The organism is Streptomyces umbrinus, from assembly GCF_030817415.1.
Taxonomy (GTDB): domain Bacteria; phylum Actinomycetota; class Actinomycetes; order Streptomycetales; family Streptomycetaceae; genus Streptomyces; species Streptomyces umbrinus_A.
This window is the reverse complement of sequence record NZ_JAUSZI010000002.1, coordinates 11,139,822-11,255,164: the sequence shown is the minus strand read 5'-3', so window position 1 is coordinate 11,255,164 and position 115,343 is coordinate 11,139,822. Positions and strand designations below refer to the sequence as shown.

The following is a 115,343-nucleotide window of genomic DNA, read 5'->3' as shown; positions in this document are numbered from 1 at the left end:
GCCGAGCATCCGGGCGTGGTGGTGCGGCTGCGGCAGGCGGCCGTCGTCGACATCCGCCAGGCGCTGCGCGAGGGCACGGTGGATCTGGCCGTGGTCGCCCTCGACCGCCAGCAGCAGCGGGGGCTCGTCACGCGGCTGCTGTCCCGCGAGGAGATGGTGCTGGTGAGCGCTCCGGGGCGGGCGTTCCCCGTGACGGACGGGAAGGTCGCGCTCGCCGACGCCGCCCGGCTGCCGCTCGTGGACTTCACGCCCGGCTGGGCGATCCGGCTCGCCGTGGACAAGGCGTTCCGGGCGGCCTCCGTCGACCGCGAGCCGACCTTCGAGGTCAACGACATCGTCGCGGCGTCCGAACTCGTCCGCAACGACCTGGGTGTGTGCGTCATGCCCGTCTCCATCGCCGACCGGTTCCCCGACCTGACGACCCACCGTTTCGACCGTCACGCGCCGAACTGGAAGGTCATGGTCGTCCGGCCCCGCGGCGAGGCACCCCCGGCGGTCGCCGCGCTGCTGCGGCACATGACCTGACGGGACCCGGGCCGCTCATCGCTGCTCGGGCCCATCTCGTTCAGAGATGACTGACATCTCGAACCATCGCCACGGTGAGGGAAGCACAGAGGCGCCCCCGAACGCTGACGCAACCATGAACGTCCTCCAGAGTTCGCGCGACGACCACACCTCGGGCCGGTCCACCGGCACGGCCGCACTCGGTGTGCCGGGATGGCTGGTCGTGCTCCTGGCCGCCGCCTCCGGCATGACGGTCGCCAACCTGTACTACGCCCAGCCCCTGTTGTCCTCACTGCGCGACGTCTTCCATGTCGGCGAGACAGCCGCCGGCGGGCTGATCACCCTCACCCAGGTCGGCTACGTCCTGGGCATGCTCCTGCTCGTCCCGCTCGGCGACCGGCTGGAGAAGCGCCGCCTGATCACCGTGCTGCTGGCGGTCACCACGCTCGCCCTCCTCGCCGCCGGTCTCGCGACGAGCTTCCCCATGCTGCTGATCGCCTCCCTGATCAGCGGCGGCACGTCGGTCGTCGCCCAGATCCTGGTGCCCTTCGCCGCGAGTCTGGCCCCGGACCACACCCGCGGCCGGATCGTGGGCCGGGTGATGAGCGGTCTGCTCACCGGCATCCTGCTGTCCCGCACCCTCAGCAGCCTGGTCTCCGACGTGACGGGCTGGCGCGTCGTCTATCTGGGCTCCGCCGTCCTGATGGCACTGCTCGCACTGGCCCTGCACGCCGCCCTGCCCAGGCAGGCCGCCACGACGGCGATCCCGTACACCCAGGTGCTGCGTTCCACGGTCCGACTGGTGCGCGTCCACCCGGCGTTGCTCCGCCGCGGGCTCTACCAGGCGGCGATGTTCGGTGCGTTCAGCGCGTTCTGGACCACCGTCTCGTACGTCCTCACGGGCCCGCGTTTCCACTACTCCCCCGTCGGGGTCGGTGTCTTCGCCCTGGTCGGCGCTGCCGGGGCGGCCGTGGCTCCCTTCGCGGGCCGTTGGGCCGATCGCAAGCTGGTGCGCCCGATGACCGGAGCCGGGCTGATCGCCGCGGCCGTCGCCTTCGCGGTCGCCGGGCTCGGCCAGCGGCACATCCTCCTGCTGGCGCTGGCCGCCGTGCTGCTCGACATGGCCGTACAGACCACGCTGATCCTCGGTCAGCACACCGTCTACCAGCTCGACGCGAACGCGCGGGCGCGGCTGAACAGCGCCTTCATCGCCCTCTTCTTCGTCGGCGGTGCCCTCGGTTCGCAGTTCGGCTCGCTCGCCTTCCACGCCGGCGGCTGGACGGCGGTGTCTCTCCTCGGCACGGCGCTCCCCGTCCTGGCCCTCCTCTACTGGGCCACGGAGTTCCGCGACCGGACAAGGGTGGCCGAAAACGCATGAGCTGAACATCCGTTCCCTACGATGACCCGGTGACCAGTGACATCGCGGCGCAGGTGGGCGCCGATACCGACGCCCACCCGAAGACGGATTCCCCTCCCTGGGCGAGGCGGCTGCGCCGGTTCGGCTACACGGGACGCCCACGGACCGACACCCGCGACCTTCTGGTCCCGCCCTTCCCGGAGCCCGGCACACGCGTCGGCGAGGCCCTGGGCCTCAGCCCGGCACTGACCTACCGCGTCATGAAGGCGATGGGCTGGGTCGGGCCGGTCCTCGTCGCCGTCCTCGCCGGAGCGATCCGCTTCTGGAACCTGGGCCGGCCGCGGTCCGTCGCCTTCGACGAGACGTACTACGCCAAGGACGCCTGGGCGTTGCTGAAGCTCGGCTACGAGGGGACATGGCCGGACCGCAAGATCGCCGACCCGCAGATCCTGGCGGACCCTCAGGTGATCCCGCTGTCCGACACCGGGACCTTCGTGGCGCACCCGCCGATGGGCAAGTGGGTGATCGCCCTCGGCGAGTGGATGTTCGGCCTGAACCCCTTCGGCTGGCGTTTCATGACGGCGGTGCTCGGCACGCTGTCGGTGCTGATGCTGTGCCGAATAGGCCGTCGGCTGTTCCGTTCGACGGCGCTGGGCTGTCTGGCCGGGCTGCTGCTGGCGGTGGACGGCCTGCACTTCGTGATGAGCCGTATCGCTCTGCTCGACCTCGTGGTCATGTTCTTCGTGCTGGCCGCGTTCGGGTGTCTGCTGGTCGACCGGGACCGGGCGCGGGCCCGTCTCGCGGAAGCCCTGCCGGTGGACGCGGACGGCTTCGCGGGTCCGCATCAACACACCGGCGAGCACGCGGGGATGGGCGTACGGCCCTGGCGGATCGCGGCCGGCGCACTGCTGGGACTGGCGGCCGCGAGCAAGTGGAACGGCCTCTACGTCCTGGCGTTCTTCATGGTCATGACCGTGCTGTGGGACGTCGCCTCCCGCCGCGTCTCAGGCGCGCGCCGCCCGTACTTGTCGGTGCTGCGCAAGGACCTCGGCTGGTCCGTGCTGTCCCTCGCGCCGGTCGCCCTGGTCACGTATCTGATGACCTGGACCGGCTGGTTCCTGTCCGACAAGGGCTACGGACGGCACTGGGCGGACGGCCGGGGCGGCCCGTGGTCGTGGATCCCCGCCTCGCTGCGCAGCCTGTGGCACTACGAGCACGGGGTCTACGAGTTCAACGTGGGGCTGGACTCCTGGCACCGCTACGAGTCCAACCCGTGGAGCTGGCTGGTCCTCGGACGGCCGGTGGCGTACTCGTACGAGACGGACTTCGCACAGGACGGCTGCCGTACCGCGTCCGGCTGCTCCCAGGCGGTCCTCGCGCTGGGCACACCAGTGCTGTGGTGGTCGGCGTGCTTCGCGCTCCTCTATCTGCTCTACCGGTGGGCGCTGCGCCGCGACTGGCGTGCGGGCGCCGTCCTGTGTGCCGTGGGTGCCGGCTATCTGCCCTGGTTCCTGTACCAGGACCGTACGATCTTCTCCTTCTACGCGGTCGCCTTCGTGCCGTATCTGTGCCTGGCCGTCGCGATGTTGGTGGGCGCGATGCTGGGGCCGCCGGGTTCGAGTGAGAGACGCCGGGCCGTGGGGGCGATGAGCGCGGGTGTCCTCGTACTGCTCATCGTCTGGAACTTCATCTACTTCTTCCCGATCTACACGGGTGCGACGATCCCGTATTCCGACTGGCATTCGAGGATGTGGCTCGACACCTGGATCTGAGGGATACGGGACCGTGCTCCGTATGTCACCTTCGGCGGCCCCTGGTCGCCAGGCCACTGCCGACCCCGGCGAGGTGCAGGGCCAGCACGATCAGCCCTATCAGCATCACGTTGGTCGAGGTGAAGACGTCGTTGGTCGAGATCTCCGCGGCGTTGATCAGGAACGCGACGAGGAACAGGACGGCCGCTGCCATGCCGAGCATGGATTCCCCTCTCTGCGGTTTACGGAGTGGGGTCAGATCCCACTCCCACTCGACGAGTGCCCCGGCCCGGCCGGATCAGACACCCATGACCCGGGCCGATCGTGGTACTCGCCGACCACGGCGGAATCCCCGCAGACCACCGCATTCCGGAGTCCCTGCCATCGTCACCGGAACCGGACGACTAAGCGCTTTGCCGTCGGGAAGCAGCAACGGTGGAAGCAAAGCAAGCGCCACAGCCCCACAGGGAATGGGCTGAGGGAAGTCGTGATGGCGACCGAGCCGCGTTGGGACGACAAACTGCCTTCTGAGGAGACTTACACCCAGACCACCGAATTCGCCGGCGAACCGTCCGATGTGACGGGCTCACGACTCGCCGCGGAGGGGTTCCTCCTTGCGCTCACGCGTGCCTCGCCACCGGCGGAGCCCGAACACTGGGACGACATCCTGCTGATCGTCACGGAGCTGGCCGCCAACGCGGTGCAGTACGCGCCGGGCCCGTTCACGCTGCACCTGCGGCGCACGTTCGACGGTGTGCATGTGACGATGCACGACACCAGCACCACACCACCGGCGCCTCGTCCCTTCCGCCCCGGCCGGAACGACGGAGGCGTGGGATGGCATCTGATCCATACGCTGTGCGACCAGGTGAGTGTGGTGCCGACCGAGAAGGGCAAGGACATCCACGTGTTCATGCCGTGGTGAGGTTCCCCGGCGGCCCCCTGGGCTGCCCTACGGCTCCTGCGGCCCCTACGGCACGGTCTGGAGCGGCACCAGGACGCGGATCGTCTTGCCGCCTCCGGGACGCCTTTCGATGGCGATGTCGCGCGCCAGCCGGATGATCAGCGGCCAGCCGTAGCCGTTGCCGTGATGCACCGCGGGAAGGTCACCCGAGCCGAAGGCAGCGGCGGGGACGACGTCACTGTTGTCGTGCACGGCCAGCCGCACGCCCTCACGCGTGGATGTCACCTCGACCCCGACCAGCCCGCCCCCGTGCCGGACGGCGTTCGCGGCCAGCTCCGAGACGACCAGCAGGAGATCGATGACAGCGGTCTCCGTCGCCCTGCGGGGCGGGGAACTCCACTGTTCCAGCACCACGGCGCGGACGTGGGCACGGGCCATCGCCGCGGTCGTGATCGGAACCGCCGTCATCGACGTCCCACCGGACGTGCGGTGGGACGACGCGAGGGCAGTCGTGTCGATTCGGTCCATATCCGTCGTGCCCCTGAGATCTGCTGGCTCGATGCCGGGTCCCGGAACGAGTCCGTCGACATCCGTCTTCCCACTGAGCGCACGACCATGGGTACGAATCCCTCGACCGTCGTGCCGGGTCAGGGCGCGGTCGCCTGTCGTGGAGGCAGACTCCGGTAGTAGTCGCCGACACCGGCGAGGTACTCGGGGTCCAGCGTCTCGCGATCGGTCTTGAACCGCGGCGCGGCCTTTATCTCCTCCTCCGTGCACGCGACCCTGACCTCCTGGGTCTCGGTGTCGACGGCGGTGACGACGCCCACGGGTATCAGCACGCTGCTACCGAACAGCCAGACTCCGGTGTCGACGATCAGATGGCGCAGACCCGAGTCGTCGGCCTGCCGGTCCACATGCCCGACCGTGCCGTCGGACGCCACCACCGTGAACCCCGTGAGCCGCTGCCCCTGGGTGTGCCCGCTGTCCCCTGCGTACGACCAGATTCTGTCGGTGACCACGCCGCTCCTTCCGTCCCGTGTGCATTCCGTCTCGTGTGAGCCCGGGTGGAGCGCCGCGGCCGGACATCCGCCGCCCGTGATGCTCCACGGGCAGCAAATACCCTGCCGACGGACTGGCATTCGCAACGATTTCGCCGAAAGGGCCTTCCCGCGTGCTTCATGCGCGCGCCACGTAGCTGCGGATCGTCGTGCCGTGCTCATCGGCGTGCACGCGCACCAGATCCGACAGATGGTTGACGAGGAGAAGGCCTCGGCCACCGAGTTGGTCGGGGGGTGCCGGGCGGCGGCCCGCGAGGGGGTCGGTCAGCCGGCCGGTGTCCTGGACCTCGCAGACGATCTGCTCGCTCTCCGCCCACAGACGCAGCGTTCCCCTGCCGCCGGCGTGCACCACGCTGTTCGTGGTCAACTCCGCCACGATCAGCGCCAGATCCTGCAGGCGGACGGCTCCCATCCCCCGCTCCCGTGCCTCCTGGAGCGCGAAGTCCCGGGTGACGGGCAGGGCTTCGGCGTCGAACCGGACGGTCGCCGCCCCGGGCGGACACATCAGCGGTTCGTTGTAGCGGTCGAGGACCTTCACCGGGTCGTAGGCACCGCTGACCGACTGCCGGCTCGCCGTGATGAGCACAGGGTGCGTGGCGTGGGCATCGGCGAGTACGTCGTCGGGGAGCGACCGGGCGTCGTACGGACAGAGGATGGTCACGTCCCGCCCGCGGAACGCCGCGTTGATCAGGGCCTCGTGCTGGACGCAGGCCGGATACTCCGTGGCGGTGCGGCCGGACCAGATCGGTTCCCCGATGATGCGCACATGGCCGCCGCGCCGGGCGTCGGCGAAGGCCCGCAGGACGGACGGGATGATGCGGCCCGGGTTCCGGCCGGCCCTGGTCATGTCGACGAAGTGCACGGCCTCGGCCGCTGTTCCGAGCGCCGCCGCGATCAGTTCCAGCCGCGGGACGGGGGCGGCCACCGCGACGGGCTCCGACGCCGCCAGTCCGTCCAGGAGGAAGGGCACCGTCCCGGCCACGTACTCCTGGTCACCGCGGTAGAAGAGCGCAGGATGGACGAAGGGGGCGTCCTCGGTCGCCGTCGTCGTCATGCCGCCCCACCAGTCTTCGGGGGTAGAGGCCGGGGGGTCCGGGCAATCCGCCACCGCCCGGCCCGGGTCTCGTGGGCTCCGGGCACGAAGCCGACCGTCGGCCGACTCGGCCGGGGCGGCCCACCGCTGCAGGACCTCGACACGGACAACGATCTGTCCGTGCTGCCCATCAGGTCCACCGGTGCCACCCCGGGGGCCACAATACGCCGTCGCACTGACGTTCCATAAACGCGTCCGGGTCGTCGCCGCGCACCCGCGGGCCGGTCACACGTCTGCGCGACCGGCCCGCGGGGTTCACCTGGTGACTGCCTCTCCGCCGTCACGTACCTGCGTACCGCCCGTACCGGGAGGCCGCGGAGCCATCGGCACCACGGGCTGCCGGGCGGCCGCGAGATGGCGGCGCGCCCTCTCCAGAGCACGTCTCACATCGCGCGTGCCGGTCGACACGCAGAGCGTGTAGGCCAGGTCCTGCTCCCGCTGGTCCTGTCTCGCCACGGCGCCGCCCTCGGCCTCGGGGGCGATCAGCGCCTCGTACTCGTCCACGAGCCTGCGCAGGGTCGCGGGATGGGGCATCAGCATCGGGCTCACTCCTCCGACCTCCTCGGCCTCCTCGGCCTTCCGCGTCACGCGGCCCTGGTGCGTCCGTCGGTGCCGGTCCGCCCGTCGGCATCGTGGCCACCGGCTCGCGGCTGCTGCCCACCCATCGCCTCGTCCCTGACACGCGCGCAACTGCGGCTGATGAGACGTGAGACGTGCATCTGGGAGATGCCGAGCACGTCGGCGATGCGGGTCTGCGTCATGTCCTCGAAGAAGCGCATGTACAGAATGGCCCGCTCACGCTCGGGCAGCCGGCGCAGTGCTTCCCTGGCCGCTTCCCGGTCGACGACCAGCTCGTACGAGGAATCGACGTCGCCCAGGGTGTCCGCGAGGCTGTAGTTGTCGTCCGCGGAGGCGAGTTCGGCGTCCAGGGACAGCGTGCTGAAGCTCTCCATCGCCTCCATCCCCGCACCGACCTCGTCCTCCGTCAGCCCGGTGTGCGCCGCGATCTCGGCCACCGTCGGCTCCGGGGCCCCGGGATTCAACGTGAGATCCCGACGGGCCAGCCGCACCTTGTTGCGCAGTTCCTGGACGCGGCGGGGCACTCTCAGCGCCCACATCCGGTCCCGGAAGTGCCGCTTCACCTCACCGGTGATGGTGGGCACGGCGTAACTCTCGAACGCCCCGCGGGAGGGGTCGTACCGGTCGACCGCCTTCACCAGCCCCATGGCCGCGACCTGGCGCAGGTCCTCGACCGACTCGCCCCGGTCGCGGAAACGACCGGCGATCCGGTGCGCCATGGGCAGCCACACCGTCACCAGTTCGTCGCGCACGGCGTCCCGCTCGGGCCCGTCCTCCAGTTCGGCGAGCCGGGCGAACGCGGCCGCGGCGTCAGGGGCGTCGTCGTGCGAGTGCTTCGCATGGGCGGACGGCCGGGTGGTCGAGTCCGGCCGGACGGCCGTCACCGTGCTCACGGGCTTGTCAGGTCGATTTGTAGACAAATCGCTAGGCATACGGATTCGCTCCTGAACATTGGCTTGCGGGGGAATGCCGCAGGAGGAGTGCCGCCCGAGCCGCCCGGAGACCCCCGGAGCTCACACCTACTCGCTCCTACGGACGTGCCTCCGGTCCGAAGCACGAAATTCCGCTTGCCCGGGCATCCCGAGGAAAAACACCGCTGCTCGAAATCGACTGCACGGCGTGGCGGCGAGTTTCTCGCCCCGCCACGGCTCCGGCCAGGCCTCGCCCATGGTCGGCACCCGCCCGAAACCCCCTCAAGAGAGGGAACAAAGGGGCGACTTCCGGCCAGATCCTCCCGGCGTCTGCTTTCTAGTACCTCGCGAAGGGAGTGGGCGGCCCGAAGCAGGGCATGCGGGCTTTGACACATCAGCGCCGACGAGTGGGGTGGACGGCATGACAGCCGTGACGGCAGGCGAAGCAACGGCCACGGCACAGCGAACGCAGACGGTCGACGAGACGGCACTCCCTCTCATCGACGAACCGTCGCTGATCAAGCCGAAGGACGCTCGCGATCTGTCCCGACAGTTCTTCGACCGCCTGGCCGTGCTGGAGGAAGGCACGCGCGAGTACCAGTACGCGCGCAACACCCTGATCGAGATGAACCTGTCCCTCGTCCGGTACGCGGCCTCCCGGTTCCGCGGCCGGGGCGACTCGATGGAGGACATCGTCCAGGTCGGCACCATCGGGCTCATCAAGGCCATCGACCGGTTCGAGCTGACCCGCGAGGTGGAGTTCACCTCCTTCGCCGTCCCCTACATCGTCGGCGAGATCAAGCGGTTCTTCCGCGACACGAGCTGGGCCGTCCATGTGCCGCGCCGTCTGCAGGAGGCCCGGGTCGAGCTGGCGAAGGCCACGGAGGAACTCCGGACGCGTCTGGGGCGTACGCCCACGACCGCCGAACTGTCGCAGCTCATGTCGCTGCCCGAGGAAGAGGTCATCGAGGCCCGCAAGGCGGCGAACTGCTACAACTCCTCATCGCTCGACGCGGCCCTCACCTCCGACGGCGACTCGCAGGGCGAGACCGTCCTGGCCGACTTCATCGGCGAGGACGACCATGCGCTGGAGCTCGTGGACGACCTCCACTCCCTGACCCCCCTCATCGCCGAACTCGACGAGCGGGAGCGTCTCATCATCCATCTGCGGTTCGTCGAGGAGCGGACCCAGGCGGAGATCGGTGAGGTCATCGGCATCTCGCAGATGCACGTGTCGCGACTGATCAGCCGCATCATCAAGCGGCTGCGCGCTGGTCTGCTCGATCCCTCGGTGGCCTGAAGCACCGTCTCGTCGGCCGCCTGATCCCGCACCGGATCGTCGAGCCCGCCGTCCCGCTGTCGCGAGCGTTCTCACCTCGCGACAGCAGGGCGGCGGGCTCCGTCGTGCGCGGCCCCCGGTCACGCTTTCCAGGGAAGATCACCCTCCCCGGCACCAATCTGGCTCGACCTTTGTTCACGGCATGACCTTCGGGTTAGCCTGCGGCGTACTTCCTCGACCGGCGGCCTCGAATTCATGGGTCCGCGCCGACGAGGAGGGGTCCGGCAGTGGGCCTGAAGTTCCGAGTCCCCCCTTTCACGGGACTCTTGTCTTGAACGGAACGAGGGTGCGCATGACCAGCCAGACGACCGACCCTGTCGGCCGCACACCGGGCGAACCGGAGCTGCGCCGGCTGCTGGCCGGACTGACCGCGGTACGGGACGGAGACTTCGGCACACGTCTGCCGGACGACGGCGGGGGCCTCCTGGGCGACATCGCCACCGTCTTCAACGGCATGGTCGACCAGTTGTCCGTGTTCACCTCTGAAGTGACCCGTGTCGCGCGCGAGGTGGGCACCGAGGGGACGCTCGGCGGACAGGCGGAAGTACCGGGCGTCTCCGGCACCTGGGCCGATCTCACCGACTCGGTCAACGCGATGGCGGGCAACCTCACCACCCAGGTCCGCGACATCGCGCAGGTGGCGACGGCGGTCGCCAAGGGTGACCTCTCCCAGAAGATCGACGTGCCGGCCCGCGGCGAGATCCTGGAGCTCAAGAACACCATCAACACGATGGTCGACCAGCTCTCCGCGTTCGCCGACGAAGTGACCCGGGTGGCCCGCGAGGTCGGCACCGAGGGGCGGCTCGGCGGTCAGGCTGACGTCAAGGGCGTCAAGGGCACCTGGCGCGACCTGACCGACTCCGTGAACTTCATGGCGAGCAACCTGACCGCCCAGGTCCGCAACGTGGCCCAGGTGGCGACCGCGGTGGCCAGGGGCGATCTCTCGCAGAAAATCACCGTCGACGCCCGGGGCGAGATCCTCGCGCTCAAGGAGACCATCAACACGATGGTCGACCAGTTGTCCGCGTTCGCCGACGAGGTGACGCGCGTGGCCCGCGAGGTCGGCACGGCCGGCAATCTCGGCGGACAGGCCACCGTCCGCGGGGTCTCGGGCACCTGGAAGGACCTCACCGACAACGTCAACGTGATGGCGTCCAACCTGACGGGCCAGGTCCGCTCGATCGCCCAGGTCGCCACCGCCGTGGCCCGCGGCGACCTGTCACAGAAGATCACGGTCGAGGCCAAGGGCGAGGTCGCGGCCCTGGCGGACGTCATCAACACGATGGTCGACACACTGTCCGCGTTCGCGGACGAGGTCACCCGGGTGGCCCGCGAGGTCGGCACCGAGGGCCGTCTGGGCGGCCAGGCCCAGGTGCCGAACGTGGCGGGCACGTGGAAGGACCTCACCGAGAACGTCAACTCGATGGCGAACAACCTCACCGGCCAGGTGCGCAACATCGCGCTGGTGACGACGGCGGTGGCAAAGGGCGATCTGTCCAAGAAGATCGACGTGGACGCCCGGGGCGAGATCCTGGAACTCAAGACGACGATCAACACGATGGTCGACCAGCTCTCCGCGTTCGCCGCCGAAGTGACCCGCGTGGCCCGCGAGGTCGGCAGCGAGGGACGGCTCGGCGGACAGGCCGAGGTCGAGGGTGTCTCCGGCACCTGGAAGCGGCTGACGGAGAACGTCAACGAGCTCGCGGGCAACCTGACCCGGCAGGTACGCGCGATCGCCGAGGTCACCAGCGCCGTCGCCGAGGGCGACCTGACCCGCTCGATCACCGTCGAGGCCTCCGGCGAGGTCGCCGAGCTCAAGGACAACATCAACTCCATGGTCGAGTCCCTGCGCGAGACCACCCGGGCCAACCAGGAGCAGGACTGGCTCAAGACCAACCTCGCGCGGATCTCCGGCCTGATGCAGGGCCACCGGGACCTGTCCGTGGTCGCCGAGCTGATCATGGACGAGCTCGCGCCCCTGGCGTCGGCCCAGTACGGCGCGTTCTACCTCGCGGAGGAGGCCGGGCGCGGCCACGAGCTGCGGCTCGTCGGCTCCTACGGCTGGCCCGACGACGACGGGCGTCCCGTCCGGATCCCCTTCGGCCGCTCGCTGGTCGGTCAGGTCGCGCGCAGCCGCCGCACCATCTCCGTGGACGAGTTGCCGCCGGGTTACGTGACCATCTCCTCGGGGCTCGGCCGTACGGTGCCGACCGCCCTGGTGGTGCTGCCCATCACGGTCGAGGACCAGGTGCTCGGAGTCATCGAGCTGGCCTCGGTCACCCGCTTCACGCAGATCCACCAGGACTTCCTGGGCCAGCTGATGGAGACCATCGGCGTCAACGTCAACACCATCGTGGCCAACGCGCGCACCGACGAGCTGCTGGACGAGTCCCAGCGACTGACCACCGAACTGCAGGCCCGCTCGGAGGAGTTGCAGGTCCAGCAGGACGAACTGCAGCGCTCCAACGAGGAACTGGAGGAGAAGGCCTCACTGCTGGTCGCGCAGAACCGTGACATCGAGGCGAAGAACCTGCAGATCGAACAGGCCCGACAGGAACTGGAGACCCGCGCCCAGCAGTTGTCGCTGGCCTCCAAGTACAAGTCGGAGTTCCTGGCGAACATGAGCCACGAGCTGCGCACCCCGCTGAACAGCCTGCTCATCCTCGCCCAGCTGCTGGCGCAGAACCCCTCACGCAACCTCACCCCGAAGCAGGTCGAGTACGCGGGCATCATCCACTCCGCGGGATCGGACCTTCTGCAGTTGATCAACGACATCCTCGACCTGTCGAAGGTCGAGGCCGGGAAGATGGAACTCGCTCCCGAGCGCGTCCCGTTGCGGCAGCTTCTCGCGTACGTCGAAGCGACGTTCCGGCCGATGACGACACAGAAGAGCCTGAACTTCACCGTGCGCACCGCGCCCGGGGCACCCGGCGACCTCCTCACCGACGACTCCCGGCTGCGTCAGGTGCTGCGCAACCTGCTGTCGAACGCGGTCAAGTTCACCGAGCAGGGCGGCGTGGAGCTGCGTATCGAACCGGCGGCCGACAATGAAGTGCCCGACGGCGTGCTCCGGGGCGGCACGATCGTGGCGTTCCGCGTGCGGGACACGGGGGTCGGGATCCCGGAACAGCATCTGGAGACGATCTTCGGAGCCTTCCAGCAGGCGGACGGGACGACGAGCCGCAAGTACGGCGGCACCGGCCTCGGTCTGTCCATCACACGGGAGATCGCGCACCTGCTCGGCGGTGCCGTCACCGTCGCCAGCACGCTCGGACAGGGCAGTACGTTCACGCTGTTCCTTCCCGTGGCGCGCGCCGACTTCGAGGAATTCCTGAGCGGCGACCGGTCGACCGAGAAAGCCCTCACCGCGGCTCCGTCCGAGGAGTCGGCGGCGCACACGCCGCCCTCGGGCCCGGCCGCCCCGCCCCGGAGCCGCAGGCGTCGTCTACTGGTCGTCGAGGAACGGCAGCGCGGCCTGTTGACCCTGGTCGCCGAGAGCACGGTCGCGGACGTCGCCCATGGCCCGGACACCGGTGATCCGCGCGGCACGGTCGACGTCATCACCGCCGTCGGGGCACAGGAGGCGGCGAGTGCGCTGGCCGCGGGACCGTGCCACTGTGTCGTTCTGGAACTCGGCATGCCGGACGGCGAGGCGACCCGGTTCCTGGAAGCGATGCACGGCGACTCCGCGCTCGCGAACGTTCCGGTCCTCGTCCACAGCGGTCACCGCGCCGATCTGGCGCAGGAACAGGCGCTGCAGGCCCGTTCGGGCACGCGTGCCCTGGAGTTCCTGTCGAGCCTCGACGAACTGCGCGAGCGCATCGCCCTGCACCTCTCGGCGGAGGAGCTGGGGGATGTTCCCTCCCTGGCCCGTGCCGAGGAACCGCAGCCCGAGACACCGCATCCCGTCGAGGACGCCTTCCTCGGCCGCACGGTCCTGGTGGTCGACGACGACGCCCGCAACCTCTTCGCGCTCAGCGGGATCCTGGAGCTCCAGGGATTCCACGTCCTGCACGCGGACAACGGCCGCAAGGGCATCGAGACGCTGCTCCACCATCCGGACATCTCGCTCGTCCTGATGGACGTGATGATGCCGGAGATGGACGGCTACACGGCCACGGCGGAGATCCGGAAGATGCCTCAGTACGCGGGTCTTCCCATCATCGCCGTCACCGCGAAGGCGATGCCCGGCGACCGGGAGAAGAGTCTCGCCTCCGGGGCGAGCGACTACGTCACCAAGCCGGTCGACACCAACGACCTCATCGCCTGCGTCCGCCAGTGGCTGCCGGCGTGACCCGCACCGAGCAGTGTCCTGATCCGGCCGAGGAGCAGTCGCCGGACAAGTCCGCGGAGGAGCCGGCCGACGAGACGGCGGACGAGTCGGAGGGCGGGTCGGGGGACGAGTCGCCCGAGGATTCGGCCGCTCTTCTCGCGACCTACCCGGTGGGCAGGCTCGCCGCAACGGTGGAACGTCTGCGCCGCGAGGTGCGTGCGGCCCAGGTCGAGGCCGACGGACGTGCCCTGATCGAACTCGCCAAGGGCATCCTGGTGGAGCGACTGGGGTGCGGGCCCGCGCAGGCCGCCCGCCAGCTCGCCGAACTCACCGAGCAGGCCGGGGTGAGCACACTCGAACTCGCCGTCGAGGTCATCAACCAGGCTGCCCGCGACCGGCTTTCGGAGGTGGCCGACGCCTTCCTGACCGCGGCGAAGTCCACCGACGCTCCCACGGGCGACACGTCGTCGAGGGGCCACTCCCCCGCCGTACGCATGCGGGAGGCCGAGAGCGGTGCGCTGGCCGCGCCCGACACCCAGGCCGTCGCCGACTCCCTGCTGCAGCACGCGCTGACCCCGCTCGGCGCGGTGGCCGTGGCCATCTGGACCGTGCGCTCCGACGGTTCCCTGACGCTGGCCGGCAGTGCCGGGTTCTCCCCGGCGGAGGCCGGGCGCTGGCACCATGTGCCCCCGGGCGTGGTGACGGTGGCGCGCACCAGCCTCTCCGAGCGCGCCGGGCAATGGATCGGATCACTGGCCGAGACCGGGCTTCCCTCCATCGGCCAGCACCAGTACCCCGACGGTGGAAGAGCCGCCGTTCCCGCCGGCACCGGAGGCCGCATCCACGGCGCCCTGGAGATCGTCTGGCCCTCCCGCCTGGAACCGCAACCGCCCCAAGTGGTCCGGCAGGTCGAGGCCCTGGCGGAACTGTGCGCCCGCACGCTGGAGACATACGTCTTCGTACACGGTGACGAAGCCCTGCGCGAGCCGCGTGTCGTCCCGGACGCCACCGAACTGGTGGACCTGGCCGACGGGTTGCACGACCCCGCCCTTGTCCTCGTCCCCTATCTCGACGGCGGGCAGCTCGTCGACTTCCACATCCATCACGTCAACAGCCGTTTCCTCGATCCCGCCGGCCGTCCGCGCGGCCTCGTCAACGGCGCGATGCTGCTGGAGGCGTACCCGATGGCCGCCGGGGAGAGCGACCTCTTCCAGCGGATCGAGCGTGTCTACGCCACGGGCGAGCCGTTCCGCGCGCAGCGCATGAACCTCACGGCTCTCGTCGACCAGGTGCCGCTGTCGGCCGTGGCGGAGATCAGCATCAGCCGGCACGCCAACAGCGTGCTGCTCATCTGGCGCATCGAGGACGAGACGGCACGGCTCGCGGGCATCCTGCAGCACGCACTGCGCCTGGGCCGCATCGGCGGCTTCGAGGAGAATCTGCTCACGGGCGAGATCACCTGGAACACCCAACTCTTCACCCTTTACGGCAGGTCTCCGTCGAGCGCGCCTGTGCCGTTGGAGGAGCTGCCCGTCCACGCGCATCCGGACGACGCCGTCACCATCGGCCGTTTCCTGCGCACCGTGCTCCATCACCGGCGGCCCGCGTCCGCGTCGTTCCGGCTCCGGCGTCCCGACGAGGTGACGCGCCACATCCGGGTGGTGGCCGAGCCGGTGCTCGACGCCGACGGCCGGCTGTTCGTCGTACGCGGGGCCTACCAGGACATCTCGGCCCAGCACTGGACGGAGGTCGCGCTCGCCGCCACCCGTGTCCAGCTCGCCCACACCGAGCAGCAGGCGACCGAGCGCAGCCGCCTCACGCTGCAGCTCCAGCACGCCATCATGCCCCCGACCCAGGACCCGTTGCGGGCCCCCGGAATCGACGTGGCGGTCCGCTACCGGCCGGCCGAGACGGAGCATCTGGTGGGCGGCGACTGGTACGACGCGGTCGTCCTGCCGTCCGGTCTCGTGCTCCTGTGCGTGGGTGACGTGGCCGGTCACGGCATGGAGGCGGCGACCAGCATGGTCGTCCTGCGGAACGCGCTGCGGGGGCTGGCCGTGACGGGCGCGGGCCCGGGCCAGCTGCTGACGTGGCTCAACAGCGTGGCGCACCATCTGACGGGCACCGTCACCGCCACCGCGGTCTGCGGCCTCTACGACCCGCAGAACCGGACGTTGCGGTGGGCCAGGGCCGGTCATCTGCCGCCCGTGCTGGTACGCGACACGGGGGCGGTGTCCCTGCCCCTGGTCAAGGGGTTGCTGCTGGGCGCGGCGCCCCAGGTGACGTACGAGGAGGACGAGATCCAACTGGCGGTCGACGACACGCTGTTGATGTACACGGACGGCCTGATCGAGCGCCGGGACCGCTCGATGGCGGAGTCCATGACCCAGTTGCTGACGATGGTCCGTACGGCCCCGTCCACGCTCGACCAGCAGCTGGACCGGCTGCTCACGTACAGCAGGTCGGACACCGACGACGACACCTGCATCATCGGCATCCGCGTGTCGTAGCCGCGGCGCCGACGAGAGTCTGATCACGTCGCGCGGGCCACCACCGGGGGCATCGAATCCGCAGAGGGGGGTAACCGGCCCAAGCCGTCAATTCTTCGGGAGGTACTTGTGTCCATTGCCCAGAACCCGCTGTCCGTCGAGGTCGCACTGCCTCGCGAGGGCATCGCCCTGCTCACGGTCGAGGGCCATCTGGACATCGACACCGCGACAGGGCTGCAGCATCATCTGGCGAACCAGTTCCAGCACGGCCGTCGGCACTTCCTGCTCGATCTCTCGGCCGTGCCCTTCATGGACTCGTCCGGGATGAACATCATCATCAGGGCGTACCAGCAGACCCGGGAGTCCTCGGGGAGCGTGCACATCATCGGGCCGCCACCTGCCGTGCGGCGGATCCTGGACCTCACCGGGGTCAGCATCACCGTGCCGGTGTCGGACACCGTCGACGAAGCACTCGCCCTCGTGGACAAGCCGCGGGACGAGCCCGAGCTCTGAACGGGAGCGCGAGCAGTACGGCGGTGTGGGAGGGGGTCCGGGATGGGACGGTGGATGACAACGAACAATCGCGCGGAGCGAGTTCCGTGTACGGGCGCACGGGTCCCGGTGTCGCCGGACGGTCAGCCCGCTTGGCGGTCAGGCCGTCCTGGCATCCGCGATGTCGTCCTCGTGGATCTCCTGCGCCGCGGCGGCACAGAACGCGGCCAAACCCTCCAGCAGCGCGGTCCGTTGCGCGGCCGGCATGTGCTCCAGTACGGACTGCAGAGCCCGCTCGCGACGGGAGCGCAGATCGACCAGGAAGGCACGTCCGCGGCGGCTGAGGTACAGCCGCAGTTCGCGTCGGCTCGTGGCACCGGGTCTGCGTTCGACGAACCCCACGGCCTGGAGGCGGTCGCAGAGCCGGCTGGTCGAGGGTGGCGTGGAACCCAGGGCGTCGGCGAGCGTGCGCAGGTTGATGCCCTCGTGGTGTTCCAGGATGAACAGCACACGCAGCTGGGACGCCGAGACCGGAGCCGTCGAGGCACGCCCCCACAGGACTTCCAGCAGTTCCGCCGCCTCTGAGGTCACACGCGCCACTTCCTGGGGCCGCGGGCGCGCGTAGGAGGAAGTCACGGTGACACTCTCCCAGGCTTCCCGAACGCTGTCAGCCCGCCGCCTCGGGCGGCCGGCCCCCGATGACCGACTCACACAACAGACCGTCGGCGTCGTGCATCCGCCGAAACGGACCCGACGCCGACGCGGAGAGAATGGCATATCCACCATCGTGAACAGATTCGTGGCAGCCGAGCGCGCACTGCGCTCCGCGGCACCGCACCAGTTGCTGGACGCGGTCCGCGAGGTGCTGTGCAACCAGTACGCGGCGCAGGATGCCGAACTATTCCTCGCCGACTACGGACTGACCCTGCTGCAGCCCGTGTCCGCGGCACAGCACGCCCTGGACCCGCTGCCGGTGCACGACAGCCCGGCAGGCAGGGCCTTCGGGGCGCAGGAGCCGTACACGGAGGACCACGGCGGCGGGAGCGTGCGTCTTCATCTGCCGGTCACCGTACGCGGCGACCGGCTCGGAGTACTGACCGTCACCCTGCCCTCGGCCGAGGCGGCCGGGGAGTGCCGGACCGAACTGGCCGAGGTGGCCGAAGTGCTGGGCCACGAGGTGGTCGTCGCCGACCGCGACACCGACCTGTATCTGCTGGCGCGGCGCAGGGACCGGCTCACCCTGGCGGCGGAGATGCAGTGGCAGTTGCTGCCCGCACGCTCCTGCGCCCGGCCCGAGTTCACACTCGGCGCCCAACTGGAGCCCGCCTACGCGGTGTTCGGCGACAACTTCGACTGGTGCGTCACCGCCGACCGGCTGACCCTGTACGTCACCAACGGCATGGGCGAGGGCATCGACGCCTCGCTGCTGACCAGCCTCGGCATCAACGCGCTGCGCAACGCCCGGCGGGCGGGCATCCCCATCGCGGACCAGGCGGCTCTCGCCGACCAGGCGGTGTACGCCCACTACCGCGGGGCCGCGCATCTGTCCGTGCTGCTGATGGACCTCGAACTGTCCACCGGACGCCTGCGGGTCGTCGACGCCGGCTCGCCCCGGATGCTGCGGCTGCGCGACCGGTCCGTCACGACCGTGGGCATGGAGGCACAGCTCCCGCTGGGCATGTTCGAGGAAACCGACTATGTGGCACAGGAGTTCACCGTCGAGCCCGGCGACCGGCTCGTCCTCGTCAGCGACGGGGTCCACGCGGTCGTGGCCCCGGGCGGCGAGCGGTACGGCGACCGGGCGCTGGCCCGGGCCGTCACCTCCACGAGCCTGGTGCCGGCCCCCGAGGTACCCGGGGCTGTCCTGCGGGAGCTGACGGGGCATCGCGGCGGACCCGAGCCGGACGACGACGCGCTGGTGGTCTGTCTCGACTGGCACGGAAAGCAGTCGGCGCCCTAGGCGGGCACCCGCACCGTAGGTGTCCCGCCGGACGGCGCCACGGCTACAGTTGTCATCCGGCAAGATTTACATCGCTTTCTCGTTGCCTTCGGCAAGTTCGGAGCGACACGACGCACATGAGGAGTGGAACAGGTGCCGGAGCACGAAACGGCAGGACAGCACGGATCGCCCGCGCGGGAGGTCGGGGACTTCCTGCGCCGCCGCCGCGAGCAGATTGCCCAGCGGTGGGCCGACACCCCCTTGTTCCGTACGGTCTTCACCGTGTCCAGGGACGAAGCGGTGGAGGCGGGCAAGGCGGTGGTCGAGTCACTGGCCGCGGTGGCCGCGGCCGGACGCGTCGAGGACGCCGAGGCGGACGGATTCACCGTGGTGCGCGAGCAGTTGACGCGCACGGCGGCGGCGCGGTCACGCGCGGGCGCGGGCTCGGCACAGGTGTCGAACGAGGTGGACGCCCTGCGACCGCCCGTCGTGGACCTCCTGGTGGCCGAGCTGTCCCAGGCGTCCGCCGAGCACGTACGGGAGTGCGCCACCGCGGTGACCGTACTGATGGGCACGCTGCGGCTGGTCGTCATGGAGTCGGCGCTGAACGAGGGCCGAGCCCTCATCGACCGGCAGCGGATGGAACTGCTGGAGACGGCCACGCCCGTCATCAAGCTCTGGGACGGCATCGTCGCCGTACCGCTGATCGGCACCCTCGACAGCGCCCGCAGCCAGGTGGTGATGGAGACGCTCCTGGAGTCCGTCGTCGACCAGCACGCGCGCTTCGCGATCCTGGACATCACCGGTGTGCAGACCGTCGACTCCCTCGTGGCGCAGCACCTGATGAAGACGGTCGCGGCGGCGCGGCTGATGGGAGCGGAGTGCATCGTCTCCGGCATCCGGCCGGCCATCGCGCAGACCATCGTCCATCTCGGCCTGGACCTGGGCACGGTGCTCACCCGCGCCAGCCTCGCCGACGCCCTGGCGTACGCGCTCGACCAGCAGGGTTCCGGCATCGTGAACGCGGCGCCCCTTGGGGCGGTCACGCGGTGACCCACGCGCACGCCGGACCTCCGTGGGGATCCGTCCCGGTGCTCAGGCTCGGCGACGTCCTCCTCGTGACCCTCCAGGGCGATCTGCACGACAGTACGGCGGAGCAGCTCCAGCAGGACATCAGCGAGACCATCGCGAGCAGTTCGACCACCGGTGTGGTCATCGACCTCTCGGGGGTCGAGATGGTCGACTCCTTCCTGGGGCGGGTGCTGGCCGAGATCGCGGCCAAAGCGGGGCTGCTCGCCGCGCAGACCGTGGTGGCCGGCATGCGGCCCGCGGTCGCGATCACGCTGGTGGAACTGGGTCTGACGCTGCCGGGCCTGCGCACCGCGCTCAGCACGGAGGACGCCCTGGGCCTCCTGGCCGGGGAGGCCTCGCCGTACCGTTCCCGCGGCACACGGCGGGAGAGTCCGTGATGCAGACAGCCGGCTGTGTCGACGCCCGCCTGCCGATCCACTCGGACATGGATCTGGTGTGGGTACGGCAGCATGTGCGGCAGACGGCCGCTCAGTTGGGCTTCGGCCTGGTGGAGCAGACCAAACTGGTCACCGCGGCGAGCGAGCTGGCCCGCAACACGCTGGTGCACGGCGGGGGCGGCGAGGTGGAGGCCACGGTCCTGAAGAACGGTCACGCACCGGGGCTGCGGCTGGCGTTCATCGACGAGGGCCCGGGCATCGCGGACCTGGAGCGGGCTCTGAGCGACGGCTACACCTCGGGTGACGGCCTCGGGATGGGTCTGGGCGGCGCCCGGCGGCTGGTCCACGAGTTCGCGGTCGACAGCAGCCCCGGAAACGGCACCACGGTCACGGTGACCTCGTGGACCGTCCGTCCGCCGCGGTACCGGGAGGAGACCTGATGCCCCGCGTCTGGGACGTCCCGGTCCACGACTCGACACGCGTACGCGACGCCAGGGTCGCGGCGGAGGGCGCGGCCACCCTGGCCGGGCTCGACAGGAACCGCACCGCCGCGGCCGCGCTGGTGGCCACCGAACTCGCCACCAACCTGCTCAAGCACGCCAAGGGAGGCCAGTTGCTCATAGAGACCGTGCCCCCTCCCGTGCTGCCGGCCGGGCAGGAAGCGGCCTCCGTGGTGCAGATCGCCGCGATCGACCACGGCCCCGGCATGGCCGACGTCCCGGCCGCCCTGCGTGACGGCTTCTCCACGGCGTCCACCCTCGGCGCGGGCCTCGGCGCCTGCCGACGCATCGCCGACGACCTCGACCTGCACAGCGTGCCGGGGCGGGGCACGGTCGCGCTGGCACGGATCGGTACCACCCGCGGCCGCAATCACGCGGCCCCTCCCGCACCGGTTGCCGCCGAGGCTCGGGCCGGAGGGGTCAACATCCCCTTCGCCGGGGCGGAGTTCTCCGGTGACGCCTGGGCGTGGGTCCGGGCGGGCCACCGTACGACCCTGATGCTGGCCGACGGGCTGGGCCACGGCCCCGACGCCGCCCGGGCCTCGTCGGCGGCGGTGGAGGCGCTGCGCCGCTCGGGCCATCTGCCGCCGGCCGAAGTGCTCCGGTACCTGGACGCGGAGCTCCGCCCCACCCGGGGCGCCGCGGTCGCCGTCGCCCAGCTCGACGCCGAGACCGGGCGGCTGAGCTTCTCCGGCATCGGGAACATCGGTGCCCGACTGCGCACGGGCGAGGGCTGGCGGCCCCTGCTGTCACGTCCCGGCATAGTCGGCGCCCAACGGCCCACGACCATCCCCGAACACCATGCGACGTGGGGAGCGGACTGTCTGCTCGTCCTGCACAGCGACGGGCTGCCCAGCCGCTGGACCCCACCCGCGGACGCCTGCCTCGCGTCCTTCGACCCGGCTGTGATCGCCGCCGTGACGGTGCGCGACGCGAGCAGCTCCGCCCGGCCGGTACGGGACGACACCGCCGTCGCCGTACTGAGCCCCGTTCCGCCGGACGGCACACCATGATGCGTACCTGGCACATCACCACGGTCACCGACGCCGCACGGGCCCGTATCGACACGGCACGCCTGACGGCCGCGTACGGGGTGCCCGGTCTGGAGCGGACCCGGCTGACCACCGCGCTCAGCGCGCATCTGCGGCAGTGCCTCACGAAGGGCGGCACGTGGCGGCTCCGTCTGGAAGCGACGCCCTCGGTGCCGTCCGGGGACGGTCACCTGCGGGCTGTCGTGACCTCGTTCGACGACACCGGCACCGACGGGCAGCCGCCGTGGCACATGACGGTCACCTGCCCGGAGGACGCGGACCTGTCGGACGTCGGCCCCGTGGCGGACGATCCCGCGATCCTGGCCGAGGCGCTGCTGGGAGCCGACGAGGACACGGTCCTGGTCCTGGAAAAACTCGGCGAGCAGGAAGGGCTGGTGGACTTCCACCGGGAGGAGCTCCACCAGACCAATCAGGGTGTGCTGGCACTGCACGCGGAACTCGACGCGGCGGGACGGGCCCAGCGCGAACTCTTCGCCGCCGAGCGGAAGGCGCGTACGGAGGCGGAGAGCGCACGCCGCAGGCTGACGTTCCTGGCCGACGCCAGCGCCGTACTCACCGCTTCGCTCAACCATGACGAGATCGTGCGGCGGCTGCCCAGCCTCCTGGTGCCGGAGTACGCCCGCAGTGTCGATGTGTGGCTGTTCGACGGCGAGGACGACGAGCTGCGGCAGAGTCCGCGTCCGGCCGCCGCCGTGGTCGCGGCCCGCAGGGGGCGCCCTCAGTACGCCGCCGACCATCCGGGCGGCCTGCCCGGCGTCGACGACCAGCCCCCCTCGGCGCTGCATCCCGCGCAGCCCCTGCTGTGCGTTCCGCTGCCGACGCGGCGGGCACCGCTGGGGGTGCTGATCCTCACGCCGCCCGGCGAACGCTGGGACGCCGACGACGCGGTCATGCTGATCGAACTCACCCGCCGCGCCAGTATCGCCATCGACAACGCCAGACGCTTCGAGCACAACCGCGACATCGCCGAGACACTGCAGCGGGCCCTGCTCACGGACCTGCCCACCACTCCGGAACTGAGCCTGGCGGCCCGCTATCTGCCGGCCACCCACGGTCTGAACGTCGGCGGGGACTGGTACGACGCGTTCCGTCAGCCCGACGGCAGCCTGATCACCGTCATCGGCGATGTGACGGGGCACGGGCTGCACGCCGCCGTCATGATGAGCCAGTTGCGCACGGCGCTGCGCGCGTACGCCGTCGACGGAGGCACCCCCGGCCAGCTCCTCACCCGGCTGCACATCCTCCTGCACCACCTGCAGCCCGATCTGTACGCGACGGCCGTCATCGCGCGCTTCCACCCCGACGATCCGACGCTCACCTGGGCCGCCGCGGGCCACCCGCCGCCGGTGCTGCGTACCCCCGACGGACAGGTGCACACACTCGACGCCAAACCCGGTGCCATGCTCGGCATCCCGCTGCGGCAGGAGATCGGCGACCACACCGTGCGCCTCGCCCCCGGTTCGACGCTGGCCCTCTACACGGACGGCCTGGTCGAGCGCCGCGCCCATGGCATAGACCCCGGTATCGAGCGTCTGGCCGCGTCGCTCGGGGCCTTCCGTTCCGAGGACCTCGACGCGGACCTGGACGGCTCGGCCGACCGTCTCCTGCATCCGTTGCTGAGCGACTCCGAGCGGGACGACGACGTGTGTCTGCTCCTCTGCCACATCCCGAGCCAGGCGTCGGAGACGGTACGGCCCTCCCGCACCGGACTGCCCGTCTGACGGGCTTCAGCCGCCGGTCGCCGCTCCTCCCCCGTCCTGCGTGTCGCCCCGCGGTCGCGGACGTGTGCGGGCATGGGCCTGCTCGAAGGCGCCCAGTCCCCGCTGCAGAGAAGCACGTTCGCCGGGCGTCATCGCCCCGAACACGGTCGCGAGACACAGGGATCGCCGCTCGGTGACGTCCGCCAGGAACCGCCGTCCGTCGGCGGTGACCATCAGCCGCACCTCACGGCGGTTGTGGGGCTGGACGGTCCGCTGGAGCAGCCCGGCCGACACGAGCCGGCCGCACAGCCGGCTGGCGGTGGGCAGCCCTATCTCCAAGTGCTCGGCCAGAGCGGTGAGATTGAGCTCGGGCCGGCGGCGGACCGTCTGCAGGGCGAACAGCTGACGCGCGGACAGTTGCGGGACGACGTCCTCGGCCGCCGCGAACCAGAGCGTCACCAGACTCTCCACCGTGTCGACGACATGGCGGGCAAGCGTCTCCGGCTCGTGTACGGGGTTCTGGTCACGGCCCGTGGGCCGGTCGGTCTCCACAAGCGCTCTCTCAGTGAACTCCGGACAGGGCAGCTGTCATGTAGGTCGGCCCTACCCGAAGAACCGGGCGGTACACGGCCCGGCTCCCGCTCGTTGTTCGCGTGTCCGTGCCGTTCGGGGGCCGATCGCCGTCCGGCCTCCCGACCCTCCGCACGGTGCGCGGGGTCAGGAGGCCGGGTCGGTGGCGGGACGGCCGGTCAGCCGGTGGCGAGGGCGCCCTTCAGCACGGCCACTGCCTGGCTGATGGCGGCGCGGGCCGCGTGGGTGTCGGCGAGGGCGTTGAGCATCACGAAGTCGTGGATGATGCCCTGGTAGCGGACCGCCGTGACTGGTACGCCCGCCTCGCGCAGCTTGTTGGCGTAGGCCTCGCCCTCGTCGCGCAGGACGTCGGCCTCGCCCGTGATGACGAGGGCCGGCGGCAGGCCGGTGAGCTGCTCGGTGGTGGCGCGCAGCGGCGACGCGGTGATCTCGGCGCGCTGCTTCTCGTCGGTCGTGTACTGGTCCCAGAACCACTGCATGGCGTCGCGGCGCAGGAAGTAGCCCTCGGCGAACTGGTGGTAGGAGCCGGTGTCGAAGGCGGCGTCGGTGACCGGGTAGAAGAGGATCTGCTGGACCAGAGGCACGTCACCACGCTCCTTGGCCATCAGGGTCAGGGCCGCGCTCATGTTGCCGCCGACGGAGTCGCCCGCCACCGCGATACGGGAGGCGTCCAGGTCGTGGCCGGCGCCGTCGGTGACGACCCAACGCGCGACGGTGTAGTTCTGCTCGATGGCGACCGGGTAGCGGGCTTCGGGCGAGAGGTCGTACTCGGGGAAGACCACGGCCGCGTTCGCGCCGACGGCGAGTTCGCGGACCAGGCGGTCGTGGGTGTGGGCGTTGCCGAAGACCCAGCCGGCGCCGTGGATGTAGACGATCACCGGGAGAACGCCGGAGGCACCGGCCGGGCGGACGATGCGTGCCCGGACCTGTCCGGTGGGGCCGACGGGGACGGTGACCCACTCCTCGTCGACGTCGGGCTTGGTGATGTCGCCCGACTGCACCTCGTCGACGGTCTTGCGGCCCTCCGCCGGGCCGAGGTCGAACAGGTAGGGCGGGTTCGCGGTCGCCTCGGCGAAGGCCGCGGCGGCGGGCTCCAGGACCGGGCGGGGGCCGGTGGTGTCGGTCATGGCGATCTCCTCGGATCAGGTGCCGTGGGCAGGCTCCGTCGGCTGTCTTCGCCGGAGCGGCGGCACACGACGAAAGTAACGCGCCATTTAGTCGTGCGCAACTTATTAGGGTCCGATAGAGTCGAGGAGACTCGAACGGTAGAGTGGAGATCGCCGTGCAACACACCGGAGCAGGCACAGGAACAGGGAGCGACACCGTGAGCACACCAGGAGCCGAACCGACCCAGGAGGGTTCCCTGCTCCTGGACGACCAGCTCTGCTTCGCCCTCTATGCGGCCTCACGCGCGGTCACCGCCCGCTACCGGCCCCTGCTGGACGAACTCGGACTGACCTATCCGCAGTACCTGGTCATGCTCGTGCTGTGGGAACAGGACCAGATCTCCGTACGGGACCTGGGCAACGCTCTCCAGTTGGAGTCCAGCACCCTCTCCCCGCTCCTCAAGCGCCTGGAGGCGAACGGCCTGCTGCGGCGCGAGCGCCGGGCGGAGGACGAGCGCTCCGTCGCCCTGCACCTCACCGACCCGGGAGCCCGGCTCCGGGAACGGGCGGGCACCGTCCCCCTGGCCATAGGCGACGCCATGGGCCTGACCCCCGAACAGGACGCCACGGCAAAGCAGTTGCTCCGCCTGCTCACAACAAACGTCACCCGCTGAGGACACCCCGCGCCCCATAAGGGGCGCGGGGAACTGCGCGCCCAGCCCCCACCAGGCCGCGGACGAACAACCGCCCTGCCAGCGAAGCGCTACCGCACTACTGGCGCGCCCACTTCTGATTCGCGCCCCCACCACACGCCCAGAGAACGACCTTCGTACCGTTGGCGGTAGCCGCGTCGTAGGCATCGAGGCACAGCCCGGCATTCACATTGGTCACCGTCCCGTCGGCGTTCACGTTCCACTTCTGGTTGTTGCCGCCGTTGCAGTCCCAGATGACGACCTTCGTGCCGTTGGTCGTCCCCGCCTGGTAGGCGTCGAGGCACTTGTTGCCGTAGACCACGAGTTCCTTGCGCGCGGTGTACGTCCAGGACTGGTTGACGCCACCCGCGCAGTCCCACAGCTGGGCCTGGGTGCCGTTGGTGATGGTGTTGTTGTCGACGTCGAGGCAGCGGCTGGACTGCTGTCCCGTGAACTGGGTGCCGTTGGTGCCGGGCAGCGGCCGTACCTCGATCGCGTCCAGATCGGGCGTCCAGGCGGAGGCGTTGGAGAACGTCAGGGTGTTGGCCGAGCCCTTGGTCAGGGACACCTCGACCGAGACGGTGCCGGGCGTGGTCCAGGAGCCGGTCGGCGGGAAGGAGACCTTGGTGGCCGTCTGCCCGTTGACCTGGAGGACCGCCGTGCGGGCCGCGCTGTCGCCGTTGGTGTAGGCGATGTCGACGGCCTTGGTGCCCGTGTCGGCCGCCGATACGCCGTTGAACCGCAGGGTGTTGGCCGCGCCGTTGCCGACACCGCCCACCTTGGTGCCACCGGAGCAGTTGGCACACGTGGCGTCGGCCGCCGAGCCGCCCTTGGTGTTGCCGGAGGCCTCGGCCTCGTACGTGGCGCTCGCCGCCTCGCCGGCGCCGGTGACCGTGAGCATCACCGAGTCCTTGGCGGGGACGTTGACCGTGTAGCTCGTACCGAAACTGCCCACGTTGGCCCGCGTCCAGAGGTTGCGGACCGTCGCGGACGCGTTGGTCAGGCCCAGGTCGGACCAGCGAACGGTCATGCTCTGCGCGCTGGAGGTGCGGTTGAGCAGGACGACGGCACGCTTGCCGGTGCCGGACAGGACCTTGCCGTACGTCTGCAGGCCCGAAGCGTCCTCGGCGACCTTGACGCCCTGGAGGCCGCGCGGGTCCTGGTCGACCGCGATGACCTCGGGGTTCTTCAGGATGTTCGCCGACTCGGTGCTCATGGTCGCGAGGTTGTTGCCGGCGAGGAGCGGTGCCCCGGAGACGGCCCAGAGGTTCATGTGGCTGCGGTTCTGGGCGGCGGTGAAGCCGTCCATGCCGACCATCAGCATGTCCGGGTCGTTGTAGTAGCCCGTGTGCTGGGCGGTGGGGTGCACGTTGGTGTCGAAGTTGGTCAGCATGCTGTCCCACGACGGCGAGTTGCCGTGGAAGATGATGTCGGTGTTGGTCCGCCACAGGGCGGCCATGCCCGCGCCCCAGTTCCAGGGGTTCTGCTTGCCCCAGTTGCAGATCGACAGGGTCAGTGGCCGTCCGGTGGTGGCCGTCGCCTTCGCGGCCGCGTCACTGATGGCCTGGTACGTGGTCCTGGCGTCGAGGCCTTCGACGTCGCCGCCGCACCAGTCGACCTTGACGTAGTCGAAGCCCCACTTCGAGAACTGGAGCATGTCCTGCTCGTAGTGGCCCTCGCTGCCGCTGCCCGGGGCGGCGGGACGGCCGGTCGGGAAGTAGTAGCCGCAGCCGTCCCTGCCCGCGTCGGTGTAGATGCCGGCCTTGAGGCCCTTGCTGTGGATGTAGTCGGCGATGGCGGTCATGCCGCCGGGCCACTCGGACTCGTCGATCGTGATGTTGCCCGCGCTGTCGCGGGTGCCCTGCCACCAGCCCTCGTCGAGGTTGATGTACTTGTAGCCGGCCGCCGGCAGGCCTGCCGCGACGAACGCGTCGACCTGCGTCTTGATGACGTTGTAGTCGATCTTCGCGGCGAAGGTGTTCCAGGAGGCCCAGCCCATCGGCGCCGACGGCACCGGAATCTGATTCGACGTCACCGCGACCGGCTGCACCCGGTCGAGATCGGCGGACCCCTGCCCCTGGAGACCGGCCAGGGCGCCGGCGGCCAGGGCGAGAACGGCGGCGCGGACAACGACGGCTCGGCACAGGCGTCTTGCGCGGGGGGCGAACTGCTGAAAAGGCATGGGGGTTCCTTCCGGGGGCGCGGCAACCCAGCACACACGAGTGGTCGACATATCGAACGCTGCACGAGTTGTCGAACCGATGGGACGCCGAAGCTAGGCCCGCACCACACGGAAGTCAACGGATCGTCACCACTGGATTTCCATCAGTCGCACCCGCCCCGGGGGACGACACCCGCGACAGGCACCCGCCGCGCCAAATTAACCGGAGGCGAACGCGCCGGAAGCGTTGACGTGCCCCCACCCCAAACCTATGTTTTGGTCGAACTTCCGCACACCGTACGGTATTTCGAACTTCTCCGACGTCCGTACACCCGTCGCACGGTCCCGACCCCCGCGCAGAGACGAGGAACGCATGGCCCCCGCCCTCCCCAGACGGAGACTCCTCCAGGCCGCACTGTTCGCCACGGCGACCCCGGCGTTCTCGTATGCCGCAGGAGGCGGTTCGGCCGCGGCCGCCACGCTGCCCGCGCCCTCCGCCTGGACGCTCCGGCCGTTCGAGCTCAAGGACGTGAAGGTCGGTCAGGGCGTCTTCGCCGCCAAGCGTCAGCTGATGCTCGACCACGGCCGCGGCTACAACGTGAACCGGCTGCTCCAGGTGTTCCGCGCCAACGCCGGGCTCTCCACCGGCGGCGCGGTCGCCCCCGGCGGCTGGGAGGGCCTGGACGGTGAGGCCAACGGCAATCTCCGCGGCCACTACACCGGCCACTTCCTGACCATGCTGTCCCAGGCGTACGCGAGCACCGGCGACCAGGTCTACGCCGACAGGATCCGCACCATGATCGGCGCTCTGACCGACGTGCGCGCGGCCCTGCGCAAGGATCCGGCGGTGCTCAGCGCCACCGGGAAGTTCGGCACCGCCGCGGAGAACGTGCGGGGCTCCTACCAGTACGTCAGCCTGCCGGCCTCCGTGCTGAACGGCTCCGCGACGATCACCCTGTCTGCCTGGGTGAAGCCCACCCACGGCGCCAACTGGACCCGGGTCTTCGACTTCGGCAACAACAACACCCGGTACATGTACCTGGCCGCCCGCAACGCGAGCGGCGTACCGCGCTTCGCCATCTCGGCCAACGGGCCCGGCGGGGAGCAGGGACTCAACGGCACCGCCGCGCTGCCGCTGAACCAGTGGAGCCACCTGGCGGTCACCATCTCGGGCAGCACCGGCACCCTCTACGTCAACGGCACCTCCGTCGCCCAGAACACGTCGATGACGCTCAACCCGTCGTCGCTGGGCGCCCTGACGAACAACTGGCTCGGCCGCTCGAACTTCGACGACCCGGTGTTCGCGGGCGTCTACGACGAGTTCAACGTCTGGTCGCGGGCGCTGACGGCGGCTGAGATCACGTCCTTGCAGAGCAACCGCGCCGCCGCCTCCTCGGCGGGCCGCGGCACCCTGGCCTCGTACACCTTCGACGAGACCACGGGGGGCACCTTCGCCGACGCCTCGGGCCGTGGGCTGACCGCGACGCTGCGCCGTACTTGGGGCGGGCCGAGCCACGTGGGCTTCCTCGCCGCCTATCCGGAGACGCAGTTCATCGACCTGGAGTCGCGGACCAGCCCGGACTACACCAAGGTGTGGGCCCCCTACTACACCGCGCACAAGATCCTCAAGGGCCTGCTGGACGCCTACCTCGCCACGGACGACGCGCGGGCGCTCGACCTCGCGTCCGGCATGTGCGACTGGATGTACTCCCGGCTGTCCAAACTGCCCGAGGCCACATTGCAGCGCATGTGGGGCATCTTCTCCAGCGGGGAGTTCGGCGGCATCGTCGAGACGATCGTCGACCTGTACACGATCACCGGCAAGGCCGACCATCTCGCGCTGGCCAGGCTGTTCGACCTCGACAAGCTCATCGACGCCTGCGCCGCGAACACCGACACGCTCGACGGGCTGCACGCCAACCAGCACATCCCCATCTTCACCGGCCTGATCCGGCTGTACGACGCGACGGGCGAGGCCCGCTACCTCACCGCCGCGAAGAACTTCTGGGGCATGGTCGTGCCCCACCGCATGTACGGCATCGGCGGGACCAGCACGGCCGAGTTCTGGAAGGCGCGCGGGGTCGTCGCGGGCACGATCAGCGACACCACCGCCGAGTCGTGCTGCGCGTACAACCTGCTCAAGCTCAGCCGGATGCTGTTCTTCCACGAGCAGGACCCGAAGTACATGGACTACTACGAGCGGGCCCTCTACAACCAGGTCCTCGGCTCCAAGCAGGACAAGGCCGACGCGGAGAAGCCGCTCGTCACCTATTTCATAGGCCTGACGCCCGGTCATGTCCGGGACTACACCCCCAAGCAGGGCACCACGTGCTGCGAGGGCACGGGCATGGAGAGCGCCACCAAGTACCAGGACTCGGTGTACTTCAAGAAGGCCGACGGGAGCGCGCTGTACGTCAACCTCTACAGCCCGACCACCCTGACCTGGTCCGAGAAGGGCGTCACGGTCACGCAGACCACCGACTACCCGAGGGAGCAGGGCTCCACCCTCACCTTCGGCGGCGGCAGCGCGGCCTTCGAGCTGCGGCTGCGCGTGCCGTCCTGGGCGACGAGCGGCTTCCGGGTGACGGTCAACGGCAGCGCGGTGAGCGGGACTCCGGTCGCCGGGAGCTACTTCGCCGTCTCACGGACCTGGCGAAGCGGTGACGTCGTGAAGGTCGCCATCCCCTTCCGGGCCCGGGTCGAGAAGGCCCTCGACGACTCGGGACTGCAGACGCTGTTCTACGGTCCGGTCAACCTGGTCGCCCGCAACTCCGGTACGGGCTACCTGCAGTTCGGCCTCTTCCGCAACGCCGCGCTCTCCGGCGATCTGCTGCCGAGCCTCTCCCCCGTGTCGGGCAAGCCGCTCCACTACACGCTGAACGGCACGGAGTTCGCCCCGTTCTTCGAGGGCACCGAGGACCCCACCCACGCCTACTTCCGACGCTCCGAGCCCAAGGTGGTCTTCGGCACCACCGACTCCGGCGTCACCAACCCGGCCAAGTCCGATGGCACGACACTCCTGGACGAGATCTGGGCAGGAGCTCCCTTCAGCACCAAGGCCGCCCTGGTCTCGCGCGTGCAGAGCACGGTGAACTCCTGGGTGTCGGCGGGCCTTCTCGGTCAGGCCGACGGCCAGAAGGTGGTGTCCACGGCGCAGAACGCCTCGTACGTGTCCTGATGCCCTGGCCGTTCGTGGCCCGACGTCCCGGGCTCCGCGGAACCGGGCGCGTATCGCGGTCGTGGGACGATCGGGCCATGCTGCTGGAGACCCCCAGGCTCGTACTGCGCCGATTCCGTGCCGAGGACGCGGCGCCGCTGGCCGCGTACCGGTCGGATCCGCTGGTGGCCCGCTACCAGAGCTGGACCGCACCGGTGCCGCTCGACTCGGCGGCGCGGATGGTGCGGGGCATGGCCGCGGGGTCGCCCGAGGAACCGGGATGGTTCCAGTACGCGATCGAGCTCAAGGCCGACCGCTGTCTGGTGGGGGACGTCGGGGTCTGCCTGCACGAGAACCGCATGCAGGCAGAGCTCGGCTTCACCCTGGCGGGCGACCGGCAGGGGCACGGCTACGCCACGGAGGCCGTACGAGCTGTCCTCGGCGATCTCTTCGAGCGCCGAGGACTGCACCGCGTCTCCGCCGAGTGCGACGCGCGCAACGACCGATCGGCCCGGCTGCTGCGACGGGTCGGCTTCGTCCAGGAAGGCCTTCTCCGCCAGGCCAGTTGGCTCAAGGACGAGTGGACGGACGACCTGCTGTTCGGACTGCTGGCCTCGGACTGGCAGTCGCCCGAAGGGCCATAGTCCGGTCTGTCACGCGTCCCCCGCCGCGTACACCCGGCGGCCGTCGACGAACGTCTGGAGCACCCGCGTGGCGGCGATCTCCTCCGGCGGCCCGGCGAAGGGGTCCCGGTCCAGGACGACCAGGTCGGCGACCCTGCCGACCGTGATGCTGCCTGTGGTGTCGTCGAGGTGGTTGGCGTGGGCGCTGCCTGCGGTGTACGCGGCGACGGCGGCGCCGAGGTCGATCCTCTGGTCCGGCAGGAACGCAGGAGTGGCCTCGGGTGCGTCGGGGGCGACGCGGTTGACGGCGACATGGAGGGCCGCCAGGGGGTCCGGGCTGCTGACCGGCCAGTCGCTGCCCGCGGCGAGGGTGGCTCCGGCGCGCAGGAGGTCGCCGAACGGGTACTGCCACGCGGCCCGTTCGGGGCCGAGGAACGGGATGGTGAGTTCGTCCATCTGCGGTTCGTGGGCGGCCCACAGCGCCTGGAGGTTGGCGGTCGCGCCCAGTGCACGGAAGCGCGGTACGTCCTCGGGGTGGACGACCTGGAGGTGGGCGAGGTGGTGGCGGGTGTCGCGCCACCCGTTGGCCGCACGTGCCGCCTCCACGGCGTCCAGCGCCTCACGCACCGCCCGGTCTCCGAGCGCGTGGAAGTGGACCTGGAAGCCGAGCGCGTCGAGTTCGGTGACGTACTTCTTCAGCTCGTCCGGCTCGACGAAGCTGAGGCCGGAGTTCTCGGAGGCGCAGCCGCAGCCGGTGAGACACGGGCCCAGCAGGGCGGCGGTGTGGTTCTCGGCGATGCCGTCCTGCATGACCTTCACGCTGGTGGCCCGGAACCGCCCGCGGCTCGACTCCTCCCTGCGGGCCGCGAGTTCGGGGATCTGCTCGCCGCCGCGGCTCCGGTCCCACCACAGCGCGCCGACGACCCGGGCGGTGAGCAGGCCGCGGTCGACGGCCTCGTGATAGGCGGGCGTCGGATCGGTCATGTTGGCGAACTCGCCGACGATGGCGTCCTGCCAGGCGGTGACCCCGTACGAGTGCAGGACCGACTGGGCCCGCAGCAGCGCGGCGAGTTGTTCCTCTGGGGTGCGGTCGGGCATCAGGCGGGACACCAGGTGGGCCGCGCCTTCCTGGAGCATGCCGGTGGGATTGCCGTCGGCGTCCCGCTCGATGCGTCCGTCGGACGGGTCGGGGGTGCGGGCGTCGATGCCGGCCCGTTCCAGGGCACGGGAGTTGACCCAGGCGCCGTGGTGGTCTCGGTTGGGCAGGAACACGGGCCGGTCGGGGACGACGGTGTCGAGCAGGGCGGCGGTAGGTGTGCCGCCGGGGAAGGCCTCCATGGACCAGCCGCCCCCGGTGATCCACTCGGCGTCCGGGTGCTCGTCTGCGTACGCCCTCACCCGCCGGAGGTACTCCTGCGGGTCGACGGTGTCGTTCAGGTGGCACAGGCCCAGTTCGGTGCCCGCGCCCTGGGGGTGGACGTGGGCGTCCTGGAAGCCGGGCAGCAGCAGCCGTCCCGCGAGGTCGACGACCTCGGTACCGGTGCCGATGAGCTCATGGACCTCGTCGTGGCCGACGGCGACGATCCGCCCGCCGCGCACGGCCACGGCGGTGGCCCGGCTGCGCGCGGCGTCGACGGTGTGGACGGGTCCACCGGTGAGGACGAGGTCGGCGGCCTGGGGGTGGGACATGGGTTCAACGCTCCAGAGGAGAAGGGGTCAGACGGCGGTGCGGTCCATCGGGAGGGCGAGCGCGTCGGCGTCGGTGCCGCGCCCGGTGGTGAAGTACGGCGAGCGGCGGGCGTACTTGGCGACGGCCGCCATGACGAGCCCGCTCAGCACGATGGTGGCGGGCAGGGAGAGCATGAACCAGCCGTTGTCGGGGCTGAGTTCGATGTGGTCGGTCATGGTCAGGTACGAGTATCCGAGGTAGCCGCCGAGGCCGAGCAGGACCAGCCCGGAGGCGGCCGGCACGCCGACGGCGAGCAGTGCCTCGCGGGGCCCGTCGTGCCGGGCGGCGCGGAAGCGGACGGCGCAGGCGAGTGCGGTGAGGCCGTAGTAGAGGGCGACGACGAGACCGATGGCGTTGACGGCGGCCAGCAGCATGTCGCTCAGCTTGGGGATGGCCATGGCGAGCAGGGCGATGGCGGCGGCGATCGACATGACGACGAGGGTTCCGGCGGCGGGCGTGCCGTACTTGGGGTGGATACGGGTCCACACCCGGCCCATCGTGCGGTCGCGGCCCATGGCGAGCAGTCCGCGTGCGGTGGGGATGACGGAGGACTGGACGGAGGCGACGGCCGAGAACATCAGGGCGAGCAGCGGGAGGCTGGCCCAGGGTTCGGCGGCGAGCTTGGCGCCTAGATACGGGAGGGCCTGCGGACCGTTCTCAATGAGTTCGGGCAGGCTCATCTCCCGCTGGAAGGCGACCGAGGCGAAGATGAAGAGCCCGAGCATCGCGAACAGGGCGATGAATCCGCCGCGGGCCGAGTCGCCGGGGCTCCTGGTCTCCTCCGTGACGCTGAACGCCGCGTCCCAGCCCCAGAAGAAGAACACCGCGAGGACCATGCCCTGCGCGAAGGCCGTGCCGCTGGAGATCTCGAAGGGGTTGAACCACGCCCAGGAGAAGTCCTGGTGGCCGGTGACCAGGGCCCAGGTGCAGAAGACCAGCAGGACGGCGTACTCGAAGACCAGCAGGCCGAACTGGAGCCGGGTGGCGCTGCGCACCCCGGTGATCGCGAGGACGGTGACGGCGGCGAGGACGACCAGACCGACGCCCGTGCTCACGGCGGTGGACGTCGGGTCGAGTGCGATCCCGGCGAGGGAGTCCAGGCCGGCCTTGTTGGCGAAGATCAGCACCACCGAGCCGGTCACCGCGCTGGTGTAGGCGAGGAAGATGATCGAGCCGACGAGGGTGACCCAGCCGGCCAGGAAGCCGGGCCAGGGGCCGAGGGACTTGCCGACCCAGGTGTAGCCGTTTCCGCAGTTGGGTTCCGAGCGGTTGAGGCGGGCGAAGGCCGTGGCGATGCCGAGGACGGGCAGGAACGCCAGGAGCAGCAGGGCCGGGGCCTGGAGACCGACGATCGTGCCGATGGCGCCCATGCCGATGGCGATGCTGGTGGTGGCCGCCGTGCTGGATGCGGCGATGGCGACCCCGTCGACGACGCCGAGCGAGCGGCGCAGTTCGGCGGGCGGGCGGTCCGGGGCGGGCTTGCCGGGAGCGAGGGAGGACATCAGGGCTCCTCACGAGGAGGGAGAGGGACGGGAGGAAGAGCCGTGTGGGGGATGCGAAGGATGGAACAACGGCCGCACACCTTGCGTCAATGCTGTTGACATAAGACCGCAGTGGGCCGTTCACTGAGCGTGCACAGGCCCGTCGACCGTGCGAAGGGATCCGCCCTCATGCCCACCCGCGCCCCGCAGGAACGCCGACGCCGCCGCCCGACCGCCTCGGGCGTCGTGCTGTCCAAGGAGCTCATCACCGAGACCGCGCTGCGGCTGATCGGCGAGCACGGTCCGGAGGCGCTGAGCGTGCGCCGCCTCGGCGCGGCCCTCGGGTGCGACCCGAGCGCGCTGTACCGCTACTTCCGCAACACCGACGATCTGTTGCTGGCCGTCTCCGACCGGATCATCGGGGATGCCATGGCCGGCTTCGTCCCGGGTCCCGACTGGGTCGCCTCGCTGCGCGAGATGGCGATGCGGGTGCGGGCCGGCTATCTCGCCCATCCGCGCGCGGCGGCCATGGCCTCGTACCGCATCACCCGTCGTGAGCACGAGTTCCACGCCGTGGAGACCGGTGTGGGTCTGCTGCTGTCCGCCGGATTCCAGCCCGCCCAGGCCGTCCGTCTCTACCTGGCCTTCATCGACACCGTCCTCGGTCACGCGGCGCTGGACGCCGCGTGTTGCGCACTCCCCCGGCAGGAGCGCGAGGCCGACGAGCGGGCGTGGACGCAGGCCTACCAGTCGGTCGACCCGGAGTCCTATCCCGCGCTGAGCAAGGTGCGGGGCGAGCTGCACGCCATGGCCGAGAGCTCTTTCGAACCGGCCGTGGACCTGCTGCTCGACGCGCTGACGGCCCGGGCCTCGGCCCTTCGCACGCGGACGTGAACCGCTCCCCCGAGGCGCACTGTCGCACTCCGGACGGAGCGGTCATGCTTGCCCCGACCAGTCGGAACGAGCGATCGACGGAGCCCGTATGACGACGGACAGGGACACGCAGGTCGAGGTGAAGCCGGTCGCGGGGCACATCGGCGCGGAGATCACGGGCGTCGACCTGGCCGGGGACCTGGACGACGCGGTGGTCGCCGGGATCCGGGCGGCGGTGCTGCGCTGGAAGGTCGTGTTCTTCCGGGGGCAGCGCCTGGACCACTCCTCGCATGTCGCGTTCGCCCGGCGGTTCGGCGAACCGGTCCGCCTCGGCAAACGCGGCAGCGCGTCACCCCCGGACTTCCCGGAGGTCGAGACGACGGCCGACCGGCTGGAACTCGGCGGCCGCTACGGCATGGACCACGACGAATGGCTGCGCAGGCGCCGGCACTCGCTGCTGCGCGGCTGGCACTGCGACCACGGCGCCCGCGTCGATCCGCCGGCCGCGACCATCCTGCGCGCGGAGGACGTGCCCTCGTACGGCGGCGACACCACCTGGGCCAACCTGGCGGCCGCCTACGCCGGGCTGTCGGCGCCCCTGCGCGACTTCCTCGACGGGCTGCGCGCGGAGCACCGGCTGGGGGTCGGTTATCAGCCACGGCCCGGCGAGGACGCGTACGTACGGCATCTGCTGGACCGGCAGATCGCCTCCGACCATCCGCTGGTGCGGGTCCACCCGGAGACGGGCGAGCGGGTGCTGTTCGTCAACGGCTACTACGTCGAGCAGATCCTGGGACTGTCCCGCATGGAGAGCGCGCCGCTGCTGGAGATGCTCCTCGGTCAGGCGACCCGGCCCGAGTACACCGTGCGGTTCCGCTGGGAGCCGGGGAGCGTGGCCTTCTGGGACAACAGGGCCACCATCCACCTGGCCCCCAGCGACACGACACACCTCGATCATCCCCGGGTCATGCACCGGGTGATGCTCGCGGGCGACGTCCCGGTCGGCGTGGACGGCAAACCGTCGGCACCGATCGTGGGGAGCGAACCGCAGCGCTGGTGAGAACGACGGGCCGGGCGAGTCCGCTGGGCTCAGCCGGCCTTGGCCTGGGCCGAGATGCCACCGTCCACCGGCATCGCCACACCGGTGACGAACGACGAGCGGTCGCTGCACATCCAGGCCGCCGCCTCGGCGATCTCGCGGGGCGACGCCATGCGCTTCTGGATCTGCGGGGCGATGAACGCCTGCTCCAGGTCCGGGTACTGCCGCACGGCCTCCTCGATCATCTCGCTGCGTGTCGTACCGACGACGAGCGCGTTGACGCGGATGCCCTGGTCCCCGTACTCGGCCGCCGCCGCGCGGGTGATCCCCAGGATGGCGTGCTTGGACGCGACATACGGGACGGAGGCTCCGGTCGCGTAACGGCCCGCCGTACTGCTGGTGTTGACGATGGAACCGCCCTTGCCCGACGCGAGCATCACGGGCAACTGGTGCTTCATGCAGTTCCACACGCCCCGGACGTTGACGTCCATCGTGCGGTCGTACACCTCGTCGTCGGTCTCGTGCAGGAGGGTGCCGACGGTGGCGTAACCCGCGTTGTTGAAAGCGGAGTCGAGCCCGCCGAAGTGTTCCACCGCCGCCTCGACGGCGCGGCGGACGTCGGCCGCGACGGCGACATCGCCCGGAACCGCGAGCGCCCGCCCGCCGGCCGCGCCGATCTCCTCCACGAGCGTGTTCAACCGCTCCGCGCGGCGGGCCGTCAGGACGACCGCCGCGCCCTCCTCCGCGAACAGACGTGCCGCGGCCTCGCCGATACCGCTGGAACCCCCCGTGATCATGACCACCTGGCCTGCGAGCAGGCCCTGGTGGCTCCCCTGTGTGATCTCTTGTCCGGTCATCGGGCGAGCATACGCATCACGACGTCGGCCGCAGCAGGAGCGAATCAGCCCCTCCGCTCAGCCCTTCCGGCTGCTGAGCCGCCGCCAGACGAGGTCGATGAGCCACGCGTTGGCCATGGCGGACGCGCCGAGTACGGCGTACAGCCAGGCCGTCGATGCGTCCGGTACCGCCAGGATCAGCAGGCTGGTCGGGGCCGTGAAGAGGATCGGGATCACCGCGGCGAAGGAGGCGTCACCCGTGGGCTGCGACGACACGACGGCCAGCCAGACGATCAGCGCGGCGGACACCGCGAGATACAGCCGAGCGGGCCAGGTGCCGAAGGGAGCGCTGAGCTTCTGGACCCCGGTGACTGAACTCATCGTGCTTGCTCCCTCGTACGAGAGGTTCCGGCCACTCCGGCTCCCCGCTGCGGTCCAGTCTCTTCGGCCGGGTCCGGTGAGGCATGAGTTCACATACTCAGGTCGGCGGGGTGCGTACTCACCCACGCGCACCTCCGGTATCGCGCCCGACGGAGAGGAACGCGCGGTGTCGCTGTTGCGACATGTCCCACCTGTGCCACCGGAATCGAGTGACATGGCATTCCGTACCACCGGATTCTGTCCAGCGCATGAACTTCTTCGCGCGTACGACGGAAGGCACGGGACTGATGAGACGGATCCGCCTGGCGGCGGCGATATCGACAGGGCTCGCCCTGGCTGCCGGCGCCGTGGCGCCGGTTGCCGCCGGCACCGGCACGGGGCCCACGGCGACAGCGGCGGCCGACGCTCCCGCGCCGAAGAACCTCGGCACCGTGCGGCTGATCACGGGTGACCGGGTGACCGTGGGCACCGACGCCGAAGGGCGGCGGACCGCCTCGGTCACTCCCGGTGCCGGGCGGCGGCACATCCTCTTCAGGACCTACGAACAGGACGGGCGTCTGACGGTCCTGCCATCCGACGCCGGGGACCTGGTCTCGGCGGGGCGCCTGGACCGGAAGCTGTTCGACGTGAGCGCACTGCTCGCCCAGCGGTACGACGAGGCGCACAGCGACGCGCTCCCACTGATCGTGGCGGGAGCCGACGGCGCGGCGGCGTCCGCCGTGCGGCGGCTGACCGTCCTCGCCGAGGACGGCTCGCCGGTCCGACGGCTGGACAGTATCGGCGCGCGGTCGGTGCGGGTCGCCGAGGAGGATCTCGGTCGGTTCTGGAAGCAACTCGCCCCGGACGACGGCCCGGTGAGCGCCGCACGGGCCGCCGGCACTCCTCGGGTGTGGCTCGACGGCCGGGTGAACGCCACGCTGGACCGCAGTGTCCCGCAGATCGGCGCGCCCGCCGTGTGGAAGGCCGGCTATCGCGGCGAGTCGGTCAAGGTCGCCGTGCTGGACACCGGCGCGGACCAGTCCCATCCGGATCTGGCCGGACGGATCGCCGAGGCCAAGGACTTCTCGGGCAGCTCCGGTACCGGGGACGCCTTCGGGCACGGCACACATGTCGCGTCGATCGTCGGAGGCAGCGGAGCCGCGTCCGGTGGCGGACGCAAGGGGGTGGCGCCCGGCGCCGACCTGCTCGTCGGCAAGGTTCTCGGGGACGACGGCTACGGCACCGAGTCCCAGGTGATCGCCGGAATGGAGTGGGCGGCGGACGCGGGCGCCAAGGTCGTCAACATGAGTCTGGGCTCGGACAGTCCGAGCGACGGCACGGACCCGATGAGCCTCGCGCTGAACGAACTCACCGAGCGCACGGGCGCGTTGTTCGTCGTCGCGGCGGGCAACAACGGCGAGCAGGGCACGGGCACCATCGGCTCCCCCGGTGCCGCGGACGCCGCCCTCACCGTCGGCGCGGTCGACCGGAACGGCGGCCTCGCCCCGTTCTCCAGCCGCGGTCCACGGGCCGGTGACGACGCGGTCAAGCCCGATCTGACGGCGCCCGGCGTCGGCATCGTCGCGGCCCGCGCGGCCGGGACGACGATGGGCGACCCGGTCGACGCACACCATGTGGCGGCCTCGGGTACGTCCATGGCCTCCCCGCACGTGGCGGGCGCCGCGGCGTTGCTCGCCCAGCGGCATCCCGGCTGGAGCGCGGCCCGGTTGAAGGACGCGCTCGTCAGCACGGCCCGTACGGCCACCGGCCGGCAGGTCACCGAGCAGGGCGGCGGCCTCGTCGACGTCGAAGCAGCGGCCCTGGGGCCGGTCACCGCCACGGGCACCGTCGCGCTGGGTCCGTTCGAGACCGGCGGCGGCAACACCCGTACGACGCAGATGCGTTACACGAACACCTCCGACGCCGACATCACGCTCGCGCTCACCACCCGGCTGGCCACGGCGGGAGGCCGGGCGCCGGCGGAGGGAGCGGTACGGCTCGGCTCCGCCTCCGTCCGCGTACCGGCCGGCGCCACCGCCGAGGTTCCGCTGACGGTCGATCCGGCCCGTGCCCAGCAGGGCGACTACTACGGGTACGTGACCGCGGCCTCCGCGAACGGGAAGGTCACCGTGCACACCACGGTGAGCCTCGTCGTGCAGGGGCCCGTGCACCGGCTCACCGTCAAGACCGTCGACCACAAGGGCAAGCCCGTCGAGGCCCTGCCGACCATCTGGGGTGCCGACGGCTTCGTGGGCTACACCGGCACCGACCCGGCCGTCGCCGAAGTCGAGGAGGGCACCTACCAGTTGGACTACTCGTCCCTGGACCCGGCCGCCGACGGGCAGGAGTTGCGGCATGTGGTCGTGCCGGAGGTGAAGGTCACCAAGGACATGTCCGTCACGCTGGACGCGCGCAGGACCACCCTGGTCGACATCCGCACGCCCCGGCCGGCCGAGCAGCGCGGCATCCTCAGCTACCAGACGTACCGGAAGATCGACGGGCACAGTCTGCTCCAGGGGACGATGTACTTCGACGTCGGCAGGCGTCTGTACGTGAGTCCGACCTCCGCCGTCACCGACGGCACCTTCGAGTTCGCCTCGCGCTGGCAGTTCGTCGCGCCGCTCCTCGACATGGCGGTGTCGGGCGGCAAGGGCGGTACGGATTCGGTGGACGCCTACTACATGCCTTCCTCTCCCCTCTTCGACGACAAGGGAACGCGCCTGACCGCGGTCGACGCGGGTGACGCCACCGCGCCCGACTTCCGCCGGGCCCGCGGCAAGCTTGCGGTCATCACCAACGAACAGGGCCTCAACGAACGGGACTTGGCAGAGCAGGCGGCAGCCGCCGGTGTCCGGGGCATCGTGCTGGTCCACTTCAGCGACATCGCGTGGACCCGCTGGCATCCGGAGGGCGACCGCTGGGGCGTACCGACCGTCAGGATCGGCGCGAGCGCGGGAGCCGCTCTGCTGAAGCGGATCGGCAAGGGGCACACCACGGTGAAGTTCACCGGCACCGCGCGCAGCCCGTATCTGTACGACGTCATGCAGGTGTCGTCGCAGCGGATTCCGGAGAAGGTCGTGCACACGGTGTCCGAGCGCAACAGCGCGGTCGTACGGGCCAGGTACGCCGACAACGGCGGCGCCCCGTGGGCCAGTGAGCAGCGCTTCGCCCGGCGGCCGTACCAGGACACCGCCTGGCTGCAGTACACCCGTTATGTACCTACCGGCTTCGATCGGACCGAGTACGTGAGCTCCGGAGACACCGCCTGGCAGCATTTCGTGCACCACGAGACCACGTTCGACGTGGACACACCGCTGCGCGTCGGCATGGCGGACGCACCGCGCACGTACCGGGCGGGCGAGCGGCCGAGCGACACCTGGCAGGGAGCCGTCGTCCGGCCGTCCATCCCGCGCGGCACCACGACTCCGTCCGTGCGCAGGGGTGACGTACTGAGCCTGCGGATCCCGGAGTTCACCGACTCGCAGTCAGGTCACCGCTCGCGGCTGCTCGCGGGCGGCGGCGGGATCGGCACCTCGGGCGGGGCGAAGGCGGCGCAGGGCGACTCGGCCGCCGCCGTGCTGTACCGCAACGGCCGGAAGACCGGGGAGGCCGACAGCGCCTGGACGGACTTCGAGGTCCCGTCCGGGGCGGCCGACTACCGGCTGGATCTCACCACCTCGCGCGTGTCGCAGGAGTGGGCGTACGGGACCGGCACCGAGACGTCCTGGTCGTTCCGCTCGGGCGGCACCGGCAGCACGGACGCGGCGACAACGCTGCCGTTGCTCCAACTCGACTACGACGTACCGGTCGACGCGTACAACGCCGTGCGTTCCGGCCGCACGCACACCGTCGGGCTGTCGGTCCGCGCCCAGGACGCGCTGGCCGCACCGCGCGGGGTGAGCGTCCAGGTCGAGGCCTCGTACGACGACGGCGGGAGCTGGAGCCGGGCCGAGGTGAAGGACCGCGGGCACAACGTGTTCGAGGCTGCCGTCAGGAAGCCGTCGCGGGTACGCGGCGACGCGTACGTGACACTGAGAGTGACGGCGCGCGACGCCGCGGGCAACTCGGTGCGGCAGACCGTGCAGCGGGCCTACCTGCACCGCGGATAGGCACTGCGTGCACATCCGGGGGTGAGCGGGCACAGGACGGCCCGCTCACCCTCACCGCCTGTAACACCCGTGCAGTACGGTGTTCGAACATTGAAGCCGGTCGGTCTCGGGGAGGGGCGCTTTGGCGCTGGAGGCGGCAGGGGTGTCGGAGGCCGAGGAGTCCGTCTACCGGCATCTGGTGACGGCGGGTCAGGCCTCGGCCGGTGACGTCGCCGCGCGCACCGGGCTGAGCCGGGCCGAGGCCGAGCGGGTCCTCGACGCGCTGGCCGTCAAGGGCATGGCGAGCCACACCGATGTACTGCCCCGGCACTTCCGGGCCACTCCCCCGGACGTGGCGCTGATGCCCCGGCTGAAGCGGAACGCCGACGCGCTCGACCTCGCCCGGGCCGAGGCCACCAGCCTGCTGCAGGTGTACCGCGACACGATGCGCCGCCGGGACGCCAGCGAGCTGATCGAGGTCATCACCGGCGCGGAAGCGCTGCGTCAGCATCTGCGCCAGATCCAGGCCAGCGCCCAGGACGAGATGCTCTGGTTCTGCAAGGCCCAGTACGTGGCGATGCCGTCGGGCAGCAACAGCTCGGAGTTCGAGGCCCTGGCGCGCGGCGTGCGCTACCGGGTGCTGTACGAGAAGGCCTTCTTCGACGACGAGGGAGCCGTTGACAACGTTGTTGCGGGCGTCCGCGCAGGTGAGGTCGCCCGTGCGGTTCCGCATCTGCCGCTGCGCCTCGCGGTCGCGGACCGTGCCATCGCGGTCTGCCCGCTCGTGCCCGGCGGCCCCCAGGGCAGCCCGGACGAACCCACCGCCGCACTCGTACGGGACAGCAATCTGCTCGCCGCTCTCATCGCCCTGTTCGAGCGCTACTGGGAGGACGCCGTCCCGCTGGACGTCGACGACTCGGGCACGGTCGCCGGGACGGACGGGGTCGGCGGCCCCGACCCGCTCTCCGCGATCGACCGGCGGCTGCTCGCTCTCCTGGTGGCGGGCGTCGCCGACAAGGCGGTGGCGACCCAACTGGGCCTGAGCCGCCGCACGGTGCAGCGCCACATCCAGCGCATGATGGAACTCGCCGGCGCGGCGACCCGTATGCAGCTGGCCTGGCAGGCCGCGCGCCGGGGATGGCTGTGACGGCTGCCCGGACGGTTGGGCGACAGGGCGGGAAGTGGCCAAAGTGGCTGACGGAAGCCGTGTTGCCACCAGGTAAAGGCCCATGTGATCCGCCGCGCCCGGCAATGGACGCAACAGACGCCCGCTGACCGTATTTCGGACAACGATCTCCGCAGTGGTGACAGTCGCTCCTCGCACTGAAACGATCCAGTGACCGCACGGTCGCCACTCGCACTTCTCCCGCCGGGGGCGTCCCGCCCTCCGGCTCCACACCCTGACGGGCTGTCATCACACAGTCGGACACTAGGAGTTGCAGCAGTGACGGACACCTTCCGTACGCCCCGGGCAGCGTCGTCGCCCCAGAATCCGCCGCCATCCCGACGTCACGCCTCCGTTCGCTCGCGCACGGCGACGGTCGCGGTCACCGCGATGGTCGCGCTTCTCGGTTCGGCCCTTCCCGCCTGGAGCTCCGAGCCCGTGGCCGCCCGCGCGGATCGGGCACCCCGGCAGATCGAGGCGGAGCCCAGACCCGGCGCCAGATCCGTCGGGCTTTCCCCCGTACAGCGGAAGAAGATGCTTACGGCGGCGGCTGACTCCCGTACGGCCACGGCCCGTTCCCTCAAACTGGGCAAGCTGGAGAAGCTGATACCGAAGGACGTCATCAAGGACGCCGACGGAACTGTGCACACCCGCTACGAGCGCACGTTCGCCGGGCTGCCCGTACTCGGCGGCGACCTGGTGATCCACGACCGCGGCGGCACCCGTACCGTCTCCAGGTCGTCGCGCACGACGATCTCCGTACCGACCACGAAGGCCTCCGTACCGGCCGCGAAGGCGGAGAAGTCGGCGCTCGACGCGGCCGAGTCGAAGAAGACGGACCAGGCCACACCGGAAGGGTCCCCGCGGCTCACCGTCTGGGCGGGAGGCGGGGCCGCCGAACCGGTGCTCGCCTGGGAGACCGTCGTCACCGGCGTGCGGGAGGACGGCACTCCGAGCAGTCTGCGGGTCGTGACCGATGCCAGGAGCGGCGCGCGGCTCGGGAGTTTCGAGCAGGTCCACTCCGGCACCGGCGTGAGCCAGTACAGCGGCACGGTGCAGGTCGGCTCCGTACGCGGCGATGACCTCTATCAGCTGACCGATCCCCAGCGCGGCGGGCACGCGACGTACGACGTGAGCGCGGGCGGGCTCGGCACGCTCCTGACGGATGACAACGATGTCTGGGGCGACGGGACGCCCGCCGACCGGCAGACGGCGGCCGTGGACGCCGCCTACGGCGCGCAGAAGACCTGGGACTTCTACCACGACCGGTTCGGCCGCAACGGCATAGCCGACGACGGTGTCGGCGCCCGTTCCCGGGTGCATTTCGGCGACGGATACGCCAACGCCTTCTGGGACGACCTCTGTTTCTGCATGACCTACGGCGACGGCCTGGATGACGCCCGGCCACTCACCGAACTGGACATCGCCGCCCACGAGATGACCCATGGCGTCACCTCCGCCACCGCGGACCTCACGTACTCCGGTGAATCCGGCGGACTGAACGAGGCCACCAGCGACATCATGGGCACCGCCGTGGAGTTCTTCGCCAACAGCGCCAAGGACGTGCCGGACTACCGGATCGGCGAACTGGCCGATGTACGTGGCACCGGAAAACCCCTGCGGTACATGGACGAGCCCTCCAAGGACGCCTCCGTCAAGGGCACTTCGCAGGACCACTGGACCGCGCAGACCCGCAAGCTGGACCCGCACTTCAGCTCCGGCGTGGCCAACCACTTCTTCTACCTGCTCGCCGAGGGCAGCGGGAAGAAGACCGTCAACGGCATCGCCTACGACAGCCCCACGCACGACGGCCTGCCGGTCGCGGGTCTGGGCCTGCACAACGCCACCAACGTCTGGTACCGGGCTCTGACCCGCTACATGACCAGCAGCACCGACTACGCGGGGGCCCGCACCGCCACACTCCAGGCGGCCGCCGATCTGTTCGGCATGTCCAGCGACGCGTACGAGACCGTCGGCAACGCCTGGGCGGCCGTCAACGTCGGCCCCCGCTACGTCAACCACATCGCCGCGAAGACACCCTCCACCCAGGACTCCGCGGTCGGTCAGCCGACCAGCCGTCCGATCGAGGCGACGAGCACACGACCGGGCGCCCTGACGTACTCCGCCACGGGCCTGCCGGACGGCTTGTCCATCGACTCCGCCACCGGGCTCGTCTCCGGCACCCCGACGAGGGCCGGCACCTTCACGGCCGCCGTCGCCATCAGAAACTCCGCCGCGGAGACCCGTACACTGCCCTTCACCTGGAAGGTACTGGCCTCCGGCGGCGACCACTTCGTCAACCCCGCCCGATTCGACATCCCCAACTGGCGAACCATCGAGTCGCCGATCACCGTCACCGGCCGCGAAGGCAACGCCTCCAGCGATCTCAAGGTCACCGTCGACCTGATCCACGACTTCATCGGCGGCCAGGTCATCCATCTGATCGGCGAGGACGGCACGACGCTGCTCGTGAAGGACTTCGTCTGGGACACGGGCTCCGAACTGCACGCGACCTTCACGGTCGACGCGTCGGCGATCCCCGCCAACGGCACGTGGAAACTGCGCGTCACGGACAACACACCCGGCATCTTCACCGTCGACCCGGGTTATCTCGACAGTTGGAGCCTCACCTTCTGAGCCACCGTGTCCGAGGCACCGCCGCGCCCGGAAGCCGACCGGGCGCGGCGGAGGCCCTCGATGACAGAGCAGGGCCGTGGCAGCCTCCAGAACCGGTGAGCCGCACTGACGGGACCTACGCGCCCGAGTCGAAAGTCCCGTACCGGGGCAGGCCCGTCGTCTCGTAGATCTGGGACGTCACTCCGCCCGGCGTCGTCTCGCTGTGCAGGAGCCGCAGCCCGGACGGCTCGCCGTTCTCCGGAAACAGCCGGCGGCCGCTGCCCACGACCACCGGCGCGATCATCAGGCGTACCTCGTCGACCAGCCCGGCGGCCAGCAGGGACGCGCCCAGGCGAGCGCTGCCGTGGATCTGCAGCTCGCGGCCGGGCAGCCGCTTCAACTCGGCGACCTGGGCCGGTACGTCTCCGGAGAGGATGGTGGACGGGTCCCAGTCGGCCGTGGTCAGGCTGTGCGAGGCCACGTACTTCGGCAGGCCGTTGAGCTTGGTGCCGATCGGGTCGTCCGGGTCGTTCATCTTCGGCCAGTCCCTGGCGAAGTTGACGTAGGTGCGACGGCCGAACAGGAACGCGTCCGCCTCGTCGAGCCAGCTTGTGACGATCCTCATGTACGCGTCGTCCAGGTGCGGCACGAGCCAGCCTCCCCGTGTGAACCCGTCGCTGGTGTCCTCCTCCGGGGAGCCGGGGCCCTGCGCCACGCCGTCCAGCGACAGGAACTCCTGCAGAATCAGTCTCACGGTGCACTGCCCTTCCTCGGTTCGAGGCGCTCGCCGCCTCCCGCCAGTACCGACTGTGCGCCGCGCCGGAACTCATCGGCTCCTGACACGCTCATCGAGGTATTTGCCGCGCCGGCGATGTCTGCCTCTGCCACGGGCCGCCGTCACCGTTCGGCGGGCACGCGGGGAACGCCCGGCGACACGGACCGCCCGCGCACCCAGCCGTACATCACCACCGAGCACACCGCCGCGAACGCGCACCACGTCGAGACGAACTCCAGCTCCCACAGCGCCCAGCAGACCACCGCGCCGACGGCGATCAGGACGCCCAGCAGCACAAGGATCCGGTCGCCGGAGAGCAGCAGCGAGCCGACCGTGGCCAGCAGGTAGCCCGCCACGAGGAGTTCGGCGTGAGGCAGATCGATGGCGTATCCGACGGTGTGGCCACGGATGTCGGCGGTCACGGAGTGGGTGGCGAGGTTGTACGAGAGGGTCGCCGCGGTGGCGAGACCGGCGGCGAGCGGGATGATCAGCCGGTGCCGGGCACGCGGCGGCGTCGCGCACAGCACGGCCACCGGTACCCACAGCGCGAGCAGCGGAAGCGCCATCGCCGCCCAGGCGACGGTGGCGGGCCCCGTGCCTCCTCCGGAACGCCAGACCAGGGACTCGACCGCCTGGTGGGCCCCGAGCAGCAACGGCAGCCCGGCCAGCGGAAGGTCACCGACCCTGCGGGTCCGCGCCACACAGGCGACTCCGACGGCGGCGATGCCGCAGCCCGCCACGAGATCGGCCGTCGCGCTCCAGCACATCACGCCACCAGGTGTTTCGTCTCACGGGTCCGGCCTTGCGGTGGCCACGGTACGGCCCGGCCCGGCGGCGCCCTCGCTGACACGACCGTCATGCCCCTGACCGCGGCAGGGCCGGCGACAGGACCGTCGGCGGACCGGCGGCAGAGGGATTGCCGAGGTCAGTAAGCGCTCTCTAGACTCGCGTGCGATGAACTCGGAAAGCTCGGTGGACGACTCCTTCTTCGACTACTGCCCCTGGGACTTCGTCCTTCGCGCGTCCGACGAGCAGCGCGCCGCGCAGGCAGCGCTTCAGAAGCGACTCGCGGCCGGCGGCGCGAGTTTCGGCCCGCGCACCTACGTCTCCCCCGCCGCCGGGGTGTTCACCGACGTCCTGCGTCTGGGCGAGAACTCCTACATCGCCGGGCACGCGTACGTCACCGGCGAAGTGACGGCGGGCGCCGACTGCACGGTCAATCCGTACGCCACCGTGCGGGGCCTCGTCACCCTCGGGGACGGTGTGCGGATCGGGGCCCACAGCTCCCTGCTCGGCTTCAACCACGGATTCGCGCCCGACCGGCCCGTGCACCGGCAACCCCTCACCAGGAAGGGCATCACGGTCGGCGACGACGTGTGGATCGGCTCGAACGTCGTCGTCCTCGACGGGGTGACGATCGGCGACCACTGTGTGGTGGGCGCGGGCGCCGTCGTGACCAAGGATCTGCCGCCGTGGACGGTCGCCGCCGGGAACCCGGCCCGCCCGCTCCGGGACCGCCGCGGTCAGGGGTCCGCTTCCGCCGGGAGCCCGGTGCCGGCAGGCGGCCTGGGGGACGCCGTCGCCCGGTTCGCGGACCGGGCCCGGAGCCAGGCCACCGACCTTCTCGCCCGCAGTTGGAACGCGGACACCGGCCGCTACGGCGACCGGCCCGGCGCGCCCGGGACCGTCCGCGCGCACTGCGACGCCGTCGAGATCGCCGATCTCCTCCTGTGCTCGCATCCACCGCAGCTGTCCGCCGCCGAACACGCCGAGCGGCTGCGCGCACTGCAGGACCCCGACAGCGGACTCGTGCCCGAACTCGCCGCGGACGGCGGTCCCGGTGTGCTGCCCGCCCCGGCGTCGGACGGCTGGATCGACGACGGCACCGCGGAGTACCACGTGCTGTCCGTGGGCTACGCGCTGGACCTGCTGGGCTCCCGTTTCGCCCACCCGGTCCACGTCGTACGGCGCATGACGGCCGATCGGCTCGTCGCGCGCCTGGACTCGCTGCCGTGGCGGACCCGGGCGTGGTCGGCCGGTGCGTGGGTGGACTGCTGGGCGACCGGCGCGCACCGCAACCTGGAACTGGGCTCCGAGGCGGGAGCGCCCGGCACGTCGGAGGCGCTGTTCGGCTGGCTGGGCACCCGGGTGGATCCCTGGACGGGGATGTGGGGCGAGGCCGCCTCTCCCGCGGCGGGCCGGCTGCAACTGGTCAACGGCTACTACCGCCTGACGCGGGGCTCGTTCGCGCAGTTCGGGCTGCAAGTGCCGTATCCGGAACGGGTGGTGGACACCGTCCTGGCCCACGGCGGTGATCCGCGCTGGTTCGCGGCGGGCCGTCAGAACGCGTGCAACGTGCTGGACGTGGCGCACCCGTTGTGGCTCGCCGGGCAGCAGACCCGCCACCGTGCGGCCGAGGCGCGGGCCTGGGCCGGGGAACAGCTGGCCCAGGCGCTGGAGCACTGGCGGGACGGCGCCGGTTTCGGGTTCGGCCCGCCCGGCGAGGGCGGCTCGGGTCCCGGTCGGGACCCGGGTCTCCAGGGCACCGAGATGTGGCTGGCGATCATCTGGCTGCTGGCCGATCTGGTGGGTGTGGCGGACCGGCTGGGCTACCGGCCGCGCGGCGTCCACCGCCCGGAAGCCGCCCGCTCACCCGTATCGCGGATCCCTGCTCAGCCGATTCCCGTCGACAACTCGCTGTAGTAGAAGTCGTGGTCCGATTGCACGGTCGGGCGGGTGCCGGTGTCGGCCCAGCGTGCGGCGCCCCGCTCTCCCCACACGAACAGGTAGTCGAGCTTGCGGCCGTCCTCGTAGGTCGGAAAGGCGAACGGCGGCCCGGACTCACGAGTGCCGCTCGCCTCGACGCCGTCGTACATGACGTCCAACTCCGGTGCGTCGGGCGGGGCGTTCAGGTCACCGGCGATGACGAGCGGGCCGTCCGCACCCAGCGTGTGCGAGCCGTCCGGTTTCCAGCCGCGGCGGATGAACGCGGCCTGGGCCTCCCGTTCACCGTCCTTCGTGACGCCGACGGTCAAGTGCGTGCTGCACGCGGTGACTTGGGGCCCTGAGGGGCCCTGGTCTCCGGCGGCGCGTACGACGGCACAGATGATTCCCCGCTCCCCGCCCCTGTTGTCCGGGTTGGGCAGCAGGACCGGTGGCAGGATCTTCGTGGCCGAGTGGAACAGGATGGCGTTGCCGTACGGCTGGCCGTCGACGCAGTCGGTACCGGTGTCGATGAAGGCGCTGCGCAGGCCCAACTCCCGGGCGAACCGCTCGCCTTGGGCCTTGCAGACCTCCTGGAGGCCGATGAACAGCCAGCGGTCCATGCCGCCGCGCCTGAGGTTCCTGATGGCGTCGGCTTCTTCCTTGATCCAGTCGCCGGCGTCGCCTCGATGGCCGATGTTTCCGTAGATGTTGAAGGTGCCGACGTAGTGGCCCTGGGTGACGTTCGGTCGGGCGGCCACGTCGGGTGCGGCGGCCGCGTCGGGGGTGGCACCGCTTCCCGCTGGGAGTGCCACCAGAACACACAACAGGGCCAGCACAATTGCCCTGGCCCCGCCGCGTCTCCTCGTACGACGCGTTGTCATGACATCGAAGATACCGTCGTAACCTGTGACCCGGTTGGGCCACAGTGTCAGATGTGAATGGCGCAGTCCCCCATGGCAGTTGGGCGTCAGCGCCGTCGGTAGAGCGTGATCGAGTGGCCGACGTCGTCGACCGGTGTGCTGGTGTCGAGCAGTGCGGCCAGCCGCCCGTCGGCCTTGGCCGCCGAGGAGTTGGACACGACGAGCAGCCCGTGCACCTCGCCCAGCGGGGCTTTGAGCGGGTTGGCCGCGTTGATTCCGTAGTACGCGGGCACACCCGCGCCCTTGTAGACGAGCCACACCCGCTCGCCCGGGTGGTCGCGGCGGAGGCGATCGGCGAGGCGGCCGAGGTCCTGCCCCCAGTCGACGTTCGAGTCGTGCAGCCGCAGATGGGTCTTCGAGGGCCCGCCGAACGCCTCGTTGGAGTACGGCAGGTAGTACGGAAACGTCCGCAGTGAGCTGACGGCCACGAGGCACACCAGCGCGGCCGTCACTCCGTACACCCACCGGCGGCGCAGGAGCGTCACACCGGCGGCGGCAACCGCCGCGAACATCGGTACGAAGATCGCGTACCGGACGCCGAGGTCGCGGGCGCCGTTCATGGACACGGCCAGCAGCAGGGCCGAGGGGACCAGCACGTACGGTGCCGCGGGCCGCAGCCGACGCAGCGCCAGGACCGCGACGGCGCCGGCGAGCCACAGGACGAGCATGCCGAGCGGAGTCTTCACCAGGAGCGCGGCCGGAAGGTAGTACCAGAGCGATCCCTCGTACAGCCTGCCGAACAGGAAGCCCTGCCAGATGTCGTACTCGAAGCCGAACTGGATGCGCATGCCGTCCCGGTACGCCTCCGGGAAGGGCAGCCACGCGGCGATGCGGCCGCGCATCCCGCGGATGTCCGGCACGTTCTCGGGCTGGGTCCAGTGCAACCGCGGGTCGACGACGAGGTAGGTGGCCCACACGACGGCGACCGCCACAAGGGCCATGCCGACGGCGACCGCGGCGCCCTGTGCGAGGACCCGCAGCCGTTCGCGTGCGTCGAGCCCGGGTGTCCTGCGGGCGTACCAGAACGACAGGACGGCCAGGAGCATCAGGACGGGAACCACCGCGAGCATGCTCATCTTGGTGGCCACGGCCGCGCCCAGCGCCACCCCGGCGAGCGGGAGGCAGAGGTAGGGCCGTTGCCGCGCCCGCCACAGCAGCCAGACGGAGGTGAGCAGGAAGCCGGCCGCGGGGACGTCGAGCGTGGCCAGCGATCCGTTCGCGATGACGTCCGGCGAGAACGCGTACAGGGCGAGGGCCACCAACCCGCCCGCCGGGCCGGTGAGATCGCGGGCGAACGCGAGGACCACGAGCCCGAACAGCAGCGTCAGCGCGATCATCGGGAGCCGTGCCGACAGCATGAGCCGCTCGGGGTCGTTGCCCGACTCGTACAGCAGGCTGCGCCCCAGGGCCGACTGGCTGCCGACGAAGCCGGAGTCGAGGTGCGCGTCGGTGAACACCAGCCCGGAGGCGATGATCAGCTTGCCCAGGGGCGGGTGTTCGGGGTTGTAACGGAGGCTGTGCTCCTTGAGGTAGACCTCGGCCGAGGCCACGTACACGGGCTCGTCGATGGTCGGGGTCTGTTCGACGGCCGTGGTGACCATCGCGACCGCCATCTGGGCGAGGAGCGCGACGACGGCCAGCACGTACAGCGAACGCCGGTGCCGCAGAAAGCGCTTGAGCCCATCGGATCGGCCAGGCCGCCCGCCCGTCGCCGTCGATGCGGGCAGGTCGGGCGCGGTGTGCTCGTCACCGTCGAGCCCGGTGATCCGCGGCGCGCTCATGTGGCCCACCTTCCCATCAACCCCACCCTCCGTGGCGCCCTTTCCCGACGCCGGGCCCAAGTGTTGGGCGGTCCTTAACCAATGTGACGCCTGCGGCCTCTTGGCACGCGAGTGAAAACCCGGGACTCTGAACTGCACATGTCACAAAGGGCGTTGGCCTGCGCAGGGCCGATCAGGAGGACACTTTGAACGGCAGTCCCGCATCGAAGCTTTCCGGATCCCGGCGTCTGCGCCGGAGGTCACTCGGCGTCCTCGCGGGCGCCGCCGCTCTGGTCCTCGCTTTCCCGTCCACCGCCCTGGCCGCCCCGCCCGGCGCACTGCCCGCCAACGCGGACGGACTGGACCAGACGTTCCAGCCCGCCTACGACTACGACACGGACGGCTGCTACTCGACGCCCGCGATCGGCCCCGGTGGCGTCGTCAACGGCGGCCTCAACCCGAGCGGCGCCCTCAACGGCCAGTGCAGGGACGCCTCCGACCTCGACAACACCAACGGTTACTCGCGCTCCAAGTGCAACAACGGCTGGTGCGCGATCGTGTACGCCCTCTACTTCGAGAAGGACCAGGCCGTGGCCGGCAGCGGTCTCGGCGGGCACCGGCACGACTGGGAGCACGTCGTGGTCTGGGTGCAGAACAACGAGGCCCAGTACGTCTCGACGTCCAACCACGGTTCCTTCACGGTCCACAACCGTTCGGCGATCCGCTGGGACGGGACGCACCCGAAGATCGTGTACCACAAGGACGGGATCAGCACGCACTGCTTCCGGGCCGCGACCGCCGGCGACGAGCCGCCGGAGAACCACAAGGGGACCTGGCAGTACCCGCCGCTGGTCGGCTGGAACGGCTATCCCGCAGGTGTGCGCGACACGCTGACCTCTTACAACTTCGGCAGTGCCACGCTCGGCATCAAGGACAGCACGTTCAACTCGCACCTGTCCTCGGCCGAGCCGTCCGGGATCGCGTTCGACCCCAACGCCTGACCCATCGCCTGACCTGACGTCACGCGGAAGGCCCGCCCCCGTCGCCCGGGGACGGCGGCCTCCCGGCCCTGCCGGGAGCGTCGCCGTCGGGGCGGGCCGGCAGGACCCGGGCGGCGAAGCCGACGACGTCCTGGACGACCCGTTCGGGCTCCTCCCAGTACAGAAGGTGCCCGGCGCCCTCGTACACGACGAGGGCCGAGCCGTGGATCGCGTCGAGGATCCGCTGCTGGTCGGCGCGCGGCAGCACGCTGTCCGCGTCGCCCCAGAGAACGAGCGTGGGTACGAGGATTCCCCTCAGTGTCGCGGCGAGGTCCGCCTCCAGAAGGCCGCGCATGGTCTCCTGCCACACCCGTGCGGGCACCTTGAGGTTCTCCTCGGCCATCGTCGCCAGGAGTCCGCGGCCCAGCGGCCGGCTCGCGAGGTCGCCCAGCAGGTCCTCCGCGAAGGCGCGCGGCACGGGGTCTTCGAGTGCCTGGACCTTCTCCCACAGGGCCGTGATGCCGGGCTTGTCGGCGAGCGTCGCGGGGACGCCCACCAGGACGAGGCCCGCCACTCGGTCGGGATGGCTGCCCGCCACCATCCGTGCGGCCACCCCGCCGCTCGACGCCCCGACCAGGACGGCCCGGCCGATGCCTGCCGCGTCGAGGAATTCCACCAGGTCGCCGGCGAAGTCCTCCGGCCCGTAGCCGTCCGGGGGCCGTTCGGCGTCGCCGTGGCCCCGCTGCGTGGGGGCGTATCCGTGCACCGCGGCGGGGAGCCGCCTGAGCAGCGGCTCGAACGTCCACCAGGAGTCCGCGAAGCCGTGCACGAAGACCACGGGAAGGCCGTCCGGATAGCCCGCCTCGGCATACGGGAGGACGAGCCCGCTCCTCAGCTGGGCGGCCTTCACCGCGATCGTGCTCACGGCGGCCCTCCTGACGTCGGTCGGCCCCCTCGCACGCGGACCCGCGGGACGGCACCACGATCTCTCTCATCGTAATGACGAGCACGGCGGACCGCCCGTCCGCGACGGGACGGGCCTCAGCTCCCCCGGCGGCTTCTCCGGGCTTACTGCCTTCAACTCCTTGCGAGCGTAGGGCGATTTCTTGCTGTCTTTGCTTCAGATCTTGACGAGATTGGTTCAGACCTTTAGGTTCACCGATCGCCGAGGTTCCACGCATGCGCTCATCGTTCATATTCATGAACTCGCGATTCCTCAACCCCCACATGCACAGGAGAATCCGTGCTCAGATCGCCGAGATCGCCCGGCCGCCGTCGGATACCCACGCTCCTCGCCACCCTCGCCCTGGTGGCGTCGGCCGCGACCGCCGTGGCCGCCACCCCGCCCACGAAGGCCGCTCAGGCAACCGCCCTCCCCACCGGCTGGGCCACTGTCGTGAACGCGGGCGTCACCGCGGAGCACGCCATCGAGGCGCCCAACAACGCCAATGTGCGCTTCCGCAACATGGTGGCGGTCTCGCTCGGTGGCACCGGCACGATCCGGCACGTCATCAACGACCGCGGAGGCCCGTCCAACTCCGCCACCAACGCCACCAACCTCGTCAGCCACCCGTGACCGTGAACAGGCCTGTGATCGTGAGAAGGAAGGGACGTTCCATGCTCGGAATCAGACCCTCCGGTCCGGTGCGCGTCGCGCTGCGGGTCCTCGTACTGCTGGCGACTCTGCTGGGTCTCGCCGCGCCGCCCGCCCAGGCGGCCTCCACAGCGGCCCCGTTCAAGGTGCTCGCCCTCTACAGCGGTACGTGGGACGCCGCGCACATCAGTTTCGTCCGTGAGGCCAACCAGTGGTTCCCGACCCGGGCCGCCGAGAACGGCTTCACCTACACGTCGAGCACCGACTGGAACCTCCTGGCCAACGGGGGCGTGAACGCGTACCAGGTCGTGCTGTTCCTCGACGAACTGCCGCAGACCGCCAACCAGCGGGCGGGATTCGAGCGGTACATGCGCGGGGGCGGCGGCTGGCTGGGCTTCCACGTCTCGGCGTTCACGACCCAGGCGCAGAACTGGCCCTGGTACCACCAGCAGTTCCTCGGCAGCGGGAACTTCAAATCCAACACCTGGGGTCCGACGACCGCCGTCCTGCGGACCGAGGACCGCACGCATGCCTCGACCAGGAACCTGCCCGCCACGTTCACCTCGTCCGTGAGCGAGTGGTACAGCTGGTCCAACGACCTACGGCGGAATCCGGACATCAAGATCCTTGCCTCGGTCGACGCGAGCAGCTTCCCGCTGGGCACGGATCCCAACCAGACCTGGTACAGCGGTTACTACCCGATCCTGTGGACGAACGCGAAGTACCGCATGCTGTATGCAAACTTCGGCCACAACGCAATGGACTACGCCTCCAACACCCCGCTGTCGTCCACGTTCGCGAGTGCGACCCAGAACCGCTTCCTGCTCGACGGCCTGAAGTGGCTCGGCACCACGTGAACCGCTCTTTCCCGAAAGGACATCAAGCCAGGCGTTCGACGGTTCGTGCTACACCCATCGCCGCTGTGGGCTAGATTTCGAACGCCTCGATTCCGGACTCCATCGGAGGGGCGCTCTGCGCGGAATTTCTGGAGCGGCACATGCACCCCTTGGAAGTTGTCAGACCGGCTCGGCCTTTGATGCAGGGAGGGCTCGCGGACAGTCTCTTCGAGACGGCTGAACGCGATCCCACCCTGTCCCAACTGGCCCGTCGTTCGGACGCCGCTCCGGGGGCCTGGGAACCGGTGTCCGCGGTCGAGCTGCGGGACGAAGTCGTGGACGTGGCCCGGGGTTTCATCGCGGCCGGGATCTTCCCGGGCCACCGCGTGGCCGTCATGGCGCGCACCCGCTACGAGTGGACCGTGCTCAGCTACGCGCTCTGGTCGGTGGGCGCCGAGATCGTGCCGATCTACCCGACGTCGTCGCACGAGCAGGTCGGCTGGATCCTCGAGGACGCCGGCTGCGTCGCGGTGGTGGTGGAGGACGAGCAGGGCATCATGACGGTCGGCTCCGTGTGCGCCTCGCTGCCGACCCTGCAGCACGTCTGGCAGTTGGACTCCGGGGCCCTGACGGACCTGATGGAGCAGGGCCGGTCGGTACCGTTCACCACCGTCGAGTCGATGCGCCGGATCGTGCTGCCCGACTCGACCGCGATCATCGCCTACACCTCGGGTACGACGGGACCTCCCAAGGGATGTGCCCTGAGCCATCGCAGCCTGGCGAGTTCCTGCGACACCCTGCTGGCCGGCTGGGGCCACACGGTGGCGCCCCCCGGGCAGCAGCCGGCCATCCTCGCCTTCCTGCCCTTCTCACACGTGTACGGCCTCATGATCCAGGGGCTGTGCATGCGCGGCGGGATGCTGATGGGGCACGTGCCCGATCTGCGCCCGGAGACACTGTCCGCCGCCCTCCTGTCCTTCCGCCCCACGTTCCTCTACGCCGTCCCGTCCGTCTTCGAGAAGTTCTACAAGAACTTCCTGCGCAAGGCTCAGGAGGCAGGCCGCGGCGCCCTGTTCGAGCGCGCGGTCCGCACGGCGCGGGACTTCGCCGCGGCCGGCGAGCGGCACCGGCTGGGAACGGGTCCGGGCCCCGGTTTCGATCTGCGACTTCAACACGCCCTCTACGAGAAGACGGTGTACCGAAAGCTGCGTGCGGCGCTGGGCGGAAGAGTCTGCGGCGCGGTGTCGGGCGGCTCTCCCCTCAACCGTGAACTCGCCCTCTTCTACTCGGGAATCGGGATTTTCGTCCACGACGGATACGGACTCACGGAAACCAGCGGCGGAATTACGGCCCAGCCGGTGGGCCGGGAGAAATTCGGAACCGTCGGACGCCCCCTGCCCGACATGGAGGTCCACGTCGCCGAAGACGGGGAGATCCTGGTGCGGGGACCCGCGGTCTTCCAGGGCTACATCAACGACGAGACGAGCACCCGGGCCGCGCTGTACAACGGCTGGCTGGCCACCGGCGACATCGGCCGGCTCGACAGCGAGGGCTATCTGAGCATCACCGGGCGCAAGAAGGACATCGTCATCACGAGCAGCGGCAAGAGCGTGGCTCCCGCGGCTCTCGAAGAGCGTCTGCGGGTCCATCCGCTCATCCATCAGGCGGTCGTCGTGGGCGACAACCGGCCCTGTGTGGGAGCGCTGATCACCCTCGATCCGGACTTCCTGGCGCACTGGCGCTCGGTCCTCGCCATACCGGGCGAGGTGCACGACCGCGAGACGCGCGAGGAGAACGCCCTGCGCGAAGAGGTCAAGCGCGCCGTCGCCGCGGCCAACAGCACCGTGTCGCGCTCGGAGTCGATCCGCGTGTACCGCGTGCTCTCCGAACCGTTCGACCTCGCCAACGGCATGCTCACCCCTTCGATGAAGCTGCGCAGGGATGCCATCGCGCACCGCTACGCCGCCGAGATCGAGGCCATGTACCAGTCGTCCTCGCGAGCCCCCCGTAACCTCTCGACCGTCGATCCCTACACCTGGGACGACGCGGACAATGTCTTCAGGTGAGCCGTCGTGTTCACCTGTTTCTTGCGAGGAGGCCCCGGCGTTCACGCCGGGGAGGAACCGCATCCGGGTGTCGTGACGCGGAGCGTCGCCGCATCCGGTTCAGGGCGCGGAGCGCCCGTACCGCTGTCGGCACCGCAGGGTGATGCGAACGCGTGTGCGTGTGGTCGCCGGTCGGGGTGGTGGCCGTGGGATCGGGGTGCGTTTGTGCGGCTGTCGTACATACGGTCCTTCAAAGGGTTCGGGACGCACGGTGTCTGGGCCGGGACACTGTGAGGGGGCGAGATGGTGCAAGTGGGGGTGGCTGCGGAGGGCGGGCATGCCCGCTACACCTACCGGCTGCGCGTGCCGTCCATGGCGCGTACCGCCCTGGCGGCGGAGTGGGACCGGTGCCGCTGGGTGTGGAACGAGTGTGTCGCCAAGTCCAGGGTCGTTCACCTGCACAACAAAGCAACCGGCCAGAAGGCCACGTGCGGCCCCGCGCAGCTCGACAGGATGCTGACCGAAGCCCGCGCCCGTACGCCGTGGCTGCGTGAGGGCTCGTCGGTGGTCCAGCAGCAGGTCATCCGCGACTTCGGCCGCTCCCGCGCCAAGGCGCACAAAGACATCAAAGAGCGCTTGCCCATGGCGCGCCGGGCCGGGATGCCGGGGTGGAAGACCAAGCGCGAGGCACTGCCGACCCTCAACTACACCAGGCGCGGGTTCCGGTTGAGGGACGGCCGCCTGCACCTGGCCGGGGACGTCGTGGTGACGGTGGTGTGGTCGCGGGAACTGCCGGCCGAGCCGTCCTCGGTGCGCCTGTACCAGGACAGCCTCGGGCACTGGTACGCCTCGTTCGTCGTCCCCGCCCAGATTGAGCCCCTGCCGCAGACCGGCCGCGTACTCGGTGTCGACTGGGGCGTGAAGGAGACCGCGACCACCACCTCCGACGCGCACGACCTGCCGCACGCCGGGCATGGCAGGAAGGCCCGGACGAAGCTGACCCGCTACGACCGGATGATGGCCCGCCGCAGGCCGAAGAAGGGCATGCCCGGATCGAAGGGCTACCGCGAGGCGAAGAAGCTGCGGGCGAAGGCGTACAAGAAGGCCGCGAGGCAGCGTGAGGACACCAGCCGTAAGTGGGCCAGGAAGGTGGTCCGCGACCACGATGCGATCGCGGTCGAGGACTTCCGCCCGAAGTTCCTGGCCAGGACCACCATGGCCCGCAAGGCTGCTGACGCCGCCATCGGCGCCACCAAAGCGGCTCTGATCGAGATGGGCCGCAAACACGGGCGGGACATCCGCCTGGTCCACCCCGCGTACACCACGATGGACTGCGCGCACTGCATGACGAGAGCCAAGCATGCACTGCCACTGGGTGAGCACACCTACACCTGCACCGCATGCGGAACCGCATCCCCACGGGACAAGAACTCCGCACACGTCATGCTCGCCCGGGCTGGTCTCAACCCGGCTGGTACTGATGGCGCAAGACCTCCTGGAGCGCTGCTCCAGGAGGCAGCCTGAGCCAGGAATCCCCTCCCGTCAAGGGAGGGGAGGATTCAACTGAGCCATTCGTACGACGCCTGACGTGGTCAGGTCCGGGAGACAGATATGCGACGAGTACACGGGGTCCGGCTGCCGGCGTTGGCCGGGGTGACGGCCCTCCTCGGGGCCATCGTGGCCTGTGGGAGCACCGACGCGGGGGCCGGGGACGCCTCGCCCGGCTCCGACACCGCCCAGGCCTCCCCCACCGCCCGCCCCTCGCCGTCGCACGCCCGCTTCGTCGAGGAGATCGAGTGGGCCGACGGGCGCCGCGTGGGCATGTACTACGCCGCGAAGCGCGGGCTCATGGAGCAGCACCAGGACACCGCGGGCGGGGCGTGGAGCAAGCCCCGCCTGGTCCACGCGACCAAATCCGACCCGTGCCAGAGCATCACGCTCGAGGCGTTCGACGGCCGTACGGTCGCGGCCATCGCGAACTGGGGACCCTACTGCTCCGACGGTGAACCGCCGATGGAGTCCATCGCCGCGGTCGGCACCAAGAGCCTGTCGAAGTGGGACACGAAGCTCAAGGAGAGCTTCGACGGCTGGGCGAAGGTCGAGGCGTCGAACGGCGCCGAGCGCCTGACGTTCACCCGCTCGTCCACCGAATGGCTGACCCGGCTGCGCTGGACCCGGACGGACGGCTTCGGCGAGGTGGAGGACATCCGCCGGTAGTTCCAGGGGCCACGGGCAGTGCGCGCCGCGGTCTTCGACCGTACGGAACCGAGGCCGCCGGCGACCAGGTCACGAGCGACGGCCTCGCCGCCCCACCGGCTCTCCTCAGGAATTTGCGTCGTGCACGCTTCTTGACGCCTCTTGATCGAGAGACTTACTTTCGCAGCGATTAAAACGATTCAACCACCAGGCCCCTCAGGGGGTCTCTTCGTGCTGCCCTCCGGGAGTGACAGGAACCATGGACGACCTCACCGCAGTTCACCGGCCGGGCATTCCACGCCGTACGCTGCTCGCCGCCGCCGCGGCCACGACAGCGGCGGCGGGTGCGCTGACCTGGGCGAGACCCGGGAGCGCCGCGGCCGCATCCACCGCCGGGGCCTCCTCGGGTTTCGCCGAGCCGGGCCGCGCGGTGGGGCCGAAGTTCCGCTGGTGGTGGCCCGACGGTCTGGTGCGGCCCGACGAGATCAGACGGGAGGTCGACCAGATCGCCGACGCGGGCTTCGGAGGCGCCGAGATAGCCGCCGTGCACCACAGCGTCTCCGACCCGTCGGTGCTGGACACCGAGCGCCACGGCTGGGGCAGCCCCTCCTGGGTCGCCGGTGTCGAGGCCGCGCTGAGCCAGGCGGCCCGGCGCGGCCTCACCATCGATCTCACCGTCGGCCCCGCGTGGCCCGCGGCGGTTCCCGGCATCACCCCGGACAGCGAGGCCGCGGTGAAGGAACTCGCCCACGGGGCCGTCACGTTGGCCCCCGGTACCGCCTACTCCGGCCCGGTCCCCGAGCCCGTCCACGAGGCGGCGTCCGGCGTCACCGAGCGACGGCTGCTCCTGGTGCAGGCCGCGCGGGTGAACACCGCGAACTCCACCCGCAAGGAGACCGGCCTCGACCAGGACTCGGTCCGCGACCTCACCTCCACCGTCTCCGACGGCACGATCGGCTGGACCGCGCCCGACGACGGCACCTGGGTCCTGATCGCGTACTGGGTGCGCGGCTCCGGCCAGACACCGGAGGCAGGACCGCACACCGACCCGCCCTCCTACGTCGTCGACCACTTCAGCGCGGCCGGCACCCGAGCGGTGACCGACTTCTGGGAGGCCCACCTCCTCACCCCGGCGATCCGCCGCCTGCTGAAGGTCTCCGGCGGCGCGCTCTTCGAGGACTCCATCGAGCTGGAGACCGACGGCCTGCAGTGGACGCCCCGCCTGCCCGACGCGTTCCGGGAGCACACCGGCCGCTCCCTGCTGCCGCTGCTGCCCGTCGTGATCCTCGACAACAGCAACCAGGTCTTCGCCTTCGAGGCCGCCGCCACCCGCCAGATCCGGCACGACTTCTGGGAGACGGTCTCCACTCTCTTCAACAGGCACCACGTCGGGGCGCTGCGCACCTGGGCGCGCTCGCTCGGCCTCCAACTGCGCTCCCAGCCCTACGGGTTGCAGACCGACGCCATCGCCTCGGCCGCGCTCCTGGACATCGCCGAGGGCGAGTCCCTGGGCTTCAAGAACCTCGACGACTACCGCTGTCTGGCCGGCGGCCGTGACATGGCCGGGCACACCGTGCTCTCGTGCGAGGCAGGCGCCTACTCCGGCAGCGCCTACAGCACGACCTGGCAGCGGTTCCTGCGCACCATGGGCGGCGCCTACGCGGCCGGCGTCAACCAGACCGTCGTACACGGCTTCTCCTACGCCGAGCTGCCGGGCGTCAACTGGCCGGGATACGCGGCCTTCACCCCGTACAAGGGCACGGCCGGCTACGGCGAGTCCTGGGGTCCGCGCCATCCGACCTGGAAGCACGTGCCGGACGTCTCCGGCTACCTGGGGCGGGTCCACCAGGTGCTGCAGACCGGCCGGCCACGAGCCGATGTGGCGGTGTTCCGGCAGACCGGCTACACCGCCACCGGCATCGGCGCCTCCTGGTTCACCGCCACGGGCATCACCCTGGGCTGGACCCACCAGTTCCTCAGCGGCCCGCTGCTCGACCTGCCGACCGCCACCGTGCGCAGGGGACGGCTCGCACCCGACGGCCCGGCCTACAAGGCCCTGTTCGTCGAGGGCGACTTCTTCTACGGCTCCACAGTGACCCTCGCCCTGCGGGACGCCCGCGCCCTGCTGCGGCTCACCCGCGCCGGACTGCCGATCGTGCTGCTCGGAGCGTGGGACACCGTCGTGCCGTCCGGCATCCCCGACAGCGGCGAGACCGACGAACTGCGTTCGGTCGTCCGGGAGTTGCTCGCCCAGCCGCGGGTCCGTCGCGTCACCGACAAGACAGCGGTGCCGGCCGCGCTCACCGAACTCGGCGTACGGCCCGACGCCGGGTACGCGTCCGCCTCCACCCTCCTCAACGCCCACCGGGTGGCCGACGGCGTCGACTACTACTACCTCTGCAACGGCAAGCACGCCGAGACCGTGAAACCGCCGGTGGCCGCCATCGACCACGAGGTCACCCTGCATCGCTCAACGGCCAAGGGAGTGCCGTATCTGCTGGACCCGTGGACCGGCGGAGTCGAGCGCATCGCCCGGTACACCGAGGAGGGCGACACGGTCACCGTGCGGGTCGCTCTCCAGCCCGCGGAGACCCTCGTCGTGGCGATCGGCCGCCCCGGCCTCTTCGGCGACCGCAACGGTGGCCGTCGCCACGCGGTCGCCAGCGAGGCCGAGGAGGTGCGCTTCACGGACGCCGGACTCACCGTCCGCGCCACGACGGCGGGCACGTACCGGACCGAACTGTCCAACGAACGCATGGTGCGTACGTCCCTCAAGGACGTGCCCGAGCCGACGGAACTCACCTCCTGGCGCCTGCGCGTACTGGACTGGCGGCCCGGCGCCACGGCCACCGGAACCACCGTCGTCGAGCACGACCTGACCCTGGACGCCCTGGTGCCCTGGTCGCAGATCCCGGAACTCGCCGACGTCTCGGGCATCGGCCGCTACCGCACCACGGTCACGCTCGGCGACACCTGGACGGGCGGCCGCGGCGCACGCCTCGAACTGGGCGCAGTCACCGACACCTGCCGCGTCACCGTCAACGGCCACCGCCTCGACCCGGTCGACCAGATCCACCCGGTGGTGGACCTCGGTGGCCTGCTCCGCCGCGGGCAGAACGTCATCGAGGTCGAGGTGGCGACCCCGCTCGCCAACCGGCTGCGGGTCAGCGATCCCGGGGTGTACGGCGGCCTGGCACGGCAGGCGTACGGGCTGATGGGGCCGGTACGCCTCGTGCCGTACGGAGAGGCCCGCGTCGGCACGCCCACTCGCTAGAAGCTCGCCATGGCGTCCCGGAAGGCCGGGCTTCCCCCTGACCCGGCCTCCCGGAACCCCACTCGCCCGGCACTGTCCCCCGTCCGGCGTCGGCGGGCCGGCACCGCGGAACGCTCCCCCGTTGTTCCCCCGTGCTCCCCCGTACGCCCACGTCGGTCGCACCGGCCCGCCATGACCTCAGCCTTCACGGTCGGGCCATTGTCCGGCAGTCCCCTGTCGCCACTTCAGACAATTTCGCGGCGCGAGTGGTGCGTTCTCGCCATGCCCCTTTCCCCACCGCCACCAAGATTCGTAGCGTGCGGGGCGACAGGCGTACGCAGCGACGGAGGATGCGATGGGACGTCGTGAGCGGCCGCTGGACCCGGCCGAGGGACCTGTCGCGCAATTCGCGTACGAGCTGCGGAAGTTGCGTCGGGAGGCGGGCGGGATCACCTACCGCGCGATGGCCCGGCAGGCGCACTACTCCGCGGCCACGCTCGCGCACGCGGCGGCCGGGGAGCGGCTGGCCTCGCTGCCGGTGGCCCTCGCCTATGCCGAGGCGTGCGGAGGGGACCGCGACGAGTGGGAACGACGGTGGCACCAGGCCTCCCAGGACACGGCCGAGGAGAGCCTCGCCGCCGACGACGACGCGGAAGCTCCCTACCCCGGTCTGGCCCGGTTCGAGGCGAGTGACAGCGAACGCTTCTTCGGCCGGGACCACCTCGTCGGCCAACTCGTCGACCTGGTCCGGGACAAGGACTTCGTCGTCCTGACGGGCCCGTCCGGCAGCGGCAAGTCCTCACTGCTGCGCGCCGGTCTCATCCCCCGCCTCCAGAAGACCGACCCACCGCGCGTCCGGCCCGCGACCATCCGGATCCTCACCCCGGGACCGCACCCGGCGCGCACCCACGCCGACGCCCTGGATCCGGGCACCACCCGCTCCGGGACCGTCATCGTGGTCGACCAGTTCGAGGAGCTCTTCACCCTCTGCGCCGATCCCGCCGAGCGAAAAGGCTTCCTCGACCTGCTGTTCACCGCCGTCCGACCCGAGCACGGCATCCGCGTCGTCGTCGCGGTCCGCGCCGACTTCTACGGCCACTGCGCCCGGTACCGCCGACTCGCGCAGGCCGCACAGGAGGCCACGCTCCTGGTGGCTCCCATGAGTACGGAAGAGCTGCGCGAGACGATCGTGAAACCGGCCGCGCTCGGCGGGCTGATCGTCGAACGGACGCTCACCTCGCGGATCGTCGCCGAGATCCAGGACGAGCCCGGCGGCCTGCCCCTCATGTCGCACGCCCTGCTGGAAACCTGGCGCAGACGCCGGGGCAGAGCACTGGGCGAGGCCGCGTACGACGCCGCGGGAGGCATCCACGGGGCGATCGCCCGCACCGCCGAGAAACTCTACGAGAGCCTCACCGGCGGGCAGGCCGGCACCGTCCGTCGCATCCTGCTCCGCCTGGTGAGCCCGGGTCAGGGGACCGGGGACACGCGCCGTCCGACCCGGCGCACGGAACTCACCGCGCTGGGCGGCGGTACGGACGCCGACACGGATGTCGTACTCGAACGGCTCGCCCGCGCCCGTCTCATCACGCTCGACGAGGACACCGTCGACCTCGCCCACGAGGCCGTGCTCACCGCATGGCCCCGCCTGCGCACCTGGATCGACGAGGACCGTGAGCGGCTCAGGTCCCAGCACCGGCTCACCGAGGCGGCGGCCACCTGGCAGGACCTCGGACGGGACTCGGGCTCCCTCTACCGGGGCGTGCGACTGTCCACCGCCGAGGAGCAGTTCGGTGCCACGGACGATCTCACCCCGCTGGAACGGGAGTTCCTCGACGCCGGCCTCGACGCCCGCCGGGGCGAGCAGCGAGGCCGCAGGACCCGTACGGTCGTCCTGTCCGTTCTTGTGGTGCTCAGCCTCGTCGCGGCGCTCGTCGCCTGGCAGCAGAACCAGTCCGGCGAGCGGCGGCGGATCGAGGCGGAGGCCCGGCGGCTCGTCGGAGTCGCGGAGAGTCTGCGCCTGTCCGACCCGGTCACGGCGATGCGGCTCAGCCTCGCCGCGTGGCGCGTCGCCGACCTTCCCGAGACGCGCTCCGCGCTGCTCGGCGCCGCGGCGCAGCGGAACCAGGACGTGTTCACCGATCCCGACGGCACCGACGAGACCATGAGGCATCTCAGCGCCGACGGCCGCACGCTCCTCAGCGTCGGCACGGATCAGGTGACCCGGTGGGACGTGGGGGCGGGACGGCGTACGGCCACCTGGCCCGGGCTCGGCGGGGCCGCGAAGGACGTGGGGTTCATCCGGGCGGACGCGTCGTGGATCCCCGAGTTCGACAAGGGAAGGGCCGTCCTGCGGAACCTCGCCGCGGGGCGCCGGGACGGGACGCCGCTGGCGGTCGCCGACGGCGGTATCGAGATGGGGACGAGCGGTCGCAGCCTCCTCGTCTACCACGCAGAGGGATCCGAGCGCCGGGTGCAGCTCTGGGACGCCCGGTCCCGGCGGAAGCTCCTGGAGATCGCGCGCGACACGGACGCGAAGGTGGACGGGGCGACCGGCGCACAAGTGGAGTGGGCGAGGCTCACGGCCCACATGAACCGGCAGCGGAAGGATGGCCGAGGCACGGCCCTGACGGACGACCCCGCCTTCACGGATGCCACGGTCAGCGCGGACGACCGTCTGCTGGCCCTGTGCGTTCCGGGTGAGCGCTTCGAGTTGTGGGAGGTCACCGACAAGCGCCGCCTGCCCGCACCCTGGCTGCCGAAGGCGACCATCGAGCAGTGCGTGAAGGAGCGGATCGAGTTCACGCCCGACGGCAGGTATCTGGGGCTGATCGACGCCACCGGATTCCGGGCGTGGGAGGTCTCGTCGGGCAAGGAACTGCCTGCGGTCGCCTACTCCGGCCTGAAGGTCGCTCAACTCAGTGCGGACGGCGCGTTCTTGGTGGCGTCGGACGGCGAGGAGATCCTGGTCTGGCGGATGGACTCACCCGACTTCCCTGTCGTACGGCACCAGTTGGCCGGCGAGACCGTCCAGGAGATCAGGATCGACACGGAGGCCGGCATCGTCCGCTACCTCGGCGGCCCGGAGGGCTCATGGGGACCGGCCGTCCACACGCTGAACGTGGGCAGCGCGGTGCACACCCGTTGGGAGCAGTCCCCCGCCCTGGCCGTCGAGTTCGGCCCGGACGGCAGGACTCTTGCCGTCGCCCGCGCCGACGAGGACGGGAAGCGCCTTCGGTTTCGCCTGGTCGACGGGCGTACGGGACGGCTGCTGGCCGAACCTCCGCCGCTACCGTGCCGGGTCCCCTCGGGAGCTGCGGTGTACGGAGAGTGCGATGCCCTGCTCGCCTTCGATTCGTCCGGCGGAGAACTCGCCTACGGCGTGGCGAACTACACGTCGCCGACCGCCGCGACCGAGCTGTCGCTCTATGACATTCCACGGCGGCGCGTCACCGGCACCCTCGGCTCCGGCGAAGTCGGCCCGGAGCCACTGACCGGTATCTCCTTCGGCACCGGCGACCGGACGCTGCTCCTCTCCTCGCTGCCCGGGGCCATGACCGAGGCCACCCGTATCTGGGACCTCCGTCGCCGGACCGTCGTCGGCACGCTCCCGGGCTCCGTCGGCGCGGTGACCTCGCATCCCGACGGCGACCTGCTCGTCACCGAGCGCGGGCAGGCGTACCGCCTGCCCGCGGGCACCCGGCTGCCGTCCGTCAGAAGCCCCGGCAAGTCCACCGCTCTGGCGTTCAGCCCGGACGGTGACCATCTGGCCGTCGGTGACGGCTCCGGCCGGGTCGTCCTCTGGGACGGGCGACTGAACCGACGGCTCGGAGTCCTCGCCGACCCGGACACGACCACCTACCAGTACGTGTCGGCCCTGGCCTTCTCCCGCGACGGCCGCACGCTCGCCGTCGCGGGTGACGAGGGCACCCTGCAGCTCTGGGACGTCCCCTCCCGCCGACGGATCGGATCCACGCTCGTCACACCGGGCGACACCGTCCGCGCGCTGGCGTTCGGCCCCGACGGCGGCACGCTCTACGCCGCCGGGGACCACGCCCCCTCGCAGACGTACGAGATCACCCCGGACCGTGCGGCGCGGACCGTCTGCCGTCGCGTGACCACCGGGCTGTCTCGGGACGACTGGGACCGCTACGTCCAGGACGTCGCCTACAGACGGAGTTGCCCGAAGGCCTAGACGGACCGCCGGGCCCACCTGGGCGGACCGCGGCGATCCCCTCTCCTGCCGGGGCCGCGGCGCCCCGGCGAGGAACGCCACCGGCCCGCGACCGACTGAACGGTCGCGGGCCGGTGCGGCGTTCTCCACGGAGACCGGATCTACCCGGAGGCCGCCACGACGACCTCGCCTTCGAACGAGCCCACGGGCGTGGAAAACGCCATCGCCGGTACGGGCATCTCGCGGGGCGTCCGACGGGCCTCGCGCAGACTGGGCGCGGGGCCGGCCGGGACCAGCGGGGCGCGCTCGATGGCCCGGGCCCGGCGCGAGAACCAGACGATCTTTCCGCCGGTGTCCGTGCCGCAACAGCCCCAGCCGTCGCTCAGCGCGGCGATGCGGGCCAGACAGCCGGGCGTGGCGGACTCCGGGTGGAACCCGCCGTCGTTGTCGGCGATGGCGGTGATGAGGTGCTGGCCGTTCCACCACATCTCGATCGTGGTGTTCTTGTCGGCCGCGTGCTCCCCGATCGAGCGGAGCAGCACATCGGCGCAGTGACAGACGGGCTCGACGAGGTTCTCAAGGTTCCAGTACCGGAGATGGGCGGCCAGAATGCGCCTGACCTGGTCGACCCGCTCCGAACTGACTTCCACGTCGAGGTGGTAGTAGCAGGGCACTACGGTCTTCATCGTCGTTGGCTCCTCACCGGCGAAGCTCTTGCTCCTCCTCGCCCCTGCGGGCCGAGCCCCGAACACGAAGCGTGAGCAGTGATCGCTTCTGAGTCAGTCCCAGAGTGGGAGCGGTACTCCATTCGTGCAACACGAGGGAGCGCCGGATGTAGTTGAAGCGACAACAGGACGTTGGCTGTCACCGCGTGCACCATGGGTGAGGGCGTCGGCCGTTGTAGTCGGTCGATGCCTCTCCGCGCACGGGCTTCACGCACGATCCGGGCGAACCGTGCGCTTTCGAGGGAGTGGAAGGTGACCAGTGAAATGCTGCTGCCTGCCAAAGCCGAGGTCGCCAGGCATCTTGAGCTGTACCGAGCCTGGGAACGCATGATGCTCGCGGCCCCCGCCGACCGTGCGGCGCGGGGCAATTTCGAGGACACGGGATACACGCTGTGCGTGCTCATGGGCAAACGCTGCGCGCGGGAGGCCGTGCACGCCGCCGAGCGTTATCTGTCGGCCGGGCCGGGCGCCCGCCGCCGCGACCGGGCCAAAGGCGGCTCGGCCAACGGCAGGCGCCCCGCCAAGTCCGGCAGGCCCGGCCGTTCCGACGGTCTCGCGGCAAGCCCTGTGGCGTAACGGGGTCTCCGACGCTGCTGCCCGGCTCGGACCGGGCGCGAGAACGGCGAGGAACGCAAGCACAGCGAAGTAGGCGCAGAAGTTCGCAGTAGACGACGGAGGTGAGATCCATGACCGACAACCCGGCCGACGGCCGTGTCCCCCCTGTTGGCCGCGTGCCCATCGTCCCGATCGGCCGCGTCCCTGTGGTGGATGTCCGACCGGCCGTCGACCGCGGCACCCGCCCGGCGAAGGCAGTCCCGGGCGAAGCCTTCCAGGTCACCGCCACCGTCTTCGGCGAGGGTCACGACGCGGTCGCCGCGAACGTCGTCCTGCGCGATCCGCAGGGCCGTACGGGCCCCTGGACCCCGATGCGCGAACTGGCCCCCGGCACAGACCGCTGGGGCGCCGACGTCACCCCCGGAGCGGTGGGCGACTGGGTCTACTGGGTGGAGGCCTGGTCCGACCCCGTGACCACCTGGCGCCGGGCCGCCGGCATCAAGATTCCGGCGGGCATCGATGTCGGACTGGTCCTGGAGGAGGGCGCCGAACTGTACGAGCGTGCCGCCTCCGGGGTCCCGCACGAGGCGGGGCGAGCGGCGGTACTGACCGCCGTGGAAGCCCTGCGCGACGAGTCCCGGCCGCCGATCGCCCGTCTCGCCGCCGCCCTGACCCCGGACGTGGACACGGCGCTGGCAGGCCACCCCCTGCGGGAACGGGTCTCCCGATCGGCCCCGCTGCCCTTGCTGGTGGAGCGGGAGCGGGCGCTGTACGGCTCCTGGTACGAGTTCTTCCCGCGCTCGGAGGGCGCGGTGGTCGAGCCGGACAAGCCGCCGGTCAGCGGCACCTTCCGGACCGCCGCGCGGCGGCTGCCGGCGATCGCGGAGATGGGCTTCGACGTGGTGTACCTGCCACCGATCCACCCCATCGGTACGACCTTCCGCAAGGGCCCCAACAACAACCTGTCGGCGGGCCGTCGGGATGTCGGGGTCCCCTGGGCGATCGGCTCACCGGAGGGCGGGCACGACGCCGTCCACCCCGACCTCGGCACGATCGACGACTTCGCCGTCTTCGTACGCACCGCGGGGGAGCTGGATCTCGAAGTCGCCCTGGACTTCGCGCTTCAGTGCTCACCGGACCACCCGTGGGTGGAGAAGCACCCGGAGTGGTTCCACCACCGCTCCGACGGCACGATCGCCTACGCGGAGAATCCGCCGAAGAAGTACCAGGACATCTACCCGATCGCCTTCGACAAGGACATGCCGGGTCTGGTCCAGGAGACGCTCAGGGTTCTGCGGTTCTGGATGAGTCACGGGGTGCGGATCTTCCGCGTGGACAACCCCCATACAAAACCGGTCATCTTCTGGGAGCAGGTGATCGACGACATCAACCGCACCGACCCCGATGTCATCTTCCTGGCCGAGGCGTTCACCCGCCCGGCGATCATGCATGCCCTGGCACGCGTCGGTTTCCAGCAGTCGTACACGTATTTCACCTGGCGCAACACCAAGGAAGAACTGACCGAATACCTCACCGAACTATCCAGTGACGACGTCGCCGCGTATATGCGTCCAAACTTCTTTGTGAACACGCCCGACATCCTGCCCGGGTACCTCCAGCACGGCGGCCGGCCGGCCTTCGAAGTACGGGCCGTTCTGGCGGCGACCCTTTCGCCGGCCTGGGGAATGTACGCCGGATACGAGCTGTGCGAGAACACCCCGTTCAGGGCGGGCGGTGAGGACTATCTCGACTCGGAGAAATACCAGCTGCGGCCCCGGGACTGGGAGTCCGCCGAGCGTGACGGACGTTCCATCGCGCCTCTCATCGGTTCCCTGAACCGGATCAGACGGCAGCACAGCGCACTGCGCCGGCTCAGGAATCTCCACTTCCACGACACCGACAACGATGCGGTGATCGCGTACAGCAAGCGCGACGAGTCCGACAGGGTTCTGGTGGTGGTGAATCTCGACCCTCACCACACCCAGGAGGCCACGGTCTCGTTGGACATGCCACGACTCGGCCTCGACTGGCACGAGTCGATGCCGGTGCGCGACGAGCTCACCGGCGAGACCTACCACTGGGGCAGGACCAACTACGTACGCCTTGCGCCCGGGCACCGGCCCGCGCACGTACTGACCGTCCTGCGACCGTCCTCACCGCCAACCGGAGGGTCACCCACACCATGATCGTCAACGAGCCCGTCCCGGACACCTTCGAAGACACCCCGCAAAAAGACCGGGACCCCGAATGGTTCAAACGCGCCGTCTTCTACGAAGTCCTCGTCCGCTCCTTCCAGGACAGCAACGGCGACGGCATCGGCGACCTCAAAGGCCTCACCGCCAAACTCGACTACCTGCAATGGCTCGGCGTCGACTGCCTCTGGCTCCCCCCCTTCTTCAAATCCCCGCTACGCGACGGCGGCTACGACGTCTCCGACTACACCGCCGTCCTCCCCGAATTCGGTGACCTCGCCGACTTCGTCGAATTCGTCGACGCCGCCCACCAACGCGGCATGCGCGTCATCATCGACTTCGTCATGAACCACACCAGCGACCAGCACCCCTGGTTCCAGCAGTCCCGCAACGACCCCACCGGCCCCTACGGCGACTACTACATGTGGGCCGACGACGACAAGCAATACCCCGACGCCCGCATCATCTTCGTCGACACCGAAGCCTCCAACTGGACCTTCGACCCCGTCCGCAAGCAGTACTACTGGCACCGCTTCTTCTCCCACCAGCCCGACCTCAACTTCGAAAACCCCGCCGTCCAGGAAGAAATCGTCTCCGCGCTGCGGTTCTGGCTCGACCTGGGCATCGACGGCTTCCGCCTCGACGCCGTGCCCTACCTCTTCGCGGAGGAGGGCACCGACTGCGAGAACCTCCCCGCCACCCACGAGGTCCTCAAACGGGTGCGCGCCGAGATCGACGCCCACTACCCCGACACCGTCCTGCTCGCCGAGGCCAACCAATGGCCCGAGGACGTCGTCGACTACTTCGGCGACTACAGCGCCGGCGGCGACGAATGCCACATGGCCTTCCACTTCCCCGTCATGCCCCGCATCTTCATGGCCGTCCGCCGCGAATCCCGCTACCCGGTCTCCGAAATCCTCGCCAAGACCCCCGCGATCCCGTCCGGCTGCCAGTGGGGCATCTTCCTGCGCAACCACGACGAGCTCACCCTGGAAATGGTCACCGACGAGGAACGCGACTACATGTACGCGGAATACGCCAAAGACCCGCGGATGCGCGCCAACATCGGCATCCGCCGCCGGCTCGCCACCCTGCTGGACAACGACCGCAACCAGATCGAACTCTTCACCGCCCTGCTGCTCTCCCTGCCCGGCAGCCCGATCCTCTACTACGGCGACGAGATCGGCATGGGCGACAACATCTGGCTCGGCGACCGCGACGCCGTCCGCACCCCCATGCAATGGACCCCCGACCGCAACGCCGGCTTCTCCTCCTGCGACCCCGGACGCCTCTACCTGCCCACGATCATGGACCCGGTCTACGGCTACCAGGTCACCAACGTCGAAGCCTCCATGAGCTCCCCCTCCAGCCTGTTGCACTGGACCCGACGCATGATCGAGATCCGCAAACAGAACCCCGCCTTCGGCCTGGGCTCCTACACCGAACTGCCCTCCTCCAACCCCGCCGTCATCGCCTTCCTGCGCGAACACGGCGACGACCTCGTCCTGTGCGTCCACAACTTCTCCCGCTTCGCCCAGCCCACCGAACTCGACCTCCAAGCCTTCAACGGACGCCACCCCGTCGAACTCATCGGCGGCGTCCGCTTCCCCGCCATCGGCGAACTCCCCTACCTCCTCACCCTCGCCGGACACGGCTTCTACTGGTTCCGACTCCGCGCGGTAGCTCCCCACACCAAACAGCGATTGATGGTGTGCGCCTGAAAGGACGGGTCGCCATGCGCAAGGTCGTATCACCCCGCCCCAGCAGTCACAGCCCGGCTCTTCTGCTGACCTCTCTCGCGGGACTGCTGCGGACGTGGTTGCCGGAGCAGCGCTGGTTCGCGGGCAAGGGCCGCCGGGTCACGGAGCTGGCGCTGCTGTCGGCGACCGAGCTGCATCCGGGATGCCTGCATCTCCTGGTCAGTACACGGCACGACACCGCCGCTCATCTGCCCGGGGACTGCTACCAGTTGCTTCTCGGTGTCCGGGAGGTCCTGCCGCCGCGGCTGGCCCACACCTGTATCGGCCGGGCGAGCGAGGGACCGCTGGCCGGAATGATGGTGTACGACGCCCTTCAGGAGCCCCGGTCGGCGGACCTGCTCCTGGAGCGGCTGCGCACTCCGGGCACGGTGGGCCCGCTGCGGTTCGAGCGCGAGGCCCATGTGGCGATCCCCGCCGGTCTCACCCCGCGCCTCCTCGACGCGGAGCAGTCCAACTCCTCTCTGGTGTACGGGGATTCGTACATCCTGAAGATCTTCCGGCGCGTCCAGCCCGGCATCAACCCGGATCTCGAGGTGCCCTGGGCGCTGGCCCGGCAGGGCTGCACCCGCGTACCCGCACCGGTGGCGTGGTTCCGGACCTCGCAGCCGCAGGCGGCGACGCTCGGTGTGCTGCAGCCGTTCCTGCGCGATGCCGACGACGGGTGGACCCTGGCCCTTGAATCGCTGACCGCGGGACGGGACTTCACCGAAGAGGCATACGAACTGGGGAAGGCGACGGCCGAGGTTCACCTCGCGCTGGCCGGTGCGTTCGCCCTCGGCGTCCCGGTCGGACGCCGGAGCAGACGGCTCGCCGCTTCGATGAACGAGCGGCTGGACGCCACGAGCCGGTCGGTGCCGGACCTCCTGCCGTACGTGGACGGACTGCGGGGCGCCTTCGACGCGCTCGCCGCCCTCGACTCGGGCCGCCCGGTGCAGCGGATCCACGGCGATCTCCACCTCGGTCAGGTGCTGCGGGCCGGGAGGCGGTGGTTCGTCATCGACTTCGAGGGCGAACCGGCCCGGCCGGTCGCCGAGCGTCGGCACCCGCAGCCTCCCGTACGCGATGTCGCGGGCATGCTCCGCTCCTTCGACTACGCCGCCCGCAGCCGTCGCCCGTGGCGTCCGGAGTGGGCGCGCCGCTGCCGGGACGCGTACTGCGCGGGGTATGCCGCCCACGCACGCTGGGACCCGCGCGCCGAGCCGGAGTTGCTGCGCGCATACGAGACGGACCGGGCCGTGTACGAGGTGCTGTACGAGGCCCGGCACCGGCCCGACTGGCTGCCCGTACCGATGGCGGCGATCGCCCGCCTCGCCGAGCTCGCCCCCGCATCCTCCGGCCCTGGTTCGCAGAAGCCGGTCCCGTCCTTCCACAGCGCTCAAGGAGGCTGAACCCGTGGCCCGCAACATCACCGCAGCCGTGACTCTTCCGGTGACCGAGGACGTCCGGCCCGCAGTGCGGCCGTCGGCGTTCCCCATGGACGTGACGGACCGGGAGCGCCTGTTGTCGGGCGCCCACCACGATCCTCACGCGCTGCTGGGAGCCCATCCTGTGCAGGACGGGGTCGTCTTCCGCGCGTTGCGGCCGTTCGCCACGGCCGTGGCCGTGGCGTTGGCGGACGGGCGGCGCATTGAGCTGGGCAGCGAGGGGGACGGTCTCTTCTCGGGTGTACTGCCGCTCGATTCGCTTCCCGAGTACACCTTGCTGGTCAGGTACGAGGGCGGCAGCGAGCTGGTGGTGCAGGATCCCTACCGGTTCCTGCCCTCGCTCGGTGAGTTCGATCTGCATCTGTTCGGCGAGGGGCGGCACGAGCAGTTGTGGAAGGCGCTCGGTGCCGAACCGATGGCTCACCAGGGCGTGGCCGGCACCCGCTTCACCGTCTGGGCACCGAACGCACGGGGCGTCCGGGTGGCCGGGGACTTCAGCCACTGGGACGGGACCGCGTTCCCGATGCGGTCCCTGGGCTCGTCCGGGGTGTGGGAACTGTTCCTGCCCGGCATCGGCGAGGGCGCCCGGTACAAGTTCGAGATCACCTCACGGCACGGGCATCGGTTCCTCAAGGCCGACCCGATGGCACGCCGGACCGAGGTCCCGCCCGCGACGGCGTCGATCGTGACGGCGTCCCACCACGACTGGGACGACCAGGAGTGGCTGGCGCACCGCGGGGACATCGCCGTGCACGAGGCGCCGTTCTCCGTCTACGAGATCCATCTGCCGTCCTGGCGACCGGGACTGACGTACCGTCAACTGGCGGAGGAGCTCCCGGAGTACGTGAAGGACCTCGGCTTCACGCATGTTCAGCTGATGCCGGTGGCGGAGCACCCCTTCGGCGGTTCGTGGGGCTACCAGGTCACGGGCTTCTACGCACCGACCTCCAGGCTCGGGACGCCGGACGACTTCAAGTACCTCGTCGACGCGCTGCACCGGGCCGGCATCGGCGTGATCATGGACTGGGTGCCCGCCCACTTCCCGAAGGACGACTGGGCGCTGGCCCGCTTCGACGGGGAGCCGCTGTACGAGCCGGGTGACTCGCGCCGCGCCGAGCATCCCGACTGGGGGACCTACGAGTTCGACTACGGTCGCACCGAGGTACGCAACTTCCTGGTCGCCAACGCGGTGTACTGGTGCGAGGAGTTCCACATCGACGGCCTGCGGGTCGACGCCGTCGCGTCCATGCTCTACCTCGACTACTCGCGCGAGCCCGGGCAGTGGGCGCCCAACGTCCATGGCGGGCGGGAGGATCTCGCCGCGGTCGCGTTCCTCCAGGAGATGAACGCGACGGTGTACCGGCGGGTGCCGGGTGTGATGACCATCGCCGAGGAGTCGACCGCCTGGGAGGGGGTGACCCGCCCCACCGACAGTGGTGGCCTGGGGTTCGGTCTGAAGTGGAACATGGGCTGGATGCACGACTCGCTCGAGTACATCGCGCACGAGCCGGTCCACCGCAAGTACCACCACAACGAGATGACGTTCTCGATGGTGTACGCGTACAGCGAGAACTACGTCCTGCCGATCTCCCACGACGAAGTCGTCCACGGCAAGCAGTCGTTGGTGTCCAAGATGCCGGGTGACTGGTGGCAGCAGCGGGCCACGCACCGGGCGTATCTGGGCTTCATGTGGGCACACCCCGGCAAGCAACTCCTCTTCATGGGGCAGGAGTTCGCCCAGGGCGCCGAGTGGTCCGAGGCGCACGGTCCCGACTGGTGGCTCCTCGACCCGTCGTACACGGCCGCCGCCGATCACCGGGGTGTCCGGGACCTCGTCCGGGAGCTCAATCGTCAGTACGGGGTGACGCGGGCGCTCTGGGAGCGGGACTGCGATCCCTCCGGGTTCGCCTGGGTGGCGGGGGGTGCGGCGGAGGACAACGTCTTCGCGTTCCTGCGGTTCGGCGCGGACGGCTCGCCGTTGCTCGCCGTGTCCAACTTCTCGCCGGTTGTCCGGCACGAGTACCGGCTCGGGGTTCCGGATGACGTGCCCGCCTGGGGGGAGGTTCTGAACACCGATGCCGTGTGCTTCGGCGGCAGCGGTGTGACGGAGCCGGGCCCCGTCAAGGCTGAGGCTCAGGGGGAGCAGGGGTGGGCGGCGAGCATCCGCCTCACGCTGCCACCCCTGGCAACGGTGTGGCTCCGCCCGGCATAGCTTTTCTCGCCCCCGCCGCCCCTACCCTCCCCCACTCTCGGCTTCGCTCGAGCGGGGGGACCCCCATCGTCACTAACTCAGGGGCTCCGCCCCCGAACCCCCAAAAGACTGCGCAGTTCCCCGCGCCCCTAGGTTTTCAGGGGCGCGGGGAACTGCGCGATCAGCCACAGCCGGGCCCGCACACACATCCCAACCCGCACACCCCACCCTCCCAGCAGGGGTCTGGGGGCGCAGCCCCCGGAAAGGGACGGGAATGGGTAGGGGCGGCGGGGGCGAAAAAAGACCTACACACTCCCCCGGTACCGCCGCAACGCCGGCATCATCGCCGCCAGAACCAGCATCGTGACGACCACAAGCAACCCCCCACCGGCGACAGCCGTACGGGCGCCCAGGGCGGAGCCGGCCGTCCCGTGGAGGACGTCGGCAAGGCGCGGACCGCCGGCGACGACGACCGTGAAGACGCCCTGCATACGGCCACGCAGTTCATCGGTCACGGCCGACAGGAGGATAGCCCCGCGGAAGACCATCGAGACCATGTCGGCAACCCCCGCGGCAGCGAGGAACGCCACGCCCACCCACAGATTGGAGCTCAGGCCAAACCCCGTGATCGCCACTCCCCAGGCGACCACCGCGGCAATGACCATGAGCCCGTGCCGCCGCGCACGCGAGAACGTACCGGACATCAGTCCGCCGAGCACCGCACCGATGGGAATCGCCGCGAAGAGCAGCCCAAGGGCGAGCCCCTCGCCGTACGGGGCGTACGTCTGGGCGGCGAGCTGCGGGAACAGGGCGCGCGGCATGCCGAAGACCATGGCGATGATGTCGGCGAGGAAGGACAGCAGGAGCACCTGGTTGAGGGAGATGTAGCGGAAGCCCTCCGCGATCCCCCGTAGCCCTGCCCGCCCGGCGGCCGCCGTGGTGGTGCCCAGGGGCGGCAGCGCGGGAAGCCGGTAGACCGCCCACACCGTGGCGCACAGGGCCAGGGCGTCGATCAGGTACAACTCGGCGAGACCCACGACGGGGATGAGCGCTCCGGCCAGCAACGGCCCGGCGACGAGCCCGGTCTGCATGACGGTCGAGCCGAGGGCGTTCGCCGCGGCCAGTTCGTCCTTGGGGACAAGTCGGGCGATGGAGGCCTGGCGGGCCGGGGAGTTGAGGCCGAAGAACGCCTGCTGGACGGCGAGCAGCGCCATCAGGACGCCGACCGATTCGAGTCCGGTGACGGCCTGTATCCAGAAGAGCAGGGACGTGACTGCGATCCCGATGTTCGTGACGAGGAGAAGCTTGCGCCGGTCCACGCTGTCGGCGATCGCACCGCCCCACAGCGCGAAGACGACGAGGGGCAGGAGCCCCGCGAAGCTGGCGTAGCCGACCCAGGCCGAGGATCCGGTGATGTCGTAGATCTGCTTGGGTACGGCGACGGCGGTGAGCTGGCTGCCCACGGCCGTGACGATGGTCGAGGACCAGAGGCGGCGGTAGGCGGGGCGGCGCAGCGGCCGGGTGTCCATGGCCCAGCGGCGCCAGCCGCCGTTTCTCTCCGGTTCTGCCGGCTCCGCGGGTTCGGCCGGCCCCGGTGCCCCGGTCTCCGATTCCGCGCTGTTTTCGGCACCGCTCTTGCTCGTGTCCACGCCCGTCCTGGTTCCTCGACCTGATTGCTCAACCTGATTGCTCGATACATCTTTCGATTCGAGGATCACTATCGCCGATCCGGGGCCGCTTTCGCCCGGCGGACCGATCCGTGGACGGGACGGCACGAGACGGTAGGCGGACAGGCAGGCGCGTCAGCCTTTCGCACGCGAGTCCTCGACCTTCGCCAAAAGCGATACCGCCTGCTCGCGGGCGTGGTCGAGGGCGCCAGGAAAGATGCGCAGACCGTGAGCGACGAGGGCCCCCTCGTGGAGCAACATCAGAGTGCGGCCCAGGGTGTCGGCCGAGGCGGGCGCGAGGGAGCGTACGAGGTCGGTGAACAGGGTGAGCATCCACTGCTTCTGGCCGGTGATGATCGCGTACGCCGGGTGGGACGTGTCGTCGATCTCCGCGTGGGCGTTGACCATGCTGCAACCCCGGGGGCCGGCCGCGTCCATCCAGTCGCGTGAGGCCTCGAAGACTGCGAGAACGCCGTCGCGAGGGGTACGGGCCGCGTCGAGCCGGGGTGCCAGGAAGGCCCGCCAGCGCTCGTCGCGGTCGGCGAGGTACTCCACGACGATCTGGTCCTTCGAGCCGAACCGGTCGTAGAGCGTCTTCTTCGTGACACCGGCCTCGGCGGCGATGAGGTCGACGCCGACGGCGTGGATACCCCGGTCGTAGAACAGCCGCCCGGCCGCCTCCAGTGCCCGGCGGGCGCCGGGGGTCAGGGGCACTCGGCGCGGCCCGTTCGAGGCGATCGACGGGCTCTGCGGGCTCTGCGTCTTCGAGGTGCTCATTCCTCCAGAGTAGACCGATCTGTATACTCGACGTCAGGTATACAGATCGGTCTACTTCTGTCGGCCACCCGCTTTGGAGGTGTGTGGTGTCGTGAACATCCTGTTGTCGATCGCGTTCGTCGGGGCCTGGAGCTCCGGTTTCATCGGCGCCAAGCTCGGATCGGGCAGCGCCCCGGCCGTCACGCTCCTCATGTGGCGCTTCCTGCCGCTGGCCCTCGTCCTGGGCATCGTCGCGCTGACCGCGACGCGGGCTTCGTGGCGTGGGCTCACTCCCCGCGATCTGCTCAGGCAGGCCGCCGTGGGGGCGCTGTCGCAGAGCGGCTATCTCCTGACGGTCTACTACGCGATAGAGCTGGGCGTCTCCAGCGGCACCACGGCTCTGATCGACGGCACGCAGCCCCTGGTGGCCGGAGCGCTGGCCGGGCCACTGCTGGGCCTGCCGGCGTCCCGTACGCAGTGGCTCGGACTGGGGCTGGGCGTGACCGGAGTCGCCGTCGTCACCGCGGCCGACGCGGGCGCCGGGACGGGCGTCGCGTGGTGGGCGTATCTCGTGCCGTTCCTCGGCATGCTGTCCCTGGTGGCGGCGACCTTCCTGGACCGCCGGTCCCGTACGGACGTCCGCCCGATGGTGTCGATGACGGTTCACGCCGTCACAAGTGCCGTCGTGTTCACGGGACTCGCCGCGGCCACCGGAACGGTGGCACCGCCCGCGAGCGGCTCCTTCTGGACCGCGGTGGTGTGGCTCGTGGTGCTCTCCACCTTCGGCGGGTACGGGCTGTACTGGCTGATCCTGCGGCGCTCGGGGGTGACCAAGGTCAACACCCTGATGTTCCTGATGGCCCCCGTCACGGCCGTGTGGGGTGCGCTGATGTTCGGCGAACCCTTCGGGACGCAGACGGTGGTGGGACTGGCACTCGGCCTCCTGGCCGTCGCCGTCGTCCATCGAGGAGACCGCGACGACCGTCACGACCGCGTTCGCGACCGACACGGCCACCACCGCGACGACCAGGACGGCCAACAGCCTGCGGACCCGGGGCCGTTCACGCCCCGGCGATCAGCGTGGCGCCGAGCGCGGTCATCATCGCCGCGACCAGAGCGTCCAGTACGCGCCACGCCGACGGCCGGGCCAGGAAGCGGCTGAGCAGCCGGGCGCCGAAACCCAGCGCGGCGAACCAGACCAGGCTGGCGAGGACGGCGCCGAGGCCGAAGGTCCAGCGCAGCGGGCCGCGGTCGGCCGCGATGGAGCCGAGCAGGAACACGGTGTCCAGGTAGACGTGCGGGTTGAGCCAGGTCATCGCAAGACAGGTGAGTACGGCCCGCCGTCGCGAGCCGGCCGTCCCCGCCTCCACGAGCAGCGCCGAGGGCCGGAACACGCGGCGTACGGCGAGACAGCCGTAGCCGATGAGGAAGACACCGCCGATCAGCGCGACCGCGGTCAGTGCCTCCGGCCAGGCCACCACCACCGCGCCGACACCGCCGACACCGAGGGCGATGAGTGCCGCGTCGGACAGGGCACAGATGCCCACCACCGCGAGCACGGCGTCCCTGCGGATGCCCTGCCGCAGGACGAAGGCGTTCTGTGCGCCGATGGCGACGATGAGGGAGAGGCCGGTGCCGAACCCGGCGGCAGCGGCGGTCAGAGTGCTGGTCACGGCATCCACGCTAGGAAGGCCGCCGTCAAGAGTACAGCTAAAGATTCTTACGTATCATTAGCGCTCGTGATGACGGAGCTTCCCCTCGACCAGGTGCGTACCCTGCTGGCCGTCGTGGACGAGGGCACGTTCGACGCGGCGGCCGCGGTGCTGCATGTGACGCCGTCGGCGGTGAGCCAGCGGGTCAAGGCGCTCGAACAGCGCACGGGGCGCGTCCTGTTGATGCGTACGAAACCGGTCCGGCCGACCGAGTCCGGCGAGGTCGTCGTGCGGTTCGCGCGCCAACTGGCCCGCCTTGAGGACGAGGCCAGGACCGAGCTCGGCATGTCGGGCTCCGACGAACCGACACGGCTGTCGATCGCGGTCAACTCCGACTCGCTGGCGACCTGGTTCCTGCCCGCCCTCGCCCGCGTACCGGAGGAACTCGGGCTCTGCTACGAGTTGCGCCGCGAGGACCAGGACCACACGGCCACGCTGCTGCGCGAGGGGCTGGTGATGGCGGCGGTGACCTCGTCGCCGGAGGCGGTGACGGGTTGTTCCGTCCGGAGCCTCGGGCGTATGCGGTACGTCCCGGTGGCCGCCCCCGATTTCGCCGCGCGACGGCTCGGCGGGTGGCCGGACACCCCGCTGCGGGACGTGATCGGCGACGCGCCCGTGGTGGCCTTCGACCGACGTGACGATCTCCAGGACGCGTTCGTCCGGGGGCTCGAACGCGGTCGCGGCGCGGCGAGTTCACCGCGGCATCTCGTGCCGACGTCGGAGGGGTTCGTCGACGCCGTCGCGGCCGGAATGGGGTGGGGCATGGCTCCCGAGGTACAGGCGGCGCCGCTGCTCGAAGCGGGACGGCTCGTCAATCTCGCCCCGGACTCGAGGATCTACATCCCCCTGTACTGGCAGCAGTGGAAGCTCGACTTCCCGGCGCTCGCCGCCGTGTCCGAGGCCGTCGCGTCGGCGGCCGCCGAGGCTCTGGACCCGGTGCGAGGCGCCTGAGCCACGACCGGAGCGGCTCCGCCTTTCCAGTCGTCAGGAAGCCGGGCCCTGGCCCGCTTCCCTCTCCAGGAAGCTGATCACCTGGGCGGCGAGACCGTCCGCGGCGGATTCGGGGCGGGCGCCGACACCGACCGCCGACTCGTGCAGGCCGATGCCGCCGGACCAGAGGTAGCGCTCGGTCCACTCGTCGTCGACCTTCAACTGGACCTGGATGTCCACAGCGGAGAGGCCGCTTTCGGGAGCCGCAGCGAACAGGACAGCGGTGGCCCGGCGCAGGGGATAGACGTCGAAGCCCTCGATGAACTGCGAGTTGCGCCAGTCCAGAAACGCGCTCTCGCCGTCGGTCCCGATACGGATGTCGAGCTGGCCGTCTTCGAGATGAATGCCGAAATGCTCGGTCGTCCGGTTTTCGACGGTCACCCGGAATCGGAAGTAGATCAGGCCCTCGGCCGCGTCGTCACGACCGCGCGGCGGCTCCGCCTTCTCCAAGCCATGGACGCGAATGCGCAGGCCGGCATGCTCATCGTCGTACTCCTGCCAGTCCCCGACCACATTCGGCTCGTACACGGTTCACCTCTCGACCTCAGAGGGCTGCTGTCTATCCCTGAGCGCGACGAGGTGTCAAATGAGCAGAATGGGCGTTGGCCAGGGATTTTACCGGGCTTGATCACTGATCAAGCCGTGCCCAGCCAGAACCCCCCTCACAGGCGTCACGGCCGCCGCCCCGGCGTGCTGCACATCACGTCCCCCGGCCCGGGTCGCCGGCGAGGAGCCCGGCGGTGCCGGTGCCGGCTCCGGGGCCCGATGCTGTGCGGTGCATTTGAGCCAGCCCAACGGGCTTCGCAGGCCGAATAAGGCCGCTCGCATTTCCCTCACATTTTCGCTGTTGATTATTGAATCGATCGAATGCCAGAATCCGTTCAGCCTCGCCGACATACCCCATCGACCGGGCCGCTCCGGGTTGGCCCGGTGAGGATTTCAGTGGCAATTCGGGCCGATTCCCGACCCGCTCGATCCAGAAACTTGAGCCGCGTTCAGCAATGCCTCTTGAGCTGCACTCTTATTTGATAAGGCACGGTATGCCACAACACCCAAGCCCGTACTACGGTTCCCCTCCGGACAGCACGCAGTCCGAAACCGTGGCCCGGAACATGATCGGTTCGCATCCCGACTTCCGCTCCATCCGCGGCGCCCACCGCAGATTCGGGGCGGTGGCGCTGTCGATCTCGGTGGGTGGGTTCCTGCTGTTCGTGCTGCTGTCGAGTTTCCTGCCGGACGTGCTCAATCGGCCGCTGTTCGGTCATGTGACGCTGGGACTCGCGGGCGGGGTGGGTCAGTTCGCCGTGATGGCCCTGACCGCCTGGCGGTACACGGTGCACATGGAGCGGCGGGTCGATCCGGCCGCCGACCGTCTGCGCGCCGAGCTGCATCGCGACGCGGCCGCGCGGGCCCGGGTCCCCCAGCAGCAGAGGCGGTTCGGCGGATGGTGACTCTCCCCCAGGACCACCTGGTCACCCTCTCCGCCGGTGTCGTCGGCGGCTTCAGTCTGAAGCTGACCTTCATCCTGTTCGTGTCGGTCGTCGTGGTCAGCATGTTCACCGCGCTCATCACCGCGCCGCAGGGTGACGAGATCAGCGAGTTCTATCTCGGCAACCGCACGATGACGCCGCTGCGCAACGGCCTGGCGATGTGCGGGGACTATCTCTCCGCCGCCACCCTGCTCGGCAGCACCGGCCTGGTCGCACTGACCGGGTACGACGGCCTGCTGTACCTCGTGGGCACCAGCGTGGCCTGGGTGATGGTGCTGCTGCTGATCGCCGAACCCCTGCGCAACTCCGGCAAGTTCACGCTCGGCGACACCCTGGCACTGCGTCTTCCGCGCAGCCGGCGCTCCGTCCGCCTCGCCCTCGCCTTCTGCACTCTGACGATCACCGTGCTCTACCTCGTCGCCCAACTGGTCGGCAGCGTCGCCCTGCTGACGCAGTTCCTCGGCGAACCGTCCAGCGCCACCCGCACTCTGTGCATCGTGGCCATCGGCACCCTGGTCGTGCTGTACGTGGCGCTCGGCGGTATGCCCGGCGCGACCTTCATCCAGATCGTCAAGGCCGTCATGCTGGTCGTCGGTGTCGCCGTGACCGCCGTCATGGTGCTGCACCGCTACCAGTGGAACGTCGACGATCTGCTCGGCGGAGCGGCCTCCGGCAGCGGGATCGGCCAGCGGTTCCTGGAGCCCGGGCTGCGCTACGGCGGCAGCACGACCAACAAGCTCGACTTCTTCAGCCTGCAGATCGCCATCGTGCTGGGACTGGCCGCGCTCCCGCACGTGATGATGCGGCTGCTGGCCCCGAGCGCCACCCGGGTGCTGCGACGCTCCATCCTGTGGGCCATGGGCCTGGTCGGTTTCGTGTGTCTCGCCGCCGGCGTACTCGGCCTCGGCGCGACCGCGATCGTCGGGCGGGACGTCATCGCGGACATCGACGCGAAGGGCGACGCCGCGGTGCTGCTGCTCGCACAGGACCTCGGCGGCGCCCTGCTCACCGCACTCATCTCCTGTCTGGCGTTCGTGACGCTGCTGGCCGTGGCCGCGGGCCTCACCCTCGCGGCTGCCTCCTCCCTCGCGCACGACCTGTACGCGGAGGTGATCCGCAAGGGCCGGGCGAGCCAGCGGGAGGAGCTGACCGTGGCCCGGCTGTCCGCCGTCGTGATCGGTGTCCTGGGGATGCTGCTGGCGCTGGTCTCCTGGGGGACGAACACCGCCACCCTGGCGTTCCTCGCCTTCGCCATCGCCGCGTCCGCGATCCTGCCGACGATGGTCTACAGCCTGTTCTGGCGCCGCTTCAACGCGCGCGGGGCCCTGCTCAGCCTGTACGGCGGCCTCGTCACGTCCGTACTGCTGGTCATCTGCTCGCCCGTCGTCTCATCGAGGCCCGCCTCGTTCTACCCGGACGCGGACTTCGCCTTCTTCCCGCTGCAGAACCCGGGCATCGTCTCCGTGCCGGCCGGGTTCCTGCTGGGCTGGCTGGGCACCGTCCTGGCCCGTCGCCCGGAGGACACAGAGCCGGCCGAGACGTACGAGAAGTTCGAGGTCCGCGCGGTGCTGGGGGTGGATCAGCCGGTCTGAGCCGAGGAGCGGGCGCATCTCCCACCTCGTGACGAAACGGACGTCCATGTTGACGAAGGGGACGTCCAGGTGCGGAGATGCTCCTGCGACATGACGGCCGACCGTAAGGGCAGGGCAAGCGAGCGATGGCTTTGCAGATCAGCGCCACCAACCCGGAGCATCCCGCGCTCCTGCTCGACCTGCCGTGGCAGCTGCCCCTGGAGGAATGGCCCGAGCACTACCTCGTACCGCTGCCGCGGGGCATCTCGCGGCACGTGGTGCGCTACGCGCGCGCCGGTACGGAGGTCGTGGCGGTCAAGGAGCTCGCCGAGCGGCCCGCCCTGCGGGAGTACGAGCTGCTGCGCAGTCTCGACCGGCTGAACATCCCGTCGGTGGACCCGCTCGCCGTGGTCACCGGCCGCACCGACGAGGGCGGCGAGCCGCTGGAATCCGTCCTGATCACCCGGCATCTCGGCGGCTCGATGCCCTACCGGTCGATGTTCGAGACCACCATGCGGCCCGCCACCATGCACCGGCTCATGGACGCGCTGGCCGTGCTCCTCGTCCGGCTCCACCTCGCCGGGTTCGCCTGGGGCGACTGCTCGCTGTCCAACACGCTGTTCCGGCGGGACGCGGGCGCGTACGCTGCGTATCTCGTCGACGCCGAGACCGGGGAGCTGCATCCGCAACTCAGTCCCGGGCAGCGCGAGTACGACCTGGACCTCGCGCGCGTGAACATCAGCGGGGAGCTGCTGGACCTGGAGGCGTCCGGCGCCCTCCACCCGTCGGTGGACCCGATCGAGTTCGGCATGGAGATCTGCGCGCGCTACAACCGGCTGTGGGAGGAGCTGACCCGCACGTCCGTGTACCCGGCGGGCAAGCACCACTACATCGACCGCCGCATCCGCCGCCTGAACGACCTCGGTTTCGATGTCGCCGAGATGCAGATCGCGCACTCCTCGAACGGTGACACCGTCACGTTCGTGCCGAAGGTCGTCGACGCGGGCCACCACCAGCGCCAGTTGCTGCGGCTGACCGGGCTCGACGCCGAGGAGAACCAGGCGCGGCGGCTGCTCAACGACCTGGAGGCCTGGATGGCCACCCAGGACGACTACGCGCCCGGTGACCCTCCCCCAAGCTCTCGGCTTCGCTCGAGCAGGGGGGACCCCCACGCCGCCCGTCCGGAAGTGCTGGCCCACCGCTGGGTGCGGGACGTCTTCCGGCCGACCGTGCGTGCCGTGCCGCGCGAGCTGCGCGGCTCGATGGATTCGGCCGAGCTCTACCACGGGCTGCTCGAACACCGCTGGTACCTGTCGGAGCGGGCACAGCACGACATCGGCCTGGACACGGCGGTCGAGGACTACGTCAAGAACATCCTGCCCCCGATGCGGGACGCGCTGCCGCCGCCGACGGACGACACCGCGCCCTCGGTCTGAGACGGGCGGTCAGGCCGGCGGGACGACCGCCACCGGGCAGGGCGCGTGGTGCATGGCCGCATGGGCCACCGAACCCACCCGTGCGCCGACGGCGGAGGGGTGCGCGCGCCGGCCGACCACCAGCAGCTGGGCCGGCGCGGCCGCCGTGAGCAGTACCTCGCCCGCGCTGCCCATCTCGACGTGCTGTGTCACCCGCACCTGGGGGAACCGCTCCTCCCAGGGCCGCAGCGCCTCCGCGAGCGCCTTGTTCTCGTACTGCTCCAGTCCTCCGGCCTCGTCGGCGAGCTTCAGCGAGGCGGGGCTGAAGGTGAAGACGGTGGGCAGGCTCCACGCTCGTACGACGCGTACGCCGGCGCCACGTGTCGCCGCCGTCTCGAACGCGAACTCCAGTGCCGCCGCGCTGTCGTCCGGGCCGCCCTGCTGCCCGACGACGATCTCGCGCCCGGCCGCCTCGGACTCGGCGAGATCCCCGGCGCGTACGAGGACGACGGGCCGCGCAGACTCGGCGACCACCTGCTGGCCGACGGAGCCGAGCAGGAAGCCGACGATCGCTCCGTGCCCGCGGGTGCCGAGCACCAGCGTCTCGGCCTCCGCCGCCGCGGCGACCAGTGCGTCGACCCGGTCGCCTTCGAGGAGGTCGGTGGTCACCGGCAGGTCCGGGTGCCGGTCGGTGACCTCGCGTGCGGTCTCCGCCAGCGCGTCCCGCACGTCCCCGGTCCGGTCCTCGCCGTCGGACTTCTCCCAGGCGTGCACCACACGCAGCGCCAGTGAACGGCGTACCGCCTCCCTGGCCGCCCAGTGCACGGCGGCCAGGGATTCGGCGGAACCGTCTACTCCCACGGTGATCGGGCGGGTCATGTGACAGCCTCCGTCGCGTTGGTTGATGTGCCCACGCTACAGAGCCATTACGCCGGCCCGCACGGCGGTGCTGTCAGCTCGTCAGAAGGGCGAGTTCGGTGCCGCCGAGCAGGAAGGCACCCACACCGAAGTCCGAGGTGCTGTCGTACGTGACCGGCTGACTGGACTCCGGGCGGTCACCCACCTTCTGTACGTAACCGAGGAAGCCGTCGGGATGGACGGCCGTGGTGACGAGCCCCTGCCATGCCCGGTCCGCCACCGGCAGGAACGCCGCCCGGCGGACGAGGCCGGCACGGATCGCGTACGCCGTGCCGTACAGGAAGAAGGACGTGCCGCTCGTCTCGGGGCCGGGCAGATGCTCCGCGTCGGCGAGGTTGACGTTCCAGAAGCCGTCCGTGCGCTGCGCGGCGGGCAGGGCGGTGACCAGCCGGGTCAGGGTCTCCCGGTACTCGGCGGTGTGCCGCTCCGACCGTGGCAGGGCCTTGAGCGTCTTGACGTGCCCGCCGGCCACCCAGCCGTTGCCGCGCGACCAGACCACCGGTTTGCCCGTGGGCGAGACGATCGCGCCGGGCAGGAATCGCTTGTCGCGGTACCACAGGCCGGTGCCCGGATCGAGGAGACCGGGCCCGCCCTCGACGCGCTTGGTGTGGCCGTAGAGGGCGTACAGCTTCTCCCAGTACCGCGGGTCCCTGCGGAGGACACCGAGACGGGCGAACGGCGGCATGCCCATGTGGAGGGCGTCGTCCCACCACCAGTCGTCGTTCTTGCCCGGCTGGTCCGTGAGAACCATGCGGCGCAGGGACTCCTCGATCGCGGCGAGTTTCCCCTCCTCCGGCTCGATCTCGTAGAGGTCCAGATAGGCCTGTCCCGCGTTGTGGTTGTCGGCGTGACGGGTCGTCACGCCGCCCCGCAGGCCGTACGCGTGCTTCTCCGCCCAGCCGCGCGCGTACGCCAGGTAACGGGGGTCACCCGTCAGCCGGTGCAGCGCGAGCAGACCGCTGAAGAACGTCGCGTTGGCCCAGCCGTTGTCGCCCGGGTCCGTGTGCGTGGCGATCCAGTGGTCGGCGACCCGGCGCAGAACGGGGAGGATCTCGGCTCTCGACGGCACCGCCCAGGCCGTCCGGGCTGTCGCGGTCGGAGTGGTGAGAAGGGTGGCGGAGGCCGCTAGCGCGGTCCCGCCGGTGAGTAGGCGACGTCGGTTCACTGGGTCAACTCCTCTGTGTGTGGGGCACATTGGGGCGATGTATCAGTGCGATGCGTCAGTGCCGTGCGTCATGCGTTGCCGCGGTGCTCCACCTCGGCGCGGTGCTCAGGCGGAGCAGTCGAGGCTCTTGAGGTCGACGGCGTCGGCCATCGCCTGCATGCCCTTGTCGTTGGGGTGCAGACGGTCGCCGCCGTCGAAGACGGGGAGGATGCGCTCGTGGTCGTAGGGACTGCGGAGGATGCGGTCGAAGTCGGTGACGGCGTCGAACTCCCCGCTGTCCCGGATGAATTGGTTGACCTCCTGGCGTACGGACTCGGCGGCGGTGTCCCACTCGTACCAGCCCTTGAAGGGCGCGACGGTGGCTCCGACGACGCACTTCCCGGCCTCGTGGGCGCGGGAGATGATCTCGCGATAGCCCTTGATCATGTCCTGGGCCGTCACGCCGGAGTGGGCCTTGATGTCGTTGACGCCCTCGAAGAGGAACACCGTGCGGACGCCCGGGAGGGAAAGGACGTCACGGTCCAGCCGGTTGAGGGCGCTCTGCCCCGCGCCGTCCGCGAGGACCTTGTTCCCGGAGATGCCCTCGTTGGCAACTCCCTTGACCTGACCGGTCGTTGCCCGCAGCCGACGGGCGAGGTAGTCGGGCCAGCGGCGGTTCAGATCGCTCGTGGACTGCCAGCCGTCCGTGATGGAGTCGCCGAGCGCGACCACGGCCCCGGTGGCCGAACTCGTCCGTACGGACACGGCGTCGAGGTAGAACCAGGAGCCGATCGGCTGGGTCCAGGAGGCCGCGGCCTCCTCGCCCGTGTGGTCGCCCTCCGCCGCGTACGAGGACTGCATGGCCATGGAGTGCCCGGTGGCCGTGCCGCTCGCCTCACTGGTGTGGATGCTGACGGCCAGGTCGGTCGCGGCGGGCAGCCTGCCGGGGAGCGGGTCGCTGTACGCGGGGGCGCCGGCCGGGACCGTGACGGAGCGGGAGCCGCCGAAGGTCAGCCGCTTGTTGGTGCCGCGGACCACGCTGGCGCCCTCCTTCCGGATGCCGGCGTAGACGCTGTCGAAGGTCAGCGGCCGGTCGCCGAAGGCGTTGGAGAGCCGGATGCGCAGATCGTCCCCGGCGACGCTGGTGCGCACGATCAGGCGGTAGCTGCGGTCGTTGACGGCGTCACCGATGCGGTCCGCGCTCGCGCCCCAGGTGACCACGTCGTGCCGCCGCTCGGCGGCGGCAGCCTGGGCCGTGGACGCGTGCGTGTCGGCCGGCTGCGCCGCCGCGGGCGTCATCTGGACGGCCGCGGCGATCAGCAGCAGGGCGGCCAGGCGGCCGCCTGCTCGGGCGAAGCGCGCCGTCATCGGGCGAAGTCCCGCAGCGTGACGGACCCGCCGGGCTTCAGCGTGACCGTCCGGGACGTGTTGCCGTACGCCACTGTCGTGGTCCGGCCGCCGACGCTGTGGATCCGGGCTTCGGTGGGCTTCCCGTCGCGCCAGCGCAGGTCGACGGTGAAGCCGCCGCGGACGCCGACTCCCGTGACCGAGCCGGACTTCGCCCAGGCGTCGGGGAGGGCCGGGAGCAGCTCCAGGTGGCCCGGGCGGGAGTACAGGAGCATCTCGATCATCGCCGCGGGTGTGCCGAAGTTGGCCTCGATCTGGAAGATGCCGCGGCCCTTCTCCACTTCGTAGATGTCGAAGAGGTTGGGGGCGGTGCCGTTGCCGCCGTCGATCGACGGGCGGAGGTTGTTGACGATCAGCTGGTAGGCCTTGTCCGCGTCCTTGAGCCGGGCCCAGCACAGACTGCGCCAGGCGTTCGCCCAGCCGAAGCTCTCCATGCCGCGCGCGGTGAGCAGGTCCGTGGCGCCCTCGACGATCTCCGGCGGGGTGGAGTCGTCGGGACGGATGCGGTCCCCGGGGAAGAGCCCGATCAGCGGGGACAGGTGGCGGTGGGTGGTCTCGCCGAGGTTGTCGGGCGACATCCACTCCTCCAGCCAGCCCGTCTTGGGGCTCACCTTCGGCAGATACAGCCGCTTCTGGAGGCCGCCGATCTTCTTCGCGTAGGCGGAGTCCTTCTTCAACTCCTTGGAAGCCGTGAGGAAGTGGTCGAACAGCACCCACACCAGTTCCTGCGCGTAGGTGATGCCCTTGGCGTCCTGCGGGCCGTGCTCGGGCGACCAGTCCTTGTCGTCGATGAGCACCTCCTGCGAGGTGCCGGGGAGCGTCGTGGTGATCAGCCGCGCCTCCCAGAACTCGCAGGCACCCTTCAGGAGCGGGTAGATCCTCGCCAGATGGGAGCGCGACCGGGTGAATTCGTAGTGCTCCCACAGGGTCGTGCACAGCCAGGCGTTGCCCGCCGGATGCCACCACCAGCCGTTTCCGCCATGGATGTTGGTGGAGAAGGCGACGGTCCAGCCGGCGACCTTCCCGGTGGAGTTGCGGTAGCGGTTGCGCGGGTCGTTGAAGAGGTCGTTGGTGAGCTTCGTCCAGGACTGGAACTGGTCGAGGCAGTAGTCGGTGAGCGCGTCGAAGCACTGGGACAGCCCGGCGCGGTCGGCCATCCAGTAGTTCATCTGGATGTTGATGTCCGTGTGGTAGTCGCCCATCCAGTCCGGGTCGTTGCCGTCGAGCCACAGCCCCTGGAGGTTGAGCGGGAGGCTGCCGCGGGACCCGGAGATCATCAGATAGCGGCCGAACTGCAGGTAGGCGGCCTCCAGTTCGGGATCGGGCTCACCGTCCCGGGCCCGCGCCCCGAGACGTTCCCAGGTGTCGAGGGAGCGCTGTTCGTCCGACGACGTACCGAGCGAGATGTCCAACTGCTCGAACAGGTCTCGATGGTCGGCGACATGGGTGCGCAGCAGGGTGTCCGCCGAGTGGGCCGCCGCGTCGCGGACCTTCGTACGGGCCAGCCGCTCGGGGTCGAGGGACGGATCGCGGTAGCCGTTGGAGGCGTCGGGCGCGTAGTTGGTGCCGCCGCTCACCACGACGGTGAGTTCCCTGCAGCCGGAGAAGTCGATCCGCGGTCCGTTCACCCGGACGGTGCCACCACTGCCGGACGCCTTCACGGCGGCGCCGTAGCGCAGACCGTTCGGGAAGGCGGTACCGAAGGAGGTGCCCGTCACGCTCTCCCCGTGAGTCCCGTCGAGGGCGATGCTGCCGGTGTAGCGGCCGCCGCCGCTCTGCGTGAAGTGCAGGACGATCGCGTCGTCGGGGCGGCTGGCGAAGATCTGCCGCTTGTACGTCACTCCGGAGCGGACGTACGACGTGGTCACCACGCCCTGCGCGAGGTCGAGGGTGCGGCGGTAGCCGGACACGGCGCCCAGGTCGTGGTCGGGGATGTCGACGGTGAGGCGGCCGAGGAGCGTGAACGAGCCGAAGTTCTCGCGGCCGTAGGGGAACTGGCCGTCGGAGTCGAGCTTGTCGTTGAGGCCGCCGGTCCACATGGTGGCGTCGGTGATCAGGAGGAGTTCACGGCCGGGGTCGTTGCTCGCGAGGGCGCCGAGGCGGCCGTTGCCGATGGGCAGGCCCTGTTCGATCATCGAGTGCTCGTCGGCGGGCGACTGCCACCACAGCTGGTTGCGTGAACTCCCCTTCGGGAGCGGGGCGTCGGCGGGCCGCTGGGGTGCGGCCGATGCGGTGAAGGCGGGCAGGCCGCCGAGGGCTGTGGCGACGCCGGCCGCCGCGGCCAGTGAGAGGAGTCTTCGTCTGCTGGGCTCGGTCGGGTTGTTGTCCATGGTGCGGCTCCAGGGGGATGAGAACGGCGGTCAGGACGACTTCGGGACGTCGATGCGGTCGATGTCCGGGGCGTAGCCGGTGCCGCTGTCGAAGGTGATGGTGTTGGCGCCGGCCTTGAGGGTGACGGGCACGCTGACGGTCTCGGCGGTTCCCCAGTCCCCGGTGGAGGGGAACTTGTGGTGCCTGGCGCCGTTTCCGTTCGCGGAGACGGCGATGGAGCGGGCGTCACCGCTGACGTAGCCGACCTTCACCATGTACGTACCGGCCTTGGCGACGACGACGTCGTTGAAGCGGAGCTTGCCGCCGACGTAGAGGTTGCCGACCTTCTTGCCGCCCGAGCAGGCGGAGCAGTCGGCGACGGAGGCGTCGCCGCTGAGGGTGTTGGCGGTCGACTCGGCCTCGTAGCCGGTCGAGGCGAGCGCGGCGCCGCGCGGGGTGACGGTGAACAGGCGGGAGCCGTGGGCGGGCAGGGCCTGCGTCACCTTGCTCGTGTGCGTGCCGAGGTTCTCGCGGTTCCACAGGTCCCGTACGGAGGCCTTGCCGGTGAAGCCGAGGGTCGACCAGTCCGCGGTGACGGCGGCGGGAGAGTCGGAGAGGTTGAACAGGGCGACGGTGTAGCTGCCGTCGGCGTTCTTGGCCGCCCACACCTGCTGGGGGTCGGACGGGGTGACCGGGCGGGCGGGAGGGGTGCTGCCCTGGTTGAGGGCGATGACCTCGCGGTTGGTCAGCAGCGACACGCCGTAGGAGTCGAGCTTGGTCAGGTCGTCACCGGTGTAGAGCGGGGACTTGGCGATGGCCCACAGGGTCGCGTAGCTCTGCCGCTCGGCCTTGGTGAGGCCGTCCATCTGGCCGTTGCCGACGTCCAGGGAGTCCAGGTCGTTCCAGCCTCCGGCGCCTGCGTGGCGGGTCCAGCCGGGGGCGTCGTCCCAGCGGTCGTCGACCGAGTTCTCCCAGCTGACAAGGGTGTTGCAGTAGCACTCGACGTCGGTGTCGATGCGCCAGCCGTTGGAGTACTTCTTCCAGTCGGCGACCCGGCCGATGTCGAGCGACCAGGAGATCTCCAGGTGGATCGAACGGCCGGTGGCGGCGATGGCCTTCTGCCAGGCGGCGACGTCGGCAACGTTGTCGTACTGGTCGCCGTTCTTGCCGGAACCCGGTCCGACCCCGTCGAGCTTGAGGAAGTCGTAGCCCCAGTCGGCGAAGAGCCGGGCCTGCGAGTCGACGTACTTCTGGGCGCACGAGTTGGAGAAGTCGAGCTTGTAGGCGCTGTCCCAGCCGTTGGTGGTGCGCAGGTCGCTGTACACGATGTCGGCGGTCGTGCAGCCCTCGGCGTTCCAGATGGGGGTCTTGCCCTCCCCGTACGCCTCCTTCTCCAGGCCGACGGGCAGGTAGATGCCCGCCTTGAGTCCCTTGCCGTGGATGTGGTCGGCGACGGGCTTCATGCCACGCGGGAAGCGGCCCGGGTCCGCCTTCTGGCGGGCGTACTCGTCGAACCCGGGCTTCCAGTCCTTGGCGCGCCACCATCCGGCGTCGAGGTTGACGTACTCGTATCCGTACGGCTTGAGCTTGGCCGCGAGGGCGTCCGCCTGCTTGAGGACGTTCTTCTCGGTGAGGTAGCTGTAGTCGCCGTCCGGGTTGAGGCCGGGGTACTTCGAGGACTGCATGCTCCAGCTCGACCAGCCCATGTAGGGCTTGGCCGCGACCGCCTCGGCGCCGGCGTCGGCGGTGGACATGGTCACGGGAGTGGTGGCAGTGGGGGTGGCGGCCTGGGCTGCCGGGAGGGTCGTCGCCATGGCCGCGGTGAGGGCCACGACGAGCACGGCTCTTGTGGAGCGACGGGCGGGGGTACCGGGAGAGTACGAGGATGACCTCATGGGTCGGACCTCCAGTGATGGGTTCGGCTCTGCGCGGGTGCGGTGATGCGTTGGTGCGGTGGGGCAGTGATGTGTCGGTCCGGTGGTGCAGGAACTTCCTCGGAGGCCAAGGAGCTTGACGGTTCGTCAGGAGGTGCGGCGGCTCATCCCTGGCCGCGGGTCGGACCGCTGATGAAGGACTGGATTGCGGTGGCCGCGGCTCCGCGCGCCCACTCGTCGAAGGGCAACGGGCGTGTCAGCAGGTCGCACTGCGCGGCCGTGCCGAAGGCCGACGCGGTGAAGGCGTCGCGGATCTGCTCGGCGAACAGGTCGTAGGCGGCGAGGCCCTCGCCGGAGATGATCACGCGCTGGGGGCCCATGAGGTTGGCGACGGTCGCGATGGCCCGGCCGATCGCCTCCCCGGCCCGCGCGTACACCTCGCGGGCTCCGGGGTCGCCCCGGCGGGCCAGGTCGACGGCCTGCGCGGCGTCGGCCACCGGCAGGCGGGTCGCCTCGCGCACCGCGGCGACGATCGCGGGGTCCGCGGCGATGGCCTCGGCGCACCCGCGGTTTCCGCAGTGGCACGGCGGTCCCGTCGGGTCGATGACCACGTGCCCGATCTCGCCGGCCACTCCGTGCGCGCCCGAGACGACCTTGCCGTGCACGACCAGGCCGCAGCCGATGCCCGCACCGACCGTCACCACCGCGAAGTCGGAGAGACCGACGCCCGCGCCGAACCACTGCTCGGCGACGGTCAGGGCCCGGACGTCGTTGTCGACGGTGACCGGCAACCCGGTCGTCATCTCCATGAGTTCGGCGAGGGGAAGGTCGCGCCACTCCAGGAAGGGTGAGAAGCGCACCTCTCCGGCGGCGCGGTCCACATCGCCGGAGACGGCGACGCCGAGCCCCTGGACCCGGACGCCGAACCCGTCGGCCTCCGCGAGGAGTTCCTGCGCGAGAGCTGCGACCGAGGCGAGCACGGCCTTCGGTTGGCGGTCGACCAGGGGCACGTGCCGGGCGACGCGGATCCGGCAGCACAGGTCCGTCAGTACGGCGATGATCTCGTCGCCGGTGATCTTGACACCGATGAACAGGGCCCGTCCGCCGTCCACCCGTACGGGGTTGGCGGGCCGTCCCAGGGACGGGCGTGCCTCGTCTCCCGCGTCCTCCACCAGGTACCCGGCCTCGATCAGCGGCCGGACCGCCTTCGTGACCGCGGCCGCCGAAAGGCCGGCGCGGCCGGCCATGTCCGACCGGGTGAGCGGGCCGTGGGACAGCACGGTGGTGAAGATCTGGGCAGCGGCCGGCGTGTGTGCCGGGAACGCCTCCGTACCAGGAGTCGAGCGCATGCCCGGAACCTAGGTCCGTTCTTTTCCGCCGTCAATAAAAGAAGCAAGGATCCTTTGAAGAGGGGGGATTTGACGCTTTGGCCCTACGGATGCACCCCATCACCGGATATCGCACCGGCATTTGCCGGGCACCGCTCCCACTCATGCTTGAAGTCCATGGTCGCCTGGCATGCTGCCTCCATGCCGATACCGACAGGGCCCCGCCCGCCCGTTGCCACTTCCAGCGACCCGGTCGACGGTCTGCGGATCCAGGCGCGTCGGCTCACCCAGGAGGTGCGCGGGGCGGGGCGCGTGCTGGACGACGTGTCCCTCGACGCCGCGCCCGGGCGGATCGTCGTGATCGCCGGCAGCAGCGGCGCGGGCAAGACGGTACTTCTGGAAACGCTCGCGGGACTGCGGTCGGCCGGCGAAGGTTCCGTTCTGCACGACGGGGCCCAACCGTGCCCGCCCGGGCCTGAGTTCGGGTTCGTGCCGCAGGAGGACATCCTGCACCGCGACCTCCCGCTGCACCGGACGCTGGTGTACGCGGCGGGTTTGCGGATGCCACCGGGGACGTCGGTCGAGTCGGTCACCGCTGCCGTCGACCGGGTCCTGGACACGCTCGGGCTGGCGCACCGGGCCGGTACGCCGGTCCGCGCGCTGAGCGGCGGCGAACGCAAACGGGCAAGCATCGCCGCCGAGTTGCTCACCAGACCGCGGGCTCTCTTCCTCGACGAGCCCACCTCCGGGCTCGATCCGGTCACCGGGGCGGCCCTGTTGCGGACCCTGCGTGCCCTCGCGGAGCGAGGCACCACCATCGTCCTGACCACCCATGTCCTCGCGGACCTCCTCCGCGGCGACGACGTCGTGTTCCTGGCCCCGGGCGGACAGGTCGCGTACACGGGTGAACCGAACGCCCTGTGCCGGGAGTTCGGGGTCGGCACGGTCGAGGAGGTGTACGAAGCGGTCGCCGACGGCGCGCGTGCCGAACCCGCGGCGCCCCCTGGACCTGGAGAGCCCGCGGAGTCCGAGGACGGCACGGCTCACCCTGAGCGTCCGGGGCCACGGCCTCACGTCGGCTCCGTACGCCAGTGGTCGCTGCTCACCCGCCGCGGAACGGCTCTGCTGCTGCACAACCGGCTCTCGGTCGCCGTGCTGGCCGGTTCGCCCGTGATGATCGTGGCGATGTTCGCGGTGCTGTTCCGCGCGGGAGCCTTCGATCCGGCGGACCCGGATCCGGGGTCGACGGCGATGATCATGTTCTGGATCGCGTTCGGCGCGTTCTTCTTCGGGCTGACGTACGGCCTGTTGCAGATCTGTACGGAACTGCCCGTGCTCCGCCGCGAATGGCTGGCCGGGCTGCGGATCGGCCCGTACGTGGCGTCCAAGCTCACCACCATGCTCCCGGTACTGGCCGCGGCGGACGCCCTGCTCCTCGCCGTGCTGCGCGCCCTGGACCGGCTGCCCGCGGCGGGCTGGGACACGTACGTCTCGCTGTTCGTGTCGAGTGTGCTGGCCTCGGCGGCCGCGCTCGCCCTGGGGCTGCTCGCCTCCGCAGCCGTGACGGACCCGGGGCAGGCGACCCTGATGCTGCCACTGCTCTGCTTCCCCCAAGTGCTGTTCTCGGGGGCGTTCGTGCCGGTGCCCCGGATGACGGCGGCGGGAGACGCGATCAGCTGGGCGATGACCAACCGGTGGGCGTTCGAGGCGCTGGGCAGCGGTATCGGCCTGGAGTCGCTGTGGCGCGACGGGGCCTCCCGGCTGGGACCGCCGCTGCTGGACTCGTACGGCGAGTCGTTCGCCCATCCCGCGAGCCGGGGCTGGCTGATCCTGGCCGGGTTCGCCCTGCTGTTCCTGGCGGCGACGTGGGCCGTGCTGGTGCGCAAGTGCCGGAACGGGGTGGTGCGCGGACGGGCGGGAAGGTGAACCGGCGCCCGTCGATCGCTCAGCAGCCCACCCTCGCCTCCAGCCCGGCCGCCCCGGGCACCCGGTCCCGGTAGGTCTCCCGTACGAACGTCAGGAACGTCTCGATGTCTCTGGACTGCGACGACAGACCGAGCGAGATCCGGACGGCGCCCGCCGACGGCAGGCGCAGCAGCTCCAAGTACTCCTCCAGGGAGGCGACTTGGTGGCGTGCGGCCGAACGGAGTCGGCGCGGTGGCAGGGCGAACGCCGCCTCGCCCGCGCCCGGGTTGCAGAAGCAGCCGGTGCGCAGCGAGATCCCGCGCCGGGCGCTGTCGCGGGTGACGACCCGTTCGTCGATGACACGGCCGTCGGCACCCAGCAGGTTCAGCGCGACCGTTCCGCCACGGGCCACAAGGTCGACGGGGCCGTACGTCCTGACCAGTGGCGAGCCGTCGCTGTGGCGCAACTCCCGTAACCCCGCGAGAAGTTGACCTGTCAGCGCGGTGACGTGGGCGTGCACGCGGTCCATGCCGATGTTGTCGATCCACTCCAGCCCGGCCGTCACGTCGGGGACGGACAGGAAGTTGACCGTGCCGTCCTCGAAGGCCGCCTCGTCGTCCGCGAGGACGTGCCACTGCGCCTGCGCGCTGACCGCGTAGATGGTGCCGCCGGAGAACCAGGGGCGTCGCAGCCTGGCGAGCGCGTCCCGGCGGGCGATCAGGCTGCCGACGCCGGTGGGGTGGCCGAAGACCTTGTACCAGCTGACGACCGTGAAGTCGGGGTGGTACCGGCTCAGGTCGAGGGTGTTGGCCGGTACGTACGCCGCCGCGTCGAGCAGCACGTCGTAGCCGCGTGCCTGGGCCGCCGCGATCCAGGTGAGCGGGTGCTGGACGCCGGTGAAGTTGCTCTGCGCCGGGTAGGCGAGCAGGCCGTGCGGGCGCTCGCCTGCGCGGCCCCGCCGCAGGCCCGGTCCGTGGCCTAGTCCGGGGCCGCGTTCGCGCGCGGGCAGGGCGGCTCTCAGCCGCTGCTCGTCCATCCGCAGCCCGGGGCCGCTCACCGGTACGTACACGGTGGTCGCGCCGCGCGAACGCGCGTACTCCCGCAGGCCGTTCACCGAGTTGTGGTTGTCCAGCGACATCACCAGCCTGCTGCGGCGGGTGAAGGGGTAAGCCTCGCCGACCAGTCGCAGCGCGCCGGTCGCGTTGGCGGTGAAGATCACGGCGTACTCGGCCGGGTCCGCGTTGAAGTGGCTCAGCACCGCGCGGCGGGCCTGGGACAGCAGTTCTCCCGAGGCGCGGGAGGCGGGGCTCTCGGAGTGCGGGTTCCCGAAGAGTCCGCCGGTGATGCGGGCGGCGCTTCCCCGCACCAGCGAGGTCGGCGGAAGGCCCGCTCCTGTGTGGTCGAGGTAGGTGTGCCCGCCGGCGTCGAGGTAGTCGAAGTCCTCGTTCCGTAAGTCCGCCAAGTCCCCTGCGTGGGCGTCGTCTTCGGGTATGTGGCCGGTGGTCTGCGCCTTGTCCACTGATCCTCCCGCATGAGAGGCCCGGCCCGTCCCCGAGTCCTGGGCCGGGCACGGTCTCCCAACATCATGCTGCTATTCGTCCCGGTGGGAAGGGGTTGCCGGGAATCGGCGCGATCGTGCCGTTCGGGCCGGAGCGACCCGGTCAGAGGGTGCCGACGGGCTCGGCCAGGACGGTGGTGACTCCGCGTGCGCGCAGTTCGGCGAGGATGCCGGGGTCGGCCGTGCCGTCCGTGACCAGGGTCCAGCCCTCGGGGAGGGTGGCCCAGGCGTGGAAGGGGCGGCGGCCCAGCTTGGCCGCGTGGGCGAGTACGTAGACGTGGTCGGCTCGGCGGGCCATGAGTTCCTTGAGGCGGGTCTGGCGCAGATCGGCCTCGCAGATCCCGTGTTCGGGCGAGACTCCGTCGGTGCCGAGGAAGACCCGGTCGAAGGTGAGCCGTTCGAGGGCGGCCTCGGTCAACGGGCCGACGAAGCCCTGACTGAGTGGTCTCAGGGTGCCACCGAGGCACTCGACGTGCACCGTCTCGACGTCGGCGAGTTCCTGAAGCGCCGTCAGTCCGGTGGTCGCGATGGTCACGTCCTTGGCCGTACGCAGTTCGTGTGCGAGCGCGCCGACCGTGGAGCCCGCGTCGAGCAGCAGCGTCTCGCCCGGCTGGACCTGGGCCGCCGCCCAGCGGGCGATGGCACGCTTGGCGTCGTAGGCCTCGCCGGTGCGCTGGCGCAGCGAGGCCTCCGGGTGCGCGGACAGGGCCATCGCGCCGCCGTATGTACGGGCGAGCCGTCCGTCGGTGGTGAGCTTCGCGAGGTCGCGGCGGATGGTGGAGGCCGTGACGCCGAACAGCTGGGAGAGTTCCTCCACGCTGGTCAGGCCGGTGGTGGTGGCGAGTTGGACGATCCGGTCGCGCCGGGCCTTGGAGCCGATCGCAGACATCAGTCTCTGTCCTCTGGTGTCCTGTGGTGCCGACGGGCCGGGGTCAGCGGGCGGCGGCCGGAGCGGATGACATCTCGGCGGCCTGGCGCAGCGCCTCGACCATGCTACCGGCCTCGGCGCGGCCGGTTCCGGCGATGTCGAAGGCGGTGCCGTGGTCGACGGAGGTGCGGATGACCGGCAGGCCCACGGTGAGGTTGACGCCCGCCTCGATGCCGAGGACCTTCACCGGGCCGTGGCCCTGGTCGTGGTACATGGCGACGATGAGGTCGTAGTCGCCGCGTCCGGCGAGGTAGAAGGCCGTATCGGCGGGGAGCGGTCCGCGGGCGTCGATGCCGTCGGCGCGCAGGACCTCCAGCGCGGGGACGATCTTCGTCTCCTCCTCGCCGTAGCCGAACAGACCGTTCTCGCCGGCGTGCGGGTTGATTCCGCACACCCCGATCACGGGCGCCTCGACGCCTGCGCGCACCATCGCGTCGTGGCCGCGGCGCACGGTGCGCTCGACGAGTCCGGGCTCGATCCGGTTGACGGCGTCGATCAGACCGATGTGCGTGGTGACGTGGATGACCTTCACCTTGGGCGTGGACAGCATCATCGACACCTCCTCGACGCCGGTGAGATGGGCGAGGAGTTCGGTGTGGCCGGGGTAGAGGTGTCCGGCGGCGTGCAGGGCCTCCTTGTTGAGGGGGGCGGTGCAGATGCCGTGGACGTCGCCGTTCAGGGCGAGTTCGGCGGCGACGCGGATGTACTGGTACGCGGCGTCGCCCGCCTTCGCCGACAGGGCGCCCCAGGGCAGGTCGGCCGGGAGCAGGCCGAGGTCGACGACGTTGATGCGCCCGGGCGTGAACTCGGCCTGGGCGGGGCTGTCGACGGGCACGATGTCGCAGGTGACGCCGAGGATGCGGGCCGCCTCGCGGAGGCGTTCGGCGTCACCGATGACGACGGGGCGGCAGCCGCGCAGGGTGTCGGCGTTCAGCAGGGCCGGGACGATGACCTCCGGTCCGATGCCGGCGCCGTCGCCCATGGTCACCGCGATGATCGGGAGCGGACGTCCGGCGGTACCGGACTGCTCGGCGGGCGCGGCGGTGGGGGCTGCGTTCACGTGGGTTCTCCTAGCGGGGCGGACGGGACGGGTGGGGCGACCGGCTGGTCGGAGGGCGGCGCGAGACCGGGGCGCAGTGCGCGGGCGATGCGCAACAGTGAGTCGGTGCCGCCGTAGCTGCCGGGGCGGGTGACGACACGGCGGCCGTCGGCGGTGCGGCAGCGGACGGCGCCGTGGTGGATCTGGTCGAGCGGCAGGAGTTCGCGGATGCCGAGTACGTCGAGGACGCGGCGGGCGGTCTCGCCGCCGGTCAGGACGAGGTCGCTGTCGTGCGCCGCCTCGGCGACCGCGTGGGCCAGACCCGCGGCGAGGCCGCGGGCCGCGCCAGGGTCGACGGCGTGGGTGCCGTCGATACTGACGACGGTGACGCCGTCCGGCGTGCGGCCGCCTTGTGTACGGATGTTCAGGGGCGGCCGGGTCGAGTGGTCGGTGAGGGTGTGCGCGGACAGCGGGAGGTGGCGCGCACCGGCCGCGACGAGTTGCGCGATCTGCGCAACGGCGGCGGGTGCGGCGGTACCGACCACCACCAGCAGGGGTCTGGTCGGGGTGCCGTCGGGGGCCGGTGACACCTCGTCGGCCGGTGCGGGACCGGCCGTGTCCGTCCTGGTGGAACGATCCCGGTCGGCTTCCGTGGAACGGTCCTGCGCGGTTCGCGCGGAGTGGTCCCTGGCGGCCTCCGTGGGACGTTCACCGTCCGTTCCCGGGAACCCGGCCCCGCTGGCATCCGCTTTCGCAAGCCTGCGTCCGAGTGCCGCCGCGAGCCCGCCCGTGCCCATCAGCCGTATCCCCGGGCCGAGTCGGAGTGCCGCTTCGGCGATCACCTCGAGGTCGGTGTCCGTCTCGGCGTCGCACACCGGGTGGTACCCCTCGGCGACGAGCGCCCGAAGTCGGTCGTACAGCGCGGGCTCGGGCGCGCGCACCGTCGCCAGTGGCACCACCCGTGTCGGTACGCCGCCCAGGGCGGCCCCCACCGATACGGGTGCCGCGCCCCGCTCCGCACGCCAGGCGTCGGTCGTGTGCAGGGCGGTGCCGTGCAGGTTGACGACGCCCTCGCGGACGGTACGGCCGGCCACGGGCAGAGCGGGCGCGATCACGACACCCCTGGCGCCGGTCGCGTAGGCGGCCGCCTCGGCGGCGAGGTTGCCCCGCAGCAGCGAGTCGATCTTCTTCAGCACCACGCCTCCGTCGGCGTACGCCAGCGCGGCCCGTACCGCGCTCGCCGCGTCCTCCGGGGCCAGCTGCCTGGTGTCCAGGTCCAGGACGACCGATTCGCCGTCGCACGGCGGTGCCGTGGTGGGGCCCAGCACGATCCGCCCGCGCAGGCCGAGCGCGGCGGCGGTCTCGGCGGCGCCGGACAGATCGTCCGCGAGAGCGAACACGCGGGGCAGGAGCACCGTGCGGGTGGTGCGGGACACGCGGACCTCCTTCGGCGGGTACCTGTTCGGACGGTCCGGGCAGGCGGACGGTCTCGGCGCCGATGATGACACAGCTTGCGCGAAGTGCGCGAGACCTCTTGCGCACTTCGCGCAGTCGTGCCACCTTTTCCGGCGCGACACCTGTTCGTCGCCCGGTGTCCGGGCGACGTCAGCGAGAGCCGGTCGCCCTCCAGAATCCGAGAAGGTCGACGATGACCCCAACTCCTCACCTCCTTCCCCCGCCCGGACCGCCCAGCCGCCGGACCGTACTGCGCTGGGGCGCCCTCGGCGGCACGGGCGTCGCGCTCGGTCCGCTGTCCGCCTGTGCAGGACCCACCGGAGCACCCGGCCCCGGCACACTCACGCTCGGCCTGAACCGATCCCTCGTGAGTCTCGACAACAAGCTGAACCAGTTCGACGCCGCGGTGACCGTGCAGCGCGCCGTACGTCAGGCGCTCACCTGGATCGGCCCGGACCTGCAGCCCCGGCTCGTGCTCGCCGACCGGTTCGAGATGACCGCTCCGACGGCGTGGAGCGTGCGACTGCGCGAAGGCATCCGCTACTCGGACGGCAGCCCCGTCACCGTCGAGGACGTGGACACGGCCCTGCGTATGTACGGCAAGGTCAACGGCTCGTTCCTGCTCGGCCTCTTCCCCGAGATGCCGACCGTCGAGGCCACCGGCGAGCGGACGTTCCTCCTGCGTACCGAACGCCCGGTGCCGGTGCTCGACCGGCTCATGGCCAACATCCACATCACCCCGGCCAGGGCCAACAAGCCCGAGGAACTCCCGTCGGGGCTCGGCTCGGGCCCGTACCGCGTCGTCAGCGCGAACGGCGGTGCCGGCGAGTACACGCTGGCCCGCAACACCGACTACTGGGGGAAGCAGCCGCCCGTCGACAAGGTCCGGGTGCGGTTCGTGCCCGAGGAGTCCAGCCGGGTCATCGCCCTGCGCAGCGGCGAACTGGACGTCGTGGACACCCTCACCCCCGACTCCGCCGAGCAGCTCGCCGGACTGCCCGGCGTCGCCGTCCAGGAGACCCCCGGCGTCCGGATCTGCCAGCTCTTCTACAACTTCCGCAAACCCAAAGGACATCCGCTCGCCGACGCGCGCGTGCGCCACGCCCTGACCTACGCGATCGACGGCGAGTCCCTGATACGCGACGTCCTCATCGACTCCGCCGAGGCGGCCGAGGGAGTGGTGCCGCTCGCACTCCAAGGGGCGGTGCACACCGGCACGTACGCCTACGACCCGAGCAGGGCCAAGGTGCTCCTGAAGTCGCTGGACGCCGAGGACCTGCGGATCACCATCATGTGGGAGTCGGGCGAGTTCGCCGGCGACACCTCCGTCATGGAGGCCGTCGTCGACATGCTCAAGGACGTCGGCGTACGCGCCTCACTGCGGCAGTTCGAGCCCGGCGGCGACATCCTGAAGTGGCGGCAGGGACGCGGCGGCGACTGGGACGTCATCGGCAACGGCTTCCCCGGCACCACCGGCCAGGCCCTCACCTCCCTCCAGGGCATGTACGGGGGCACGGCCGAGAAGGAACGCACCCGGGACACCTACATGGGCTACGTCGTCCCGCGCATCGAACGGCAGCTCTCCGACGCCGCGACCGAGACGGACGCCGCCGAACGCGACAGGAAACTGGCCGCGCTCCAGCACGCCGTCTGGGACACCTGGCCCAGCCTGTGGGCGTTCGCGCCCAAGACATTGCTCGCGCGCCGCGACCGCGTCCAGGGCCTGGCGCTCCAGCCGGTCAACTCCTATGACCTGACCGCCGTACGGCTGGAGGGCTGAGCCGTGCCGACGTATCTCGCCCGCCGCATCGGGCAGAGCCTGCTGACCGTGTTCCTCACGCTCACCACCGTCTTCCTGCTGGTACGGCTCGCGCCCGGCGATCCCGCCTCCGCGTACGCCGCGCCCAGCGCGACCAGTGCCGATCTCGCCCGCATCCGCGAGCAGTTCGGCCTCGACGAGCCGCTGTTCGTCCAGTACGGGTACTTCGTCCGCGACCTGTTCACCGGGGACCTCGGTACGAGTTACTCCTTCCGCTCCCCCGCACTCGACGTGGTCCTGGACCGGATGCCGTACACCATCACGCTGGCCGTCTCCGCCATCGCGGTCACGACACTGGTCGCCGTGCCGCTCGGTGTGTGGATGGCCCGCCGCGCCGACACGCGCAGGGAGTTGGGCGCGAACGTGCTGACCATCGCCGGTCAGTCGATGCCGGACTTCTGGACCGGAGTGATGCTGCTGACCGTCTTCGCGGTGCTGGTGCCGGTGCTTCCCGCGTCCGGCTTCACCTCGTGGAGCGGTCTGGTGCTGCCGACGGTGACCGTGGCCGTTCTCCAACTCGCCCTGATCTCACGGCTGGTGCGCCGCGAGATGTCCACCGCCCTGGCTTCTTCGTACGTCACCGTCGCCCGCTCCCGGGGCGTCTCCGAGTCCACGCTGACCTGGCGCTACGCGCTCGCGAACTCCTCGGTGCCACTGGTCACCGCGCTCGGTACGCGCTTCGCGGCCCTGTTGAACGGTGTGGTGGTGGTCGAGGTCGTCTTCGGCTGGCCGGGGGTCGGCTCTCTCGTCGTCCGCGCTCTGGAGACCCGCGACTATCCGCTCATCCAGGCCACCGTGCTGGTCACCGCGACCCTCGCGATTCTCGTCCAACTCCTCGTCGACCTGGCCTATCCGCTGCTCGATCCGCGGGTACGCCTCGGAAAGGCGGCCTGAGCCATGAGTACCGCCGTAGGCACCGGGCGGCCCAGTGCCGTCACCGCCCGCGACCTCGCCCGGGCCACCGCGACCCGGCAGCGGCGCGGCGCCCGTTTCAAGCTGTGGGCCGGAGGCGCCTGCACCGCGCTCGTCGTCCTGCCCGTCGCCCTCGCCGGACTGCTGCCGCTGCCCGGGGCGAACGCCCAGGACCTCTCGCGGCGCAGGCTGCCGCCGCTGAGCGAGGGTCATCTGTTCGGAACCGACCAGTTGGGCCGCGATCTGCTGTCGCGGGTTCTGCACGGCGGCCAGGTCTCCCTGACCGTCGGCGTACTCGCCGTGCTGGTCTCCGGTCTCATCGGCATCGCGGCCGGCTCGGCGGCCGGGTTCTTCGGCGGCTGGGTCGACGCGCTCGTCTCCCGGTTCCTGGAGGCCCAACTCGCCCTGCCCCTGCTGATGATGCTGCTTCTCGTGGTCGCCCTGTTCGGGCCGTCCGTCACCGTCATCACCTGTGTGATCGCGGTCGCGCAGTGGCCGGAGGTGGCCCGGCTGACCCGCTCACTCGTCCTCGTCGAGCGCGAGAAACCGTACGTCGCCGCCGCGCGCGTCCTCGGACTGCGCTCCTGGTCGGTCCTCGTACGGCATGTGATCCCCAACGTCGTCCGCCCGGCGAGCCTCGTCGTCCTGCTGCTGCTCGCGCAGGCGGTGCTGCTGGAGAGCGCGCTCAGCTTCCTGGGTGCGGGCCCGCAGCGGCCGTTCGCGACCTGGGGCCGGATCATCTCGGACGGCCAGGACTACATCACCACCTCTTGGTGGCTCGTGACTCTGCCGGGACTTGTCATCGTGGTGCTGGTGGTCGGGGTCAACCTGCTCGGGGACGGGCTTCGGGACCGTACGCGCACCGGGTCGCGTGCCCGCCTGCGGAAGGGAGCCTGAGCCATGGCCGAGGACACACCGCTGCTCGACGTGGCGGACCTGCAGGTCGAACTCATCACCGGCCAGGGCGTGGTGCGCGCTGTCGACGGGGTGACGTTCACCGTCCGCCGGGGCGAGACCGTCACCCTGATCGGTGAGTCGGGGTCGGGGAAGTCGACCACGGCGATGGGCGTGCTGCGGCTGCTGCCCGAGGGCCTCGCCGTGCTGTCGGGGAGCGTCCGGATCGCCGGACGGGACGTCGTGGCCGATCCGGACGCCGCGCGTGCGGTGCGCGGGCGAACCGCGTCGCTGATCCCGCAGGATCCGATGACAGCCCTCAGTCCCGTGCACACCATCGGCCGTCAGCTGGGCGACGCACTGCGGCTGCGCCACCCGGAGCTGACCCGAACCGAGGCCCGGGACAAGGGAGTCGAGCTTCTGGGGCGGGTGCGCATCTTCGATCCTGAGACCCGCTGGAAGGCGTATCCCCACCAGTTCTCCGGCGGCATGCTGCAGCGCATCCTCATCGCGACCGCGCTCGCCGCCGAACCGGAGCTGCTGGTGGCGGACGAGCCCACCTCCGCGCTGGACGCCACCGTGCAGGCGAGCGTCCTCGATCTGCTGATGGAGCTTCAGGAACACACCGGCATCGGGATGTTGATGATCACGCACGACCTCGGGGTGGCACGGCTCGTCTCCGACCGTATCCATGTGATGAAGGACGGGCGGTTCGTCGAGTCGGGCTCCGCCGAGGAGATCGTCGAGCGGCCGGCCGAGCCGTACACCCGTGAGCTGCTCGCCGCCGTACCGCGTCTCGGCGCGTGGGACGAGGACGAGGACGGCGACGGGCGGACCGAACCCCTGGCGCAGGGAGCAGCATCATGACCGACAACACCGCCGTGGCCGACGGAACCACCGATGGCAGCGCCTCGGCGGCCGGGCCGCTGCTCTCCGTCGAGGACCTCGTCGTCGAGTACGCCACCGCGCGGGGCCCGTTCAAGGCTGTCGACGGGGTCGACTTCCAGGTGTCGCGCGGAGGTTCGCTCGCCGTGGTGGGCGAGTCCGGCTGCGGCAAGTCGACCCTCGCCCGGGCCCTCGTCCGGCTGCTCAAGCCGGTGAGCGGCCGGATCGTCCTGGACGGCACCGACATCGCGGCGCTCCCCGAGCGGCGACTGCGTCCGCTGCGACGGCGGGTCCAGATGGTCTTCCAGGATCCGTACGGCTCGCTGGATCCCCATCTCACTGCTCAGCAGATCGTCGCCGAGCCGCTGCGGATGGCCGGAGTCTCCGACCGGGCCCAACGCGCCCGTCGTGCGGCCGAGTTGATCGACCGGGTCGGCCTGCCGTCCTCGGCCCTGGAACGGCGGCCGCCCGAGTTCTCCGGCGGACAGCGGCAGCGCGTCGGCATCGCGCGGGCCCTCGCGTCCCGGCCCGACCTCCTCGTCTGCGACGAAGCGACGTCCGCCCTCGATGTCTCCGTACAGGCCCAAGTGCTCGATCTGCTGCGGGAGTTGCAGGCGGACACCGGTATCGCCTATCTCGTCATCGCCCACAACCTCGGTGTCGTCCGGGAGATCAGCACCGAGGTGGTGGTGATGCGCGCGGGCCGGGTCGTGGAGACGGGACCGACGGCCGCCGTGCTTGCCTCGCCCGCCGACCCGTACACCCGCGCGCTGCGCCGCGCCTCCCTCGACCCGACCACGATCCGGGGTGTGAAGCCCCGGGCCGTGCTTTCTGCCGTGCCCGACGCGTCGTCCCCGTCTTCCCCATCTCCTGTGGCTCCCGCTTCTCCTGCTTCACCTGCCTCTCCCGTTTCTCCCACGTCTCCCGCATCGGAAGGAAACCGCACGTGACCACCGGCATCACCCTGCCGAACATCCCTGTCCCGCTCTCCCGGCTCGTCCTCGGCACCATGACGTTCGGCGACACCGTGGACGCCGCCGGAGCGGCGGCCATGCTCGATGCCGCGCTCGACGCCGGCATCACCGGCGTCGACACGGCCAACGGCTACGCGGGCGGCGAGAGCGAGCGCATCCTCGCCGGGCTCCTGCCGGGCCGGCGCGACCGGATGGTCCTGGCGACCAAGGCCGGGATCCCGCATCCCGACCAGGGCGAGCACGCCCCGCTCTCCGCCGCCGGGCTACGGGCCGCCCTGGAGGGCAGTCTCAAGCGGCTCGGCACCGACTCGGTCGACCTCTTCTATCTCCACCAGCCCGACCGCGCGACACCGCTCGTCGAAACCCTCGCCACCGTCGCCGAGTTCGCCGCCGAGGGCAAGATCCGCGCCCTCGGCGTCTCCAACTACGCGGCCTGGCAGATCGCCGAACTCGTGCGCATCGCCCAGGACGTGGGCGCGCCGCGTCCCGTCGTCGCCCAGCAGCTGCACAATCTGCTCGCACGCCGCATCGAGGAGGAGTACGTCGAGTACGCCTCCGTCAGCGGCCTGCGCACGATGGTCTACAACCCGCTCGGCGGGGGCCTGCTCACCGGTCGACACCGCTTCGAACAGGCCCCGGAATCAGGGAGGTTCGGGGACTCCCGGGTCGCCGCGATGTACCGGGAGCGCTACTGGGACGAGCGTCTTTTCTCCGCTGTCGACCGGCTCGCCGCCGTCGCGGAAGCCGCGGGTATGCCGCTCACCGACCTCGCGCTGCGCTGGCTCCTGAGCCGCGACTCCACCGACGCGTTGCTGCTCGGCGGGTCGAAGACGTCGCACCTGCTCGCCAATATCGCCGCCGCGCAGGCCGGTCCGTTGCCGGCCGATGTGATGGCGGCCTGTGACGAGGTCGGGGTGGGGTTGCGTGGGCCGATGCCTGCGTACAACCGGTGACGGTTCCGTGGGGCACACCGGCCGCCACCTGAAAGCTCCCGCCGGAAGTGCGGTACTCCGGCTGCGGGCCGTCCGTGGCCGGTCGCGCAGTTCCCCGCGCCCCTAAAGGGCGCGTCCCCGCCCCTCTCCACATCAACTCTCTACATCGACCGAACACCTCACCGCCCGCTCTCCCCGAAGGAGTCTCAATGACGAAGTCAAGCCGCCTGCGTGACCGGCGGAGCGGAGGTGAACACCCGTCCGTCACGCAGCAGAGCCCACAACACACTCGCTCGTCGGCGGGCCAGGGCGATGACGGCCTGGACGTGTTTGCAGCCCTCGCCCCGCTTCTTGAGGTAGAAGTCCCGGTTCGGTCCCTCGCGGATGATGCTGGTCTGCGCGGACATGTAGAACACCCGTCGCAGGCGGCGGCTGTAGCGTTTGGGCCGGTGAAGGTTGCCGGTGCGCCGGCCGGAGTCACGCGGGACGGGCACCAGCCCGGCCGCCGACGCCAGGTGGCCGGCGTCGGCGTAGGCCGACAAGTCGCCGGCGGACACGACGAACTCGGCCCCGAGTATCGGGCCCATCCCGGGCAGGGATTCGATGATCTCCGCCTGCGGGTGACCGCGGAACGTGTCGCGGATCTGCTTGTCGATCCGCTTGAGCCGGTCGTCCAGGGCCAGGATCTGCCCGGCCAGGTCGGCCACGATCTGCGCGGCGACGTCCTCGCCGGGCAGCGCGGTCTGCTGGGCTTGTGCCGCCTCCAGTGCGGTCGCGGCGACCTCGTCGGCGCTGCGCACGCTGCGGTTGGCCAGCCAGGCTGTCAGCCTCGCCCGGCCGCGGCGGCGGATGGCGGCCGGGGTCTGGTAACCCGTCAGCAGGACCAGCGCGCCTTTGTGCGAGCTGTAGTCGAAGGCCCGCTCCAGCGCGGGGAAGACGCCGGTCAGCACATCGCGCAGGCGGTTGATCATCCGCACGCGGTCGGCCACCAGGTCGGAGCGGTGGGCGGTCAGCAGCGCGAGGTCGGCGGCCAGCTGGGCGGGCACGTCGATGGCGGTGAAGTCGTTGCGGTGGCGGGCGGTCTCGGCGATGACGTAGGCGTCGCGGGCGTCGGTCTTCGCCTCACCCCGGTAGGCACCCGACATGCGGTTGACCGTGCGGCCAGGCACGTAGACGGCCCGCTGGCCGTGGGCCGCGAGCAGGGCCAACAGCAGAGCCGAGGACGTGCCGGAGATGTCCACCGCCCAGTGAACCTCGTCCGCCAGATCGAGGATCTCGCCGAGCGCGGCCAGGATCGCCGACTCGTCGTTGTCGATCTTCTTCGACCACAACGTGGCGCCGGTCTCATCGACCACAGCCGCCCAGTGGTGGCCCTTGCCCGCGTCGACACCGGCCCAGAGCTGGGCCCTCCGCTTGCTCACTCGCCCTCCTCGCGCCGTTCGGCATGCCGTCGGCCCGAGGAACACCCCGCTGTCATCTCCGTAATCAGCGACCGCACGAAGCGCGCACATCTCAATCAGCAGCCAGGGCGCCCCGGAGAGCCGGGCGGCCACTCCTTCGAAGCCACTGAAGGCAAGAACCCATAAGCCACACCCGGCCCTCCCGGGCCGCCTAACAACTTACGGAGCCCCCATGTCCACCCCCTTCCCCGGTACCCCCGCCGCGTTCGCGGCCGCCTTGCGTGCCCGTGAGCCGCTGGTCGGCTACTGGTCCGTCCTCGACTCGCCGGTCTCGACCGAGCGCATCGCCCGTCTCGGCTACGACTATGTGGCGCTGGACGCCCAGCACGGGCTGTTGGAGTACGCGGGCGTGCTGGCCTCGCTGACCGCGATCGACACCAAGGGGTCGACCGCCGTCGGTCTGGTCCGGGTCGAGGCCAATGACCCGATGCCGATCGGCAAAGCGCTGGACGCGGGCGCGGCCGGTGTCATCGTCCCGCTCGTCGACAACGCGCGGGACGCCGCCGACGCGGTGGCCGCCGTACGCTATCCGCCTCTCGGCAGGCGCTCGTACGGGCCCATGCGTTCGAGCCTGCGCATCGGCCCCAACCCCGCCGACGCCCACGCGCAGACCGTGGTCCTCGCGATGATCGAAACCGCCCAGGGCCTCGCCAACGTGGACGAGATCTGCGCGACCGACGGGCTCGACGGGGTCTACATCGGCCCCTCCGACCTGCGCATCGCGCTCGGTGGTGCCACCTCGACCGACCCCGCGATCGCGGACGAGTTCGAGGCCGCGCTGGTCAGGGTGCGGGAGGCCGCCGCGGCCGCCGGAATCGCCGTCGGCGTCCACAACGCGGACGGCGCGAGCGCCGCCAAGCGGCTCGCCGAGGGCTTCACGTATGTCACCGTCGCCTGCGATCTCGTCCATCTGGAGCAGGCCGCGGGTCAGCACCTCACCGCCGCGCGTGCCTCGGGGCTGGTCCGATGACGTCGCAGCCGACGCTCGCCCCCGACGGCGTCGTACACCCGCATCCCACCGAACCCGGCTGCGCGGAGGCGCAGTTGTCGGCGCCGGCCGTGCAGAACCACGCCGCCAATCTCACCGTGCTGCCGGGCGGCGGGCTGGGCTGTGTCTGGTTCGCGGGCACGCAGGAAGGTGTCGCGGACATCTCGGTGTGGTTCTCACGGCTCGACCCCGATGGTGACGTCTGGTCGACACCGGTACAGCTGTCCCACGACGAAGCCCGGTCCGAGCAGAACCCGGTGCTGTCCATCGACCCGTCCGGCGACTGGTGGCTGCTGCACACGGCCCAGCGGGCCGGACACCAGGACACCGCCGAGGTGCGGCTGCGCGTCAGCCGCGACGAGGGTGTGACGTGGGGCCCGTCCCGGACGCTCTTCGACGGCGGTGTCTTCGTCCGGCAGCCGGTGACCGTGCTGCCCACGGGCCGCCGGCTGCTTCCCGTCTTCCGCTGCGTGGCCGCGCCGGGCGAGGCGTGGTCCGGCGACCGGGACACCAGCTCGGTGATGATCAGCGACGACACCGGGACGAGCTGGCGCGAAGTTCCGGTGCCGGGCTCGACCGGACTCGTACACATGAACATCCGCCCGCTGCCTGACGGTTCACTCCTCGCCCTGTTCCGCAGCCGCCGGGCGGACGCCGTGCACCGGAGCGTGTCGTACGACGACGGGGAGAGTTGGACCGAGCCGCGTCCGCTGGACGTGCCGAACAACAACTCCTCGATCCAGTACGCGCCGTTGGCCGACGGTCGCCTCGCCCTCGTGCACAACCACAGCAGCGCCGCGGACGCCGTCGCACGCCGCGTCTCCCTGTACGACGAGATAGGCGAGGAGGGATTGACGGAGACCGGGGGCCATGAACCCGGTGACGGGACGGCCCGCGACCACGAACCCCCTCCAGCCGCCTCGACGGGAGCCGCCTTCTGGGGCGCCCCCCGTGCCCCGCTCACCCTCTCCATCTCCTCGGACGGCGGGGTGACCTGGCCCGTACGCCGTGACCTGGAGACCGGGGACGGCCACTGCCTCACCAACAACTCCCGCGACGGGCTCAACCGCGAGCTCTCCTACCCGTCCGTCGTCCAGACCCCGGACGGCACGCTGCACATCGCGTTCACCCGGCACCGCCGCACGATCAAGTACCTCCGCCTGAGCCCCACCTGGGCGGACCGGGAGCTCCCCGTATGACGACGACGCTCATCACCACGCCCACCTTCTCCCGCCACTCCCCCGAGCCCTGGCGGATCCTGGAACAGGCGGGCGCGGGCCCGGTGCGCCCGTACGACAACACCGCGCTGCCGGGCAGTGAGTTGCGTGAGCGGATCGGCGCGGCCGACGCATTGGTGGTCGGCATGGACGCCGTCACCGCCGACGTCATCGACTCGGCCGGCCGGCTCAAGGTCATCGCGAAGCACGGTGTCGGCGTCGACACCATCGACGTGGCCGCCGCGCGGGCCCGTGGCATCCCCGTGGTGTGCGCGCCCGGCAGCAACTCACGGGCTGTCGCCGAGTTCACCTTCGGGCTCATCCTGGACGCCAACCGCCGCATCACCGCCTCCCACCAGCGGGTGGCGCACGGCGAGTGGCCCAAGCTGTTCGGGCCCGAACTCGCCGGAAAGACCCTGGCCGTGGTGGGCTTCGGCCGCATCGGACGCCTGCTCACGAACTACGCCCTCGCCTTCGGCATGACCGTCCTCGCGCACGATCCGTACGTCGACGACGCCGGCATCCGCGCTCTCGACGCCACGCCGGCCTCCCTGGACGACTGCCTGGCCCGTGCCGACATCGTCAGCCTGCATCTGCCCGCGACGTCCGGCGCGGGCCCGCTCCTGGACCGCCGCCGGCTCGCCGCCATGAAGCCGGGCGCGTTGCTCGTGAACGCCGCCCGGGGCGGGCTCGTCGACGAGGAGGCACTCGCGGCGCTCCTCGTCGAGGGCCACCTGGGCGGAGCCGCACTCGACGCCTTCACACACGAGCCGCTCGGCGACAGCCCGCTGCGCACCGCCCCGAACGTCCTGCTCACCTCGCACATGGCGGCGTGCAGCCACGAGGCCAACCGCACCATGGGCGCGATGATCGCCGAAGACGTCGTACGGGTCCTCGCGGGCCGGCAACCCCTGCGCCCGGCCCACTGAACCGTCCCCCCTCCCCCGTCCCCGAGTCCGGGCAACGACGCCGGACACCTCGAAGGACCCCGCCATGCCTGAAACGACTGCCCGGACGGCATCCGCCGCCGTCCCGACCGAGCCCGACCCGTACGCCCTGCGCGCCGAGGACGTCCGCGAGGCGCCGACCACCTTCACCGGGCGGCTGCGCCATCTCGGCCCCGGTTTCGTCCTGTCGGCCGCCGTGGTCGGCTCGGGCGAGCTCATCGTGACCACCTCGCTCGGCGCGCGCGCCGGGTTCGTGCTGCTGTGGCTGGTCGTCATCAGCACCGGGGTGAAGGTGTGGGTGCAGATGGAGCTGGCCCGCTGGACGATCCTCAACGGCCGTACCGCGCTTGAGGGTTACCGCGAGGTCGGCCCGCGGATCGGTCCCGTGAGCTGGATCAACTGGCTCTGGATCGGGATGGACTTCGCCAAGATGTTCCAGCGGGGCGGCATCATCGGCGGCACGGCGGCCGCCTGCTCCGTGATGTGGCCGATCACCGGCGAGGCACTGAGCTACCGATCGCTCGCGGTGTGGACGGTCGTCGTCACCGCCCTCGCCGTGACGCTGCTCAGGACGGGCAAGTACAACGTCGTGGAGCAGTTGTGCGTGGCGTCCGTGGTTGTCTTCACCGTAGCCACGGTGGCGCTGGCGCTCGGGCTTCCGCTCACCGAATTCGGTTACGGGACGGGCGAGTTGGGCGAGGGCTTCAGCTTCCTCATACCCGCGGGCACGGCCGGGGTGGCGCTGGCCATGTTCGGGATCACCGGCGTCGGCGCCGACGAGATGACGACGTACACCTACTGGTGCATCGAGAAGGGCTACGCCCGCTGGACGGGTCCGGACGACGGGACCGAGGAGCGTGCGCGGCGGGCCGAGGGGTGGCTGAAGGTGATGCGTCTTGACGTCGCCGCCGGCTGGCTGGTCTGCACGCTGTGCACGCTCTCGTTCTACGTCATCGGGGCGGCCGTGCTGCATCCGCAGAACCTGGTGCCCGAGGGCAACTCGATGATCACCACGCTGTCCCGCATCTACACCGACACGATGGGTCCCTGGGCCGAGTATCTCTTCCTGATCGGTGCGTTCACCGTGCTCTTCTCGACGCTCGTCGGATCGACGGCCAGCGTGCCACGGCTGTGGACCAACACGCTCGGCCTTCTCGGCGTGATCGACTGGCACGACGTCCGCGTACGGCGGCGCACGATCCAGATCCTGACCTGGTGCCTGCCGTCGGTGTGGGCGTCGTTCTTCCTGTTCGTGCAGTCGCCGGTACTGATGGTGCAGATCGGTGGCATCGGCGGCGGTGTCTTCCTGCTCGCCGTGGTGATCGCGGCGTGGCGGCTGCGGTCCACCGGCGTCGAGAAGCGCTTCCGGGGCAGCCCATGGCTGACCGTGGCGCTCGCCGTCAGCAGCGCGGCGATCGTGTTCCTCGGTGTCTACGGCGTCCTGGACGTCTTCGGCATCAGCCTCACGGGATCCTGAGCCGACCGGATCCGTACGGAGCAATGCGCAGGACGGACGGCCGGAGCTCCCGATGGCCGCCGCTGACCAGGGGAAGGAGAATGGGTTGGTCGGCGCGCGGCGGCCGCGTCCTGCAGCAGATCGCGGGAGAGAGCGGCGGGTCGCGGGAGAGGTGAGCGGCGATGACCGACCTCCTGGGCTCGTTGCCCGACCACCACAGACGGCTGCTCCGTGACGCGCCCCCCGGTGTCGAGCTGGCCTCCCGGCCGATGCTCGCCACGCTGAGCGACCGGCGCGACTTCCCCGGCGAGTGGCTCTTCGAACGGAAGCTGGACGGGGTCCGGGTCCTGGCGGTCCGGGAGAACGGGCGGACGCTGCTCCTCTCCCGCGCCGGCAACCGCCTCGACGACACCTACCCGGAGATCGTCGAGGCGCTCGCCGCACAGTCGTGCACGGACTTCACCGTCGACGGCGAGATCGTCGCCTTCTCCCGCAGCCGCACCGACTTCTCCCGCCTCCAGCAGCGCATGGGGCTCACCCGGCGCCGGGACATCGAGGCGAGCGGCGTCGCCGTGACGTACTACATGTTCGATGTGCTCCGTCTGGAGGGCGCGGACCTGACACGGCTGCCGTTGCGTGCGCGCAAGTCGCTGCTCCGACGGACCCTGACCTACCGTGCTCCGCTGCGCATGACGACGCATCGCAACGAGGGCGGGGCCGAGCTGCTGGCCGACGCGTGTGCCCGGGGCTGGGAGGGGCTCATCGCGAAACGGGCGAAGAGCCTTTACCAGCCCCGCCGTTCACCGGACTGGCTCAAGCTGAAGTGTTCCCGGGCGCAGGAGTTCGTGATCGGCGGCTTCACCGAAGGGGGTGGCACCCGGGCCGGTTTCGGCGCGCTGCTGCTCGGCCACTACGAAGCGGACCGGCTGCGGTACGCGGGCAAGGTGGGCACGGGCTTCGACCGTCGTACGCTCCTCGGGCTGCGCGGAGTCCTCGACGAACTCCGCGTCCCCGCATCGCCGTTCAGCGACCGGGTGCGTGAGGCGGGCGCCCGCTGGGTGGAGCCGAGGCTGGTCGCGCAGGTCGCGTTCACGGAGTGGACCCGGGACGGCATGCTGCGGCATCCGCGGTTCCTGGGGGTGCGCGACGACAAGAGGGCACGGGACATCGTGCGCGAGCGGCCCACCGCCTGAGCGACCGGAACACGGGACGCCCCCGCCGGGCGCAGGGCCGGAGCCCTGTGCGGCCGTCCGGGGGCGTACCAACGCGTGGGGTCCGCCTACCGCTCGGACTTCTTGACGCGCTCGGAGGCCTTCGCGGCGAGCTCCTGGGCCCGGCCCGTCATCTGCTCGCCCCGGCCCTCGTTCGCCATGGGCATG

At 70.6% G+C, this 115,343-nt stretch carries 87 protein-coding genes and 2 pseudogenes (2 of these 89 cut by a window edge); 53 read left to right on the top strand and 36 right to left on the bottom strand.

Going from position 1 to position 115,343, the window contains the following annotated elements:
* From QF035_RS49905 to QF035_RS49895, 3 genes are all read left to right on the top strand, one after another.
* Positions 1-525: the 3' portion of a LysR family transcriptional regulator gene (locus tag QF035_RS49905; RefSeq protein ID WP_307529206.1), read on the top strand. It extends 339 nt beyond the left edge of the window; only the last 525 of its 864 coding nucleotides appear in the window; its start codon lies off the left edge, out of view; the stop codon is at positions 523-525.
* A gap of 184 nt (positions 526-709) precedes the next feature.
* Positions 710-1,882, top strand: a complete 1,173-nt coding sequence (locus QF035_RS49900) for an MFS transporter (protein ID WP_373467030.1) — start codon at positions 710-712, stop codon at positions 1,880-1,882.
* Positions 1,883-1,911: 29 nt separating this feature from the next.
* Complete coding sequence (locus tag QF035_RS49895; RefSeq protein WP_373466863.1) at positions 1,912-3,633, top strand: dolichyl-phosphate-mannose--protein mannosyltransferase; 1,722 nt, start codon at positions 1,912-1,914, stop codon at positions 3,631-3,633.
* A 25-nt stretch (positions 3,634-3,658) separates the two neighbouring features.
* On the opposite strand, the gene QF035_RS49890 is transcribed toward QF035_RS49895, so the two are convergent.
* The gene (locus QF035_RS49890) at positions 3,659-3,835 is read right to left on the bottom strand and encodes a hypothetical protein (protein WP_143642537.1); all 177 of its coding nucleotides are present in this window, start codon (positions 3,833-3,835) and stop codon (positions 3,659-3,661) included.
* A gap of 267 nt (positions 3,836-4,102) precedes the next feature.
* Here QF035_RS49890 and QF035_RS49885 point away from each other — a divergent pair, with 267 nt between their 5' ends.
* Positions 4,103-4,537 carry an ATP-binding protein gene (locus tag QF035_RS49885; RefSeq protein WP_307529202.1) on the top strand — a complete coding sequence of 145 codons (435 nt, stop codon included), beginning with the start codon at positions 4,103-4,105 and terminating at the stop codon, positions 4,535-4,537.
* A gap of 45 nt (positions 4,538-4,582) precedes the next feature.
* Here QF035_RS49885 and QF035_RS49880 read toward each other — a convergent pair whose 3' ends face one another.
* From QF035_RS49880 to QF035_RS49860, 5 genes are all read right to left on the bottom strand, one after another.
* Entirely contained in the window at positions 4,583-5,044 is a 462-nt protein-coding gene (locus tag QF035_RS49880; RefSeq protein WP_307529200.1) for an ATP-binding protein, read from the bottom strand.
* Positions 5,045-5,163: 119 nt separating this feature from the next.
* Positions 5,164-5,535, bottom strand: a complete 372-nt coding sequence (locus tag QF035_RS49875; protein ID WP_307529198.1) for a PRC-barrel domain containing protein — start codon at positions 5,533-5,535, stop codon at positions 5,164-5,166.
* A 157-nt stretch (positions 5,536-5,692) separates the two neighbouring features.
* A complete protein-coding gene (locus tag QF035_RS49870) occupies positions 5,693-6,628 on the bottom strand; it encodes an anti-sigma factor RsbA family regulatory protein (RefSeq protein WP_307529197.1) in 936 nt (311 codons plus the stop codon).
* A gap of 294 nt (positions 6,629-6,922) precedes the next feature.
* Entirely contained in the window at positions 6,923-7,207 is a 285-nt protein-coding gene (locus QF035_RS49865) for a DUF5133 domain-containing protein (protein ID WP_307531951.1), read from the bottom strand.
* 44 nt (positions 7,208-7,251) lie between these two features.
* Positions 7,252-8,178 carry a SigB/SigF/SigG family RNA polymerase sigma factor gene (locus QF035_RS49860; RefSeq protein ID WP_307529195.1) on the bottom strand — a complete coding sequence of 309 codons (927 nt, stop codon included), beginning with the start codon at positions 8,176-8,178 and terminating at the stop codon, positions 7,252-7,254.
* 400 nt (positions 8,179-8,578) lie between these two features.
* Here QF035_RS49860 and QF035_RS49855 point away from each other — a divergent pair, with 400 nt between their 5' ends.
* From QF035_RS49855 to QF035_RS49840, 4 genes are all read left to right on the top strand, one after another.
* Entirely contained in the window at positions 8,579-9,457 is an 879-nt protein-coding gene (locus tag QF035_RS49855) for an RNA polymerase sigma factor SigF (RefSeq protein ID WP_307529193.1), read from the top strand.
* Positions 9,458-9,788: 331 nt separating this feature from the next.
* Positions 9,789-13,790 carry a HAMP domain-containing protein gene (locus tag QF035_RS49850; RefSeq protein WP_307529191.1) on the top strand — a complete coding sequence of 1,334 codons (4,002 nt, stop codon included), beginning with the start codon at positions 9,789-9,791 and terminating at the stop codon, positions 13,788-13,790.
* Positions 13,787-16,279, top strand: a complete 2,493-nt coding sequence (locus QF035_RS49845; protein WP_307529189.1) for a SpoIIE family protein phosphatase — start codon at positions 13,787-13,789, stop codon at positions 16,277-16,279. The genes QF035_RS49850 and QF035_RS49845 overlap by 4 nt, the downstream gene beginning before the upstream one ends.
* 108 nt (positions 16,280-16,387) lie before the next feature.
* Complete coding sequence (locus tag QF035_RS49840) at positions 16,388-16,771, top strand: STAS domain-containing protein (RefSeq protein WP_307529187.1); 384 nt, start codon at positions 16,388-16,390, stop codon at positions 16,769-16,771.
* Positions 16,772-16,909: 138 nt separating this feature from the next.
* Here QF035_RS49840 and QF035_RS49835 read toward each other — a convergent pair whose 3' ends face one another.
* Positions 16,910-17,341, bottom strand: a complete 432-nt coding sequence (locus tag QF035_RS49835; protein WP_307529185.1) for a MarR family winged helix-turn-helix transcriptional regulator — start codon at positions 17,339-17,341, stop codon at positions 16,910-16,912.
* 196 nt (positions 17,342-17,537) lie between these two features.
* Between QF035_RS49835 and QF035_RS49830 the strand changes: the two genes are divergently transcribed.
* The 6 genes from QF035_RS49830 to QF035_RS49805 all read left to right on the top strand — a co-directional run bounded on the left by QF035_RS49830 (position 17,538) and on the right by QF035_RS49805 (position 23,431).
* A complete protein-coding gene (locus QF035_RS49830; RefSeq protein WP_307529183.1) occupies positions 17,538-18,710 on the top strand; it encodes a PP2C family protein-serine/threonine phosphatase in 1,173 nt (390 codons plus the stop codon).
* A gap of 132 nt (positions 18,711-18,842) precedes the next feature.
* Entirely contained in the window at positions 18,843-19,742 is a 900-nt protein-coding gene (locus QF035_RS49825; protein ID WP_307529181.1) for an STAS domain-containing protein, read from the top strand.
* Positions 19,739-20,158: an STAS domain-containing protein gene (locus QF035_RS49820; protein ID WP_307529179.1), complete on the top strand. Its 420-nt coding sequence runs from the start codon at positions 19,739-19,741 to the stop codon at positions 20,156-20,158. Before QF035_RS49825 ends, QF035_RS49820 begins: the two co-directional genes overlap by 4 nt.
* Positions 20,158-20,598 carry an anti-sigma regulatory factor gene (locus tag QF035_RS49815; RefSeq protein ID WP_189841972.1) on the top strand — a complete coding sequence of 147 codons (441 nt, stop codon included), beginning with the start codon at positions 20,158-20,160 and terminating at the stop codon, positions 20,596-20,598. Before QF035_RS49820 ends, QF035_RS49815 begins: the two co-directional genes overlap by 1 nt.
* Positions 20,598-21,671: an ATP-binding SpoIIE family protein phosphatase gene (locus QF035_RS49810; RefSeq protein ID WP_307529177.1), complete on the top strand. Its 1,074-nt coding sequence runs from the start codon at positions 20,598-20,600 to the stop codon at positions 21,669-21,671. The genes QF035_RS49815 and QF035_RS49810 overlap by 1 nt, the downstream gene beginning before the upstream one ends.
* Positions 21,668-23,431 (top strand): PP2C family protein-serine/threonine phosphatase, encoded by a 1,764-nt coding sequence (locus QF035_RS49805; protein WP_307529175.1) that lies wholly within the window; start codon positions 21,668-21,670, stop codon positions 23,429-23,431. Before QF035_RS49810 ends, QF035_RS49805 begins: the two co-directional genes overlap by 4 nt.
* A gap of 6 nt (positions 23,432-23,437) precedes the next feature.
* Here the strand turns inward: QF035_RS49805 and QF035_RS49800 are convergent, their stop codons facing one another.
* Both QF035_RS49800 and QF035_RS49795 read right to left on the bottom strand, forming a co-directional pair.
* A complete protein-coding gene (locus QF035_RS49800) occupies positions 23,438-23,962 on the bottom strand; it encodes a MarR family winged helix-turn-helix transcriptional regulator (protein ID WP_307529173.1) in 525 nt (174 codons plus the stop codon).
* 197 nt (positions 23,963-24,159) lie between these two features.
* Complete coding sequence (locus QF035_RS49795; protein ID WP_307529171.1) at positions 24,160-25,128, bottom strand: alpha/beta hydrolase; 969 nt, start codon at positions 25,126-25,128, stop codon at positions 24,160-24,162.
* A gap of 197 nt (positions 25,129-25,325) precedes the next feature.
* Between QF035_RS49795 and QF035_RS49790 the strand changes: the two genes are divergently transcribed.
* The gene (locus tag QF035_RS49790) at positions 25,326-25,781 is read left to right on the top strand and encodes a MarR family winged helix-turn-helix transcriptional regulator (protein ID WP_307529170.1); all 456 of its coding nucleotides are present in this window, start codon (positions 25,326-25,328) and stop codon (positions 25,779-25,781) included.
* 97 nt (positions 25,782-25,878) lie between these two features.
* Here QF035_RS49790 and QF035_RS49785 read toward each other — a convergent pair whose 3' ends face one another.
* On the bottom strand, positions 25,879-27,981 hold the full coding sequence (locus tag QF035_RS49785) for an RICIN domain-containing protein (RefSeq protein WP_307529169.1): 2,103 nt from the start codon (positions 27,979-27,981) through the stop codon (positions 25,879-25,881).
* A 352-nt stretch (positions 27,982-28,333) separates the two neighbouring features.
* Between QF035_RS49785 and QF035_RS49780 the strand changes: the two genes are divergently transcribed.
* Positions 28,334-31,138 (top strand): beta-L-arabinofuranosidase domain-containing protein, encoded by a 2,805-nt coding sequence (locus tag QF035_RS49780; RefSeq protein WP_307529167.1) that lies wholly within the window; start codon positions 28,334-28,336, stop codon positions 31,136-31,138.
* Positions 31,139-31,215: 77 nt separating this feature from the next.
* Positions 31,216-31,761: a GNAT family N-acetyltransferase gene (locus tag QF035_RS49775; RefSeq protein WP_307529165.1), complete on the top strand. Its 546-nt coding sequence runs from the start codon at positions 31,216-31,218 to the stop codon at positions 31,759-31,761.
* A 9-nt stretch (positions 31,762-31,770) separates the two neighbouring features.
* Here QF035_RS49775 and QF035_RS49770 read toward each other — a convergent pair whose 3' ends face one another.
* Both QF035_RS49770 and QF035_RS49765 read right to left on the bottom strand, forming a co-directional pair.
* Positions 31,771-33,429, bottom strand: a complete 1,659-nt coding sequence (locus tag QF035_RS49770; RefSeq protein WP_307529164.1) for an amidohydrolase — start codon at positions 33,427-33,429, stop codon at positions 31,771-31,773.
* Between the two features lie 27 nt (positions 33,430-33,456).
* Positions 33,457-34,971, bottom strand: a complete 1,515-nt coding sequence (locus tag QF035_RS49765; RefSeq protein WP_307529161.1) for an APC family permease — start codon at positions 34,969-34,971, stop codon at positions 33,457-33,459.
* A gap of 168 nt (positions 34,972-35,139) precedes the next feature.
* Here QF035_RS49765 and QF035_RS49760 point away from each other — a divergent pair, with 168 nt between their 5' ends.
* Together QF035_RS49760 and QF035_RS49755 are read left to right on the top strand one after the other, a co-directional pair.
* Complete coding sequence (locus tag QF035_RS49760; RefSeq protein WP_307529159.1) at positions 35,140-35,844, top strand: TetR/AcrR family transcriptional regulator; 705 nt, start codon at positions 35,140-35,142, stop codon at positions 35,842-35,844.
* A gap of 88 nt (positions 35,845-35,932) precedes the next feature.
* Positions 35,933-36,883 carry a TauD/TfdA dioxygenase family protein gene (locus QF035_RS49755; protein WP_307529157.1) on the top strand — a complete coding sequence of 317 codons (951 nt, stop codon included), beginning with the start codon at positions 35,933-35,935 and terminating at the stop codon, positions 36,881-36,883.
* A gap of 29 nt (positions 36,884-36,912) precedes the next feature.
* Here the strand turns inward: QF035_RS49755 and QF035_RS49750 are convergent, their stop codons facing one another.
* Together QF035_RS49750 and QF035_RS49745 are read right to left on the bottom strand one after the other, a co-directional pair.
* Entirely contained in the window at positions 36,913-37,719 is an 807-nt protein-coding gene (locus QF035_RS49750; protein WP_307529155.1) for an SDR family NAD(P)-dependent oxidoreductase, read from the bottom strand.
* Between the two features lie 57 nt (positions 37,720-37,776).
* Positions 37,777-38,079 carry an SCO4225 family membrane protein gene (locus QF035_RS49745; protein ID WP_307529153.1) on the bottom strand — a complete coding sequence of 101 codons (303 nt, stop codon included), beginning with the start codon at positions 38,077-38,079 and terminating at the stop codon, positions 37,777-37,779.
* 287 nt (positions 38,080-38,366) lie between these two features.
* Between QF035_RS49745 and QF035_RS49740 the strand changes: the two genes are divergently transcribed.
* The 3 genes from QF035_RS49740 to QF035_RS49730 all read left to right on the top strand — a co-directional run bounded on the left by QF035_RS49740 (position 38,367) and on the right by QF035_RS49730 (position 45,948).
* Positions 38,367-42,167, top strand: coding sequence for a S8 family peptidase (locus QF035_RS49740; protein ID WP_307531949.1), 3,801 nt, complete (start codon positions 38,367-38,369; stop codon positions 42,165-42,167).
* A gap of 121 nt (positions 42,168-42,288) precedes the next feature.
* A complete protein-coding gene (locus QF035_RS49735) occupies positions 42,289-43,293 on the top strand; it encodes a helix-turn-helix transcriptional regulator (protein ID WP_307529151.1) in 1,005 nt (334 codons plus the stop codon).
* Positions 43,294-43,701: 408 nt separating this feature from the next.
* Positions 43,702-45,948, top strand: a complete 2,247-nt coding sequence (locus tag QF035_RS49730) for a M4 family metallopeptidase (protein ID WP_373467028.1) — start codon at positions 43,702-43,704, stop codon at positions 45,946-45,948.
* Between the two features lie 115 nt (positions 45,949-46,063).
* Here QF035_RS49730 and QF035_RS49725 read toward each other — a convergent pair whose 3' ends face one another.
* Together QF035_RS49725 and QF035_RS49720 are read right to left on the bottom strand one after the other, a co-directional pair.
* Positions 46,064-46,681, bottom strand: a complete 618-nt coding sequence (locus tag QF035_RS49725) for a dihydrofolate reductase family protein (RefSeq protein ID WP_307529147.1) — start codon at positions 46,679-46,681, stop codon at positions 46,064-46,066.
* A 143-nt stretch (positions 46,682-46,824) separates the two neighbouring features.
* A complete protein-coding gene (locus tag QF035_RS49720; RefSeq protein WP_307529145.1) occupies positions 46,825-47,469 on the bottom strand; it encodes a DUF6629 family protein in 645 nt (214 codons plus the stop codon).
* Positions 47,470-47,656: 187 nt separating this feature from the next.
* Between QF035_RS49720 and QF035_RS49715 the strand changes: the two genes are divergently transcribed.
* Entirely contained in the window at positions 47,657-49,405 is a 1,749-nt protein-coding gene (locus QF035_RS49715; RefSeq protein ID WP_307529143.1) for an acyltransferase, read from the top strand.
* Here the strand turns inward: QF035_RS49715 and QF035_RS49710 are convergent.
* Both QF035_RS49710 and QF035_RS49705 read right to left on the bottom strand, forming a co-directional pair.
* Positions 49,375-50,289 carry an endonuclease/exonuclease/phosphatase family protein gene (locus QF035_RS49710; RefSeq protein ID WP_307529141.1) on the bottom strand — a complete coding sequence of 305 codons (915 nt, stop codon included), beginning with the start codon at positions 50,287-50,289 and terminating at the stop codon, positions 49,375-49,377. The two genes, QF035_RS49715 and QF035_RS49710, sit on opposite strands and share 31 nt — an antisense overlap.
* 86 nt (positions 50,290-50,375) lie before the next feature.
* Complete coding sequence (locus QF035_RS49705; protein ID WP_307529139.1) at positions 50,376-52,109, bottom strand: phospholipid carrier-dependent glycosyltransferase; 1,734 nt, start codon at positions 52,107-52,109, stop codon at positions 50,376-50,378.
* A 185-nt stretch (positions 52,110-52,294) separates the two neighbouring features.
* Here QF035_RS49705 and QF035_RS49700 point away from each other — a divergent pair, with 185 nt between their 5' ends.
* Entirely contained in the window at positions 52,295-53,089 is a 795-nt protein-coding gene (locus QF035_RS49700; protein WP_307529137.1) for an NPP1 family protein, read from the top strand.
* Positions 53,090-53,108: 19 nt separating this feature from the next.
* Here QF035_RS49700 and QF035_RS49695 read toward each other — a convergent pair whose 3' ends face one another.
* Positions 53,109-53,993, bottom strand: coding sequence for an alpha/beta fold hydrolase (locus QF035_RS49695; RefSeq protein ID WP_307529136.1), 885 nt, complete (start codon positions 53,991-53,993; stop codon positions 53,109-53,111).
* Between the two features lie 471 nt (positions 53,994-54,464).
* Here QF035_RS49695 and QF035_RS55995 point away from each other — a divergent pair.
* The 7 genes and pseudogenes from QF035_RS55995 to QF035_RS49660 all read left to right on the top strand — a co-directional run.
* A pseudogene (locus QF035_RS55995) lies at positions 54,465-54,644 on the top strand (hypothetical protein); the annotation flags it as partial.
* A gap of 41 nt (positions 54,645-54,685) precedes the next feature.
* Positions 54,686-55,510, top strand: a pseudogene (locus QF035_RS49685) (ThuA domain-containing protein); the annotation flags it as partial.
* A gap of 149 nt (positions 55,511-55,659) precedes the next feature.
* Positions 55,660-57,564: an AMP-dependent synthetase/ligase gene (locus QF035_RS49680; protein ID WP_307529132.1), complete on the top strand. Its 1,905-nt coding sequence runs from the start codon at positions 55,660-55,662 to the stop codon at positions 57,562-57,564.
* A gap of 282 nt (positions 57,565-57,846) precedes the next feature.
* A complete protein-coding gene (locus tag QF035_RS49675) occupies positions 57,847-59,067 on the top strand; it encodes an RNA-guided endonuclease InsQ/TnpB family protein (RefSeq protein ID WP_307529129.1) in 1,221 nt (406 codons plus the stop codon).
* Between the two features lie 87 nt (positions 59,068-59,154).
* Positions 59,155-59,760 carry a hypothetical protein gene (locus QF035_RS49670; RefSeq protein ID WP_307529127.1) on the top strand — a complete coding sequence of 202 codons (606 nt, stop codon included), beginning with the start codon at positions 59,155-59,157 and terminating at the stop codon, positions 59,758-59,760.
* 238 nt (positions 59,761-59,998) lie between these two features.
* Positions 59,999-63,013 carry a glycosyl hydrolase gene (locus QF035_RS49665; RefSeq protein ID WP_307529125.1) on the top strand — a complete coding sequence of 1,005 codons (3,015 nt, stop codon included), beginning with the start codon at positions 59,999-60,001 and terminating at the stop codon, positions 63,011-63,013.
* Between the two features lie 334 nt (positions 63,014-63,347).
* Positions 63,348-67,187 (top strand): nSTAND1 domain-containing NTPase, encoded by a 3,840-nt coding sequence (locus QF035_RS49660; RefSeq protein WP_307529123.1) that lies wholly within the window; start codon positions 63,348-63,350, stop codon positions 67,185-67,187.
* 140 nt (positions 67,188-67,327) lie between these two features.
* On the opposite strand, the gene QF035_RS49655 is transcribed toward QF035_RS49660, so the two are convergent.
* On the bottom strand, positions 67,328-67,852 hold the full coding sequence (locus QF035_RS49655) for a pep a2 (protein WP_307529122.1): 525 nt from the start codon (positions 67,850-67,852) through the stop codon (positions 67,328-67,330).
* A 303-nt stretch (positions 67,853-68,155) separates the two neighbouring features.
* Here QF035_RS49655 and QF035_RS49650 point away from each other — a divergent pair, with 303 nt between their 5' ends.
* The 5 genes from QF035_RS49650 to glgB all read left to right on the top strand — a co-directional run bounded on the left by QF035_RS49650 (position 68,156) and on the right by glgB (position 76,034).
* Positions 68,156-68,467 (top strand): DUF5133 domain-containing protein, encoded by a 312-nt coding sequence (locus QF035_RS49650; protein ID WP_307531947.1) that lies wholly within the window; start codon positions 68,156-68,158, stop codon positions 68,465-68,467.
* 110 nt (positions 68,468-68,577) lie between these two features.
* The gene (locus QF035_RS49645) at positions 68,578-70,632 is read left to right on the top strand and encodes an alpha-1,4-glucan--maltose-1-phosphate maltosyltransferase (protein WP_307529120.1); all 2,055 of its coding nucleotides are present in this window, start codon (positions 68,578-68,580) and stop codon (positions 70,630-70,632) included.
* Complete coding sequence (treS, locus tag QF035_RS49640) at positions 70,629-72,359, top strand: maltose alpha-D-glucosyltransferase (protein WP_307529118.1); 1,731 nt, start codon at positions 70,629-70,631, stop codon at positions 72,357-72,359. The genes QF035_RS49645 and treS overlap by 4 nt, the downstream gene beginning before the upstream one ends.
* A gap of 14 nt (positions 72,360-72,373) precedes the next feature.
* Positions 72,374-73,786 carry a maltokinase N-terminal cap-like domain-containing protein gene (locus QF035_RS49635; RefSeq protein ID WP_307529115.1) on the top strand — a complete coding sequence of 471 codons (1,413 nt, stop codon included), beginning with the start codon at positions 72,374-72,376 and terminating at the stop codon, positions 73,784-73,786.
* A gap of 85 nt (positions 73,787-73,871) precedes the next feature.
* The gene (gene glgB / locus QF035_RS49630; protein ID WP_307531946.1) at positions 73,872-76,034 is read left to right on the top strand and encodes a 1,4-alpha-glucan branching enzyme; all 2,163 of its coding nucleotides are present in this window, start codon (positions 73,872-73,874) and stop codon (positions 76,032-76,034) included.
* 284 nt (positions 76,035-76,318) lie between these two features.
* On the opposite strand, the gene QF035_RS49625 is transcribed toward glgB, so the two are convergent.
* Together QF035_RS49625 and QF035_RS49620 are read right to left on the bottom strand one after the other, a co-directional pair.
* A complete protein-coding gene (locus QF035_RS49625; protein ID WP_307529113.1) occupies positions 76,319-77,662 on the bottom strand; it encodes an MFS transporter in 1,344 nt (447 codons plus the stop codon).
* A gap of 153 nt (positions 77,663-77,815) precedes the next feature.
* Positions 77,816-78,457: a TetR/AcrR family transcriptional regulator gene (locus QF035_RS49620; RefSeq protein ID WP_307529112.1), complete on the bottom strand. Its 642-nt coding sequence runs from the start codon at positions 78,455-78,457 to the stop codon at positions 77,816-77,818.
* 91 nt (positions 78,458-78,548) lie between these two features.
* Here QF035_RS49620 and QF035_RS49615 point away from each other — a divergent pair, with 91 nt between their 5' ends.
* The gene (locus QF035_RS49615; RefSeq protein ID WP_307529110.1) at positions 78,549-79,598 is read left to right on the top strand and encodes a DMT family transporter; all 1,050 of its coding nucleotides are present in this window, start codon (positions 78,549-78,551) and stop codon (positions 79,596-79,598) included.
* Here QF035_RS49615 and QF035_RS49610 read toward each other — a convergent pair.
* On the bottom strand, positions 79,498-80,109 hold the full coding sequence (locus QF035_RS49610; protein WP_307529109.1) for a LysE/ArgO family amino acid transporter: 612 nt from the start codon (positions 80,107-80,109) through the stop codon (positions 79,498-79,500). The two genes, QF035_RS49615 and QF035_RS49610, sit on opposite strands and share 101 nt — an antisense overlap.
* A gap of 69 nt (positions 80,110-80,178) precedes the next feature.
* On the opposite strand from QF035_RS49610, the gene QF035_RS49605 reads away from it, so the two are divergent.
* The gene (locus tag QF035_RS49605) at positions 80,179-81,099 is read left to right on the top strand and encodes a LysR family transcriptional regulator ArgP (RefSeq protein WP_307529107.1); all 921 of its coding nucleotides are present in this window, start codon (positions 80,179-80,181) and stop codon (positions 81,097-81,099) included.
* 33 nt (positions 81,100-81,132) lie between these two features.
* Here QF035_RS49605 and QF035_RS49600 read toward each other — a convergent pair whose 3' ends face one another.
* Complete coding sequence (locus QF035_RS49600; RefSeq protein WP_307529105.1) at positions 81,133-81,666, bottom strand: hypothetical protein; 534 nt, start codon at positions 81,664-81,666, stop codon at positions 81,133-81,135.
* A 572-nt stretch (positions 81,667-82,238) separates the two neighbouring features.
* On the opposite strand from QF035_RS49600, the gene QF035_RS49595 reads away from it, so the two are divergent.
* The 3 genes from QF035_RS49595 (at position 82,239) to QF035_RS49585 (ending at position 85,635) form a co-directional block, all read left to right on the top strand.
* The gene (locus QF035_RS49595; RefSeq protein WP_307529103.1) at positions 82,239-82,589 is read left to right on the top strand and encodes a DUF485 domain-containing protein; all 351 of its coding nucleotides are present in this window, start codon (positions 82,239-82,241) and stop codon (positions 82,587-82,589) included.
* Complete coding sequence (locus QF035_RS49590) at positions 82,583-84,220, top strand: solute symporter family protein (RefSeq protein ID WP_373466860.1); 1,638 nt, start codon at positions 82,583-82,585, stop codon at positions 84,218-84,220. Before QF035_RS49595 ends, QF035_RS49590 begins: the two co-directional genes overlap by 7 nt.
* Positions 84,221-84,345: 125 nt before the next feature.
* Positions 84,346-85,635 carry a DUF4032 domain-containing protein gene (locus QF035_RS49585; protein WP_307529101.1) on the top strand — a complete coding sequence of 430 codons (1,290 nt, stop codon included), beginning with the start codon at positions 84,346-84,348 and terminating at the stop codon, positions 85,633-85,635.
* A gap of 9 nt (positions 85,636-85,644) precedes the next feature.
* Here the strand turns inward: QF035_RS49585 and QF035_RS49580 are convergent, their stop codons facing one another.
* From QF035_RS49580 to QF035_RS49555, 6 genes are all read right to left on the bottom strand, one after another.
* Entirely contained in the window at positions 85,645-86,493 is an 849-nt protein-coding gene (locus QF035_RS49580) for a universal stress protein (protein WP_307529099.1), read from the bottom strand.
* Positions 86,494-86,566: 73 nt separating this feature from the next.
* On the bottom strand, positions 86,567-87,697 hold the full coding sequence (locus tag QF035_RS49575; RefSeq protein WP_307529097.1) for a glycoside hydrolase family 88/105 protein: 1,131 nt from the start codon (positions 87,695-87,697) through the stop codon (positions 86,567-86,569).
* 105 nt (positions 87,698-87,802) lie between these two features.
* Complete coding sequence (locus QF035_RS49570) at positions 87,803-89,044, bottom strand: SGNH/GDSL hydrolase family protein (RefSeq protein ID WP_307529095.1); 1,242 nt, start codon at positions 89,042-89,044, stop codon at positions 87,803-87,805.
* Complete coding sequence (locus QF035_RS49565) at positions 89,041-91,413, bottom strand: glycosyl hydrolase family 95 catalytic domain-containing protein (protein WP_307529093.1); 2,373 nt, start codon at positions 91,411-91,413, stop codon at positions 89,041-89,043. Before QF035_RS49565 ends, QF035_RS49570 begins: the two co-directional genes overlap by 4 nt.
* A gap of 30 nt (positions 91,414-91,443) precedes the next feature.
* A complete protein-coding gene (locus QF035_RS49560; RefSeq protein ID WP_307529092.1) occupies positions 91,444-93,288 on the bottom strand; it encodes an alpha-galactosidase D in 1,845 nt (614 codons plus the stop codon).
* A 143-nt stretch (positions 93,289-93,431) separates the two neighbouring features.
* Positions 93,432-94,616: an ROK family transcriptional regulator gene (locus QF035_RS49555; protein WP_307529090.1), complete on the bottom strand. Its 1,185-nt coding sequence runs from the start codon at positions 94,614-94,616 to the stop codon at positions 93,432-93,434.
* Positions 94,617-94,796: 180 nt separating this feature from the next.
* Here QF035_RS49555 and QF035_RS49550 point away from each other — a divergent pair, with 180 nt between their 5' ends.
* Positions 94,797-96,521: an ATP-binding cassette domain-containing protein gene (locus QF035_RS49550; protein WP_307529088.1), complete on the top strand. Its 1,725-nt coding sequence runs from the start codon at positions 94,797-94,799 to the stop codon at positions 96,519-96,521.
* Between the two features lie 19 nt (positions 96,522-96,540).
* On the opposite strand, the gene QF035_RS49545 is transcribed toward QF035_RS49550, so the two are convergent.
* The 4 genes from QF035_RS49545 to QF035_RS49530 form a co-directional block, all read right to left on the bottom strand.
* A complete protein-coding gene (locus tag QF035_RS49545) occupies positions 96,541-98,019 on the bottom strand; it encodes an aminotransferase class V-fold PLP-dependent enzyme (protein ID WP_307529086.1) in 1,479 nt (492 codons plus the stop codon).
* Positions 98,020-98,161: 142 nt separating this feature from the next.
* Positions 98,162-98,947: a DeoR/GlpR family DNA-binding transcription regulator gene (locus QF035_RS49540; protein ID WP_307529084.1), complete on the bottom strand. Its 786-nt coding sequence runs from the start codon at positions 98,945-98,947 to the stop codon at positions 98,162-98,164.
* 43 nt (positions 98,948-98,990) lie between these two features.
* Positions 98,991-100,046, bottom strand: coding sequence for a 4-hydroxythreonine-4-phosphate dehydrogenase PdxA (pdxA, locus tag QF035_RS49535; RefSeq protein ID WP_307529082.1), 1,056 nt, complete (start codon positions 100,044-100,046; stop codon positions 98,991-98,993).
* Positions 100,043-101,461 carry a four-carbon acid sugar kinase family protein gene (locus tag QF035_RS49530; protein WP_307529080.1) on the bottom strand — a complete coding sequence of 473 codons (1,419 nt, stop codon included), beginning with the start codon at positions 101,459-101,461 and terminating at the stop codon, positions 100,043-100,045. The genes pdxA and QF035_RS49530 overlap by 4 nt, the downstream gene beginning before the upstream one ends.
* 212 nt (positions 101,462-101,673) lie before the next feature.
* Here QF035_RS49530 and QF035_RS49525 point away from each other — a divergent pair, with 212 nt between their 5' ends.
* From QF035_RS49525 to QF035_RS49500, 6 genes are read left to right on the top strand one after another with little or no spacing between them, the layout of a single operon-like run.
* On the top strand, positions 101,674-103,260 hold the full coding sequence (locus QF035_RS49525) for an ABC transporter substrate-binding protein (RefSeq protein WP_307529078.1): 1,587 nt from the start codon (positions 101,674-101,676) through the stop codon (positions 103,258-103,260).
* 3 nt (positions 103,261-103,263) lie between these two features.
* Entirely contained in the window at positions 103,264-104,193 is a 930-nt protein-coding gene (locus QF035_RS49520; protein ID WP_307529077.1) for an ABC transporter permease, read from the top strand.
* Positions 104,194-104,196: 3 nt separating this feature from the next.
* Positions 104,197-105,108, top strand: a complete 912-nt coding sequence (locus QF035_RS49515; protein WP_307529075.1) for an ABC transporter permease — start codon at positions 104,197-104,199, stop codon at positions 105,106-105,108.
* 3 nt (positions 105,109-105,111) lie between these two features.
* Positions 105,112-105,972 carry an ABC transporter ATP-binding protein gene (locus tag QF035_RS49510; protein ID WP_307529074.1) on the top strand — a complete coding sequence of 287 codons (861 nt, stop codon included), beginning with the start codon at positions 105,112-105,114 and terminating at the stop codon, positions 105,970-105,972.
* Positions 105,969-106,940 carry an ATP-binding cassette domain-containing protein gene (locus tag QF035_RS49505; RefSeq protein ID WP_307529072.1) on the top strand — a complete coding sequence of 324 codons (972 nt, stop codon included), beginning with the start codon at positions 105,969-105,971 and terminating at the stop codon, positions 106,938-106,940. The genes QF035_RS49510 and QF035_RS49505 overlap by 4 nt, the downstream gene beginning before the upstream one ends.
* Positions 106,937-107,917 carry an aldo/keto reductase gene (locus QF035_RS49500; protein ID WP_307529070.1) on the top strand — a complete coding sequence of 327 codons (981 nt, stop codon included), beginning with the start codon at positions 106,937-106,939 and terminating at the stop codon, positions 107,915-107,917. Before QF035_RS49505 ends, QF035_RS49500 begins: the two co-directional genes overlap by 4 nt.
* A gap of 197 nt (positions 107,918-108,114) precedes the next feature.
* Here the strand turns inward: QF035_RS49500 and QF035_RS49495 are convergent, their stop codons facing one another.
* Positions 108,115-109,317 carry an IS110 family transposase gene (locus QF035_RS49495; RefSeq protein ID WP_307519482.1) on the bottom strand — a complete coding sequence of 401 codons (1,203 nt, stop codon included), beginning with the start codon at positions 109,315-109,317 and terminating at the stop codon, positions 108,115-108,117.
* 211 nt (positions 109,318-109,528) lie between these two features.
* Between QF035_RS49495 and QF035_RS49490 the strand changes: the two genes are divergently transcribed.
* The 5 genes from QF035_RS49490 to ligD all read left to right on the top strand — a co-directional run bounded on the left by QF035_RS49490 (position 109,529) and on the right by ligD (position 115,157).
* On the top strand, positions 109,529-110,326 hold the full coding sequence (locus QF035_RS49490) for an HpcH/HpaI aldolase family protein (RefSeq protein ID WP_307529068.1): 798 nt from the start codon (positions 109,529-109,531) through the stop codon (positions 110,324-110,326).
* Positions 110,323-111,543 carry a sialidase family protein gene (locus tag QF035_RS49485; RefSeq protein WP_307529066.1) on the top strand — a complete coding sequence of 407 codons (1,221 nt, stop codon included), beginning with the start codon at positions 110,323-110,325 and terminating at the stop codon, positions 111,541-111,543. The genes QF035_RS49490 and QF035_RS49485 overlap by 4 nt, the downstream gene beginning before the upstream one ends.
* Positions 111,540-112,490: a phosphoglycerate dehydrogenase gene (locus QF035_RS49480; RefSeq protein WP_307529064.1), complete on the top strand. Its 951-nt coding sequence runs from the start codon at positions 111,540-111,542 to the stop codon at positions 112,488-112,490. Before QF035_RS49485 ends, QF035_RS49480 begins: the two co-directional genes overlap by 4 nt.
* Positions 112,491-112,554: 64 nt before the next feature.
* On the top strand, positions 112,555-113,985 hold the full coding sequence (locus QF035_RS49475) for an Nramp family divalent metal transporter (RefSeq protein ID WP_307529062.1): 1,431 nt from the start codon (positions 112,555-112,557) through the stop codon (positions 113,983-113,985).
* Between the two features lie 161 nt (positions 113,986-114,146).
* Positions 114,147-115,157, top strand: a complete 1,011-nt coding sequence (gene ligD / locus QF035_RS49470; protein ID WP_307529060.1) for a non-homologous end-joining DNA ligase — start codon at positions 114,147-114,149, stop codon at positions 115,155-115,157.
* 86 nt (positions 115,158-115,243) lie between these two features.
* On the opposite strand, the gene QF035_RS49465 is transcribed toward ligD, so the two are convergent.
* On the bottom strand, positions 115,244-115,343 hold the 3' portion of the coding sequence (locus QF035_RS49465; RefSeq protein ID WP_189839150.1) for a CsbD family protein. Its footprint extends 74 nt past the window's final position; 100 of the gene's 174 nt are visible here — the last part of the coding sequence; its start codon lies off the right edge, out of view — the gene reads right to left on this strand; it ends in the stop codon at positions 115,244-115,246.

Excerpts from the sequence above, each read along its gene's own strand:
- QF035_RS49855 (WP_307529193.1), top strand. The coding sequence starts at position 8,579 with ATGACAGCCGTGACGGCAGGCGAAGCAACGGCCACGGCACAGCGAACG.
- QF035_RS49885 (WP_307529202.1), top strand. The coding sequence starts at position 4,103 with ATGGCGACCGAGCCGCGTTGGGACGACAAACTGCCTTCTGAGGAGACT.
- QF035_RS49780 (WP_307529167.1), top strand. The coding sequence starts at position 28,334 with ATGGCCCCCGCCCTCCCCAGACGGAGACTCCTCCAGGCCGCACTGTTC.
- QF035_RS49605 (WP_307529107.1), top strand. The coding sequence starts at position 80,179 with ATGACGGAGCTTCCCCTCGACCAGGTGCGTACCCTGCTGGCCGTCGTG.
- QF035_RS49665 (WP_307529125.1), top strand. The coding sequence starts at position 59,999 with ATGGACGACCTCACCGCAGTTCACCGGCCGGGCATTCCACGCCGTACG.
- QF035_RS49865 (WP_307531951.1), bottom strand. The coding sequence starts at position 7,207 with ATGCTGATGCCCCATCCCGCGACCCTGCGCAGGCTCGTGGACGAGTAC.
- QF035_RS49550 (WP_307529088.1), top strand. The coding sequence starts at position 94,797 with ATGCCGATACCGACAGGGCCCCGCCCGCCCGTTGCCACTTCCAGCGAC.
- QF035_RS49760 (WP_307529159.1), top strand. The coding sequence starts at position 35,140 with ATGCCCACCCGCGCCCCGCAGGAACGCCGACGCCGCCGCCCGACCGCC.
- QF035_RS49710 (WP_307529141.1), bottom strand. The coding sequence starts at position 50,289 with ATGACAACGCGTCGTACGAGGAGACGCGGCGGGGCCAGGGCAATTGTG.
- QF035_RS49675 (WP_307529129.1), top strand. The coding sequence starts at position 57,847 with ATGGTGCAAGTGGGGGTGGCTGCGGAGGGCGGGCATGCCCGCTACACC.
- QF035_RS49750 (WP_307529155.1), bottom strand. The coding sequence starts at position 37,719 with ATGACCGGACAAGAGATCACACAGGGGAGCCACCAGGGCCTGCTCGCA.
- QF035_RS49490 (WP_307529068.1), top strand. The coding sequence starts at position 109,529 with ATGTCCACCCCCTTCCCCGGTACCCCCGCCGCGTTCGCGGCCGCCTTG.
- QF035_RS49870 (WP_307529197.1), bottom strand. The coding sequence starts at position 6,628 with ATGACGACGACGGCGACCGAGGACGCCCCCTTCGTCCATCCTGCGCTC.
- QF035_RS49555 (WP_307529090.1), bottom strand. The coding sequence starts at position 94,616 with ATGCGCTCGACTCCTGGTACGGAGGCGTTCCCGGCACACACGCCGGCC.
- QF035_RS49525 (WP_307529078.1), top strand. The coding sequence starts at position 101,674 with ATGACCCCAACTCCTCACCTCCTTCCCCCGCCCGGACCGCCCAGCCGC.
- QF035_RS49485 (WP_307529066.1), top strand. The coding sequence starts at position 110,323 with ATGACGTCGCAGCCGACGCTCGCCCCCGACGGCGTCGTACACCCGCAT.
- QF035_RS49890 (WP_143642537.1), bottom strand. The coding sequence starts at position 3,835 with ATGCTCGGCATGGCAGCGGCCGTCCTGTTCCTCGTCGCGTTCCTGATC.
- QF035_RS49715 (WP_307529143.1), top strand. The coding sequence starts at position 47,657 with ATGAACTCGGAAAGCTCGGTGGACGACTCCTTCTTCGACTACTGCCCC.
- treS (WP_307529118.1), top strand. The coding sequence starts at position 70,629 with ATGATCGTCAACGAGCCCGTCCCGGACACCTTCGAAGACACCCCGCAA.
- QF035_RS49850 (WP_307529191.1), top strand. The coding sequence starts at position 9,789 with ATGACCAGCCAGACGACCGACCCTGTCGGCCGCACACCGGGCGAACCG.
- QF035_RS49785 (WP_307529169.1), bottom strand. The coding sequence starts at position 27,981 with ATGCCTTTTCAGCAGTTCGCCCCCCGCGCAAGACGCCTGTGCCGAGCC.
- QF035_RS49505 (WP_307529072.1), top strand. The coding sequence starts at position 105,969 with ATGACCGACAACACCGCCGTGGCCGACGGAACCACCGATGGCAGCGCC.
- QF035_RS49660 (WP_307529123.1), top strand. The coding sequence starts at position 63,348 with ATGGGACGTCGTGAGCGGCCGCTGGACCCGGCCGAGGGACCTGTCGCG.
- QF035_RS49765 (WP_307529161.1), bottom strand. The coding sequence starts at position 34,971 with ATGTCCTCCCTCGCTCCCGGCAAGCCCGCCCCGGACCGCCCGCCCGCC.
- QF035_RS49810 (WP_307529177.1), top strand. The coding sequence starts at position 20,598 with ATGCCCCGCGTCTGGGACGTCCCGGTCCACGACTCGACACGCGTACGC.
- QF035_RS49770 (WP_307529164.1), bottom strand. The coding sequence starts at position 33,429 with ATGTCCCACCCCCAGGCCGCCGACCTCGTCCTCACCGGTGGACCCGTC.
- QF035_RS49670 (WP_307529127.1), top strand. The coding sequence starts at position 59,155 with ATGCGACGAGTACACGGGGTCCGGCTGCCGGCGTTGGCCGGGGTGACG.
- QF035_RS49775 (WP_307529165.1), top strand. The coding sequence starts at position 31,216 with ATGCTGCTGGAGACCCCCAGGCTCGTACTGCGCCGATTCCGTGCCGAG.
- QF035_RS49560 (WP_307529092.1), bottom strand. The coding sequence starts at position 93,288 with ATGAGGTCATCCTCGTACTCTCCCGGTACCCCCGCCCGTCGCTCCACA.
- QF035_RS49570 (WP_307529095.1), bottom strand. The coding sequence starts at position 89,044 with ATGACGGCGCGCTTCGCCCGAGCAGGCGGCCGCCTGGCCGCCCTGCTG.
- QF035_RS49620 (WP_307529112.1), bottom strand. The coding sequence starts at position 78,457 with ATGAGCACCTCGAAGACGCAGAGCCCGCAGAGCCCGTCGATCGCCTCG.
- QF035_RS49585 (WP_307529101.1), top strand. The coding sequence starts at position 84,346 with ATGGCTTTGCAGATCAGCGCCACCAACCCGGAGCATCCCGCGCTCCTG.
- QF035_RS49815 (WP_189841972.1), top strand. The coding sequence starts at position 20,158 with ATGCAGACAGCCGGCTGTGTCGACGCCCGCCTGCCGATCCACTCGGAC.
- QF035_RS49650 (WP_307531947.1), top strand. The coding sequence starts at position 68,156 with ATGCTGCTGCCTGCCAAAGCCGAGGTCGCCAGGCATCTTGAGCTGTAC.
- QF035_RS49540 (WP_307529084.1), bottom strand. The coding sequence starts at position 98,947 with ATGTCTGCGATCGGCTCCAAGGCCCGGCGCGACCGGATCGTCCAACTC.
- glgB (WP_307531946.1), top strand. The coding sequence starts at position 73,872 with ATGGACGTGACGGACCGGGAGCGCCTGTTGTCGGGCGCCCACCACGAT.
- QF035_RS49475 (WP_307529062.1), top strand. The coding sequence starts at position 112,555 with ATGCCTGAAACGACTGCCCGGACGGCATCCGCCGCCGTCCCGACCGAG.
- ligD (WP_307529060.1), top strand. The coding sequence starts at position 114,147 with ATGACCGACCTCCTGGGCTCGTTGCCCGACCACCACAGACGGCTGCTC.
- QF035_RS49880 (WP_307529200.1), bottom strand. The coding sequence starts at position 5,044 with ATGGACCGAATCGACACGACTGCCCTCGCGTCGTCCCACCGCACGTCC.
- QF035_RS49590 (WP_373466860.1), top strand. The coding sequence starts at position 82,583 with ATGGTGACTCTCCCCCAGGACCACCTGGTCACCCTCTCCGCCGGTGTC.
- QF035_RS49755 (WP_307529157.1), top strand. The coding sequence starts at position 35,933 with ATGACGACGGACAGGGACACGCAGGTCGAGGTGAAGCCGGTCGCGGGG.
- QF035_RS49745 (WP_307529153.1), bottom strand. The coding sequence starts at position 38,079 with ATGAGTTCAGTCACCGGGGTCCAGAAGCTCAGCGCTCCCTTCGGCACC.
- QF035_RS49680 (WP_307529132.1), top strand. The coding sequence starts at position 55,660 with ATGCACCCCTTGGAAGTTGTCAGACCGGCTCGGCCTTTGATGCAGGGA.
- QF035_RS49510 (WP_307529074.1), top strand. The coding sequence starts at position 105,112 with ATGGCCGAGGACACACCGCTGCTCGACGTGGCGGACCTGCAGGTCGAA.
- QF035_RS49480 (WP_307529064.1), top strand. The coding sequence starts at position 111,540 with ATGACGACGACGCTCATCACCACGCCCACCTTCTCCCGCCACTCCCCC.
- QF035_RS49730 (WP_373467028.1), top strand. The coding sequence starts at position 43,702 with ATGGTCGCGCTTCTCGGTTCGGCCCTTCCCGCCTGGAGCTCCGAGCCC.
- QF035_RS49565 (WP_307529093.1), bottom strand. The coding sequence starts at position 91,413 with ATGGACAACAACCCGACCGAGCCCAGCAGACGAAGACTCCTCTCACTG.
- QF035_RS49860 (WP_307529195.1), bottom strand. The coding sequence starts at position 8,178 with ATGCCTAGCGATTTGTCTACAAATCGACCTGACAAGCCCGTGAGCACG.
- QF035_RS49580 (WP_307529099.1), bottom strand. The coding sequence starts at position 86,493 with ATGACCCGCCCGATCACCGTGGGAGTAGACGGTTCCGCCGAATCCCTG.
- QF035_RS49805 (WP_307529175.1), top strand. The coding sequence starts at position 21,668 with ATGATGCGTACCTGGCACATCACCACGGTCACCGACGCCGCACGGGCC.
- QF035_RS49645 (WP_307529120.1), top strand. The coding sequence starts at position 68,578 with ATGACCGACAACCCGGCCGACGGCCGTGTCCCCCCTGTTGGCCGCGTG.
- QF035_RS49720 (WP_307529145.1), bottom strand. The coding sequence starts at position 47,469 with ATGTGCTGGAGCGCGACGGCCGATCTCGTGGCGGGCTGCGGCATCGCC.
- QF035_RS49740 (WP_307531949.1), top strand. The coding sequence starts at position 38,367 with ATGAGACGGATCCGCCTGGCGGCGGCGATATCGACAGGGCTCGCCCTG.
- QF035_RS49795 (WP_307529171.1), bottom strand. The coding sequence starts at position 25,128 with ATGACCGACACCACCGGCCCCCGCCCGGTCCTGGAGCCCGCCGCCGCG.
- QF035_RS49635 (WP_307529115.1), top strand. The coding sequence starts at position 72,374 with ATGCGCAAGGTCGTATCACCCCGCCCCAGCAGTCACAGCCCGGCTCTT.
- QF035_RS49515 (WP_307529075.1), top strand. The coding sequence starts at position 104,197 with ATGAGTACCGCCGTAGGCACCGGGCGGCCCAGTGCCGTCACCGCCCGC.
- QF035_RS49705 (WP_307529139.1), bottom strand. The coding sequence starts at position 52,109 with ATGAGCGCGCCGCGGATCACCGGGCTCGACGGTGACGAGCACACCGCG.
- QF035_RS49655 (WP_307529122.1), bottom strand. The coding sequence starts at position 67,852 with ATGAAGACCGTAGTGCCCTGCTACTACCACCTCGACGTGGAAGTCAGT.